This window comes from Polaromonas sp. P1_E12, assembly GCF_056405975.1.
In genome coordinates, this window is sequence record NZ_JBFUBB010000009.1 from 57,672 (window position 1) to 171,931 (window position 114,260).

Annotated in this window: 104 protein-coding genes, 1 tRNA gene and 1 other RNA gene (2 of these 106 cut by a window edge); 41 read left to right on the forward strand and 65 right to left on the reverse strand. The window is 61.8% G+C overall.

Annotated elements, in window-relative coordinates; translation table 11 throughout:
• The 5 genes from AC1D13_RS21490 to AC1D13_RS21510 form a co-directional block, all read right to left on the reverse strand.
• Nucleotides 1–1,767: the 5' portion of a methyl-accepting chemotaxis protein gene (locus tag AC1D13_RS21490; RefSeq protein ID WP_457281038.1), read on the reverse strand. The gene continues 525 nt to the left of window position 1, outside the view; 1,767 of the gene's 2,292 nt are visible here — the first part of the coding sequence; it begins with the start codon at nt 1,765–1,767; its stop codon lies beyond the left edge, outside the window.
• Between the two features lie 31 nt (nt 1,768–1,798).
• Nucleotides 1,799–2,329 carry a chemotaxis protein CheW gene (locus AC1D13_RS21495; RefSeq protein WP_092131850.1) on the reverse strand — a complete coding sequence of 177 codons (531 nt, stop codon included), beginning with the start codon at nt 2,327–2,329 and terminating at the stop codon, nt 1,799–1,801.
• Nucleotides 2,330–2,350: 21 nt separating this feature from the next.
• Nucleotides 2,351–2,716, reverse strand: coding sequence for a response regulator transcription factor (locus tag AC1D13_RS21500; protein ID WP_007864987.1), 366 nt, complete (start codon nt 2,714–2,716; stop codon nt 2,351–2,353).
• The gene (locus AC1D13_RS21505) at nt 2,716–3,114 is read right to left on the reverse strand and encodes a response regulator (protein WP_457281039.1); all 399 of its coding nucleotides are present in this window, start codon (nt 3,112–3,114) and stop codon (nt 2,716–2,718) included. Before AC1D13_RS21505 ends, AC1D13_RS21500 begins: the two co-directional genes overlap by 1 nt.
• A 73-nt stretch (nt 3,115–3,187) precedes the next feature.
• The gene (locus tag AC1D13_RS21510) at nt 3,188–3,361 is read right to left on the reverse strand and encodes a rubredoxin (protein ID WP_092131853.1); all 174 of its coding nucleotides are present in this window, start codon (nt 3,359–3,361) and stop codon (nt 3,188–3,190) included.
• A gap of 82 nt (nt 3,362–3,443) precedes the next feature.
• Between AC1D13_RS21510 and thiD the strand changes: the two genes are divergently transcribed.
• Together thiD and hemL are read left to right on the forward strand one after the other, a co-directional pair.
• Nucleotides 3,444–4,409 carry a bifunctional hydroxymethylpyrimidine kinase/phosphomethylpyrimidine kinase gene (thiD, locus tag AC1D13_RS21515; protein ID WP_457281040.1) on the forward strand — a complete coding sequence of 322 codons (966 nt, stop codon included), beginning with the start codon at nt 3,444–3,446 and terminating at the stop codon, nt 4,407–4,409.
• Nucleotides 4,390–5,730, forward strand: coding sequence for a glutamate-1-semialdehyde 2,1-aminomutase (gene hemL / locus AC1D13_RS21520; protein ID WP_457281041.1), 1,341 nt, complete (start codon nt 4,390–4,392; stop codon nt 5,728–5,730). Before thiD ends, hemL begins: the two co-directional genes overlap by 20 nt.
• Before the next feature lie 242 nt (nt 5,731–5,972).
• On the opposite strand, the gene purH is transcribed toward hemL, so the two are convergent.
• The 3 genes from purH to dusB are packed head-to-tail and all read right to left on the reverse strand — an operon-like array spanning nt 5,973 to nt 8,935.
• Entirely contained in the window at nt 5,973–7,556 is a 1,584-nt protein-coding gene (gene purH, locus AC1D13_RS21525) for a bifunctional phosphoribosylaminoimidazolecarboxamide formyltransferase/IMP cyclohydrolase (protein ID WP_457281042.1), read from the reverse strand.
• Between the two features lie 57 nt (nt 7,557–7,613).
• Entirely contained in the window at nt 7,614–7,850 is a 237-nt protein-coding gene (locus AC1D13_RS21530) for a Fis family transcriptional regulator (protein WP_348047983.1), read from the reverse strand.
• Nucleotides 7,847–8,935 (reverse strand): tRNA dihydrouridine synthase DusB, encoded by a 1,089-nt coding sequence (gene dusB, locus AC1D13_RS21535; protein ID WP_477690296.1) that lies wholly within the window; start codon nt 8,933–8,935, stop codon nt 7,847–7,849. The genes AC1D13_RS21530 and dusB overlap by 4 nt, the downstream gene beginning before the upstream one ends.
• A 143-nt stretch (nt 8,936–9,078) precedes the next feature.
• Between dusB and AC1D13_RS21540 the strand changes: the two genes are divergently transcribed.
• Complete coding sequence (locus AC1D13_RS21540; RefSeq protein WP_457281043.1) at nt 9,079–9,561, forward strand: YqaA family protein; 483 nt, start codon at nt 9,079–9,081, stop codon at nt 9,559–9,561.
• A gap of 15 nt (nt 9,562–9,576) precedes the next feature.
• Here the strand turns inward: AC1D13_RS21540 and AC1D13_RS21545 are convergent, their stop codons facing one another.
• The 3 genes from AC1D13_RS21545 to ychF form a co-directional block, all read right to left on the reverse strand.
• Complete coding sequence (locus AC1D13_RS21545) at nt 9,577–10,314, reverse strand: rRNA pseudouridine synthase (RefSeq protein WP_457281044.1); 738 nt, start codon at nt 10,312–10,314, stop codon at nt 9,577–9,579.
• Nucleotides 10,315–10,355: 41 nt separating this feature from the next.
• Nucleotides 10,356–10,712: a RidA family protein gene (locus AC1D13_RS21550; protein ID WP_457281045.1), complete on the reverse strand. Its 357-nt coding sequence runs from the start codon at nt 10,710–10,712 to the stop codon at nt 10,356–10,358.
• Between the two features lie 192 nt (nt 10,713–10,904).
• Nucleotides 10,905–11,996: a redox-regulated ATPase YchF gene (gene ychF, locus AC1D13_RS21555; protein ID WP_457281046.1), complete on the reverse strand. Its 1,092-nt coding sequence runs from the start codon at nt 11,994–11,996 to the stop codon at nt 10,905–10,907.
• Nucleotides 11,997–12,060: 64 nt separating this feature from the next.
• On the opposite strand from ychF, the gene AC1D13_RS21560 reads away from it, so the two are divergent.
• Nucleotides 12,061–13,908, forward strand: coding sequence for a sensor domain-containing diguanylate cyclase (locus tag AC1D13_RS21560; RefSeq protein ID WP_477666639.1), 1,848 nt, complete (start codon nt 12,061–12,063; stop codon nt 13,906–13,908).
• Here AC1D13_RS21560 and AC1D13_RS21565 read toward each other — a convergent pair.
• Entirely contained in the window at nt 13,896–14,807 is a 912-nt protein-coding gene (locus AC1D13_RS21565) for an MOSC domain-containing protein (RefSeq protein WP_477690270.1), read from the reverse strand. The genes AC1D13_RS21560 and AC1D13_RS21565 overlap by 13 nt on opposite strands.
• A gap of 93 nt (nt 14,808–14,900) precedes the next feature.
• Between AC1D13_RS21565 and AC1D13_RS21570 the strand changes: the two genes are divergently transcribed.
• The 3 genes from AC1D13_RS21570 (at nt 14,901) to AC1D13_RS21580 (ending at nt 18,730) form a co-directional block, all read left to right on the forward strand.
• A complete protein-coding gene (locus tag AC1D13_RS21570; protein ID WP_457281049.1) occupies nt 14,901–16,022 on the forward strand; it encodes an FAD-dependent monooxygenase in 1,122 nt (373 codons plus the stop codon).
• 27 nt (nt 16,023–16,049) lie between these two features.
• Nucleotides 16,050–16,766, forward strand: coding sequence for a DsbC family protein (locus AC1D13_RS21575; RefSeq protein ID WP_457281050.1), 717 nt, complete (start codon nt 16,050–16,052; stop codon nt 16,764–16,766).
• A 161-nt stretch (nt 16,767–16,927) separates the two neighbouring features.
• A complete protein-coding gene (locus AC1D13_RS21580) occupies nt 16,928–18,730 on the forward strand; it encodes a M61 family metallopeptidase (protein ID WP_477690297.1) in 1,803 nt (600 codons plus the stop codon).
• A 32-nt stretch (nt 18,731–18,762) separates the two neighbouring features.
• Here the strand turns inward: AC1D13_RS21580 and AC1D13_RS21585 are convergent, their stop codons facing one another.
• The gene (locus tag AC1D13_RS21585; protein WP_457281051.1) at nt 18,763–19,581 is read right to left on the reverse strand and encodes an enoyl-CoA hydratase-related protein; all 819 of its coding nucleotides are present in this window, start codon (nt 19,579–19,581) and stop codon (nt 18,763–18,765) included.
• A 104-nt stretch (nt 19,582–19,685) separates the two neighbouring features.
• On the opposite strand from AC1D13_RS21585, the gene AC1D13_RS21590 reads away from it, so the two are divergent.
• From AC1D13_RS21590 to mdoH, 9 genes are all read left to right on the forward strand, one after another.
• Nucleotides 19,686–20,483 (forward strand): enoyl-CoA hydratase, encoded by a 798-nt coding sequence (locus AC1D13_RS21590; RefSeq protein ID WP_477690271.1) that lies wholly within the window; start codon nt 19,686–19,688, stop codon nt 20,481–20,483.
• 125 nt (nt 20,484–20,608) lie between these two features.
• Nucleotides 20,609–20,685: transfer RNA gene (locus AC1D13_RS21595), tRNA-Met, on the forward strand.
• A gap of 89 nt (nt 20,686–20,774) precedes the next feature.
• Nucleotides 20,775–21,239, forward strand: coding sequence for a hypothetical protein (locus tag AC1D13_RS21600; protein ID WP_457281053.1), 465 nt, complete (start codon nt 20,775–20,777; stop codon nt 21,237–21,239).
• Between the two features lie 115 nt (nt 21,240–21,354).
• Nucleotides 21,355–22,698, forward strand: coding sequence for a tRNA (N6-isopentenyl adenosine(37)-C2)-methylthiotransferase MiaB (miaB, locus tag AC1D13_RS21605; protein WP_457281054.1), 1,344 nt, complete (start codon nt 21,355–21,357; stop codon nt 22,696–22,698).
• 32 nt (nt 22,699–22,730) lie between these two features.
• On the forward strand, nt 22,731–24,152 hold the full coding sequence (locus AC1D13_RS21610) for a sensor histidine kinase (RefSeq protein WP_477666637.1): 1,422 nt from the start codon (nt 22,731–22,733) through the stop codon (nt 24,150–24,152).
• Complete coding sequence (locus tag AC1D13_RS21615; protein ID WP_477690272.1) at nt 24,136–24,825, forward strand: hypothetical protein; 690 nt, start codon at nt 24,136–24,138, stop codon at nt 24,823–24,825. The genes AC1D13_RS21610 and AC1D13_RS21615 overlap by 17 nt, the downstream gene beginning before the upstream one ends.
• Complete coding sequence (locus AC1D13_RS21620; RefSeq protein ID WP_457281057.1) at nt 24,822–26,183, forward strand: sigma 54-interacting transcriptional regulator; 1,362 nt, start codon at nt 24,822–24,824, stop codon at nt 26,181–26,183. Before AC1D13_RS21615 ends, AC1D13_RS21620 begins: the two co-directional genes overlap by 4 nt.
• A 266-nt stretch (nt 26,184–26,449) precedes the next feature.
• The gene (locus AC1D13_RS21625) at nt 26,450–28,060 is read left to right on the forward strand and encodes a glucan biosynthesis protein G (RefSeq protein WP_477690273.1); all 1,611 of its coding nucleotides are present in this window, start codon (nt 26,450–26,452) and stop codon (nt 28,058–28,060) included.
• Complete coding sequence (gene mdoH / locus AC1D13_RS21630) at nt 28,036–30,036, forward strand: glucans biosynthesis glucosyltransferase MdoH (RefSeq protein ID WP_457281059.1); 2,001 nt, start codon at nt 28,036–28,038, stop codon at nt 30,034–30,036. The genes AC1D13_RS21625 and mdoH overlap by 25 nt, the downstream gene beginning before the upstream one ends.
• Before the next feature lie 142 nt (nt 30,037–30,178).
• On the opposite strand, the gene ffh is transcribed toward mdoH, so the two are convergent.
• Complete coding sequence (ffh, locus tag AC1D13_RS21635) at nt 30,179–31,537, reverse strand: signal recognition particle protein (RefSeq protein ID WP_457281060.1); 1,359 nt, start codon at nt 31,535–31,537, stop codon at nt 30,179–30,181.
• Nucleotides 31,538–31,639: 102 nt separating this feature from the next.
• Between ffh and AC1D13_RS21640 the strand changes: the two genes are divergently transcribed.
• The 10 genes from AC1D13_RS21640 (at nt 31,640) to AC1D13_RS21685 (ending at nt 42,564) form a co-directional block, all read left to right on the forward strand.
• Nucleotides 31,640–32,440 carry a cytochrome C assembly family protein gene (locus AC1D13_RS21640; RefSeq protein WP_457281061.1) on the forward strand — a complete coding sequence of 267 codons (801 nt, stop codon included), beginning with the start codon at nt 31,640–31,642 and terminating at the stop codon, nt 32,438–32,440.
• The gene (locus tag AC1D13_RS21645; RefSeq protein ID WP_457281062.1) at nt 32,437–32,679 is read left to right on the forward strand and encodes a PP0621 family protein; all 243 of its coding nucleotides are present in this window, start codon (nt 32,437–32,439) and stop codon (nt 32,677–32,679) included. Before AC1D13_RS21640 ends, AC1D13_RS21645 begins: the two co-directional genes overlap by 4 nt.
• 265 nt (nt 32,680–32,944) lie before the next feature.
• Nucleotides 32,945–34,660: a two-component system sensor histidine kinase NtrB gene (locus AC1D13_RS21650; protein ID WP_457281063.1), complete on the forward strand. Its 1,716-nt coding sequence runs from the start codon at nt 32,945–32,947 to the stop codon at nt 34,658–34,660.
• Between the two features lie 5 nt (nt 34,661–34,665).
• Complete coding sequence (locus AC1D13_RS21655; RefSeq protein WP_457281064.1) at nt 34,666–36,114, forward strand: sigma-54-dependent transcriptional regulator; 1,449 nt, start codon at nt 34,666–34,668, stop codon at nt 36,112–36,114.
• A complete protein-coding gene (gene ampD, locus AC1D13_RS21660) occupies nt 36,083–36,700 on the forward strand; it encodes a 1,6-anhydro-N-acetylmuramyl-L-alanine amidase AmpD (protein WP_477666635.1) in 618 nt (205 codons plus the stop codon). Before AC1D13_RS21655 ends, ampD begins: the two co-directional genes overlap by 32 nt.
• Before the next feature lie 442 nt (nt 36,701–37,142).
• Nucleotides 37,143–40,052, forward strand: a complete 2,910-nt coding sequence (locus AC1D13_RS21665; RefSeq protein ID WP_457281066.1) for a ribonucleoside-diphosphate reductase subunit alpha — start codon at nt 37,143–37,145, stop codon at nt 40,050–40,052.
• Nucleotides 40,053–40,183: 131 nt separating this feature from the next.
• Nucleotides 40,184–41,407, forward strand: a complete 1,224-nt coding sequence (locus AC1D13_RS21670) for a ribonucleotide-diphosphate reductase subunit beta (RefSeq protein ID WP_457281067.1) — start codon at nt 40,184–40,186, stop codon at nt 41,405–41,407.
• 50 nt (nt 41,408–41,457) lie between these two features.
• Nucleotides 41,458–41,592, forward strand: coding sequence for a hypothetical protein (locus tag AC1D13_RS21675; protein ID WP_457281068.1), 135 nt, complete (start codon nt 41,458–41,460; stop codon nt 41,590–41,592).
• 14 nt (nt 41,593–41,606) lie between these two features.
• A complete protein-coding gene (locus AC1D13_RS21680) occupies nt 41,607–42,080 on the forward strand; it encodes a histone H1-like DNA-binding protein (RefSeq protein WP_431098248.1) in 474 nt (157 codons plus the stop codon).
• 130 nt (nt 42,081–42,210) lie between these two features.
• Nucleotides 42,211–42,564 (forward strand): DUF167 domain-containing protein, encoded by a 354-nt coding sequence (locus tag AC1D13_RS21685; RefSeq protein WP_457281069.1) that lies wholly within the window; start codon nt 42,211–42,213, stop codon nt 42,562–42,564.
• An 82-nt stretch (nt 42,565–42,646) separates the two neighbouring features.
• On the opposite strand, the gene AC1D13_RS21690 is transcribed toward AC1D13_RS21685, so the two are convergent.
• The 7 genes from AC1D13_RS21690 to AC1D13_RS21720 all read right to left on the reverse strand — a co-directional run bounded on the left by AC1D13_RS21690 (nt 42,647) and on the right by AC1D13_RS21720 (nt 49,152).
• Nucleotides 42,647–43,549 (reverse strand): carbohydrate kinase family protein, encoded by a 903-nt coding sequence (locus AC1D13_RS21690; RefSeq protein WP_457281070.1) that lies wholly within the window; start codon nt 43,547–43,549, stop codon nt 42,647–42,649.
• Between the two features lie 18 nt (nt 43,550–43,567).
• On the reverse strand, nt 43,568–44,680 hold the full coding sequence (locus AC1D13_RS21695; RefSeq protein WP_477690274.1) for a DUF3426 domain-containing protein: 1,113 nt from the start codon (nt 44,678–44,680) through the stop codon (nt 43,568–43,570).
• A gap of 71 nt (nt 44,681–44,751) precedes the next feature.
• Nucleotides 44,752–45,642: a 50S ribosomal protein L11 methyltransferase gene (gene prmA, locus AC1D13_RS21700; protein WP_477666634.1), complete on the reverse strand. Its 891-nt coding sequence runs from the start codon at nt 45,640–45,642 to the stop codon at nt 44,752–44,754.
• Between the two features lie 152 nt (nt 45,643–45,794).
• The gene (accC, locus tag AC1D13_RS21705) at nt 45,795–47,144 is read right to left on the reverse strand and encodes an acetyl-CoA carboxylase biotin carboxylase subunit (protein WP_457281072.1); all 1,350 of its coding nucleotides are present in this window, start codon (nt 47,142–47,144) and stop codon (nt 45,795–45,797) included.
• A 41-nt stretch (nt 47,145–47,185) separates the two neighbouring features.
• Complete coding sequence (gene accB / locus AC1D13_RS21710) at nt 47,186–47,641, reverse strand: acetyl-CoA carboxylase biotin carboxyl carrier protein (RefSeq protein WP_457281073.1); 456 nt, start codon at nt 47,639–47,641, stop codon at nt 47,186–47,188.
• Nucleotides 47,642–47,986: 345 nt separating this feature from the next.
• Nucleotides 47,987–48,544, reverse strand: a complete 558-nt coding sequence (locus AC1D13_RS21715; protein ID WP_457281074.1) for a TlpA disulfide reductase family protein — start codon at nt 48,542–48,544, stop codon at nt 47,987–47,989.
• Nucleotides 48,541–49,152, reverse strand: coding sequence for a hypothetical protein (locus tag AC1D13_RS21720; RefSeq protein WP_457281075.1), 612 nt, complete (start codon nt 49,150–49,152; stop codon nt 48,541–48,543). The genes AC1D13_RS21715 and AC1D13_RS21720 overlap by 4 nt, the downstream gene beginning before the upstream one ends.
• A gap of 273 nt (nt 49,153–49,425) precedes the next feature.
• Between AC1D13_RS21720 and mpl the strand changes: the two genes are divergently transcribed.
• Nucleotides 49,426–50,853: a UDP-N-acetylmuramate:L-alanyl-gamma-D-glutamyl-meso-diaminopimelate ligase gene (gene mpl / locus AC1D13_RS21725; protein WP_477690275.1), complete on the forward strand. Its 1,428-nt coding sequence runs from the start codon at nt 49,426–49,428 to the stop codon at nt 50,851–50,853.
• 113 nt (nt 50,854–50,966) lie between these two features.
• Here mpl and AC1D13_RS21730 read toward each other — a convergent pair whose 3' ends face one another.
• The 6 genes from AC1D13_RS21730 to rodA all read right to left on the reverse strand — a co-directional run bounded on the left by AC1D13_RS21730 (nt 50,967) and on the right by rodA (nt 57,648).
• Nucleotides 50,967–51,278 carry a hypothetical protein gene (locus AC1D13_RS21730; RefSeq protein ID WP_477690276.1) on the reverse strand — a complete coding sequence of 104 codons (312 nt, stop codon included), beginning with the start codon at nt 51,276–51,278 and terminating at the stop codon, nt 50,967–50,969.
• Nucleotides 51,279–51,366: 88 nt separating this feature from the next.
• The gene (locus AC1D13_RS21735; RefSeq protein ID WP_477690277.1) at nt 51,367–52,491 is read right to left on the reverse strand and encodes a 3-deoxy-7-phosphoheptulonate synthase; all 1,125 of its coding nucleotides are present in this window, start codon (nt 52,489–52,491) and stop codon (nt 51,367–51,369) included.
• Between the two features lie 247 nt (nt 52,492–52,738).
• Nucleotides 52,739–54,262, reverse strand: a complete 1,524-nt coding sequence (gene tldD, locus AC1D13_RS21740) for a metalloprotease TldD (protein ID WP_477666632.1) — start codon at nt 54,260–54,262, stop codon at nt 52,739–52,741.
• Nucleotides 54,263–54,401: 139 nt separating this feature from the next.
• On the reverse strand, nt 54,402–56,147 hold the full coding sequence (locus tag AC1D13_RS21745) for a tetratricopeptide repeat protein (RefSeq protein WP_477690278.1): 1,746 nt from the start codon (nt 56,145–56,147) through the stop codon (nt 54,402–54,404).
• A gap of 33 nt (nt 56,148–56,180) precedes the next feature.
• Nucleotides 56,181–56,480, reverse strand: coding sequence for a hypothetical protein (locus AC1D13_RS21750; protein WP_457281081.1), 300 nt, complete (start codon nt 56,478–56,480; stop codon nt 56,181–56,183).
• A gap of 13 nt (nt 56,481–56,493) precedes the next feature.
• Entirely contained in the window at nt 56,494–57,648 is a 1,155-nt protein-coding gene (gene rodA, locus AC1D13_RS21755) for a rod shape-determining protein RodA (protein WP_457281082.1), read from the reverse strand.
• Nucleotides 57,649–57,854: 206 nt separating this feature from the next.
• On the opposite strand from rodA, the gene AC1D13_RS21760 reads away from it, so the two are divergent.
• From AC1D13_RS21760 to ruvC, 8 genes are all read left to right on the forward strand, one after another.
• A complete protein-coding gene (locus AC1D13_RS21760) occupies nt 57,855–58,451 on the forward strand; it encodes a YqiA/YcfP family alpha/beta fold hydrolase (protein WP_477690279.1) in 597 nt (198 codons plus the stop codon).
• Between the two features lie 66 nt (nt 58,452–58,517).
• Complete coding sequence (locus AC1D13_RS21765) at nt 58,518–60,578, forward strand: ribonuclease catalytic domain-containing protein (protein WP_477690280.1); 2,061 nt, start codon at nt 58,518–58,520, stop codon at nt 60,576–60,578.
• Nucleotides 60,579–60,616: 38 nt separating this feature from the next.
• Complete coding sequence (locus AC1D13_RS21770; RefSeq protein ID WP_457281085.1) at nt 60,617–61,465, forward strand: energy transducer TonB; 849 nt, start codon at nt 60,617–60,619, stop codon at nt 61,463–61,465.
• Between the two features lie 48 nt (nt 61,466–61,513).
• Complete coding sequence (gene aroE / locus AC1D13_RS21775) at nt 61,514–62,353, forward strand: shikimate dehydrogenase (RefSeq protein ID WP_457281086.1); 840 nt, start codon at nt 61,514–61,516, stop codon at nt 62,351–62,353.
• Nucleotides 62,354–62,366: 13 nt separating this feature from the next.
• Nucleotides 62,367–63,116, forward strand: a complete 750-nt coding sequence (locus tag AC1D13_RS21780) for a transglycosylase domain-containing protein (RefSeq protein ID WP_457281087.1) — start codon at nt 62,367–62,369, stop codon at nt 63,114–63,116.
• Nucleotides 63,117–63,145: 29 nt separating this feature from the next.
• Nucleotides 63,146–63,778, forward strand: a complete 633-nt coding sequence (locus AC1D13_RS21785) for a lysophospholipid acyltransferase family protein (RefSeq protein WP_457281088.1) — start codon at nt 63,146–63,148, stop codon at nt 63,776–63,778.
• Nucleotides 63,779–63,797: 19 nt separating this feature from the next.
• Nucleotides 63,798–64,778, forward strand: a complete 981-nt coding sequence (locus AC1D13_RS21790) for a phosphatidate cytidylyltransferase (RefSeq protein ID WP_457281089.1) — start codon at nt 63,798–63,800, stop codon at nt 64,776–64,778.
• Between the two features lie 42 nt (nt 64,779–64,820).
• Entirely contained in the window at nt 64,821–65,369 is a 549-nt protein-coding gene (gene ruvC / locus AC1D13_RS21795; RefSeq protein ID WP_457281090.1) for a crossover junction endodeoxyribonuclease RuvC, read from the forward strand.
• 18 nt (nt 65,370–65,387) lie between these two features.
• Here ruvC and AC1D13_RS21800 read toward each other — a convergent pair whose 3' ends face one another.
• The 23 genes from AC1D13_RS21800 to AC1D13_RS21910 form a co-directional block, all read right to left on the reverse strand.
• A complete protein-coding gene (locus AC1D13_RS21800; protein WP_457281091.1) occupies nt 65,388–65,816 on the reverse strand; it encodes a hypothetical protein in 429 nt (142 codons plus the stop codon).
• A gap of 197 nt (nt 65,817–66,013) precedes the next feature.
• Nucleotides 66,014–66,190: a hypothetical protein gene (locus AC1D13_RS21805; protein WP_457281092.1), complete on the reverse strand. Its 177-nt coding sequence runs from the start codon at nt 66,188–66,190 to the stop codon at nt 66,014–66,016.
• A 17-nt stretch (nt 66,191–66,207) separates the two neighbouring features.
• Nucleotides 66,208–67,131 (reverse strand): UDP-3-O-acyl-N-acetylglucosamine deacetylase, encoded by a 924-nt coding sequence (gene lpxC, locus AC1D13_RS21810; RefSeq protein WP_457281093.1) that lies wholly within the window; start codon nt 67,129–67,131, stop codon nt 66,208–66,210.
• Nucleotides 67,132–67,217: 86 nt separating this feature from the next.
• On the reverse strand, nt 67,218–68,195 hold the full coding sequence (locus AC1D13_RS21815) for a dienelactone hydrolase family protein (protein ID WP_477690281.1): 978 nt from the start codon (nt 68,193–68,195) through the stop codon (nt 67,218–67,220).
• 99 nt (nt 68,196–68,294) lie between these two features.
• The gene (gene ftsZ / locus AC1D13_RS21820; RefSeq protein WP_457281095.1) at nt 68,295–69,524 is read right to left on the reverse strand and encodes a cell division protein FtsZ; all 1,230 of its coding nucleotides are present in this window, start codon (nt 69,522–69,524) and stop codon (nt 68,295–68,297) included.
• A 146-nt stretch (nt 69,525–69,670) separates the two neighbouring features.
• Nucleotides 69,671–70,900, reverse strand: a complete 1,230-nt coding sequence (gene ftsA, locus AC1D13_RS21825; protein ID WP_431098281.1) for a cell division protein FtsA — start codon at nt 70,898–70,900, stop codon at nt 69,671–69,673.
• A gap of 4 nt (nt 70,901–70,904) precedes the next feature.
• A complete protein-coding gene (locus tag AC1D13_RS21830) occupies nt 70,905–71,708 on the reverse strand; it encodes a cell division protein FtsQ/DivIB (protein ID WP_457281096.1) in 804 nt (267 codons plus the stop codon).
• On the reverse strand, nt 71,705–72,682 hold the full coding sequence (locus AC1D13_RS21835; protein WP_457281097.1) for a D-alanine--D-alanine ligase: 978 nt from the start codon (nt 72,680–72,682) through the stop codon (nt 71,705–71,707). The genes AC1D13_RS21830 and AC1D13_RS21835 overlap by 4 nt, the downstream gene beginning before the upstream one ends.
• Entirely contained in the window at nt 72,679–74,112 is a 1,434-nt protein-coding gene (murC, locus tag AC1D13_RS21840) for a UDP-N-acetylmuramate--L-alanine ligase (protein WP_457281098.1), read from the reverse strand. The genes AC1D13_RS21835 and murC overlap by 4 nt, the downstream gene beginning before the upstream one ends.
• Nucleotides 74,109–75,191, reverse strand: coding sequence for an undecaprenyldiphospho-muramoylpentapeptide beta-N-acetylglucosaminyltransferase (murG, locus tag AC1D13_RS21845; RefSeq protein ID WP_477690282.1), 1,083 nt, complete (start codon nt 75,189–75,191; stop codon nt 74,109–74,111). The genes murC and murG overlap by 4 nt, the downstream gene beginning before the upstream one ends.
• A complete protein-coding gene (gene ftsW, locus AC1D13_RS21850; RefSeq protein ID WP_457281100.1) occupies nt 75,188–76,444 on the reverse strand; it encodes a putative lipid II flippase FtsW in 1,257 nt (418 codons plus the stop codon). The genes murG and ftsW overlap by 4 nt, the downstream gene beginning before the upstream one ends.
• Complete coding sequence (gene murD, locus AC1D13_RS21855; protein ID WP_457281101.1) at nt 76,441–78,231, reverse strand: UDP-N-acetylmuramoyl-L-alanine--D-glutamate ligase; 1,791 nt, start codon at nt 78,229–78,231, stop codon at nt 76,441–76,443. The genes ftsW and murD overlap by 4 nt, the downstream gene beginning before the upstream one ends.
• Nucleotides 78,232–78,236: 5 nt before the next feature.
• Nucleotides 78,237–79,415: a phospho-N-acetylmuramoyl-pentapeptide-transferase gene (gene mraY / locus AC1D13_RS21860; RefSeq protein WP_457281102.1), complete on the reverse strand. Its 1,179-nt coding sequence runs from the start codon at nt 79,413–79,415 to the stop codon at nt 78,237–78,239.
• Nucleotides 79,405–80,814: a UDP-N-acetylmuramoyl-tripeptide--D-alanyl-D-alanine ligase gene (locus tag AC1D13_RS21865; RefSeq protein ID WP_457281103.1), complete on the reverse strand. Its 1,410-nt coding sequence runs from the start codon at nt 80,812–80,814 to the stop codon at nt 79,405–79,407. The genes mraY and AC1D13_RS21865 overlap by 11 nt, the downstream gene beginning before the upstream one ends.
• Nucleotides 80,811–82,298 carry a UDP-N-acetylmuramoyl-L-alanyl-D-glutamate--2,6-diaminopimelate ligase gene (locus AC1D13_RS21870; protein ID WP_477690283.1) on the reverse strand — a complete coding sequence of 496 codons (1,488 nt, stop codon included), beginning with the start codon at nt 82,296–82,298 and terminating at the stop codon, nt 80,811–80,813. Before AC1D13_RS21870 ends, AC1D13_RS21865 begins: the two co-directional genes overlap by 4 nt.
• A 2-nt stretch (nt 82,299–82,300) precedes the next feature.
• Nucleotides 82,301–84,034 (reverse strand): peptidoglycan D,D-transpeptidase FtsI family protein, encoded by a 1,734-nt coding sequence (locus AC1D13_RS21875; protein ID WP_477690284.1) that lies wholly within the window; start codon nt 84,032–84,034, stop codon nt 82,301–82,303.
• Complete coding sequence (gene ftsL, locus AC1D13_RS21880) at nt 84,031–84,339, reverse strand: cell division protein FtsL (RefSeq protein ID WP_457281106.1); 309 nt, start codon at nt 84,337–84,339, stop codon at nt 84,031–84,033. Before ftsL ends, AC1D13_RS21875 begins: the two co-directional genes overlap by 4 nt.
• 160 nt (nt 84,340–84,499) lie before the next feature.
• Nucleotides 84,500–85,417, reverse strand: a complete 918-nt coding sequence (gene rsmH, locus AC1D13_RS21885) for a 16S rRNA (cytosine(1402)-N(4))-methyltransferase RsmH (RefSeq protein WP_457281107.1) — start codon at nt 85,415–85,417, stop codon at nt 84,500–84,502.
• Between the two features lie 9 nt (nt 85,418–85,426).
• On the reverse strand, nt 85,427–85,855 hold the full coding sequence (gene mraZ / locus AC1D13_RS21890; protein WP_457281642.1) for a division/cell wall cluster transcriptional repressor MraZ: 429 nt from the start codon (nt 85,853–85,855) through the stop codon (nt 85,427–85,429).
• Nucleotides 85,856–86,346: 491 nt separating this feature from the next.
• Nucleotides 86,347–88,191, reverse strand: coding sequence for an STAS domain-containing protein (locus AC1D13_RS21895; RefSeq protein WP_457281108.1), 1,845 nt, complete (start codon nt 88,189–88,191; stop codon nt 86,347–86,349).
• Between the two features lie 39 nt (nt 88,192–88,230).
• Nucleotides 88,231–89,280, reverse strand: coding sequence for an RNA polymerase-binding protein DksA (dksA, locus tag AC1D13_RS21900; protein ID WP_457281109.1), 1,050 nt, complete (start codon nt 89,278–89,280; stop codon nt 88,231–88,233).
• A 341-nt stretch (nt 89,281–89,621) separates the two neighbouring features.
• Nucleotides 89,622–90,698 carry a CobW family GTP-binding protein gene (locus AC1D13_RS21905; protein ID WP_457281110.1) on the reverse strand — a complete coding sequence of 359 codons (1,077 nt, stop codon included), beginning with the start codon at nt 90,696–90,698 and terminating at the stop codon, nt 89,622–89,624.
• 267 nt (nt 90,699–90,965) lie between these two features.
• A complete protein-coding gene (locus tag AC1D13_RS21910; protein WP_457281111.1) occupies nt 90,966–92,156 on the reverse strand; it encodes a class I SAM-dependent rRNA methyltransferase in 1,191 nt (396 codons plus the stop codon).
• A 193-nt stretch (nt 92,157–92,349) separates the two neighbouring features.
• Here AC1D13_RS21910 and AC1D13_RS21915 point away from each other — a divergent pair, with 193 nt between their 5' ends.
• Nucleotides 92,350–94,125, forward strand: coding sequence for a sensor domain-containing diguanylate cyclase (locus AC1D13_RS21915; RefSeq protein ID WP_477690285.1), 1,776 nt, complete (start codon nt 92,350–92,352; stop codon nt 94,123–94,125).
• Nucleotides 94,126–94,151: 26 nt separating this feature from the next.
• Here AC1D13_RS21915 and AC1D13_RS21920 read toward each other — a convergent pair whose 3' ends face one another.
• From AC1D13_RS21920 to dapF, 3 genes are all read right to left on the reverse strand, one after another.
• The gene (locus AC1D13_RS21920) at nt 94,152–95,207 is read right to left on the reverse strand and encodes a tyrosine recombinase XerC (protein WP_477666620.1); all 1,056 of its coding nucleotides are present in this window, start codon (nt 95,205–95,207) and stop codon (nt 94,152–94,154) included.
• A gap of 24 nt (nt 95,208–95,231) precedes the next feature.
• Entirely contained in the window at nt 95,232–95,927 is a 696-nt protein-coding gene (locus AC1D13_RS21925; protein WP_457281114.1) for a DUF484 family protein, read from the reverse strand.
• A gap of 81 nt (nt 95,928–96,008) precedes the next feature.
• A complete protein-coding gene (gene dapF, locus AC1D13_RS21930; RefSeq protein WP_477666619.1) occupies nt 96,009–96,896 on the reverse strand; it encodes a diaminopimelate epimerase in 888 nt (295 codons plus the stop codon).
• Between the two features lie 183 nt (nt 96,897–97,079).
• Between dapF and AC1D13_RS21935 the strand changes: the two genes are divergently transcribed.
• Both AC1D13_RS21935 and AC1D13_RS21940 read left to right on the forward strand, forming a co-directional pair.
• Nucleotides 97,080–98,726, forward strand: a complete 1,647-nt coding sequence (locus AC1D13_RS21935) for an MBL fold metallo-hydrolase (RefSeq protein ID WP_477666618.1) — start codon at nt 97,080–97,082, stop codon at nt 98,724–98,726.
• Between the two features lie 268 nt (nt 98,727–98,994).
• Complete coding sequence (locus AC1D13_RS21940; RefSeq protein ID WP_477666617.1) at nt 98,995–99,873, forward strand: basic amino acid ABC transporter substrate-binding protein; 879 nt, start codon at nt 98,995–98,997, stop codon at nt 99,871–99,873.
• Between the two features lie 71 nt (nt 99,874–99,944).
• Here the strand turns inward: AC1D13_RS21940 and rnpB are convergent.
• Nucleotides 99,945–100,285, reverse strand: an RNA gene (gene rnpB, locus AC1D13_RS21945) — RNase P RNA component class A.
• 63 nt (nt 100,286–100,348) lie between these two features.
• On the opposite strand from rnpB, the gene AC1D13_RS21950 reads away from it, so the two are divergent.
• Genes AC1D13_RS21950 through AC1D13_RS21960 form a run of 3 tightly spaced genes read left to right on the forward strand, consistent with a single transcriptional unit; the run spans nt 100,349 to nt 103,363 of the window.
• Nucleotides 100,349–102,019, forward strand: coding sequence for an NAD(P)/FAD-dependent oxidoreductase (locus AC1D13_RS21950; protein WP_457281118.1), 1,671 nt, complete (start codon nt 100,349–100,351; stop codon nt 102,017–102,019).
• Nucleotides 102,019–102,639 (forward strand): flavin reductase family protein, encoded by a 621-nt coding sequence (locus tag AC1D13_RS21955; protein ID WP_457281119.1) that lies wholly within the window; start codon nt 102,019–102,021, stop codon nt 102,637–102,639. Before AC1D13_RS21950 ends, AC1D13_RS21955 begins: the two co-directional genes overlap by 1 nt.
• Nucleotides 102,640–102,682: 43 nt before the next feature.
• Nucleotides 102,683–103,363: a ProQ/FINO family protein gene (locus AC1D13_RS21960; RefSeq protein ID WP_457281120.1), complete on the forward strand. Its 681-nt coding sequence runs from the start codon at nt 102,683–102,685 to the stop codon at nt 103,361–103,363.
• 40 nt (nt 103,364–103,403) lie between these two features.
• Here AC1D13_RS21960 and lepB read toward each other — a convergent pair whose 3' ends face one another.
• The 11 genes from lepB to AC1D13_RS22015 all read right to left on the reverse strand — a co-directional run.
• Nucleotides 103,404–104,072, reverse strand: a complete 669-nt coding sequence (lepB, locus tag AC1D13_RS21965) for a signal peptidase I (protein WP_457281121.1) — start codon at nt 104,070–104,072, stop codon at nt 103,404–103,406.
• A 67-nt stretch (nt 104,073–104,139) separates the two neighbouring features.
• Entirely contained in the window at nt 104,140–105,015 is an 876-nt protein-coding gene (htpX, locus tag AC1D13_RS21970) for a protease HtpX (protein WP_477656648.1), read from the reverse strand.
• Between the two features lie 97 nt (nt 105,016–105,112).
• The gene (locus tag AC1D13_RS21975; RefSeq protein ID WP_477690286.1) at nt 105,113–105,853 is read right to left on the reverse strand and encodes a DUF3025 domain-containing protein; all 741 of its coding nucleotides are present in this window, start codon (nt 105,851–105,853) and stop codon (nt 105,113–105,115) included.
• A gap of 47 nt (nt 105,854–105,900) precedes the next feature.
• Nucleotides 105,901–106,683 carry an NYN domain-containing protein gene (locus AC1D13_RS21980; protein ID WP_477687235.1) on the reverse strand — a complete coding sequence of 261 codons (783 nt, stop codon included), beginning with the start codon at nt 106,681–106,683 and terminating at the stop codon, nt 105,901–105,903.
• Complete coding sequence (gene pyrC / locus AC1D13_RS21985; protein WP_457281124.1) at nt 106,683–107,750, reverse strand: dihydroorotase; 1,068 nt, start codon at nt 107,748–107,750, stop codon at nt 106,683–106,685. Before pyrC ends, AC1D13_RS21980 begins: the two co-directional genes overlap by 1 nt.
• Before the next feature lie 97 nt (nt 107,751–107,847).
• Complete coding sequence (locus AC1D13_RS21990; protein WP_457281125.1) at nt 107,848–108,585, reverse strand: amino acid ABC transporter ATP-binding protein; 738 nt, start codon at nt 108,583–108,585, stop codon at nt 107,848–107,850.
• 55 nt (nt 108,586–108,640) lie between these two features.
• Nucleotides 108,641–109,330 (reverse strand): amino acid ABC transporter permease, encoded by a 690-nt coding sequence (locus tag AC1D13_RS21995; protein ID WP_457281126.1) that lies wholly within the window; start codon nt 109,328–109,330, stop codon nt 108,641–108,643.
• A gap of 1 nt (nt 109,331) precedes the next feature.
• Nucleotides 109,332–110,054 carry an amino acid ABC transporter permease gene (locus tag AC1D13_RS22000; RefSeq protein ID WP_457281127.1) on the reverse strand — a complete coding sequence of 241 codons (723 nt, stop codon included), beginning with the start codon at nt 110,052–110,054 and terminating at the stop codon, nt 109,332–109,334.
• A gap of 106 nt (nt 110,055–110,160) precedes the next feature.
• Complete coding sequence (locus tag AC1D13_RS22005) at nt 110,161–111,051, reverse strand: transporter substrate-binding domain-containing protein (RefSeq protein WP_457281128.1); 891 nt, start codon at nt 111,049–111,051, stop codon at nt 110,161–110,163.
• 541 nt (nt 111,052–111,592) lie between these two features.
• Nucleotides 111,593–112,555, reverse strand: a complete 963-nt coding sequence (locus AC1D13_RS22010; RefSeq protein WP_457281129.1) for a LysR substrate-binding domain-containing protein — start codon at nt 112,553–112,555, stop codon at nt 111,593–111,595.
• 162 nt (nt 112,556–112,717) lie between these two features.
• Nucleotides 112,718–114,260: the 3' portion of an ABCB family ABC transporter ATP-binding protein/permease gene (locus AC1D13_RS22015; protein ID WP_477690287.1), read on the reverse strand. Its footprint extends 308 nt past the window's final position; the window shows 1,543 of its 1,851 coding nt (coding positions 309–1,851); its start codon lies beyond the right edge, outside the window — the gene reads right to left on this strand; it ends in the stop codon at nt 112,718–112,720.

A 114,260-nucleotide genomic window follows, 5' to 3' on the forward strand; every position in this document is an offset into this window, starting at 1 on the left:
CGAGGACTCACCGAGTCGCTTGATCCGCTTGGAGGTTTCCTGAATCTGGTCGCGGATGGAGTTCATACCGCCGATGGCGTTCTGCACAGCCTGCAGGCCGGATTCGGCGGCTGTCAGCGATTGGCGCGCCACCTGGGAAGATTCCTGCGCCTGCGTGGACACCTCGTTAATTCGGGATGCCATGTCAAGCACCGACTGGCCGGTTTCACGAATCTCGCGCAGCTGCTCAGTGGACGCTGCCAGCAGTTCGGTCGAGGTACTTTCCACCTGGGCCGTCGTTTGCGCAACGCGGGTCGCCGTGTTCTGTACGTTACCCACCAGCTGCCGCAACTCTTCAACCGTGTAGTTCACCGAGTCGGCGATAGCGCCGGTAATGTCTTCGGTCACGGTCGCTTCCTGCGTCAAGTCACCTTCAGCCACTGTCTGCAACTCATTCATCAAACGCAAAATGGCGGCCTGGTTGGCGTCGTTGACGCGCTTGGCGTCCTGCTCCTGTCCTTTAGCTTCCTGTCGCTGGGTTTCAGCAACCGCCTGGCGCTGCTTGCTGTCCTCCACCTGCAGCTTGGCCAGGCCGGCTGCGCACAATAGCGCAAAGGTAGCAGCACCCGCAAGGATGGCCAGCGACAAAACGCTCAGGCCGGTCTGCAACGACAACTTGCCCTGCAAATCCTCAAGGCCTCGACGAAGGGGCTCGCTGTCCGCAATAATCGAAGATTGCGCTTCACGAGCAGACACCAGACCCTGCAAGTTACCCAAAATGGCACCGGCTTGCACACGGGTTTGCTCATAGAGCGCCATCAGGGCTTCCAGCCGCTCGCGCGTTTGCGGATCTTTGGAGCCGGCCAGGCGCAACTCGGGGCTGCCTTCTTGCAAACCCTGAGCAATTTCCTTGAACGAGTTCAAATCCTTGCCCAGCAGGAACACGGCTTCAGGGCTCACGCCCTCCATGGTCAGGAACTCATTGGCAGACTTACCAATCCGCTGGGTCAACATCACCAGCTGACCGGATGCCGAAATTTCAGCCGGCGCCGCATTCTGCTGGAGTTTGAGTGATGACACAGTTTCTGCAATTTCCAGCAAATCCGAAGACTGGCGGTTAATGGTGCGCAGGGCGTTGCCCACCTGGGTCAGAATATTTTGCTGGCCCATCACGGTTTTCGCGTTCTTTTCAGCGCGCTCCATGAAAGGCGTGACCTTTTCCACGTCAGATTGCAGATCATCGCTCACAGGCGCCAGACGCAGAGTTTCTTCACCGGATTTCAGGCCACGCACGGTTTTGGCCAGTACATCAGAACTCTCACGCACGTCAGGGAAGGCCTGGGCACTGCCCACCAGCGCCTGAGACACCGATTTCGCCAGACGCTGCGACTGCATCAATGACTGTCCGGTAGCCGCCACCTGTTGGGCTACTTTGTCCGCCTGGCTCAGCGCCAGAAAAGTCACCGTACCCAGGACAGCCACCGCGACGGCAAGGAAAAACACCAGCACCCGCTGATGCTGACCGATGGTCCTGCGGCCCAATAAAGGCAGACGCAGCAGCTCTTGATTTACCGCAGGTGCGCCGTCCTCGGCGGTCGCCATGCGGCTGGGCGCGAAAGCATCGTCACTACCGCCCGGCTGCCGAACCGCCGCGGTCTGAAGCGAAGCCTGATCCATGGCTCCGGTCGCAAGAGGATCTGGCGTACCGACGGAAGCCATGTCCATGCTGTCCTCAGGCTGATCGGGCTTGGTTTTAAATAGCTTCTGGATATTTTCAATAACAGACATGGTGAGCCTTCCGGGAGAGAAACAGTGTGCGCTATGCGCCTATCGTCAAAAAATGCGCTTGCTGGGCAAGCAACTGAAGGTTGATTTCCTGCCAGGTTGCACCATTGAGGTCAACGTACTGGTTGCCAAAGAAATCGGGCGCGTCGGGCGCTTTTTCGGAAAAATCACTGAACGCCTCCTGATTGCGCAGCCCGGACAGCTTGTCGATCAGCAATGCGCAGTTAACTTCCAGGGCGCTGTTGAGTGCAACAAGCCTGGAATCCGTGCGTGCAAGTTCGTTTTTGGGAGGGGGTGCTTTGCCGCTGACGTAACTCGCCAGATCCACGACGCCAAACAGGCCACCGCGCAAATTGGCAACACCGGCGAACCAGGCTTGCGTATACGGAACAGGCTGCGTACTGACCCAAGGGAAAATCTCACCGGATTGGCTCAGGGGAAACAGGTATTTCTTCCCGCCGGCCTCCACGGCCAGCCAGGACGCGGCAACGCCTTGCGTCCGCGCAATCTGCAACCTGTCGGCCAGCCGGGTTTGTAGCTCTCTAAGTGCTTGTCTGTTCGCCATGCTTTGGTTTTACGCCGTAAATCAGCCAAGGGCCTTGATTTTGGCCATCAGCTCATCAGCATCCACCGGCTTGGTGATGTAGTCGCGGGCGCCCTGCCGCATACCCCAGACACGGTCAGTTTCCTGGTTCTTGCTGGTGCACATCATGATGGGGATATCCGAGTACAACGGGTCACGCGTGATGGCGCGCGTCAGCTGGAACCCGTTTTGCCCCGGCATCACCACATCCATCAGGATCAGTTCGGGCTTGTCTTCCGCCAGGCGGCGAAATGCGTCTTCTGCATTTTCAGCAGTTTTGACGGTGAAACCATTTTTGACCAGCAGATCGGTCAAGAACATCAATTCGGTTTTGGAGTCGTCAACTACCAGTATTTTCTTGATTGCCATCACACTACTCCTTGTTTAGCGCTGCCGAGATCCTGTACGGTCTGCAGCAGCTGATCTTTTGTAAAAGGCTTGGTCAGGTAGTCTTGCGAACCCACCATACGACCCCGCGCCTTGTCGAAAACGCCGTCTTTTGAGGACAGCATGACGATCGGGACACCAGCAAACTTTGCGTTACGCTTGATAATCGCACAGGTTTGATAGCCATCCAGGCGGGGCATCAAAATGTCGCAGAAAATCAGGTTGGGTTCGTAGTCGTTGACCTTGGACAGGGCATCAAACCCGTCTTCGGCCAGCAATACTTCATGCCCCCCCTGCTTCAGGAATATCTCGGCGCTGCGCCGAATGGTATTGCTGTCATCGATGACCAAAACCTTCAGTCCGGAACTGGGAATACTCACTGCCTATGCTCCTCATGTTGCAGGCCCTCGGCAAATGCCGGCCTGCGATTGTCCAGGCAAGTGCCTAAGACGCTTAAATCTGAACCATTTCAAAGTCTTCCTTGCGGGCTCCGCATTCGGGACAGGTCCAGTTCATGGGCACTTGCGCCCATGGCGTCCCGGCGGCAATCCCGTGTTCGGGCGCACCGGCAGCTTCGTCGTAAATCCACCCACAAATTAAACACATCCACGTCATTGATTGAGTCACAGCTTAAGTTGCCTTCGAATAGAATGCAACAATTGTATCGAGGCGGCGTTGCTTATTCGCGTACAAGGCAAAATCGCAGCCTATGGCAAACCCCAAAAATCCTCAACTGGACAGCCGACAACTCCAAATCGAGGATACCGACGCATCGCCGGCTTGCGTCATGACATTCAACGCCAACGACCCCAGCGGAGCGGGCGGACTGACTGCGGATATTGCATCGATCACCTCTGCCGGAGCCCACGCGCTGGCAGTTGTAACAGGTGCTTATGTGCGCGACACGGCCGAAATTTTCGACCATTTTTCATTCGACGAAGAGGCTGTAACCGACCAGGCCCGCTCGGCGCTGGAAGACATGGCGGTATCCGCCATCAAGGTCGGATTTGTCGGCAGCCCCGAGAACATCAGCACCATTGCCGAGATCGCCTCGGACTATGCCGATGTGCCGCTGATCGCCTATATGCCCAACCTGTCGTGGTGGGAAGAAAGCGAAATCGACAGCTATCTGGACGCCTTTCGCGAGCTGATGCTGCCGCAAACCACAGTGTTGGTCGGCAACCACAGCAGCCTGTGGCGCTGGCTGCTGCCGGACTGGTCCGGGGAGCGCAATCCCTCGGCTCGGGACATTGCCAAGGCCGCCGCCGACCTGGGTGTTCCCTACACGCTGGTCACCGGAATCCCCATGCCCGACCAGTTCATCGACAACGTGCTGGCCACGCCGCAAGCCGTGCTTTACAGCGAGAAATTCGAACGTTTCGAGGCGGTCTTTGCCGGTGCAGGCGATACGCTGTCTGCGGCCCTTTGCGCACTGCTGGCCAACGGCCATGACCTGCAGGCGGCCACCTCCGAGGCACTGACTTACCTGGACCACAGCCTGGATGCCGGCTTTCATCCCGGCATGGGCAATATCGTGCCGGACCGCCTGTTCTGGGCACAGGCTGATGTCGATGAATCCGAAGACGAAGCGGCCGATGCCGAGACTGGCGATGACGCCGCCCTGGTTTTGAAGACTGAAATTGACCTGCCCCCCAATGGAACAACCAAACACTAAGCCCCCTGCCAAACCCCTTTCCGCCGAACTTTCCCGCAACAACGCGCTGTTTGAGCGCGCCAAAAAACTGATCCCCGGCGGCGTCAACTCCCCGGTTCGGGCCTTCAAGGCGGTAGGCGGCACACCCCGTTTTATCCAGCGCGCACAGGGCGCCTACTTCTGGGATGCGGACGGCCAGCGTTATATCGACTACATCGGTTCCTGGGGTCCCATGATCCTGGGCCACGGCCATCCGGCGGTGGTAGAAGCCGTGCAAAAAGCCGTGCTGGAAGGCTTTTCCTACGGCGCACCGACCGAACGCGAAGTCGAGCTCGCCGAAGAAATTGTGCGCCTTGTGCCTTCGCTCGAAATGGTGCGCCTGGTGAGCTCTGGCACCGAGGCGGCCATGAGCGCGATCCGCCTGGCGCGCGGCGCCACGGGCCGCAGCAAGATCATCAAATTTGAAGGCTGCTACCACGGCCATGCCGATGCGTTGCTGGTCAAGGCCGGTTCGGGCCTGGCCACTTTCGGCAATCCGACCAGCGCCGGCGTGCCGCCCGAAGTGGTGCAACACACCCTGGTGCTCGAGTACAACCACCTCACCCAGCTCGAAGAAGCCTTCGCCCTGCACGGCAAGGACATCGCCTGCCTGATGATCGAGCCGATTGCCGGCAACATGAACTTTGTGCGAGCCAGCGTGCCCTTCATGAAACGCTGCCGCGAACTGTGTACGCAGCACGGTGCCCTGCTCGTGTTCGACGAGGTCATGACCGGCTTTCGCGTGGCGCTGGGTGGCGCCCAAAGCGTTTACGCCCGCAGCATTCCCGGCTTCAAGCCCGACATGACGGTCATGGGCAAGGTGATAGGCGGCGGCATGCCGCTGGCCGCCTTTGGCGGCACGCGTGCCGTGATGGAGCAACTGGCACCGCTGGGGCCGGTCTACCAGGCGGGCACGTTGTCAGGCAACCCCGTGGCCACCGCCTGCGGCCTGGCAACCTTGCGCGAGATCGCCAAACCCGGCTTTTACGAAGCCCTGGGCGCCCGAACCCGCAGCCTGGTCACCGGCCTCACGCAGGCTGCCGGCAAGGCCGGTGTGCCGTTTTGCGGTGACAGCGAAGGCGGTATGTTCGGCTTTTTCCTGCTCGGCCAATTGCCGCAGAACTACGCCACGGTCATGACGACCGACAGCCCTGCGTTCAATCGCTTCTTTCATGCGATGCTGGACAGCGGGGTGTATTACGCGCCGGCGCTGTATGAAGCGGGCTTTGTGAGTTCGGCGCATACGGACGCGGATATAGAGGCCACCGTGGCCGCAGCAGCGAAGTTCTTTGCTGCTGGCTGAAGCCGGCTTCACGCCGGCCATTTCTTGCCTACTCGGGCTCTAGGCCAATGGGGACGTGCGCAAGCAGCTATTAAATCAATAGCAAGTATTCATTGACATGAGGGTTGATGGCGCGTGGCAGGTTCTTGCCCCGCCTTTGGTCCGCTCACAAGAACGGGAAAGAAGCACCAATTGCTATCAATTTGATAGCTGCTCGCGCCCATTCCCATTGAGCTATCGATCAAAAACCCTTAAAACGTGACTTAATGCCGGAAGTGCCGGACCCCGGTCAGCACCATCACCACTTCGCGCTCGTCGGCTGCCGCGATAACCTCGTCGTCCCGCATGCTGCCACCGGGCTGGATCACGCAGGTCGCGCCGGCGTCCACCACCACGTCGAGGCCGTCGCGGAAAGGGAAAAAAGCGTCGCTCGCCACTGCTGAGCCCTGCAGCGTCAGCCCGCCGTTGGCGGCCTTGATGGAGGCGATGCGCGCCGAATCGATGCGGCTCATCTGGCCGGCGCCGACGCCCAGTGTCATGCCGTCCTTGCAAAAGATGATGGCGTTGGACTTGACGTACTTCGCGACCTTCCAGGCAAACAGCATGTCATGCAGCTGCTCCTGCGTCGGCTGCAGCTTGCTGACGACTTTCAGGTCGCCGATGGCCAGTTCGTGGTTGTCTGCGGTCTGCATCAACAGGCCCGAGCCAACGCGCTTGACGTCCATCAGGTTGCGGCCCTGCTTCCAGGCCGTGTCGCCGCCGGGCGGCAGGTCAATCTGCAAAATCCGCACGTTGACCTTGGTCTTGAATACTTCCAGCGCTTCGGGTGTGAAGGCGGGCGCCATCAATACTTCAACAAACTGCTTGGAAATCTGCTGCGCGGCGCGCTCGTCGAGCGGGCAATTGAGGGCAATGATGCCGCCGAAGGCCGAAGTCGGATCGGTCTTGAAGGCCTTGCTGTAGGCCTCCAGGCCGTCTTTGCCCACGGCCACGCCACAGGGGTTGGCATGCTTGACGATCACGCAGGCCGCACCGTCCTTGAGCAGGTCAAAACTCTTGACGCATTCCCAGGCGGCGTCGGCGTCGGCGATGTTGTTGTAAGAGAGCTCTTTGCCCTGCAGTTGTTTGGCCGTCACCAGCGAGCCGGGTGCGGGATACAGATCGCGGTACAGCGCAGCTTGCTGGTGCGAGTTTTCGCCGTAGCGCAGGTCCTGCACTTTCACGAAACGCCCGTTGGCCTGGCCGGGGAACATGCCGTGGCTGCCGTCGGCCTGGATGCCCGAGAGATAGTCGCTGATCGCGCCGTCGTACTGGCTGATGCGGTTGAATGCCGCTACCGACAAGGCGAACTTGGTCTTGTCGGTCAGTTTTCCACCGGTTTTCAATTCGGCCAGCACACCTTCATACTGCGAGGCATCGGTCAGCACGCCGACATCCTTCCAGTTCTTGGCCGCCGACCGCACCATCGCGGGGCCGCCGATGTCGATGTTTTCAATCGCATCTTCCAGCGTGCAGCCAGGCTTGGCGACCGTCGACTCAAACGGATAAAGATTGACCACCAGCAAGTCGATGGTGTCAATGCCGTGGGTTTTCAGCGCGGCCATGTGCTCCGGCACATCGCGCCGGGCCAGCAGGCCTCCGTGGATCTTCGGGTGCAGCGTCTTGACACGGCCGTCGAGCATTTCCGGAAACCCGGTGTGGTCGGCGACTTCGGTCACAGGCAGGCCGGCGTCAGCCAGCAGCTTGGCCGTGCCGCCCGTGGACAGCAGCTTGATGCCCAGGGCATGCAGCGCCTGCGCGAATTCGAGGATGCCGGTTTTGTCCGAAACGGAAATCAGTGCGTTCATTTTGTCTTCTCTAAAGAGGATGGCCGGCGAAAGGGCCGGACCATGGGAGCGTGTTTTTTATTTGATGAGCTTGTGCTCAACCAGCTTCTTGCGCAGGGTGTTGCGGTTCAGGCCCAGCCATTCGGCGGCGCGCGACTGGTTTTGCTCGGCATGTTGCATGACAACTTCCAGCAGCGGTTTTTCCACCACCTTGACCATCATCTCGTACATGCCGTCGGGCTCGGTGCCACGCAGGTCCTTGAAATAGCCTTCCAGGCTGGTGCGTACGCACTCTTCGATATGTTTTTTGCTCATGCAGCAGCTTCTTCCTGATTTTCCTGATTTTTATCTTTGTCCGCCCGTGCCTGCATAGGCGCACCCTCGTCATCCACCTCGGCGGCAGCGGCCGGAATCCGGTCCATCTGCGCGCCCAGCTCCTCAAAAAAAGCACTCACCGCCTTCAGTTGCGCTTCGCAGTCTTCCAGCAGGTTCATCTGCGCGCGAAACCCCTCACCGCCGGGCAAGGTCTTCACATACCAGCCGATGTGTTTGCGCGCCGTGCGCACGCCGGTGTATTCACCGTACAAATCGTAGTGGTCGCGCAAATGGTCCAGCAGCAGGCGTTCGACTTCTGCCACCAGCGGCGGCGCAAGATGCGTGCCGCTTGAAAGGAAATGCGAAATCTCGCGAAAAATCCACGGACGCCCCTGCGCTGCACGGCCGATCATCACGGCGTCAGCGCCGGTGTAAGCCAGCACATCGCGGGCCTTTTCAGGGCTGGTGATGTCACCGTTGGCCACCACCGGAATACGCAGCGCGGCTTTCACGGCGGCAATCGTGTCGTACTCGGCATACCCTTTGTAGCCCTGCTCGCGCGTGCGGCCATGCACGGTGATCATCTGCACGCCGGCGCTTTCGGCGGCGCGGGCAATCGCCAGGGCGTTCTTTTCAGCCTGGCACCAGCCGGTGCGCATCTTGAGCGTGACCGGCACGCCGTGCGGCACGCAGGCGGCGACCACGGCCTCCACGATCTGCAGCGCCAGGGGCTCGTCCTGCATCAGCGCCGAGCCCGCCCACTTGTTGCAAACCTTCTTGGCCGGGCAGCCCATGTTGATGTCGATGATCTGCGCGCCGCGGTCGATGTTGTAGGCGGCGGCCTCGGCCATCATCTGCGCGTCGGTGCCGGCGATCTGCACAGCGATCGGCGCGGCCTCACCCTCGTGGTTGGCTCGACGAGAGGTCTTCAGTGTGTTCCACAGGTCGCGGCGAGAGGTCACCATCTCGCTGACCGCATAGCCCGCACCGAGCTTCTTGCTGAGCTGGCGGAACGGCCTGTCCGTGACACCGGCCATGGGCGCGACAAACAGGTTGTTTGCCAAAGCGTAGGGGCCGATGTTCATGGGAAGTGAGCGCTGCGAGGTTGCTGAAAAAGGAGGCACGATTGTACCTGCTCAAAATTTCAGCAATTGAAATTTGCACACGGAGTTGTAAGCGTCTTCCCGACACGGTGGCTGGCCCGTCTTGCCTATACTCAAATAGATATATGGAAGCCTGGATTCACCGCCTGATAGAACTTTTGGCCCTGCCCGAATACGGTTTGAGCACGGTATTTGTGGTTTCCTTCATCTCGGCCACGCTGTTGCCGCTGGGCTCGGAGCCGGTGGTCTTCGGCCTGGTCAAGCTCAACCCCGCCATGTTCTGGCCCGCGGTGCTGGTAGCAACTGCAGGCAACACGCTGGGCGGCGCTCTGGACTGGTGGATGGGTTACGGCGCCCACAAGGTGGTGGACAAATACCAGCATTCATCGCATCACGGCCGTGCAGTGCGATGGCTGGAGAAACTCGGCCCGAAAGCCTGCCTGCTGGCCTGGTTGCCGGTGGTCGGAGATCCGCTGTGCGCGGTCGCGGGTTGGCTCAAGTTTCCGTTCTGGCCCTGCCTGGCTTACATGGCGGTCGGCAAATTTTTGCGCTACTTTTTGATGACCGGCAGCCTGATCTGGGCCTTCCCAGGCGTGGTGACCGGCTAGGCACCAGAAGAAGGATCAGAAGCGCTCATGTGGCAGCAGGTAGCGCCACTGACCGGGTTGCAGCTGGCTCATCGCCACACGGCCGATACGCAGCCGTTTCATGCCTTGCACCTGAAGGCCAACGCTCTCGCACATGTAGGCAATCTGCCCCGGGACTTCACCCTTGAGGGCAAAGCGCAAGCGCTTTTCACTTTGCCAGCTCACCTTGGCCGGCGGCAACAAAACACCCTTGAAGGTAAACCCGTGGTCAACCCGGTTCAGCCGGTCCAGCCCGCCGGGTTTGATGTCACCGCTGACATCGACGATCACTTCATGCTCCATCACGCGCGTATCTTCGCGCAGCTTGCGCACCACGCGCCAGTCCTGCGTCAGCACGACCAATCCGCTGGCAGGTGTTGCCAGCGGCGTCACCAGTTCCGCCGTGGAGAAATGCTTCCTGAGCGGCCGGATGCCGGAGCGGTCGTCGGGCGATTGCGTGGCGGCCGACAGCAACCGGGCCACCTGCGCCGCGCCGCCATCGGAACTCGCGTCCTGACCGGCCGGCTTGTGCAGCAGCAAAGTCACCGGCGTCATCGCCAGCAGGCTCGCATCCTTGTCCAGCACGATGGCCTGGTCCGACACCCGGAACTGGGGCTCTTCGACAGTCACCCCGTCAACAGTAACCCACCCGCCTTCGATGTACTGCTCGGCTTCGCGGCGTGAACAGGACAGCATTTCAGCCAGGCGTTTGGCAAGGCGAACGGGTTCTGTCATCGCGGCGTGGCCTTCATGGCGGGTCAAGCGTGGATGAGAGATCAGCCTTGGGCCGCCACCACACCGATTTCCACGTGGTACTGCGGCGCAGCCAGGCGCGGGCTCATGACCGTGGCACGTGCGGGCGTGGCGCCGGGCACCACCCAGGTTTCCCAGGCACGGTTCATTTCACCGAAGCTGTCCATATCGGTCAACCAGATGGTGGCACTGAGCAGAAGCGACTTGTCGCTGCCGGCTGCTGCCAACAGGCGGTCGATATTGGCCAGGATGCTGAGAGTCTGCTCGTACACGCCGGAGCCGGCATCGTTGCCGGCCACCTGGCCTGCCAGGTAAACGGTTTTGTTATGGATAACGGCTTGGGACATGCGTGGGCCGGTTTCGATGCGCTGGATGGACATGGTGTTCTCTTTCTTTCTCAAAGCGAGGGTTTCGGGGGGGATGGCCTGCTCTGGCAAGCCGGTAACGGGGCCGCCACCCGATGGTGCGGGTCGTCGTGAGGTATTGTGGCGCGACTTCTTCCATGATGCCGCCACCGTGATGTCCAGGCCTCGCAGTAAATCGGCCCCAGGTTACCCGGGGGCCCTGGCAACTCAGCTGCTGAACAGGAAGTTCATCACGTCGCCATCCTTCACAACGTATTCCTTGCCTTCACTGCGCATCTTGCCGGCATCTTTGGCGCCCTGCTCGCCTTTGTAGGCGATGAAATCGGCAAACGCAATCGTCTGGGCGCGGATGTAGCCCTTTTCAAAATCGGTGTGAATGACGCCCGCGGCTTGCGGGCCGGTGTCGCCCACGTGGATGGTCCAGGCGCGCACTTCCTTCACGCCCGCGGTGAAATAGGTCTGCAGGCCTAGCAGCTTGTATGCCGCCAGGATGAGGCGGTTGAGCCCCGGCTCATCCTGGCCGATCTCCGCGAGGAACATCTTTTTGTCCTCTTCCTCCATGTCGGCCATCTCGGCTTCCATCTTGGCGCAGATCGCCACGACCGGCGCCTTTTGCTCTGCCGCGTAAGCCTTGAGGCGGTCCAGGAAGGGGTTGTTCTCAAACCCGTCCTCGGCCACGTTGGCCACAAACATGGCCGGCTTGGCGGTGATCAGGAAAAACTGGCCGAGCAGCGGCAGTTCTTCCTTGCTGAAGTCCACAGTGCGCACCGGCTTGCCTTCATTGAGCGCGGCCTGGCATTTCTCCAGGATGGCAACCAGCTTGACAGACTCCTTGTCGCCCGAGCGAGCCGTCTTGGTCACGCGGTGCAGGGCTTTTTCAACTGCTGCCAGGTCGGCCAGACAAAGCTCCGTCTGGATGACTTCGATGTCGGAAATCGGGTCCACCTTGCCGGCAACGTGGATCACGTTGTCATCTTCAAAGCAACGCACCACATTGACTGTGGCGTCGGTTTCGCGGATATGGGCCAGGAACTTGTTTCCCAGTCCCTCGCCCGTACTGGCGCCCGCCACCAGGCCTGCAATGTCCACAAACTCGACGATCGCCGGAACAATGCGTTCAGGCTTGACGATTTCAGCCAATTGCGCCAACCTCGGGTCGGGCACTTCCACGATGCCAACATTGGGCTCAATGGTGCAAAAGGGGTAGTTTTCAGCCGCGATCCCCGCTTTGGTCAACGCATTGAAAAGGGTGGATTTACCGACGTTAGGCAAGCCTACAATGCCGCACTTCAAACTCATGAGAAACCTTCAAAAACAGGCTGAGAAGTGTATTCGATGCGCGCCCGGCCGGGGTTGGAGCGCTTTGTGGCAGGCATTCGCCATCTTTGTGCTGGCCGGTTTTTTGGGTGTTCTGGCGCATCCTGCGCAGGCCCAGCCCATCGTGGCTTTAAACGACGCCAAGCCGACCCTGGACGTGGCTGCAGCGAGTTTGACATGGATTGACAGCGACGGCCAGGCCGGCATCGACCAATTGGCCGGCGGCCATCCAGGGGCCTTGTTCGTCCCCTCGGTTGCCGATACGGTGCATTCGCTCGGCCCGCACGCGGCGCTCTGGCTGCATTACCGTTTTGCCAGGTCATCCGGCTCGCGCCAGGACTGGTTGCTTGAGTTTCCCCTGCCCCTGCTGGACCTGGCGACGGTGTACCAGCGTGCACCGTCGGGAGGGTGGATTGCCGAAACTGCCGGGGACACCGTGCCTGTCTCCAGCTGGCCGGAACCCGGCCGTTACGGGCATTTCCGCCTGAACCTGCCGGACAACGGCGTGCATGACGTGTATGTGCGTATACAGCACCAGACGGAGGTCAGCATTCCGGTTCGGGTCAGCACGCGAGGCAACCTGACGCAGCGACTTCAGCTGGAATACCTCGCGATTGGCGTGGTATTCGGCGCACTGGTGCTGTTGATCATTGCCTGCGTTGTCCAGAGCTGGGTTTACAGCGACCGGGCCTATGGGTGGTATTCCGTGTACGCCGTCATCATGGCCCTCGTCGTAGCGGCGTGGACGGGAGTGGCAGGCCATTTCCTCTGGGGCAACTTCAGCACCTGGAACAACATGGCGCAGGGCTTCCTCGCCATCCTGGGCGGCGGCTCGGCGCTGCTGGTCGTGCATCACCTGTGCGGCACCGGTTCACGCCACAAGTGGTTTGAGCGGCTGGCCTACTGGACAGGCATGGCCGGAGCGCCGCTGGCGCTGGCCTATCTCGTGCTGGAGCGCGGCCTGGGCATAGGCCTCCTCGCGACTTACCTGGTTGCCGTTGTCGCACTGGGAACAAGCCGGGCCTACATGACGTGGCGGCGCCACGATGTCGTGGGTTTCTGGGTACTGGCGGCTTTTTCCCCGCTGGGGCTGGTAACGCTCCTCACCGTCATCAGCATCCTGGGCCTGTTTTCCCTGTCGTGGCTGTCTCATTACGGCCTGATGGCAGCGCTGACCATTGAGGTGCCCCTGCTGCTGGTGGCGCTGAACACGCGTTCACATGAGCGCCACGCAGTGGAAGCGCGCGAGCAGGCCATGTCCAGCCAGGACGCCCTCACCGGCCTGCTTGCCGCACATCTTTTCCACGACCGCTTCAAACAGGTGGTGGGCCGGGCACAGCGCCACAAGGAGCCGGCGGCCGTGGTGTACATCGAGCTGGTCAATTACCGGTATATCAAGAAAACCTGGGGCACAGCGGTGGCCGAGCAAAGCCTGCTGCGAAGCGTGATCAAGTTGCGCCGGCTTCTGCGCGATGTCAACACCGTGGGGCGCATCGACGAGGCGCGCTTCGGCCTCATTCTTGAAGGCGTCGCATCACGCCCACCAGTCACCGACCTGGCGGCACGCCTGATCGCGGCCGGCCTCATGCCGCTCAAGGGTCTGAAACCGGAGGTCGTTCTGCAATTTCATGTCGCGGGCGTGCTGTTGAGCGAGCGCCTTGGCAGCCACGAGGAAATTTCCACGGCCCTGGCCGACCTGCTGCACAGCATGGCGGCTCGCACCCGCCGCCCCATCCGCTTTCTCGAACCGGAGTTGACACACCCCATGCCGCTGGACGCCGAATCAACGCTGGACAGCCTCTCAAGCGGTCCGCAGGCGCCGGAGGCGCTCCCTGCGTCCACGGCCGCCCACGCCACGCCGCCCCTGCGGGCGGTCAAAAGTCATTCAAACTGATAACTCGCACCCACCGGCTGGCCCACCTTGAGCTGGTGGTCAATGCCCGTCAGCACAATGGCATTCATGCCGAACGTCAGCGCACCGTTCACCCGCGCATCCTGGCGATAGGTTTGCAGCATGTCGCCCACTTCCGGGCTGCTGACAGCCGTCGCGGGATCGATATTCGGAATCGGGCAACGCGGACAGGGCTTGACCGGCTTGAGCTGGACCACGCCTTGCGCCGTGGCAACCTGCAGTACCTCAATACGGTCCTCATCGTGCGGCGCCAGACTGTCGGCACCAGCGGCATCGCCCAGGACGATGTTTGGACGAAAGCGCTCCATGCCCACCGCGGGAGTGCCGGCGGCCACCAGCTTTTCGTTGAAATGCACCAATGAGGCTTCGCTGAGTACCAGCAACGGGTAACCGTCGCTGAACTGGTTAAGCGCTTCCACATCGCCGGTCCACTGCGGACTGCAAACCCGCTTGTGTTCGGGGTCAAACCGCACCAGGCGTGCAGTCTGGCCCAGGAAGTCGGTGAACCATTGCGCCGCGATGGCACCCATGTCATACGCCTGGACTTCGTCTTTCCAGACCTGCACGCGAACGGGCTCTTCCACCTGGTCCAGCGCAATGTGAAGGGCCAGCATGCCGGGCGCACGCAGCACCATGTCGTGGTACCTCAGCTGGGGCCTGATCAATGCCATGCGCGGCAATTCACGCTGGGTCAGAAATTCGCCCTTGCTGTCCACCACCATCCAGGCACGGTCAAATTCCAGCCCGGTTTCAGTCAGCAGGGCTTCCTGCACCTGCACGCCGGCACAGGATTTCACCGGATACACATAAAGGCGCGAAATCACGGCCCTGAGGTCAGAAGGTGCGTCGGCCGGTAATGTTTCGTTCAATGGATCGCTCACTTTTCAAGCCTTTAGGTTCAGATGCACGGCCAGAAACCGCGCAGTAATTGTTTGCCCAAGACGTCAATTTTGCCCTGCCTCCTAAAATGGGCCATGTCCAAGACCTTTGATGTCTGTATTCGCGGCGATGGTGTGGTAGGCCGCACGCTGGCCCTGCTGCTGGCGCGCGAGCGCCTGCGCGTAGCTTTGGTCACCAGGCCTGAAAGGCCGCCGGGGATGCACACCATGCCCGACGTGCGTGCTTACGCCCTCAACAGCGCGTCTCGCAGCGTGCTGGAAACCCTGCGCGCCTGGCCCGACGCGGCCTTTGCCACGCCGGTGGTCGAAATGCAGGTTTGGGGAGACAACGGCGGCAAGCTGGATTTCACGGCGCGCAGTGTCGGCCAGGAAGCGCTGGCCTGGATTGTGGAGGTCCCGGCGCTGGAGCAGCAATTGAGCCAGGCGGTTCGCTACCAGCCGCAAATCGAGACGGTGGACGCGCCTGCCAAGGCCGCGCTCAACGTAATCTGCGAAGGCCAGAAAAGCGCCAGCCGTGATGAGTTCGCCCAGATCCGGCCGGTCAACTGGACCATCAAGCCCTATCCGCAAAAGGCCGTCGCAGCACGGCTTGAGCTGGACAAGCCCCATGGCGGCATTGCCCGCCAGTGGTTTACCCACGGCGACATACTGGCTCTTTTGCCTTTATCGGGTGCCAACGGGAACTTGGCGGCGCTGGTGTGGTCTGTCCCTGTACAGCGGGCCGCCATGCTCGAAAAAATGCCCGCGGAAGAATTTTGTAACACCCTCAAGGCCGTGTGCGGCGAAGAGACAGGCAACCTGCGCCTGACGAGCGAGCGGGCAAGCTGGCAGCTTTCCCTGTCAAGCGCCGGGCACTGGGTCGGCCCCGGCTGGGCTTTGGCGGGCGATGCAGCGCATACGGTGCACCCGCTGGCCGGTCAAGGTTTGAACCTGGGCCTGGCCGATGCGGCTTGCCTGGCCGAGGTGATTTCGCAACGTGAGTATTGGCGCGGATTGGGTGATGAAAAACTGCTGCGGCGCTACGAAAGGGCCCGCAAGGCCGACGTAGCGGCAATGGGCGCGGTCACCGACGGTTTGCACGGCATTTTTGCGCAAACCGATGGGCGCTGGCAGGCCCTGCGCAATTGGGGCATGAAGGGGTTCGAGCGCAGCGGTTTGCTCAAGGCCTGGCTGACGCGGCAAGCAGCGGGTTTATGAACGACTGAGAAACAGACTGGAACTGAAATGAAAATAGTGAAATTGATCGGCCTGCTCAGTCTGGCGGCGTTCAGCCTGGTTCCTGTTTTTGCGCAGGAAGCCGTCATCCGCAAAAACCTGTCCGAGAAATTTCCGGCTTTTGCAAAAATCGATGAAGTCACCAAAACACCGATGAACGGCCTCTATGAGGTACGTATTGGCTTCGAAATTTTCTATACCGACGAGCAAGGTAACTACCTGTTGCAGGGTCAACTTCTCGATGTAAAAAACAAAAAAAACCTGACCGAGGAACGCATCGGGAAACTCAGCGCAGTCGATTTCGACAAACTCCCTTTGAAGGACGCTTTCAAGATTGTCCGCGGTGACGGGAAACGCAAGCTGGCGGTGTTTGAAGACCCAAATTGCGGCTACTGCAAACACTTCGAACGGGACCTGACCAACGTCGACAATGTCACCGTTTATCTCTTCCTGTACCCCGTGCTCGGACCGGACTCCGTCGCCAAGTCGCGCCACATCTGGTGTGCCAAGGACAAGGCAAAGTCATGGAACGACTGGATGCTGCGCAACACCGTGCCTGCGGCTGCCGAATGCGACATCTCGGCCATCAAGCGAAACCGCGAGTTTGGCCAAAAATACAATATCACCGGCACGCCCACCCTGATTTTTGCTGACGGATCCCGCGCGCCAGGCGCGGTCAGCGCCCAGGAAGTCGAAAAAATGCTGCTCAGTGCAAAAACTCCCTGAAAACGGGCCAGAAGGCCCTGTTTAGACACAAAATCGACCTCCAGCCCGCACACCATTTGCGCGAGCAGCTCCTTTTTTCATAGCACCTACAGCCCGATCGACTCGATCCGTCGGGCGCCGCCATGCAGCTGGCGGCAGACGTGGAGTATTCTTTGCGCAAGATGCCAGGCACCCCCAAAAACACTCCCCCCCCCCTTCACTACCGCGTCGAAACAGGCGATCTATACGCCCACCTCTTTCGCGTGACTCTCACGATCGCACAGCCTGACGCCTTGCAAAGGGTCTCGCTGCCTGTGTGGATCCCCGGCAGCTACCTGGTGCGGGAATTCTCCAAAAACCTGCAGAACCTGGAAGCCCGCCAGACAGGCCGCACGCCGCTTAGGGCAGAGCAGCTCGATAAATGCACCTGGCAGATTCAGTGCTCGCCTGCCAGACCGCTGGTACTGCGCTATGAGGTGTACGCCTGCGATAACTCCGTGCGCAGCGCCTGGCTGGACGCCCATCGCGGCTTTTTCAACGGCACCAGCCTGTGCCTGAAAGTGCAGGGCCAGGAAAAAGCCGTGCATGTACTGGAGATCCCTGCGCCGAAAGCCGCCAAGGGCTGGTCACTGGCCACAGGGCTCACGCCGCAGGCAGTCAACAAGCATGGGTTTGGTACCTACCTGGCGGCCGATTACGACGAGCTGGTGGACTGCCCCGTGGAAATGGGCGCTTTCTGGAGCGGTACTTTCACGGCGCGCGGCGTGCCGCACCGCATGGTGGTAGCGGGCGCGGCCCCGAGCTTCGACGGCGCCAGGCTGCTGGCGGACACCCAGAAGATTTGCGAAACGGAGATCCGTTTCTGGCATGGCGCGAAAAAGCCTCCCTTCAAGAGTTACCTCTTCATGCTGAACGCGGTGGACGACGGCTATGGCGGGCTCGAGCACCGCAACTCGACGGCACTCATTTGCAACCGGAAGGACTTGCCGCGCCTGGGTGAATCCCGCACGGCAGAAGGCTACACCACGCTGCGCGGCCTCATCAGCCACGAATATTTCCACACATGGAACGTCAAGCGGCTGCGTCCCGCGGAGTTTGAACACTACGACTACGGCGCCGAGAATTACACCGGGCTGTTGTGGTTTTTTGAGGGCTTCACCAGTTACTACGACGACCTGCTGCTGCGCCGCGCCGGCCTGCTGGACAACGCCGGCTACCTCAAGCTGCTCAACAAGACCATCAACCAGGTCATGCAGACCCCGGGCCGGCTGGTTCAGTCCGTCGCCCAGGCGAGCTTCGATGCCTGGGTGAAGTATTACCGGCAGGATGAAAATACGCCCAACGCCACCGTGAGCTACTACACCAAGGGAGCGCTGGTGGCGCTGTGTTTTGATCTGACGCTTCGGGCAGAAGGCGGAGCTGCCGGGGGCGCGACACTGGACAACGTGATGCGCGCACTCTGGCAGCGCTGTAAAGCCGGCCCCCTGCGCGAGGCAGATTTTGCAGAGGAGCTTGCAGCCGCAGGACACCGCCCGTTTGCCGCCGAGCTGGCCCAATGGGTGCACGGACGCGAAGAACTCCCGCTCAAGGCCTTGCTGGAACAGCATGGCGTGACTGTCGCCGAAGAACCTGCGCAACTGGCCCAGCGGCTGGGATTGCGCGCCAGCGAAAACCAGGGCGTGGTGCAGGTCAAGACCGTGCTGCGCGGCGGCGCTGCCGAGCGTGCCGGGTTTGCGGCGGGAGATGAATGGCTGGCGGTGGAACCCATTGCCGCAGGCGCACGGCAGCCGGAGGGCGGTTGGCGCATGAACCGGCTCGATGACCTGCTGCACTACGCAGGCACGGCCAAAAAAGTCATTGCCCTGGTCGCACGCGACAAACGACTGCTGCGGCTGGAGCTGTCCATGCCGCCCGCACTGACCACCTGGCGCCTGGCGGTACGGGATGCCGCGCTGATGGACCACTGGCTCGGCCAGAAGACCTGACCCGGCCTGGCGCGACTCACTTCTTCAGAAGGTTATTCGCCCTTGAATACCGCGGGACGCTTTTCAAGAAAGGCCGTCACGCCTTCCATGTAATCGTGGCTGCGCCCCAGGGCGGCCTGCATGTCGCGTTCCGCATCGAGTTGCTGATGCAGCGTGCGTGTGGCGCCTTCACGCATCAGCTGACGGGTGGCCACCAGCGCCAGAGTCGGCAGGCTGGCCAGCCGCTGCGCCAAGGCAACAGCCGCCGCCACGGGGTCGTCCGCTACCTGCCAGATCAAGCCCCACTCCAGCGCCTGCGCCGCCGGCAATTTGTCCCCTGTCAACGCCAGCCCCATGGCGCGCGCCAGCCCCAGCTTTTGCACCAGCAGCCAGCTGCTGCCCGCATCGGGCGCCAATCCGATCTTGCTGAATGCCTGAATGAAACTGGCGCCCGGGGCGGCCACGGCCATGTCGCACGTCATGGCCAACGATGCGCCGGCACCTGCGGCCACGCCGTTGACGGCTGCCACCGTCGGCATGCGCAGCCCCAGCAGTTTGCGGGCCGTGGGGTTGAAGGCCTGGTCAATGACGGGACCTGGGTTGGCCCGCTCAACCAGGTTGGGGCCGGGCGCGAAATCGAATTCGGACAGGTCGGCACCGGCACAAAACCCGCGGCCGGCGCCAGTGATGACCAGGGCGCGAATCTGTGGATCAGAGTGCGCCTTGTCCAGGGCGACCCACAAGTCCCGGTGCATCTGCCGCGTAAAGCTGTTCAGCGCCTGAGGGCGGTTCAACGTAAGGATGCCCACGGCACCATCGATGGCATACAGCACGGTGGGATCGGCAGCGGGGCCGGGATGGGAAGCAGTCATGGCGGCGGTCTCCTGTTCCCGAATCTAGCATTGCGGCAAGCCATGGGCGGCCACGAGCCCGTGGCATCATTGCCGGACGCATTTCCAGCCAAAGGACCTATTTCATGTCTTCCACGACCTACGAAACCATTGAGACCCGCACCGAAGGCCCGGACTCCCGCAAGGTGGGCATTGTCACGCTGAACCGGCCCAAGCAACTCAATGCATTGAACGACCAGCTCATGGATGAGCTGGGCCGGGCCCTCAAGGCGTTTGATGCCGATGAGACCGTCGGCTGCATCATCCTGACCGGCAGCGAAAAGGCCTTTGCCGCAGGCGCCGACATCGGCGCCATGGCCACCTACAGTTTTGCCGATGTTTACAACAACGACTACATCACCCGCAACTGGGAGCAAATCCGCAGCATCCGCAAGCCAGTGATTGCCGCCGTCAGCGGCTTTGCGCTGGGCGGCGGCTGCGAGCTCGCCATGATGTGCGACTTCATCATTGCTGCCGACAACGCAAAGTTCGGCCAGCCTGAAATCAAGCTGGGCATCATCCCCGGTGCTGGCGGCACACAGCGCCTGCCCCGTGCCGTGGGCAAGGCCAAAGCCATGGACATGACCCTGACGGGCCGCATGATGGATGCCCAGGAGGCAGAGCGTTCAGGCCTGGTCAGCCGTGTGGTGCCGCTGGAAAAGCTCATGGACGAGGCCCTGGGCGCCGCGCTGATGATCTGCAGCTACGGCCAGACCAGCGTCATGGCCGCCAAGGAAGCCCTCAACCGGGCATTTGAAAGCGGCCTCAGCGACGGCGTGATGTTCGAGCGGCGCCTGTTTCATTCGCTGTTCTCCACCGAAGACCAGAAAGAAGGCATGGACGCCTTCGTGAACAAGCGCAAACCGTTGTTTAAACACAAGTGAGCCCCAACCAGTAGGGGCCGCGGGACTGGCTTTGCCAGACCGCAGGCGCCGCCCCTTGAGGGGGGAACAGGCTACACGCAGTGAGCCTGGACGGGGGTGCTTTTATAGTTATAATCTTGGGTTTCGGTCGTATAGCTCAGTTGGTTAGAGCGCAGCATTCATAATGCTGATGTCGGTGGTTCAAGTCCACCTACGACCACCAAGAATGCGTCAAAGCCTCAGAGGGTCCTTCCCCCTGAGGCTTTGTTCTTTGTTATTCTCCTATTTATTAACAGCCTCTGGACACATACCATGAACCGCTGCACTTCCCGCCTGGCCGCACTCCTGATGATGCTGGCTGCTTTTGCCGGCCTGATGAGCCTGCCAGCCCTGGCCCAGACCGATCCCGCCGAGGCTGTCAAACCCAACATCCGGAAATTCCCTCCCAAGGCCGTCCGCGGCGAAATGGTGGTGGTGGCGCCGCCGGTGATCTCCATGGACGGCAAGCAGGACAGGCTCTCCGTAGGCTCACGCATACGCGACATCAACAACAATTTCGTGTTGTCCGGCGCACTCCTGAACCAGAAGCTGGTGGTGAACTACCTGCGCAGCAACACCGGCGAGGTGCATGAGGTCTGGATCCTCAACGCGGAAGAGGCCAAGGAAAAGCGGGCGGGCGGCACCGGCACGGTGTTCAATTTCAGCAGCGGCACCCCTGCCAAGGCAGTAGACAACGGCAAGACGCCGTACGACCAGTTACCTGCCTACAAGCAGTAACGCTCACAGCCTTAAGCAAAATCAGTCTGATGCCCTTTAAACATGGGCGCAAGCAGCTATTAATTTAATAGCAATCGCCATCAGCCCGCGGACAAACCGCAAATCAGCCAGCATCATGAGCAAAAAAGTCTTCATTAAAACCTTCGGTTGCCAGATGAACGAGTACGACTCGGACAAGATGTCCGACGTGCTCCATGCCGCCGAAGGCTACGAGCCTACCCAGGACATGGAACAGGCCGACCTGATCCTGTTCAATACCTGCTCCGTGCGCGAAAAAGCCCAGGAGAAGGTTTTCAGCGACCTGGGTCGCGTCAAGCACCTGAAAGAAAAAGGCGTACTGATCGGCGTCGGCGGCTGTGTAGCCAGCCAGGAAGGCGCGGCCATCATCCAGCGCGCACCTTATGTCGACGTGGTCTTCGGCCCGCAAACCCTGCACCGCCTGCCGCAGCTGCTGGCCAACCGGACCCGGCTGGGCAAGCCGCAGGTCGACATCAGCTTTCCCGAGATCGAAAAATTCGACCACCTGCCGCCGGCGCGCGTCGAGGGCGCCAGCGCCTTCGTGAGCATCATGGAAGGCTGCTCCAAGTACTGCAGCTACTGTGTGGTGCCCTACACCCGTGGCGAAGAGGTCTCCCGGCCCTTTGAGGACGTGCTGGTCGAAGTCGCCGGTCTGGCCGACCAGGGCGTCAAGGAAGTCACGCTGCTCGGGCAAAACGTCAACGCTTACCGTGGCCCCATGGGTGGCACGGCCGAGATCGCCGACTTCGCGACGCTGCTTGAATACGTGTCCGACATCCCCGGCATCGAACGCATCCGCTATGTCACCAGCCACCCCAACGAGTTCACGCAGCGCCTGATTGACGCCTACGCCAAGCTGCCCAAACTGGTAAACCACCTGCATCTGCCGGTGCAACATGGCTCCGACCGCATCCTCATGGCGATGAAGCGCGGCTACACCGCCATGGAATACAAGAGCACCATCCGCAAGCTGCGCGCCATCCGCCCGGATCTGGCCATGAGCAGCGATTTCATCGTGGGTTTCCCCGGCGAGACCGAAGACGACTTCGGCAAGATGATGAAGCTGATCGACGAGATCGGCTACGACACCTCGTTCAGCTTCATTTACAGCCCGCGCCCCGGCACCCCCGCCGCCGCGTTGCATGACGACACACCGCACGAGGTCAAGCTCAAGCGTCTGCAACACCTGCAGGCCACGATTGACGACAGCGTGCGCGCCATCAGCGCCAGCCGGCAGGGCACGGTGCAGCGCATCCTGGTTGAAGGCGCTTCGCGCAAGGACCCGACCGAACTCATGGGCCGCACGGAGTGCAACCGCGTGGTCAACTTCAAGGGCCAACCGCGCCTCATCGGCCAGATGCTGGACATCACCATCACCCAGGCCACGCAGCGTTCGCTGCGCGGCGAAGTCCTGACGCAGGACGTCGCCGTGGCGGCCTGAGACCGCCCGCGTTGCTCAAGCACTCGACACGCATGCTGCAACGATTTTCGTTCCGGCAACTTCTGGTGATCGCTTTCCTGCTGATTGCTGCCCTGCTGGGCGCCGCCTCGCTGCGGGCGCTGTTTACCCTGGAAGACCTTTCGCTGCAAAGCCGCAGCAATGCCGCACGTGCCCTCGAACTCAGCAGCGCGGCGCAGTCCCTGGCCGAGCGCAGCGTATCGATGGAGCGCACATCCCGCCAGTCGGTCGTCCTCGATGACCGGGTATTGCGTGAGCGCTTCGGTGACGAGGCCCGTGAAGCCGCGAGCATCCTGACCAGTCTGGCGCGAGAAGACGTACCGGTTGCCAAAGCCCGGCAATGGCGCGCGCACATGCAGAGCATCGGCGATCTGCTGACCGGCCCGGCGGGTACCGCGCTGGACCGGGAGCGCCAGCTGGCGCAGGAATTCCGTGAACTGGAAAGTGTCAATGCCGCCATCGCCGTGCAGGTGCAACAGGCGATTCAGCAACGCAACAGGTCGCTGGAAGGCAAACTTGAGGCCAGCCGCCAGCGGCTGACCCAGCAGGTAACCTGGGCCATCGTGCTGGCTATCGCCATGGCGCTGGCATTCGGCGTGTGGTTCACGCTGCCGCTCAGGCGCCTGGAGAACGCCATCGTGGGCCTGGGGGAAAACCGGCTCGACCAGGTCATCACCATCCAGGGACCGGCCGACCTGGCCCTGGTGGGGCAGCGGCTGAATTGGCTGCGCCTGCGGCTGGTGGAGCTGGACGCCGACAAATCGCGTTTCCTGCGCCATATTTCGCACGAACTCAAAACACCGCTGGCATCGCTGCGCGAAGGGGTGTCGCTGCTGGAAGACGGCGTAGCCGGCACGCTGAGCAATGACCAGCGCGAAATAGCGCAAATCCTCAGGCACAACACCGGCGTACTGCAAAGCCAGATTGAAGACCTGCTGCGCTTTAATACGGCCGCGTTCGAGGCGCGCCAGTTGAATCGCCAGAATGTCGACCTGTTGCAACTCCTCGAGGAGCAGGTGTACGCGCAGCGCCTGCAGTGGCGCGCACGGGAACTGACGGTCAGCGTCGTCGGTGAACCCGTTGTGATGGAAATCGATCCCGAAAAAATCGGCACTGCGCTGGCCAACCTGCTGTCCAACGCCATCCGCTATTCACCACCCAAAGGGCAGATCCGGCTGGAACTGAGTCCGCTGCGGGGTTTCGTCCGCATCGACATCCACGATCAGGGCGTCGGTGTGGCGCAGGCCGACCGCGAACGGATTTTCGAGCCCTTTTACCGCGGTGAACGCCAGCCGGTCGACGTGGTTCGGGGCAGCGGTATCGGCCTGTCCATCGTTCACGAATACATTGCCGCACATGGCGGAAACATCGTCCTGATGCCCGATCAACCTGGCGCACACTTCAGAATAGAGCTTCCTCATGTTTCCAAGTACTGATTTTCTTCCCCCTCCGCCTGCGACCCACCTCTCCGGGCGCGGCCTGCTGCCGGCCCTGGTGACGTCGGCATTGCTGGCCGCGTGCAGCAGCGGTGGCCCCGCCCCCGAGCGTGGCACCAACACCGCAGCCGTCCTGGCAGCCCGGGCTGCGGCCTCTGCTGCCGAAGCCGCGCGGGCCAGCGCCAGCCAACCTGCGCCGCTCCCGGAATCGGTCGTTTTTGCCAGCGGCATGACCTTGCGCATGCTGGCTTACGCCGAGCGCGTACGCCTCATGCAGCCGCCGGAACTCACCCAGGAAACCGGGCGGCTCGGAGACGCCGCCAGCCCCGAGGCCCAACTCCAGCTCTCACTGGTGCTGGCCCAACTGCGGCAGCTGCCCGAACTGATACGTGCGCAGGAGCTGCTGGCCCGCGTATTGGGCAATGCCGATGCCCAGCCGCTGCATCCGCTGGCAAGGCTGCTGGCGTCACGCTATGCCGAACAGCGCCGCCTGGAAGAGCAGCTTGACAAACAAGGCCAGCAACTGCGCGATGCGCAGCGCAGGCTGGACCAGACCAACGAGCGGCTGGAGGCGCTAAAGGCCATTGAGCGCAGCCTCACCAGCCGGCAGCCGGCGGCAACAGCCTCGGCGCCCATCCCCCCTGCCAGCCGGGCCCGCCCCACCGCGCCATGAGCGACTCCGCCCTGACAGCGCCCCACCTGCTCGTCGTTGATGATGACGCCGACATGCTGCGCCTGCTCACCATGCGGCTCACTGCAGCGGGCTATCGCGTCACGGCGGTCACGTCGGCCGAAGCGGCGCTGACGCAGCTTCATATTGAACGGCCGCAGCTGGTACTCAGCGATGTGCGGCTTCCCGGCCGGGACGGCCTGGCGCTGTTCGACGACATACGCCAGCAGCATCCTTCGCTGCCGGTGATTTTGCTGACTGCGCATGGCACCATTCCTGATGCCGTGGAAGCCACCGAACGCGGCGTGTTCACCTATCTCACCAAGCCCTTTGACGGCAAAAGCCTGCTCGACAAGATTGCCCAGGCGCTGGCGCTGAGTGCCCCCGCGAACCCGGCCAAACAGGGCAGCCCCGAAGCCTGGCAAAACCAGATCATCAGCCGCTCAAGCCGCATGGCCGAAGCCCTGGCTGAAGCGCGCATGGTGGCGCAGTCGGACGCCAGCGTGCTGCTGCGCGGTGAAAGCGGCACCGGCAAGGAGCTGCTGGCCCAGGCCATCCACCAGGCAGGCGCACGGGCCAGCAAGCCCTTTATTGCCGTGAACTGTGGCGCCATCCCCGAGGCTTTGCTGGAATCCGAGCTGTTTGGCCACGTCAAGGGCGCCTTCACCGACGCAGTGGCCAATCACAAAGGCCTTTTCCAGGCCGCAGACGGCGGCACTTTGCTGCTCGATGAAATCGGTGACATGCCGCCCGCGCTCCAGGTCAAGCTGCTGCGCGTGTTGCAGGAACGCGTAGTGCGGCCGCTGGGCTCCAGCCAGTCGATTCCGGTGGATGTGCGCATCATCTCGGCCACACATCGCGACCTTGACGCTGCCATGGCTGAGGGCCAGTTCCGCGCCGACCTTTATTACCGGCTCAACGTCGTCACGCTGACCTTGCCCCCGCTGTCGGAGCGCCGCGAAGACATCCCGTTGCTGGCCAACCACTTTCTCCTCAAACTGGCCGCCAAGTACGACAAGCGCCTGAGCGGTTTCGCACCCGAGGCCCTCAAGGCCCTGACCACGGCCGCCTGGCCAGGCAACGTGCGCCAGCTTTACAACGTGGTGGAGCAGGTTTGTGCCCTGTCCACCACCCCGCTGGTGCCGCTGGCGTTGGTGCAGCGGGCCTTGCGCTCACCCAGCGTGCAAGTGCTCACCTATGCGGAAGCCAGGCAACACTTCGAGCGGGATTACCTGGTCGGGCTGCTCAAATTGACGGACGGCAACGTGGCCGATGCGGCCCGGCTGGCCGACCGGAACCGCACGGAGTTTTACCGCCTGATGCAAAAGCACGGGCTCACGCCGGGACACTTCAAGGTTTAGACCGTAAAAAGGTTCCAGGAGCTCCGGTTCGACCTGGGTTTGTCGCTGTGCCGCCGTGGGCCGTCGCTGGTTGGCGACAGGTTTAAGCCTTTGATTTAAAAGGATTTAATCGAGCCATCTGCGGAAGTTGTCGCTCACCGGCGACAAAACCCGCGATTCTGGGCGCTTTTGAGCCGGATTACATTTGGTTAAATCAAGTATCACGCCCAACTTGTTGATTTAAAACAATTTTTCGAAGCTGGCACAGGGTTTGCCCTAGTCATGGCATGCCAGCTTTTTTCCTGCCTTTTTTGGCATCCTCCGGCGGCCCCAAGCGCCGCTTCAATTTTCTCCTGCGGGCCCGTATCGCGGCCTGCGCGAGCCTTGCAGCACTGACGCTCGCGGCGGGCCAGGCGCATGCCTTCGATCTGGACGATGTGGCCGCTATCGCGCGCCAGCGCTCGCAAGCGCCCTGGCGCGAAGCGTCCCACGCGGTGCCCACCGAGCTCGCCAGGATGGCGTACGACGACTACCGCGACATCCGGTTCAACGCCGCCAGCACGCTGTGGCGTACCGACAAACTTCCCTTTGAAGCGAATTTTTTCCATGTCGGCCGGCACGGTGATTCGGTTCGCATTCACGAAATCACGACAGTGGGCGTGAAGCGTCTGCCTTACGACCCCGCCACATTCAATTTCGGAAAAAACAAACTGTCACCCGAGACCTGGGGTGACCTGGGCCACGGCGGCGCGCGCTTTTTCAGCAACCTCAACTCACCCACCTACAAGGATGAACTGGTGGTATTCACCGGTGCCACCTACTTCCGGGCGCTGGGATCGGGTCAGCGCTACGGCCTTTCGGCACGCGGCCTGGCGGTGGACACCGCAGGCGGTGCGGGCGGAGCCAAGGAAGAGTTTCCCCGTTTCACGGATTTCTGGCTTCAAAAACCTGCAGTCGACAGCAAGCAGCTGACCGTCTTTGCCGTGATGGATTCGGAGCGCATGACAGGCGCCTACCGGTTCGACATCCAGGCCGGCGAGCAAACCACCACGAATGTACAGGCGCGCATCTTCATGCGCCCGGCCACAACCTCCGGCAACAGCGCGCCCGTGACCTCGCTGGGCATCGCGCCCCTGACCAGCATGTTTTTCTTTGGCGAAAACCAGCCCCGCCCCGGCGATTTCCGGCCCGAAGTGCACGACTCCGACGGCCTGATGATGGCTACGGGTGACGGTGAATGGCTCTGGCGGCCCCTGCAAAATCCGTCCTCCCCGCTGGTGACGTCTTTCGCCATGAAGTCGCTCAAGGGCTTTGGCCTGATGCAACGCGACCGCGCCTTTGCCAACTACGAAGACACCGAAGCTCGCTATGAGACGCGGCCCAGCGCCTGGGTCACGCCCGTGGGCGACTGGGGCGCCGGCCGGGTCGAGCTGTTTCAATTTGCCACGCCGGATGAGACCCATGACAACGTGGTGGCCTATTGGGTACCCGAAAAAATGCCAGCACCTGGCCAGTCGCTGGACATCGCCTGGCAAATCAGCTGGCAGGGCAAGAACCAGCAACTGCCGCCCAACAGCTGGGTCACGCAATCACGCCGCGGCACCGGGTACTCGAAGGCCGGAACCGATCTCACGGGCCAGGTCCAGTACGTCATCGACTTTGCCGGCCCGGCGCTGGACGCGCTGCCCGAGGACGCCAAGGTCGAAGCCATCTCCAGCGCCAACGCCAATGGCCGTGTGCTCGAAAGCATGGCCTACAAGAATCCCGCCACCGGCGCATGGCGCATGACGCTGCGCGTGCTGCGGCTGAACCCGGCCCAGCCTGTTGAGCTGCGCGCCTTCCTCAAACATGACAACCACACTGTGAGCGAAACATGGACCAACCTGATCACACTCTGATTCCATCCGCTGCACGCAGCGCCCTGCGCGAGGAACGCCACCCCAATTCGGTGACGGCGCCACCGCTGAATCGCGGCTCCATGGTGCCCCGGCCCTGGCGTGGCTTCTGGAACAGCATGGCCACCGCGCTGCTGCTGCCCATGCTGTCGATATTCCGGGTTTCCGCGCCGGCACCATCCCATCGCCTGCCTGCCCCCCGGCTTGAGCGCTGGCAGCAGGCTGCCCGGCGCCGGCGCACGGTGTTCCTGCTGCTGACCGTCATCAGCACCGTGCTGGCAACCAGCATCTTTGCGGACATGCAGCCCGACTATGACAACGCCTGGCTGCAGTACGGCCAGATCAGCCTGTTTGCCCTTCTGTCAGCCTGGGTAGTGACCGGCTTCATGACGGCGATGATGGGCTTTTACGTCACGATCTTTGGTGACAAACACGCGCTGTCCGCGAAAAAGGTTCAGCACTACCCGCTGGATGCGTCCACACGCACCGCGATCATCATGCCGATCTGCAATGAAGACGTACGCACCGTGTTCGCCGGCCTGCGCGCCACCTGCGAGTCGGTCGCGATGACCGGCCATGTACAGAGCTTTGATGTCTTCGTACTGTCGGACAGCAGCAACCCGGCCATCATCCAGGCCGAGCGCGCCGCCTGGGAAGACCTGCGCACCCAGCTGGCCGGACACCCCGACCAGCCGCAGATCGAGGTCTATTACCGCCTGCGCAAACGCCGCACCGACCGCAAGGCCGGCAATGTGGCCGACTTCTGCCGCCGCTGGGGCAAGGATTACCGCTATATGGTGGTGCTGGACGCCGACAGCGTGATGAGCGGCGACTGCCTGGTTTCCATGGTCAAGCTGATGGAAGCCAATCCCAGGGCCGGCATCATCCAGACCGCAACCCAGGCCATCGGCCACGTCACGCTGCACGCACGGGCGCAGCAGTTCGCCTCACGCGTGACCGGGCGCCTCTTCACGCTGGGGATGCAGTTCTGGCAGATGGGCGAGTCCCACTACTGGGGCCACAACGCCATCATCCGTATTGAGCCCTTCATGAAGCATTGCGCGCTGGCGCATATCAAGGGCACGGGCGGCATGGCGGGCAGCATCATGTCGCACGATTTTGTCGAGGCCGCGCTGATGCGCCGCGCCGGCTACCACGTCTGGCTGGTGGGTGACCTGGTGGGCAGCTACGAGCAGCAGCCGCCCGATTTGCTGGCCGAGCTGCAGCGCGATCGCCGCTGGTGCCAGGGCAACCTGCAAAACTCGCGCCTGATCGCCGAGCCGGGCATTCACCCGGTACACCGCTCCATGTTCGGCACGGGCGCGATGGCGTATCTGTCGGCGCCGCTGTGGCTGTGCTTTCTCACGCTGGGTACGGCGCTGTGGCTGTCCGGCTCGCCGATGATTGCCGACTGGACGCTGCTTCCCGGCGAGCTGATGTCGCTTTGGGCCTGGACGCTGTGCATGCTGTTCCTGCCGCGCATCCTGGGCATCGTGGCCGTGCTGGTCAACCGCCAGCAGCAATCCTATGGCGGCACCGTCGCCCTGCTGCGCAGCGCTTTGCTTGAAACCCTGATCGCGCTGTTGCAGGCACCCATCCGCATGCTCGCGCATTCGCTGTTTGTGGTGGTGGCCCTCACCGGCCTGAAGCTTGAATGGAAATCGCCCCCGCGCGAAGCGGCCGCTGTGCCCTGGCGCCATGCGCTGGCGCAGTTGGCGCCCATGTCCGGCGTGATCGCGCTGCTGGCTGTCGGCATTGCCGTGATCGATGCACGGGCTTTGATCTGGCTGATCCCGGTCGGCCTGCCGCTGCTGCTGGCGATCCCGATGACGGTGCTCACCAGCAAGGTAGGCGTGGGCACGGCCCTGCGTGCGCAGAACTACCTGCTGATCCCGGAAGAAACCCGTTCGCCGGCGGTGCTGCGACGCGCCTGGCTGCATGCAAGCCGGCTGGCCAAGCCACGGCTGAAGGCGGCCTGAGAATGGCCTGACTTCAGGGCAACCCATGAAAAAAGCCGCTTGAAGCGGCTTTTTTCATGACAGGCAAACGCTATTAATTCAGGAGCTGGTTGCGCCCGTCTTTATTGGGCTGCAGCCATTTTTCACTTAAAGATCGAATCAATCAAAACTTGGGCATGCCTTTCATGCCGCCCATGCGTTTCATCATTTTCATCATCCCGCTGCCTTTCATCTTCTTCATCATGCCCTGCATCTGCTCGAATTCATTGAGCAGGCGGTTGACTTCCTGAACATGCACGCCGGAACCGGCAGCAATGCGGCGCTTGCGGGTGGCCTTGATGAGTTCGGGCTTGCGGCGCTCCAGCGGCGTCATGCTCTGGATGATGCCCTCCTTGCGCTTAATGTCTTTCTCGGCCTTGTCCATGTCGACCTGGCCAGCCTTGGCCGCCATTTGCGCGGGCAGCTTTTCCAGAAGGCTGGAGAGCCCGCCCATGTTCTTCATTTGCTGCAACTGGCTCAGGAAGTCGTTGAGGTCAAAGCCGTCGCCGGACTTGATCTTGGCGGCGAGCTTCTGGGCAGAGGCCATGTCCACCCCGGCGGCCACCTGCTCGACCAGCGCCAGAATATCGCCCATGCCGAGGATGCGGCCGGCGTGGCGCTCGGCGTCGAACACCTCCAGGCCGTCGATTTTCTCGCTGGTACCGGAGAATTTGATGGGGGCGCCGGTGATCTGGCGCACGCTGAGCGCCGCACCGCCGCGCGAATCGCCGTCGGTCTTGGTCAGGATGATGCCGGTGAGCGGCAAGGCTTCCTTGAAGGCCTTGGCGGTGTTGACCGCATCCTGGCCCTGCATCGCATCGACCACAAACAGCGTTTCAACCGGGTTCAGGATCGCATGCAGCTCCTTGATTTCCGCCATCAGGGCCTCGTCGATGGCCAGCCGGCCAGCCGTATCGACCAGCAGCACGTCAAAGAAATGCTTGCGGGCGTAGTCAATGGCGGCTCGCGCGATGTCGGCCGGCTTCTGGTCAGGCGTGCTGGGAAACCATTCGGCGCCGGCCTGTTTGGTGACCGTCTTGAGCTGTTCAATGGCGGCCGGGCGATAGACGTCGCCTGAAACGGTCAGCACCTTTTTCTTGCGCTTTTCGATCAGGTGCTTGGCCAGCTTGGCGGTAGTGGTGGTTTTACCCGCGCCCTGCAGGCCGGCCATCAGGATGACCGCCGGCGGCTGGGCTGCCAGGTTGATATCGCTCACCCCCTCGCCCATGGTAGCGGCGAGTTCCTTGTTAACGATGCCCACCAGCGCCTGGCCCGGCGAGAGAGAACCCATCACTTCCTGGCCCAGCGCTTTTTCTTTGACCCGGGCAATGAAGTCGCGCACCACCGGCAGCGCAACGTCGGCCTCGAGCAAGGCCATGCGTACCTCGCGCAGCATGTCCTGCACGTTGGATTCGGTGATGCGGGCCTGGCCTCGCATTTCCTTGACGAGACGGGATAACTTGTCGGTAAGAGCTGAGGCCATGGGAAGGCGCCACGAACGCGGCGCAGTTAGGTGGAAAAGAAAGGCTGCAGCGGAAGGCTGCCAGAAAGGGGGAAAAGAGGCAGTAAAGGCTAAACTCTAGCCATGATTTTAGCTTTGAGCGACTGGTGGGGTCTTGCAGCGGCAGCCGGTGCTGCCGTCGCCTACGCTGCATTGGCACTGGGCTCCCCGCGCCTCGGCCCCGCCGCCATCCGCGGCCTGCTGCTGGCGGCCTGGCTGCTGCACGCGCTGGCGCTGGCCGATGGCCTGCTGGGCGAGCCCCCGCGTTTCGGCTTTGCACCGGCGCTGTCCATGACGGTCTGGCTGGTGCTGACCGTTTACGCCATCGAAAGCCGCCTGTTTCCACAACTCCAGGCCCACTGGGCGTTGGCAGGGCTGGGCAGCGCAGCTGTCATCCTGACGGTCATTTTCCCCGGTACCACCTATCACGCCATCGCGTCCCCCTGGCTGCCGTTGCACTGGGCCCTGGGCATCGCGTCTTATGGGCTGTTTGCCGCCGCAGTGGTGCACGGCTGGCTGATGACGCGCTCCGAGCGCTCCATCCGGCTGGCCGCACAAACCGATGCGGGTGTGCCGCTGTTGACGCTGGAGCGGCTCACCTTCCGCTTCGTGGAGGCCGGCTTTGTATTGCTGTCGGCCACGCTGTTTGTAGGCTGGCTGTTCGCCGAAACACTCTACGGGCCCGGCCTGGCCTGGAAATGGAACCATAAAACCGTGTTTTCGGTCCTGGCCTGGCTGACGTTTGCCGGCCTGCTGATCGGCCGGGCGCGCCTCGGATGGCGTGGCCGCAAGGCCGTCCGTGTGCTGTACCTGGGCTCCGGCCTGCTGCTGCTGGGCTACGCCGGTTCGCGCTTTGTACTTGAAGTCATTCTGAGGCGGGCATGAAATACCTTCTGGTCCTGGGATTCGTGCTGGTGGTTTTCTGGCTCTGGCGTCACAACCGCGATGCGGAAAGAAACGATGCGGCGGCTGCCCGTCCCCGCCAGGCACCGGGCCGCGAAACGGCCGTTGCGGAGATGATCGCATGCGATGTCTGCCACGTGCATTTGCCGAAGTCCGACGCCCTGACAGGCGGCAAGGGGATTTATTGCAGTGACGCGCATCGCCGCCAGGCAGGAGACTAGGGCCTGCCAACACTATGTTTACAAATGCGAATGGGGTGAAAACGGCGCCAATCAAGGCGCGCGACGAATCCCAGACCGGGAGTCTGGGTGAGGAGCGCAACGCCGAGTGGCGCCGTTTTCACCCCATTCCCTCCGGGTTGCGATCAAAAAGGCCTTGCGCGGCGTTGCAAAGCCTTGACGGGGTCTACCCCGCCTGCGTTTTGCGCCTTGCTCAAGGCCTTTTTGAGCGCAACGCATCTTGCAAACATAGTGTTAGCAGGCCCCAATGAGCACGCCATCCCACTGGTTTGAAACGGGAGGCAAGGCATCAGGCGCGTGGGAGACCGTGCCCGAACTGGGCTCCTTCGGCCGTTTGTGGCGTGTCTTCATGACGGCACGCGTTGCCATCGCCACGGTACTCGTCATCCTTCAGGCGGTTATCTACGCGCTGGGCAACATCACCAACCGCTGGTCGATTGGGGTATGCATCGCCTACCTGTGCGCCACACTGGCCGTGCGCCTGTGGGCCAAACCGCGGCCACCACGAAGCACCTTTGACGCACAGTGGTTACTGACCATCGGCGTGGACGTCATCACGTTCTCCACACTCAATTTCCTGCAATCGAGCGGCATCAACTACACGCCGCTGTTTGCCCTGCCGGTGCTCCTTGCCTCCATCCTTGGACCGATTTTGCTGGCCTTCGGAACCGCAGCCAGCGTGACCTTGCTGCTTCTGGCCGACGCCTGGTGGAGCTCACTTCAGGTATTGGGCGACTTCAATGCCCGATTCCTCCAGTCGGGCTTGAGCGGTTCCGGTTTTTTCCTGGTCGCGCTGCTTGCGAACCACCTCGCCTTGCGGCTGGCCCGTGAAGAGCAGTTGGCAAAACGCAGCCAGTCCGCCGCGCGCATGCAGACGCAGGTGAACGAACTGGTCATTGAAACCTTGGCCGACGGCGTGCTGGTGGTCGATATCAACGGCATCGTCCGGTCGGCCAATCCGGCATCCAGGCGCCTGCTGGGAGCCCGGGATTCAGTTCGCAGCGCGCCTTTCATCCTCGTCATGGAGGCGGCCTGGTTGCCCCTGGCGGAACTGATGCACAGCACGTTCAGCACGCAAACCCCCCAGGAAGCGGACATCAGCCTTGAATACCCGGGCAGCAATACCCGGCGGCTTCATGTACGCACTCGTCTTGCCGCCTCGAAAAATGGCACCCACGAAAGCCTTTGTGTAATGTTCCTGGAGGACCTGCGTGAAATGGAGGCCCGCGTGAGGACCGAGAAGATGGCAGCCATGGGACGCATGTCGGCCGCAGTGGCACACGAAATCAGGAATCCGCTGGCGGCGATCTCTCAAGCCAATGCCTTGCTGGAAGAAGACCTGCAAGACGAGCCGCACCGCCAGCTCACAGGCATGATCCGGCAAAATGCGCAACGTCTCGCCAGAATCGTCGATGAGGTATTGAACATTTCACGTGCCCAGGCGCACCTGCCCTCGCCACAAACCACCACCCTGGCACTGGACGAAACCGCTCACAAGATTACCGCGGACTGGGCAGGGCAGACTGAAGCGTCCCGACGCATGAAGATCACGGCAGATTCAGGTAATGCCGTTGTGTGCTTTGAGCCCGAGCATTTGCGCCGCCTGATGGTCAATCTGCTGGACAACGCCCTGCGTTATGCCAGCACATCTTCTCACGCCATTGAAGTCTCCACCCAGCTCGTTACGCCCGGGCAGGCCCGTCTGTCCGTATGGAGCGATGGCCAACCCATGGAGCAAACCGTGCAAACACACCTGTTCGAACCATTTTTCTCCTCTGAAAGCCGCTCAAGCGGGCTGGGCCTGTACATTTGCCGTGAATTGTGCGAACGCTATGGCGCCCTGATCGGCTACCAGCGCGTGCAGCGCAGCGGCATTGAGGGAAACGAATTTTTTGTCATATTCGCACCCTCCAGTCCGTCTATGACCTTGCCTGCGGCTTCTTTTGCCACAATGCCAACCTGAAAACCATGAGCACCCCCATTCCCGTTCCCCAGCAGGCACGTATCCTCGTCATTGACGATGAACCGGATTTGCGCACCCTGTATGAACTGACGCTGCTCAGGGAAGGGTATCGGGTGGAGGCAGCCGGTGACCTGCTGCAGGCCCGGGAGCAGCTCAAGGCGCATCACTTCGATGCTGTGATCACCGATATGCGCCTGCCAGATGGCCTTGGCCTCGAATTACTGCGAGACATGATAGACCAGCAAAGGCCCGAACGATGCGTGGTGATTACGGCCCACGGCTCGGCCGAAAATGCGGTGGAAGCACTCAAGGCCGGCGCGTTTGACTACCTCACGAAACCGGTCGACCTCAAACAATTCCGCAGTGTCGTGGCATCCGCCGTGCAGGGTGCCAAGCATCCTGCACTACAGGCCAAAAGCGATCGAAGCGCACCGGAACACGGCACCGCCCCCTCCGCCCAGAAAAAAAGCGGGGACGGCACCCAGATTCTGCAAAAACTGGTGGGTGAATCTGCCGTCATGCGCGCCGTCAAGTCGCGCATCGTCAAAGTGGCGGGAAGCATGGCGCCGGTCCTCATTCAGGGGGAATCGGGCACCGGCAAGGAACTGGTTGCACGCGCCGTACACGGCTGCAGCCACCGCGCGACAGGGCCTTTTGTAGCCGTCAATTGCAGCGCCATACCCGAAAACCTCCTCGAAGCGGAGTTCTTCGGTGCACGAAAGGGCGCTTACACCGGATCAGCGCAGGACCGGCAAGGCTACTTCCAGGCAGCCAAGGGCGGCACCTTGTTTCTCGATGAAATCGGCGACCTGCCGCTGGCCATGCAATCCAAACTTCTGCGCGCCATCCAGGAGCGCACCGTCAGGCCGCTGGGTTCGCCGCAGGAGGACACCGTTGACGTGCGCATCGTCAGCGCAACGCACAAAAACCTGGCGGCGGAAGCCCAGGAAGGAACATTCCGCCAGGATCTTTATTACCGGCTCAATGTGATTGAAATTGCCGTGCCGGCCTTGCGCGAACGCCGGGAGGATTTGCCGGCACTCTGCAATGCCCTGCTGTCAAGAATCTGCCAGGAGTCCGGCTTCAAGATGCCCGAGTTGACGGATGCCGTGATGGAGCAGCTGCAGTCCAGGCCCTTTAACGGCAATGTCAGGGAGCTGGAAAACATCCTGCACCGGGCCGTGGCGCTCGGCGAAGGAAGCGTGCTGCATTTTGATGCGCCGGTCGAAGAGCACGTCGCCGTCCCGGAAAACCTGCAGGATTATCTGGACGGGCAGGAGCGAAACATCCTGACCAAGGTTTTGCTGGAGACCGGCTTCAATCGTACCGCCGCCGCCGCGAGGCTGGGTTTGAGCCTGCGGCAGATCCGCTACCGCATTGCACGCCTGAATATCGCCACGCCGGGCAATGACGACCTGGCCGATGGACTTGACCCTGCTGATGACCCCGCCTGAAAGCCCCAATGCCCTTCCCCGGCCTTTGTGGCAAAACGGCTGGTACCGCTATGCACGCGCACTGGCTTCGCCCAACTTTGGTCCACGCCCTCCCGGCGCGCAAATCGACCTGATCGTCATCCACTCCATCAGCCTGCCGCCAGGTGAGTTCGGCAATGGCAACGTCGAACGCCTTTTCACCAACCAGCTCGACTGGGAGGCACACGCTTACTTTCAGGGCATTCGCGGCCTGCAGGTTTCATCGCACTTTTTCATCGCCCGAACCGGCGCTCTGTGGCAGTTTGTGAGCTGTGACGACCGCGCCTGGCATGCCGGGGAATCCAGCTACCGCGGACGCACCAACTGCAACGACGATTCCATCGGCATCGAACTGGAAGGCCTTGAGGGAGATACCTTTGAAGCATCCCAGTATGAAACCCTGACCGGGCTATGCGCCTCGCTTCTGCAGCGCTACCCCATTGAGCACATCGCCGGGCACGAGCACATTGCACCCGGCCGCAAGCAGGACCCGGGCCCTGGCTTCAACTGGCCTCTGCTGCAAAACTCGCTGTCGTCACCGGCTAGGTGTTTTCCCGAAATCATGTGACTGGTGCACCTGCACGCACTCACCATTGCGGTGCGTCTTGCTGTTGAAATTTCCGGTTATTTTTACCGCGCCAGCAGTGGCCGGCGCTCTCAACCCAAGCCCGCGAAAAGCCGCGCCACAACGCCGCATCAGCTTCGCAAGCCTGATGGCATCAGGCTTTCAGCGAAGTTGAACGAGCCACCATCAAGCCCTGATCGAGGCGTCTGGAATGGGGCCTAAAAAGCCACAAAACGTAACGGTGCATTCAGTCAGCGATACACTACCTGTAGTGGCTTGTATTCCCTCCATACCCTAGGTATAGTGTCTAAGCCCTAATTCAGTTTGATGTAATTTGGGTCAGGAAATGAAGGAGCAGGTTGATAGGCCTGTGCAATACCTCAATATATCCAGAGACCCCGAACAGCACATCAAACCACCCATAAAACAAAGCAAAGAGGAAGTCATGCAAACTGCACAACACGCGGTGCCCGTCACGTCGAGCGTTCTGGCAAGCAACCCAGCAACCGGCGATACCAACGCGCAAAGCAACCCGCTCGCCCATTACCAGATCATTCGCCGCAATGGCGGCGTGGTGCCGTTCGAACCCAACAAGATCGCCGTGGCCATGATGAAGGCTTTCCTGGCCGTGCATGGCACGCAGGGTGCGGCTTCGGCCAGCGTCCGCGAAACCGTTGACGGCCTGACCCAGGCGGTCATCCGCGCCCTGATGCGTTCGCGCCCAGGCGGCGGAACCTTTCATATAGAAGACGTTCAGGATCAGGTCGAGCTGGGCCTGATGCGCGGCGGCCACCACGAGATCGCCCGCGCTTACGTGCTGTACCGCGAAAAGCGCACGCAAGAGCGCGCACGCCAGCCGCAAACCCAGGCGCCCGCAGCGCCGCTGATCCATGTGACCGACCGCGGCAACCGCGTCGCGCTGGACATCCGCAACCTGCAGGCGTTGATTGAAGCCTCCTGCGCCAACCTGGGCGCGGATATCAAGCCCGACCCGATCGTTGCGGAAACCATGCGCAACCTCTATGACGGTGTGCCCATTGACGAGGTCTACAAGGCGTCCATCCTGGCAGCGCGCACCCTGATCGAGAAAGACCCTGACTACACCTACGCCACCGCACGCCTGCTGATGCACACCATCCGCCGCGAAGTGCTGGGTGAAGAAGTCAGTCAGGAAGACATGGCGATTCGCTACGCCGAGTATTTCCCGCAGTTCATCGCCAAGGGCGTACAAAACGAGCTGCTCGACGAAAAGCTCCAGCAGTTCGACCTGGCCCGCCTGGGCGCCGCGCTCAAGCCCGAACGCGACCTGAAATTCGACTACCTCGGCCTGCAAACCCTGTTTGACCGCTACTTCCTGCACGTGCGCAAACAGCGCATCGAGCTACCACAGGCTTTCTTCATGCGCGTGGCCATGGGCCTGTCGCTCAACGAGATCAACCGCGAAGAACGCGCGATCGAGTTCTATGAAATCCTCTCGTCCTTCGACTTCATGTCGAGCACGCCCACCCTGTTCAATGCCGGCACGCTGCGCTCGCAGCTGTCGTCGTGCTACCTGACGACCGTCGCCGACGACCTGGGCGGCATCTACGACGCCATCAAGGAAAACGCGCTGCTGTCCAAATTTGCCGGCGGCCTGGGCAATGACTGGACGCCTGTGCGCGCCCTGGGCGCCCATATCAAGGGCACCAACGGCGAATCGCAAGGCGTCGTGCCTTTCCTCAAAGTCGTCAACGACACCGCCGTGGCGGTCAACCAGGGCGGCAAGCGCAAGGGCGCCGTCTGCGCCTACCTGGAAACCTGGCACCTGGATATTGAAGAGTTCCTGGAACTGCGCAAGAACACCGGTGACGATCGCCGCCGTACGCACGACATGAACACCGCCAACTGGATTCCCGACCTCTTCATGCGCCGCGTGATGGAAAAGGGCAGCTGGACGCTGTTCTCACCGTCGGACACACCCGACCTGCACGACAAGTTCGGCAAGGACTTCGAGAAAATCTACACCGCCTACGAAGCCAAGGCCGAGCGCGGCGAAATCAAGCCATCCCGCAAGCTGCAGGCCACCGACATGTGGCGCAAGATGCTGTCGATGCTGTTTGAAACCGGCCATCCCTGGATCACGTTCAAGGACGCCTGCAATGTGCGCTCGCCGCAGCAACACACCGGCGTCGTGCACTCGTCCAACCTGTGCACCGAAATCACACTCAACACCAGCGACACCGAAACTGCTGTCTGCAACCTCGGCTCGGTCAACCTCGTCCAGCATCTGAAGGACGGCGCAGTCGACCACGAGAAGCTTAAAAAGACCATTACCACGGCCATGCGCATGCTGGACAACGTGATCGACATCAACTATTACGCCGTCAAGAAGGCCCGCGATTCCAACATGCGCCACCGCCCTGTGGGCCTGGGCATCATGGGTTTCCAGGACTGCCTGTACGAGCTGCGCGTGCCTTACGCTTCCCAGGAAGCTGTCGAGTTCGCCGACAAATCCATGGAGGCTGTCTGCTACCACGCTTACTGGGCATCGACCGAACTGGCCAAAGAGCGCGGTAAATATGCCACGTACAAAGGCTCGCTCTGGGACAAGGGCATCCTGCCGCTGGATACGCTGGACATGCTGGCCGAGCAGCGCGGCGGCTATGTGGAAGTCGACCGCTCCGCCAGCCTTGACTGGGACGCTTTGCGCAAGAAGATTGCCAAAGACGGCATGCGCAATTCCAACTGCGTGGCCATTGCGCCCACAGCCACCATCTCCAACATCATTGGGGTGGATGCTTGTATCGAACCCTGCTTTGGCAACCTGTCGGTCAAGTCCAACCTGTCGGGTGAATTTACCGTCATCAACCATTACCTGGTCCGCGACCTGAAGCGCTTGGGCCTATGGGACGACGTGATGGTGGTGGATCTGAAGCACTTTGACGGCTCCCTGCGCCCGATCGATCGCGTACCGCAGGACGTCAAAGCGCTCTACGCCACGGCGTTTGAGATTGAAACTTCCTGGATTGTCGAGGCGGCAGCGCGCCGCCAGAAGTGGATTGATCAGGCACAGTCGCTCAACATCTACATGGCAGGCGCTTCGGGCAAAAAGCTCGACGACACCTACAAGCTGGCCTGGCTGCGCGGCCTCAAGACGACTTACTACCTGCGCACGCAAAGCGCGACGCACGCCGAGAAGTCGACCGTGACCGCGGGCAAGATGAACTCGGTGTCATCGGGTACCGCGACGGCAGGCGGCGGCATGAGCGCGCTCGAAGCGGCAGCCGCCGCAGCGCAGGCGCAGATGAGTGCATCGCCCGCGACCGACATCAAATTCTGTGCAATCGATGACCCAGGTTGCGAGGCCTGCCAATAAAACACCGAATCGTGCGCTGAGCTTCATCGCACGATTCGATGTAATTGAGCAACACAATTTTGTAGCGATGTGAATGAACACTTTTCATTTTGTATCGCTGCTTTCATAATCCCAAAGTATTGGAAACCTCTATGTTGACCTGGGACGAAGAAGTCAAACCATCTTTGCAAACATCTCACAACAGCGGCTTGCCTGAAGGCCGCTCGATGGAACTTCCGCCTCTTTCTTTGAACACTGCCGAGCAGCCCCAGGCGCAAGTGCGCATGCTCAACGACGGCGCGTTCGCACCTGTGCAAGCTGCAGCACCTTCTACGTCTGCCGCCGCACCCGCCAAGGCACAACGCGTCAAGGCCTCCGACAAACGCATCATTAATGGCCAGACCGACGTCAACCAGCTGGTGCCGTTCAAATACAAGTGGGCTTGGGAAAAATACCTCGCCACCTGCGCCAACCACTGGATGCCGCAGGAAGTAAATATGACGCGCGACATCGCGCTCTGGAAAGACCCGAACGGCCTGACCGAAGACGAACGCCGTCTGGTCAAGCGCAACCTGGGTTTCTTCGTGACCGCCGACTCGCTGGCAGCCAACAACATCGTGCTGGGCACCTACCGCCACATCACCGCACCCGAATGCCGCCAGTTCCTGCTGCGCCAGGCTTTTGAAGAAGCCATTCACACCCACGCCTACCAGTACATCACTGAATCACTGGGCCTGGACGAAGCCGAAATCTTCAACGCCTATAACGAAGTGCAATCGATCAAGGACAAGGACCAGTTCCTGATTCCTTTCATTGAAGTGATTTCCGACCCTCACTTCAAAACTGGCACTACCGAAGCTGACCAGACCCTGCTCAAGTCGCTGATCGTGTTTGCTTGTCTGATGGAAGGCCTGTTCTTCTATGTGGGCTTCACGCAGATTCTTGCCCTGGGTCGCCAGAACAAGATGACCGGCGCCGCCGAACAGTACCAGTACATCCTGCGCGACGAGTCCATGCACTGCAACTTCGGCATCGACCTGATCAATCAGCTCAAGCTGGAAAACCCCCATCTCTGGACGGCGGACTTCAAGGCCGAAATCAAGGCATTGTTCATGAAAGCCGTCGAACTGGAGTACCGCTACGCCGAAGACACCATGCCGCGCGGCGTGCTCGGCCTCAATGCGTCCATGTTCAAAGGCTACCTCCGCTACATTGCCAATCGCCGTGCCACGCAGATCGGACTTGAAACTCTCTTCCCCAACGAGGAGAATCCGTTCCCATGGATGAGCGAAATGATCGACCTGAAAAAAGAGCGTAACTTCTTTGAAACCCGTGTGATCGAGTACCAGTCCGGTGGTGCCCTTTCCTGGGATTGATTGACCAGAAAAATACGCGAGACAAGCGAACAATGATTTCAAGAATTGCAATGACCAGTGACAGCACCGAAGAGTGCGCGTTGGGCTTTGCTCCTGTGTTCGCGGCGCTGGGACCGGTTTATCCGGGGCCCAACGCCGTGAATCGCTTTACGTACTCCAACCGTGAAGTGCTCTTTGCAACGTGATCAAGGAGAAAACTATGGCAACTGCGAAAAAAACTGCGGCTAAAAAAGCTGCTCCAAAGAAAGCCCCTGCGAAAAAAGTAGCGGCTAAGAAGGCTCCTGCGAAAAAAGCAGCAGCGAAAAAAGCTCCGGCTAAAAAAGCTCCAGCGAAAAAAGTAGCGGCCAAAAAGCCAGCTGCGAAAAAATCGCCAGCGAAAAAGCCAGCAGCCAAGAAGGTAGCGGCCAAGAAGCCAGCAGCGAAGAAAGCTGCAGCGAAAAAGCCAGCAGCCAAGAAGGCCGCGAAAAAGGTAGCGAAGAAACCAGCGGCGAAGAAAGCCGCTGCGAAAAAGCCTGCCGCCAAGAAAGCAGCGAAAAAGCCCGCTGCGAAGAAAGCCGCGAAAAAACCTGCTGCCAAAGCTGCGAAAGCACCCGCTGCAGCGGCTGCCCCTGCGGCTCAGACTACTCTGAACCCGCAAGCTGCCTGGCCGTTTCCGACAGCCAGCAAGCCGTAAGCAGTAAGGTAATTCTGCTTAGAGCCCGATATCGAAAGATGTCGGGCTTTTTTCATGGCTGGGCCGTTCCTGAGGCCATCCACAATTGACACCCCTGACCCCTGTTTACCGCCGCCGGACCACTCCAGCCATGAAACCGTTCCCCGCGCTGCCCGAACTTCCTTTTCTGCGACGGGAAAAGAATGGGGACGTTCTGATCGACATCCATGTGGTGCCCAACGCCGCCAAAACCGAGATGATGGGCCTGCATGGAGAGGCCGGCCAGCAGGCGCTGCGCCTGCGGCTGCAGGCACCGCCCGTGGACGGCAAAGCCAATCAGGCGCTGGTGAAGTGGCTGGCCGGTTGCCTCGGCGTTCCGCAGCAGGCGGTCACGCTGGCCCGCGGAGAGGCTTCAAGGCGCAAGCAGTTGCGCGTCAGCGCTGCAGCGGCAAGCCAGGCTGCGTGGAATGAATGGCTGAAAGCACTGGACCACCGCGAGCCATAGCCCCACGTAAAGCGCCGCGAGAAGTAGGCGAAAGGGGGCGTAGCTATTAATTCGATAGCTTCTTGCGCCCGTCCAGTCACGCTCAATCGCCGATTTTCTCTGAATTCAGCGTGTAGTTCTGGCCGCCGCGCGTCGCGATCTTGTGTGCACCTACCCGGTTGCCCAGCGCGGCGCAGCGGTCCAGCGCCCAGCCTTTTTCCAGGCCAAACAGCAAAGCGCCGCGAAAGGCATCGCCGCATCCCGTCGGGTCGACCACAGTTTCGGCTTTCACCGGCGGCACGAGGGTTTTCTCGCCGCCAATCCAGACCTCGCAACCTTCCGCGCCCAACGTCACCACCAGGCCCTGCACCCGGCGGGACAATTCGGCGCATGACAGGCCCGTGCGGTCACACAGCATTTTGGCCTCGTAATCGTTGACGGTCACCCAGGTGGAAAGTTCCACAAAGTGGGAAAGCTCCTTGCCGTCAAACATGGGAAGGCCCTGGCCTGGATCAAAAACGAAGGGGATACCAGCCAGCTTGAACTGCTCGGCATGCTGCAGCATGGCATCGCGCCCGTCAGGCGAGATAATGCCCAGCTTGATGTCATCGCGTGCGTCAATGCGGGTGACATGGGCCTGCATCATGGCACCCGGATGAAAAGCCGTGATCTGGTTGTTGTCCCGGTCGGTCATGATCATCGCCTGGGCGGTGTAGGTGTCGCCCACCTGCCGCACAAATTCCGTGCTGATGCCCAGCGTCTTCATGCGCTCCACGTACTCAGCGCCGTCGCTGCCGACCGTGGCCATGGGCAGCGGCTTGCCGCCAAGCTGCTGCAGGCTGTAGGCGATGTTGCCGGCGCAGCCGCCAAATTCACGGCGCAGCGCCGGCACCAGAAACGACACATTCAGAATATGCAGTTGATCGGGCAGTATCTGCTCCGAAAAGCGCCCCTCAAAGGTCATGATGGTGTCAAACGCCAGGGAGCCACAAATAACAGCAGACATTCAGTTCTCTCGTTTCAATCAGGGGTAAAAAACCAGGACACGATAGCCAGCCACTCGCAAGGGAGCCGCCGGCGCAGAAGACGGCGGCGACGCTGCAGCTGCAGTGTCCGGATCACCGGATATTTTCATGATGACCAGGCCGGGCATTTCGGAGCGGGGGGCCAGGGTCGGCGATTTGGCGCCAAACTGTGCCGGCGTCAGGATGCGGCGCACCACGGCCTGGTCCTGCGAATCGGTCAGGGTCACTTCCAGGGAAGGCATTTCCAGAAGCGTCACACCCGTGTTTTTGAGCGTAAAACTGAGGCGATAGGCATCAGGGCCGATGCGGTTGAAGGTGGAGCTGTCTATGACCAGCGACTCGATATGCCGCGGCGCACGAATGTCACAGTGCAACTGGCCGCAAATACCCTGAAGCGCCGGCACGAGCCGGGGCTCCAGGGCGGCCAGCGTGTCCCTTTGCTGGACAGCCCACTGCAAGACCAGCACGGCCAGCAGCAGCAGGGATAACAAGGCCATAGTCCACCGGGTCAGCGGCCGTTTCCAGAACGCCTTGCGCTTGGCCTCCCGCACAAAAGACACATCGTGCTCCACGCGCGAATCCGGCATGCCGGAGTCCACGTCCGAAAAGGCAAAACTGGAATCATCATCGACCGCCGGACGCACCATCACCGGCCGGCGGGCTGGCGGCTCATCCGGCAACACGCTATCGGGCAGTTCCATCGGATCCTGCTGACGTTCCTGTTGAGCCCGCTTCCAGCGTCCAGGGTCAAAATCAGCCGCACTGTCCTGCGCATCATCGGCAGGGCCAGTGCCGGAAGGCCTTAGCGGCACCCGGTCGGCAAATGACCTGGCCGGCGCCCATTTCTGTGGGTCCGCAGCAGCGGCAACAGCCACGACTGGCGGCGCCGGCGCAGAAGGGACAAATTCCGGCAGCGGCATGGGTTCGGTGTCCGCGACCGCAAACGGTACGGCGGGCACGGGCGATGCCATGTCACGCGGCAGCAGATGCGCGGACGCATCAAAGACTTCAGCGCAATGCCCGCATCGCACCCAGCCCTGTGAGACTTTGAGTTGGTCGGTCACGACTTTGAACATCGTGCCACATGCGGGGCAGCGCGTAATCAGGCTCATTTAGCGCTGTATTGTAGGGGGCTCACCCCCGCTGACGGCCTGAAAACCGCCAGGCACCGGGTTGAGCCGGCTCAGAAGCCGGCGGTCATCAAGATCCAGCCTTCTTGCGCATCGTGCACGGTGAGCTGGCAATAGGGTGCGTAGGCCTCTTTCAGTTCTTCAGCCTGGCGCTCCAGAATGCCGGCCAACACGAGATGGCCGCCCTTTTCGACATGTGCGCACAGCAGCGGTGCCAGCACTTTCAGCGGTGTGGCCAGGATGTTGGCCAGCACGGTCCGGTATTGACCGGACGCCTTGTCGGGCAAGCCAGCGTTGAGCGCCACATGGTTGGCTTCGGCATTGGCGCGCGTCGACTCTACGGCAGCCGGGTCGATATCGACAGCGTCGATGTCCAGCCCGCCGAACTTGGCCGCACCAATGGCCAGGATGCCCGAGCCGCAGCCGTAGTCGAGGACACGACCTAGATCTTTTCCGTCTGAGCCCTGGCTTGCAATCCATCGCAGGCACATGCGCGTAGTGGGATGGGTTCCGGTGCCGAAGGCCAGCCCCGGGTCCAGGCGAATGACTTGTTTGGCCTCGGCAGGCGGCTCATGCCAGGTCGGCACGATCCAGAATTCGGGCGTGATGTCCACCGGGGTGAACTGCGACTGCGTCAGGCGCACCCAGTCTTGTTCCGGCACAGGCTGAACAGCCACCACGCTGCAGCCGGCAAAGAAATCTTGCGCCGCCAGCACACCGGCCGCGTCTCGTGCCAAGGCTTCGGTGGCAAACATTGAAACGATGCGCGAACGCTCCCAACCCGGCTTGGGCGGCGGCATGTCAGGCTCACCAAACAGCGCCTGCTCAGCCGGCGTCTGCGCGTCAGCGTCTTCCACCGACACGCTGAGCGCATCCAGCGCGTCAAGCGCCTCGCTGAGGGTTTCGACTTCATCGACAGGGGCCAGCAGGATCAGTTCAAACATGGTTTAGGCGCACTGGTTGGTTTCGACAATGGCAACCCTTGCAAGCAGGGGCCGCGGAACCGGCTTTGCCGGGCCGCAGGCGCAGCGGCCCCCTCGGGGGGCAGGAAGCTACACGAAGTGAGCGACCGTGGGGGCCACATCCACCGTGGGGGCTAACGCTCTCGCTTTGACAACCACTCTTCAAGGTAGTGAATGTTGGTGCCGCCGTCCATGAACTTGGCATCCACCATCAGCTCGCGGTGCAGCGGGATATTGGTGTTGATGCCTTCCACCACGGTTTCAGCCAGCGCCGTGCTCATGCGGGCCAGCGCCTGCTCCCGCGTATCGCCGTGAACAATGATCTTGCCGATCATGGAGTCGTAGTTGGGCGGCACAAAATAGTTGGCGTAAATGTGCGAGTCCACCCGCACACCCGGCCCACCCGGTGTGTGCCAGGTCGTGATACGGCCCGGCGAAGGGACAAACTTGTAGGGATCTTCCGCGTTGATGCGGCATTCGATTGAATGGCCTTTGAGCTGGATATCGCGCTGGGCAAAAGGCAGCTTTTCACCGGCCGCCACCATGATCTGGGTGCGCACGATGTCCACGCCGGTGATCCATTCGGTGACGGGATGCTCGACCTGGACACGTGTGTTCATCTCGATGAAGTAGAACTCGCCGTTTTCGTAGAGGAACTCAAAGGTGCCCGCACCGCGGTAGCCGATTTTCTTGACGGCCGCGACGCAGCGCTCGCCGATGCGCTCAATCAGCTTGCGGGGGATGCCCGGTGCCGGCGCTTCTTCAATGACTTTCTGGTGGCGGCGCTGCATGGAGCAATCGCGCTCACCCAACCAGACCGCGTTTTTGTGCTGGTCGGCCAGGATCTGGATTTCGATGTGCCGCGGGTTCTGCAGGAATTTCTCCATGTAGACCTCGGGATTGCCGAAGGCCGCGCCGGCTTCGGCCTTGGTGGTCTGCACCGCGTGCAGCAAAGCCGCTTCGGTGTGCACCACGCGCATGCCGCGCCCGCCGCCGCCGCCGGCCGCTTTGATGATGACCGGGTAGCCGACCTGCTTGGCAGTGCGCTTGATGACGACCGGGTCATCGGGCAAGGCACCTTCAGAGCCAGGTACACAGGGCACACCGGCCTTGATCATGGTCTGCTTGGCCGAGACCTTGTCGCCCATGATGCGGATCGACTCCGGCGTGGGGCCGATGAACTTGAAGCCGCTTTTTTCCACGCGCTCGGCGAAGTCGGCGTTTTCACTCAGGAAACCGTATCCGGGGTGGATGGCTTCAGCATCCGTCACCTCGGCGGCCGAGATGATGGCGGGCATGTTGAGGTAGCTGTCTTTGGAAGGCGCCGGGCCGATGCAGACCGACTCGTCGGCCAGCTTGATGTATTTGGCCTCGCGGTCAGCTTCGGAATAGACCATCACGGCCTTCACGCCGAGTTCGCGGCAGGCGCGCTGGATGCGCAGGGCAATCTCACCCCTGTTGGCGATCAGTATTTTCTTGAACATGCGTCGGTAAGCCTGGTTTGGAAAGGAGGCAAGGCGCCCGCTTACTCAATGATGAAGAGGGGTTGGCCGTATTCGACAGCCTGGCCGTTTTCCGAAAGGATCTTGGTGACGGTGCCCGATTTGTCGGCTTCGATCTCGTTGAGGATCTTCATGGCCTCGATGATGCAGATGGTTTCGCCTTCCTTGATGACGCTGCCGAGTTCGACAAAAGGCTTGGCGCCGGGGCTGGCAGAGCGATAAAAAGTGCCCACCATGGGCGACTTGACGGCATGGCCGGCGGGGGCTGCGGGCGCTGCTTCGGCAACCGGTGCGGCAGGCGCGCCGGCCGCGGGCGCCGCTGCGGGAGCTGCTACCATGGCAACCGGCTGCTGCATCACCAGGGGAGCGCCGCTGGATTTGACAATACGCACCTTGCCTTCGGCTTCAGTGATCTCCAGCTCGGAGACGTTGGACTCTGAGACGAGGTCAATCAGGGTCTTGAGTTTTCTTAAATCCATAGGTTCTCTCCAACGACGGTAGATGCTGGCGCGGGATCTCGGCGCAGCTTTTTTGACTGAAAGGCTGGAAACGGAAGGCACTTGACGCGGCCACCGATCTTCCTTCTTTTTTCACTTACTTTCTGCTTTTACGCTTTAAAGCGCTTATCAGTTAATTACTGCGGGGACGAGCCAGGCGGCTTACCCCGGGAAAGCGCAGAGTGTACATCAAGCCGGAGGCCATTCCCCACCGTCTGGCGGCTGGCCGCTCTGCCTCAAAAACCCCGCGGAAGATGCCGTTAGAAGCTGTTCCCGACTGTTACCGAAGGTTTCGATGCAGCACGGCCCATCAGCAATGTTCTGCCGCTAATTGAGCTTGGCCCAGAGCGCCAGGTCTTCCGGCAGGACTTTGCCGATCTTGCGATGAAGCAGTTCGCCGGAAGCGCTGAACACCGCGGTAAAAGGCAGGCTGCCTGCGAGATTTCCCAGCGATTTGCTGAGATCGGTTCCGCCCAGACCGGCCATGCCGACCGGAAAATGCAGCGGCTTGGTTTGCAGCCAGGTTCGCACCGCGCTGGGCTGGTCGACAGCCAAACCCAGCACTTGCAGGTTTTTATCGCGATTTTCCTGGTAGAAGTAATCCAATAATGGCAACTCCTCCACACAGGGCGGGCACCAGGTGGCCCAGAAATTTACCAACAGCAGCTTGCCGCGAAAGCTGCTCATGGACAGGTTCTTGCCGTCGGGCGTGTCGAAGTTCAGGCTCCAGAATGCGTCGGTCGCGCTGCCAGATGTACTGCCGGGAGTGGGCGCCACCACTTTTTCATCCACCGCGTGAGGCTGGAATTTCCACCAGGCGACGCCTGCACCGGCCAGGCCGGCCAAGGCGGCGGCACTGCCATAAAGCATGTTTCTGCGGTTCACGTGTCTGAAGTTCCGGGTTGGGGGGAAAGCAATTTTTGCACGGCAGCCAGGTCCCCCCGCGGGGTCCGTCCCTTGGCGTCGGGCCTGAGGGCGCCCCGCAGGTCGTCGTGGTCATAGACCATCAGATGCACGCCCACCGTCTCGTTCAAAGGTTTGCACACACTTCGCAGACTGAGCGCTTCCACGCTGTCACCGGTGAAGCCGGTCACGGTACGCGGCTCGTAGTCCACATTGTGCTCAATCAGGGCAATCTCGGCTGATTTGGGGTCATCGCAAAACAGCTGGATATAGATGTCGGACAGCCGCGTGGCCGTACCGTGCCAGACGGCGCCGCCCAGGTAGGGCCGAAATTGCACTAGCCGTTCCATCCAGACCAGCGCCAGTTCACGCAGCGCTGCCAGCTCGGCGGGCTGGGTGTCGGCACAGAAAAGCGCGATGTATTCGCGGACAGCGTCTTCCAGCTCGTCATTGCCCGGCAGTTCGGTACGGGCGGGCAATGCCATCTGTTTGACGGCGCGGCGTTTGGCCGGACCATATTCCAGCCCTTCTTCCACCACCAGCGCGGCGGCCGTGGCGGCGATTTCGGATTTAAGGGTATGAGGTGTCAAGATCGGCTGGCTTCGACCAGGCAAGGCCAAATCGAAGGTCAATGGGTGATGCGGATAAATGATACGGGTGCGGGCGAAGCGATTGTGCCCCGGGTTGGGTTCCCGCCAGACGCTAAAGTTCACCCCCGCCCACGGCACACCCTGTTGCTATGAAATCAATAGCTGGTTGCGCCCGTCCACATTGACCAGGAGGCGCTTTTTCCTTGAATTTCCGCGCAGCCACCGGATCCAGGTCTGTGGGGCCCGCGGATAGCCCTGCCTAGAATACAGGCCATGCACATACATATTCTGGGAATCTGCGGCACCTTCATGGGGGGCCTGGCCGCCCTGGCGCGGGAAGCCGGGCACAAAGTGACAGGCTGCGACACCGGCGTCTATCCGCCCATGAGCGACCAGCTGCGCGGTTTGGGGATTGAGCTGATCGAGGGCTACGGCGCCGACCAGATGGCCTTCGAGCCCGACGTGTTCGTGGTCGGCAACGTGGTGTCCCGTGCCCGGCTTGCCGATGGCAGCGCGAAATATCCGCTCATGGAAGCCATTCTGAACAGCGGCAAACCCTACACCAGCGGCCCGCAATGGCTCTCGGGCCACGTGCTGCACCACCCGACCCACCACCCGACCGGGCCACGCCATGTGCTGGCAGTGGCCGGCACGCACGGGAAGACCACCACCACGGCCATGCTGGCCTGGATTCTCGAAGCTGCCGGGCTGAAACCGGGTTTCCTGGTCGGCGGCGTGCCGCTGAACTTCGGTGTATCCGCCCGGCTGGGCGAAGGCAATACCTTTGTCATTGAAGCCGACGAATACGACACGGCCTTTTTCGACAAACGCAGCAAGTTCGTGCATTACCGCCCACGCACGGCCATCCTGAACAACCTTGAGTTCGACCACGCCGACATTTTTGACGACCTGGCGGCCATCGAACGGCAGTTCCACCATCTGGTGCGTACCGTGCCTTCGCAAGGCCGCGTGGTCGTCAATGCCGCCGAAGCCAGCCTGCAGCGCGTGCTGGCCCAAGGCTGCTGGAGTGAGCAACTGCTCTTCGGCAACGGCCTGCTGAACAAGAGCGGCTTCATGGCCCACGGCGAGCCGCACGATTTTCACGTGCTCAAGGCTGGCGAGGCCGTGGCCCATGTGAAATGGGGCATCAGCGGCGTGCACAACCAGCTCAATGCGCTGGCCGCCATCGCGGCGGCCGAGCATGTGGGCGTGGCGCCCGAGGCCGCGGCCCGGGCACTGGCGGAGTTCCAGAACGTCAAACGCCGCATGGAAGTGCGCGGCGTGATCCCGCGCAAAGGTGGCGACATCACCGTGTACGACGACTTCGCCCACCACCCCACCGCCATCCACACCACGGTAGACGGCCTGCGCCGCCAGCTGCAAAGCGCCGGCCGGGGCAGCGAACGCATCCTCGCCATCTTCGAGCCGCGCAGCAACACCATGAAACTGGGCGCCATGACGGCCCAGCTGCCCTGGAGCCTCGAGCAAGCCGACCTGGCTTTCTGCCACGCCGGCGGACTGGACTGGGATGCGCGCGCCGCGCTGGCCCCCATGGGCGAACGCGCCCAAGTGGCCGGCACCATTGACCAGCTGCTCGAGCAGGTGCTGGCCGCAGCGCGGCCGGGCGACCATTTGCTGTGCATGAGCAACGGCGGGTTTGGCGGGATTCACGTAAAACTGCTGCAGGCGCTGAAAGCGTGACGGCGAGAATGCCGTGAACTGAAACTTATCTTGCTATTAATTTAGTAGCAATCAGCGCATGATTGGCACTGGCTAGAGGCCTAAATTGCTTATGAAAAGCGAGGCGTGGGGACCTAGAAGCTGATGCTTAATGTTGTGACATCTACATGCACAACCGGCTTGCCCAGCGCCGCGCTCGACGCCCGGGCAAATTCCTGAGCCCACTTGGCTTCGGCAAACTTCACCGGCCCAGCCGCCTGGGCCACCACCACCACCTTGTCGGCGGTCAGCAGCTTGCCCGTGGGCCGAAGCGGCTCACAGCCCATTTGCGTGAACTGGTCGTCCAGCCACCCCCTTGCCACATCGTGCGGCATGGGCTGCACTTCGTTGAGGTCCAGGCGGATGGGCGCCACGTCCTTGAAGGTCACACTGACTTCGCTGCGCATGATGGGCTCCTGATCAGGGGTTCATGGTCGGCGACTTGCGGGCCTGGCGGCTATTCGCACAAACCCGCACGGTGGCTTACTTGCCGGGTTACTTGCCGGCGCGGCGCTTGAGGACGGCGGCCGACAGCACTTCCAACACGTCCAGCGAGTCGCTCCAGCCCAGGCAAGCGTCGGTGATGCTTTTACCGTATTCCAGCGCTTTCGAGTCGTCCTTGCCCGGCGTGAACTTTTGCGCGCCGGGGTTGAGGTGGCTTTCCACCATCAGGCCGAACACATGGCGCGAGCCGCCGGCCACCTGGCCTGCGATGTCGCGTGCCACTTCGACCTGCTTTTCATGCTGCTTGGAGCTGTTGGCGTGGCTGCAATCCACCATCAGCGTGGCCGGCAGCTTGGAGGCTTCGAGCTCCTTGCAAGCCGCCGCGACGCTGGCCGCGTCGTAGTTGGGCGCCTTGCCGCCGCGCAAAATCACATGGCAGTCCTTGTTGCCGTTGGTCTGCACAATCGCGACCTGGCCGTTCTTGTGCACCGACAGGAAATGGTGGCCCCGCGCCGCCGCCTGGATGGCGTCGGTCGCAATGCGGATGTTGCCGTCGGTGCCGTTCTTGAAGCCGATGGGCGCCGAGAGGCCCGAAGCCAGTTCACGGTGCACCTGGCTTTCAGTAGTGCGCGCGCCGATGGCGCCCCAGGAAATCAGGTCACCGATGTATTGCGGCGAGATCACGTCGAGGAATTCGCTGCCGGCAGGCAGGCCGATACGGTTGATATCGATCAGCAGCTGGCGCGCGATGCGCAGGCCTTCGTCGATGCGGAAGGTTTCGTCGAGGTAGGGGTCGTTGATCAACCCCTTCCACCCGACGGTGGTGCGCGGCTTTTCGAAGTAGACGCGCATCACGATTTCCAGCGTGCCTTCGTACTTCTTGCGCTGCTCGACGAGTTTGCGGGCATAGTCCAGCGCAGCCATCGGGTCGTGGATGGAGCACGGCCCGACGACGACAAGCAGGCGGTCATCCTTGCCCTGGATGATGTTGTGGATGCTTTTGCGGGTTTTGCTGATCAGCGTCTCGACGGCGGTGCCGCGGATCGGGAAAAAGCGGATGAGATGCTCGGGAGGGGGTAACACGGTGATGTCCTTGATGCGTTCGTCGTCGGTCTGGCTGGTTTTTTCGACGTTCGCATACCAGTTGTCGCTGGCGGAGATGGGCTTGGCATTCATCGCTGTTTTCCTTTTCTTTCGGGATATCAATCAGGTCGTCACAAGTCAGGGCATTTAAAAATTGAACGGGCAAAAAAAAACCGCCGGAGGCCGGCGGTTTTTGGAGAATCGGTGCGTTTTATCGGGTCACGCGTTGATCTCTCTACCGCCGGAAGCGCTTGAGAACCAAAAGTAACCGAAGTAAAACTTGGCCGAATTCATAAGCTGAAATGTAGCACAGGTCAAAAAAGAGGCAATCCGGGCTGGATCAGGCCGTCCCGCCCACTGTCAGGCCGTCGATGCGCAGCGTCGGCTGACCCACGCCCACCGGAACGCTCTGGCCTTCCTTGCCGCAGGTGCCGACGCCGCTGTCCAGCGCCATGTCATTGCCCATCATGGTGACGCGGGTCAACGCGTCCGGGCCGTTGCCGACAATCGTCGCGCCCTTGACGGGATACAGGATCTTGCCGTTTTCGACCCAGAAGGCTTCGCTGGCCGAAAACACGAACTTGCCGGAGGTGATGTCGACCTGGCCGCCGCCGAAGTTGGTGGCGTAGAGGCCTTTTTTGATGCTGGCCACGATTTCTTCGGGCTGCTTGTCGCCGCCCAGCATGTAGGTGTTGGTCATGCGGGGCATGGGCACATGGGCGTAGCTTTCGCGGCGGCCGTTGCCCGTGGGCTTGACCTTCATCAGGCGCGCATTGAGCGAATCCTGGATGTAGCCCTTCAGGATGCCGTCTTCAATCAGCACGTTGCGCTGGCTGGCGTTGCCTTCGTCGTCCACGTTCAGCGAGCCGCGGCGATCCGCAATTGTGCCGTCATCCAGCACCGTCACGCCCTTGGCTGCCACGCGCTGGCCGATCTTGCCAGAAAACGCGCTGGAGCCCTTGCGGTTGAAATCACCTTCCAGACCGTGGCCGATGGCTTCGTGCAGCAGGATGCCGGGCCAGCCGGAACCCAGCACCACCGTCATTTCGCCGGCTGGCGCGGGGCGAGCATCCAGGTTGGTCAGTGCCGCTTTCACAGCGTCGTTCACATATTCGGTAATCTGGGCGTCGTCAAAGTAGGCCAGGCCAAAACGCCCGCCGCCGCCACCCGAGCCGACTTCGCGCCGGCCTTTTTGCTCGGCGATCACCGTCACACTCAGACGCACCAGCGGGCGCACATCGGCGGCCAGCGTGCCGTCGGCGCGCGCCACCATCACCACGTCGTATTCGCTGGCCAGCCCGGCCATCACCTGCACGATGCGCGGATCCTTGGCTTTGGCGAGCTTTTCGACTTTCTCCAGCAACTGAACCTTGGCAGTGCTGTCCAGCGTGGCGATCGGGTCCAGGCCCTGGTAGAGCGAGCGGCTGCCGGCCACCTTGCGGACGGCCGTCTTGACGCGGGCAGCCTTGCCGCCGGCAGAAATGCTGCGCACCGTGCGTGCCGCATCCAGCAGCGACGCCTCGGAAATGTCATCGGAGTAGGCAAAAGCGGTCTTTTCGCCACTGACAGCGCGCACGCCCACGCCCTGGTCAATGCTGAAGGAACCGGTTTTCACGATGCCTTCTTCCAGGCTCCAGCCTTCGCTGCGGGTGTACTGAAAGTAGAGATCGGCATCATCGGCACCGTGGGAGGTGATCTCGCCCAGCGCGCGGCTCAGATGCGCCTGCGTGAGGCCGAAAGGCGCCAGCAGCAGCTTTTCGGCAATCTCCAGCCGTCCGGATGTGGACTCCGTGGTCGGCCGCGCAGCGGACGAGACAGTGGATTTGTTGGCGGTGGAAGCGGGCGTGGAGCGAAGGAAGGTCATGCGGCCATTGTAGGCAGTCTGCCCTGCCCCGTCAGGGCCTGTGCACAGGCCGGTACGAGGCTCAGGGCTTTGCCCGCCGAGTTCCGGCCGTCGCAAGGCAAGTCGCGGTCATGATGCCTTGCGCGGGCCCTCAGTGAACTCAGGCAATTAGCGGCTGGTAACGCGTTGACAGCGCTTCGCGCACCTGCTCCAGGGGTTGACGCCAGTCCCCAGCCGTGGCCTGGCGAAATAACCTTGCACTCGGATACCAGGGGCTATCGCTTCTCTCCAGCAGCCAACGCCAGTCGGGGATGTAGGGAACCAGAATCCATACCGGTTTACCCATAGCACCCGCAAGGTGTGCCACGCTGGTATCCGACGTGACGACCAGATCAAGTGAGTCGATCACCGCCGCCGTATCGGCGAAAGTCTTCAGCGCCTCGCCCGGACGGAGGATGTGAGGTTGCGTCTTCATGACAGGAATGTCCACTTCACGAAGCACGGGTTGAAGGCATATCGCCGGCATTCCGTCGGGCAGGGCTTGCAGAAATTCCGCAAGTCGCAGAGAGCGTAGCCGGTCGCGCTTCTGTTTGGCGTTGCCGGACCAGACAATGCCCACCCGAGGGGTAGCCGATCCAGCCATGGCAGCAAGCCGCTGTTGCCAGGCCGCCTTTTTATCGGGATCGGCTTTCAAATAAGACAAGCTCGCCGGCACAAACCCGGTCCGATGATGCCCCAGGGCCAATGGAAGGCTCATCAAGGGGCAATAGCAATCAAACGGCGGCAAGGGCTCATGCTCCTCCAGAACGCGGGTCACCCCTGGAAGAGTACCCATCAGCTCTTTAAGTCCCGCCTGCACCTGAAGCACCACGTGCGCGCCCAGCGCGGCCACTTCCGTGGCGTATCTGCAAAACTGGATGGTGTCCCCAAACCCCTGTTCACACGAGAGCAGGATCGTTTGACCGGCGATGACCTCTCCACCGAGCCAAAGAGGCTTGGCAAAGACCTTGCGCTCTTTCACATCTTTTTCTTTCGCGCTCCTGAGCCGCCACTCGTATTCCGTCCAGCCCGTTGCATAGTCGCCATGCAGCAGGGCGCCAAAACCGAGATTGAAATGGGCAGCAAAATGCCCGGAGTCCAGCTCAAGGGCTGTCCGGTAGCATTTGATGGAGTCATCATGGAAGCCCTGTTCACCCAAAGAAATACCGAGGTGAACCAGCGTATTTGCGTCCCCTGGATTGAGATCCAGTGCCCGCCGCATCAACGGAATCGCCCGTGCGAAATCTCCCGCGGCCTCGTACGCGGCCCCCAGGTTGCTCATGAATTGGGCGTTCTCCGGCTCCAGCGCAAGGGCTTTTTCGTAGGGCGCTATCGCCTTGAGCGGCAAATTCTGGGCGCTGTACAGGTTTCCCAGATTGCAGAGAAGCCCGACTGATTCGGGAAATCGGCGAATGCCTTCCTGCATGATCTCTTCCGCCTCTGTCATCTGCTCATGTTGAAAGAGTTCATAGCCCAATTCACGATAGGCCGGTTCAAACTCTGGCGCAAGCAGCACAACCTTCTTGAATCGGTAAATGGCCTGAGATACGTTTGCCTCCCGCTGTGCGAGTGTTCCCAACATGAAATGCGCGTCATGCTGTGTGGGATCCAGACTTACGGCCTGTTCAAGTGCCGCCTTGGCTTCCAGAAGGTGACCCTGCTCACTTAATACATATCCGAGATTGATCAATGCGAAGACATCTTCCGGATCGGCCTTCGTTGCCTCGCCGTAGCACAAAGCCGCCTCATAAAGCTTGCCTTCTGCCAACAAGGCATTGCCATTCTTTTTGAGTTCAGCGCAACGATCCTTGTCAGGCGCACCAACGCTGGCTACCGCGCTCGACGAGGTCGGCAGGATTTTTTTCAAAAGTCCGAACATACTGCCCCAAAAACCGAAAAACTACAGCTGCAAGGAAAGCCACCGCGTCAAATCGTCGGCATAGGCATCATTAACGCCGCGGTCTTTCAATGTCCACAAAAAGGCATTACCCAGCTTGGCTTTTTGGTAGGTATTGAGTTTGTTGGCCCGTTTAAAGGCAGCGAGTTCATGCGACATCTTTATCAGCGTTTTTTCTGCTTTTTCCGCAAATTTCTTTTCTTTCACCGACTCTTTGGCCGGCAGCTCGCGGATCACGAGTTCCGCCAGCGAAATGCCGCACTGACTTGCGGCCCGTGTATCAAACCAGTCAAAAAACCCCATATGAACCTCCTTGTTAGCTCTGCACCAAGCGCTTGGCCTTGGCGATCGACATCAGCATGCCGATGGCCAGTCCCAGCGTCACCATGGCCGTGCCGCCATAGCTGATGAAAGGCAGCGGCACGCCCACCACGGGCAGGATGCCGCTGACCATGCCCATGTTGACGAAAGCATAGGTGAAAAAAATCATGGTCAGCGCACCGGCCAGCAGGCGCGAAAACAGGGTCGATGCCTCCAGCGCAATGGCCAGCCCGCGCAAAATCAGGAAGATGAACGCTGCAATCAACAACAGGTTACCCAACAGACCGAACTCTTCGGAGTACGCCGCGAAGATGAAGTCGGTGGTGCGCTCGGGAATGAACTCCAGGTGTGTCTGCGTTCCGGCCATAAAGCCCTTGCCGGTGATGCCGCCCGAGCCGATGGCGATCATGCCCTGGATGATGTGAAAGCCCTTGCCCAGCGGGTCGCGCGACGGGTCGAGCAGCGTGCAGATGCGCTGCTGCTGGTAGTCGTGCAGGATGGGCCAGCGCACGCCGTCGGCGCAGATTTGCGGCTCGAACCACACCACGAGGAACACGCCAATGAGGCCCAGCAGCACCGGCGGCAGGATCAGCTTCCAGCTCAGCCCGGCAAAAAAGATCACCGCGAGCCCCGCGGCCAGCACCAGCAGGGAGGTTCCCAGATCAGGCTGCTTCATGATGAGCCCGACCGGGACGACCAGCAGCAGCCCGGCGGCCAGGAAGTCCAGCGGGCGCAACTGTCCTTCGCGCTTCTGGAACCACCAGGCCAGCATCAACGGCATGGCGATTTTCAGGATTTCGCTGGGCTGGATCACCACGCCCACATTCAGCCAGCGCCGCGCGCCCTTTTTGGTGACGCCGAAAATCGCCACCGCCACCAGCAAGGCCACGCCGGCGATGTACAGCGGCACGGCAAACGCCATCAGGCGCTGGGGTGGAACCTGGGCCACCACAAACATGATGGCGCCGGCAATCAGCATGTTGCGGCCATGGTCAACAAACCGGGTGCCGTGGTCATACCCTGACGAATACATGATCAGGAGGCCTGCACAGGCCAGCAAAAACACCGCAAACGCCAGCAGGCCGTCAAAGCCCTGGAGCAAAGGCAAGGTTCGCTGATAAAGGGAGGGTTTGTCGAAAACGGCGGCCATGCGCGGATTATCCGTCAGCCTTGAAGCCGAAAACGCGTGGCCGGGCATCCCGCGAAAGCGGGCATTGCTATCAATTACATAGCAGCTTGCGCCCGGCCTGATTGACCAAAAACCCTGTTTCACTTAAAACCGGCATCAAACACCGCGAAACCCGGGAAATCGGCTCCGGCAAAACCTGGGGGTGGCCGGCCCGTCTAACATGCGGCATGCGCACCACCCACCTGCTCTATCTCCACGGATTTCGCTCGTCCCCGCAATCCGTGAAGGCCCGGAAAATGGCCGCTGCCGTGCAGCAGCGCCATCCCGCCGTTCACTGGTGGTGCCCGCAGCTGCCGCCTTCGCCGCACGCCGCGCTGCAGATGGTGAAGGACGAAATTGCCGGTTGGCCCGGCAAGTCGGGCTACCAAAGCATGGGCGTGATCGGCTCTTCGCTGGGCGGCTTTTACGCCACTGCGGTGGCCGAACAGGCTGGGTGCAAGGCCGTGCTGCTCAACCCGGCCGTGGAGCCGGCGCGCGACCTCGCCCGCTACATCGGCGAGCAAACGGCCTGGCACAACCCGCAAGAGCACTTTTTCTTCGAGCCCCGCTTTGTGGATGAGCTGAAAGCGCAGCAGGCCGGGCCGCTGAAAGCGCCGCAAAACTACCTCGCCATCATTGCCAAGGGGGATGAAGTGCTGGACTGGCGTGAAATGACGGCCCGTTATGCGGGCGCTCACATCCGGCTGCTGGAAGGCGGTGACCATGCACTGAGCGACTTTGACCGGCATCTGCCGACCATCCTCGACTTCCTGGCATTGGCCTGAAATCTCTCTGAAGCAGCCCTGATTACACTAGTCTCAAGTCATCAAAGACACCAAAGGGATCCCGTTTTGTTTGTATTGTTTGAAGAAGCCGGCAAGTTCCTGGCCGGCCGCATTTTGTCCGAGAGCGATGCGTCGCTGCAGGTTGAGCTCGACTCGGGCAAGCGTGTGAAGGTCAAGGGCGTTAATGCCCTGCTGAAGTTTGAAAAGCCATCCCCTGCCGAGATGGTGGCCGCCGGCCAAAAGCTGAGCCACGATATTGAGCTGGATCTGGCCTGGGAATTCGCCAGCGAAGACGAATTCAGCTTTGCCGACCTGGCGCGCGATTACTTCAGCGCCGACGGCAAAGCCGCCTCGCTGGAGCAACAGGCCGCCGCGCTCTTTCGCCTGTATGACGCGCCGCACTACTTTCGCCGTGCCGGCAAGGGCCGCTTCAAGAAGGCACCGGCGGAAATCCTGCAGCAGGCGTTGGCCGCCATCGAAAAGAAAAAGCAGGTCGCAGCGCAAATCACCGCCTGGGCCGAAGAACTGGGCCGCGGCGAATGCCCTGCGCCGGTGCGCGATCAGCTTTACAAAATCCTCTTCAAGCCCGACAAGAACAGCGCCGAATACAAGGCAGTCGTCGAAGCCTCGCGCGCCACGCACACCGCGCCGCTCGATTTGCTGCAAAAGGCCGGCGCCATCGCTTCGCCTTACCAGTTTCACTGGAAGCGCTTTTTGTTTGAGAACTTCCCCAAGGGCACGGGCTTTCCGGCGCTGCAAGCGCCTGAAGTCAAGGACGAGCTGCCGCTGGCCGATGTGAAGGCTTTCTCCATCGACGACTCAGCCACTACCGAGATCGACGATGCGCTGTCCGTGCAGGGCCTGGGCAGCGGCACTGTCACGCTTGGCATCCACATCGCCGCGCCAGGCCTGGCCGTATTGCCCGGCAGCCCGATCGACACCGTGGGCCGCGCGCGGCTTTCCACCGTGTACATGCCCGGCTACAAGCTGACCATGCTGCCGGATGAAATCGTCAAAAGCTACACGCTGCAGGAAGGCCGCAACTGCCCTGCGCTGTCGCTGTACCTCACGCTGGATGAGGCCACACTCGAAATCAAGGAAAGCGCCACCCGACTGGAGCTGGTGCCCATCGTCAGCAACCTGCGCCACGACGTGCTGGACAGCACCTTCACCGAGGCTTTTTTTGAAACCGCGCAAAGCAATCCGCCTACCGGCGTGCAATGGGGTGTGGAGCTGACCTTTCTGCACCGGTTGGCCAAACATCTGAAGGCGCAGCGCGAAATCGTGCGCGGCAAGCCAGAAAACTTCAACCGGCCAGACTACAACTTCAGGCTGGACAACCCCACAGGCGCCGAGCCCCAGGGCAACGAGACGGTCAGCATCAGTACGCGCCAGCGCGGCGCACCGCTGGATTTGATCGTGGCCGAGGCCATGATCCTGGCGAACAGCACCTGGGGCGAGTGGCTGGCCGCGCACGGCGTGCCTGGCATTTACCGCAGCCAGGCCAGCCTCTTGCCCGGCGTGAAAGTGCGCATGGGCACCAAGGCCCTGCCGCATGCGGGCATCGGCGTCAAAAGCTATGCCTGGAGCACTTCGCCACTGCGCCGCTACACCGACCTGGTCAACCAGTGGCAAATCATTGCCTGCGCACGCCATGGCCGCACGGCGGCACTGGCTGCGCCGTTCAAGCCCAAGGACGCCGAGCTGTTTTCCATCATCTCGGGCTTTGATGCCGCCTACAGCGCCTACAACGGTTTCCAGGCCGGCATCGAGCGCTACTGGACACTCAAATACCTGCAGCAGAACAGCCTCACCGAGCTGACCGCCACCGCCTTCAAGGACAACCTGGTGCGCGCCGACGAGTTGCCGCTGGTGCTGCCGGCCGCCGGTGCGCAGGGCCTGCCGCGTGGCGCGAAAGTGCGTATAAAGCTGGGCGAGATCGACGAGATCACACTGGATATTTCCGGCACAGTGGTCGAGCGGCTGGACGTGGAGATGGATGAGTCTCCTGATCCGCTGGGCGAGGAGGATGGCGAGTCCGAGATGGCCGCCGGCCCGATCTCGATTGCAGTCGATGTCAATGAGCCACAAACCGATGCCGCTGTGGCGGCTCCGGTCGCCGGTTAACACCGCAATACGCTCATAAACACCGATAATCTCTTCCTGTGAAGTCACCAAGCACACTGCAAATCGCCCTGGGCGCCTCCATCGCCTTTCATGCGGTGTTGCTGACGGCGCGTTTTGTTGATCCGGACCGCTTCAACCGCGTCTTTCAGGACACGCCGCTGGAAGTAATCCTGGTCAACGCCAAGTCCAACGAAAAGCCTGACTTTGCCAAAGCCATCGCGCAGGCCTCGCTGGCCGGTGGTGGCGAGATGGAAAAAGGCCGCGCCACCTCCCCCTTGCCGCCTTCGGCCCTGATGGAGCTGGGCGACGCCACCGAAGACGCCCAGCGCAAGGTCGATTCTCTGCAGGAGCAGCAAACCCAGTTGCTCGCGCAAATCAAAAAGCAGCTGGCCTCCATGCCACCGCCCGACCCAACACAGCCCGCCAACAACCCGGCGCAGGCCGAGCGCGAGGAAAAACGCAAGCAGCTCGTCAAGATCCTGGCGGAAATCGAGCGGCGCATCAACGAAGAAAACGCACGGCCGAAAAAGCGCTACATCAGCCCGGCCACACGTGAAGAGGTCTACGCCGTTTATTACGACGAACTGCGCCGCAAGATTGAAGACAAGGGGACGGTGAACTTCCCCGAGCTGGCCGGCAAAAAACTGTACGGTGAACTCACGATGATTGTGACGGTGAATTTTGACGGCAGCGTGATCGACACGGAAGTCGTGCAGACCTCGGGCAACCTGACGCTGGACCGGCGTGCGCAAAGCATCGTGCGCGGCACCGGGCCTTTCGGCAAGTTCAGCGATGCGATGCGCAGCAAGGCGGACCAGATCGTGGTGGTGTCGCGCTTCAAGTTCACGCGCGATGACACGCTTGAAACCAAACTCACCAGCCGCTAGCCCCGACTGCTGCTTTCAGCCCCACGCACATGAACACCCGGCCCCGCCATGGATAAATACTACGTCCTGGGCAACCCGATCGCGCACAGCAAGTCTCCGTTGATTCACGCACGATTTGCGGAGCTCACGGGGCAATCCCTGCAGTACGAACGCCTGCTGGTGCCGCTGGAGGCGTTCGGCGCCACACTGGCTGAACTGGTACGGGGCGGCGTAAAAGGCTGCAACGTCACCGTGCCTTTCAAGCTGCAAGCTTTTGAAGCCGCAAGCACACGGACCGACAGGGCGCAATTGGCCCAGGCCGCCAACACGTTGGTGCTGCAAGGCGGCGCCATCCACGCCGACAACACCGACGGCGTAGGCCTGGTGAACGACATCCAGAACAACGCCGGTGTTTCGCTGGCCGGGCGCGACGTGCTGCTGATCGGAGCGGGGGGTGCCGGTGCCGGCGCGCTGGCCGCCCTGCTGGGGGCCGGGCCACGCCGTCTGGTGCTGGTCAACCGCACGCGGGCGAAAGCCGACGTGCTGGTGGCACGGCACCGGGCACACTCGTCCATGCAAGGTTTGCTACAAAAAACGGAGCTGCTCGCGCACGACTTACAAGGGTTGCAGGGCTATTTCGATGTAATTGTCAATGCCAGCGCAAGCAGCCTGGCGGGCGCGGGTGTGCCGGTTCCGGCGAGCGTACTCAAGCCCGGCGCGCTGGCCTGCGACATGATGTACGGCCCCCCAGCTGCGGGCTTCATGGCCTGGGCCCGGGAAAACGGCGCGACGCCGCGCGACGGGCTGGGCATGCTGGTGGAGCAAGCCGCCGAGGCCTTCGCGCTGTGGCGCGGGGTTCGTCCGCCCTCTGCCCAGGTATTGCGGGAAATGCGGGCGCAGCTGGCATGAAGGCACGCACGCCATGAAAGCGCTCTTCAGACTCATCGGCCTCGGGCTGCTGGCAGGTCTGGCGCTGCAACTGTTTTTTGTGGCGCGCATTGCCATGATGGCCGTGGTGGACCCGGAATCCACCGCTTTTCAGCGCTCGGAAGCCTACCTGGTAGTTCGCAACACCGGATCCCTCAAATGGCGGCAGCAATGGGTGCCTTACGACGACCTGCCGGACAACCTCAAGCGTGCGGTAATCGCATCGGAAGACGCCAGCTTCGCCGAGCATGACGGCGTGGACATGGAGGCACTTGAGAAAGCCTGGGACAAAAACGCCAAGGCCGAGCTGCGCGCCGCACAGTCCGCCAGCCGCCTGGCTCCCGCCAAGGCAACGGCGACACCCGCCAGACCGGTGAAAATCATTGGCGGCTCCACCATTACCCAGCAGCTCGCCAAAAATCTTTTCCTGTCGGGTGAGCGCACGCTGCTCCGCAAAGGCCAGGAGCTGGTGCTGACGCTGCTGCTCGAAGCCCTGCTCGGCAAGGAGCGCATTCTGGAGATTTACCTCAACAGCGTGGAGTGGGGCGAAGGCATTTTTGGCGCCGAGGCCGCAGCGCAGCATTACTATCGCAAGCCTGCGTCAAAACTGAGCGCCTATGAATCCGCGCGGCTGGCCGTCATGCTGCCGCGCCCCAAATACTTTGAAACGCGGCCCGGCTCGGGCTACCTGGCTTCGCGCGCCAGCACCATCACGGCCCGCATGGGCGGTGTGGAACTGCCCTGAATGCTGAACAGCAAAAAGGGCCGAACCCCATGAACGACAAATTTTCTCCCATCCTGGCCAAGCTGATGGGGCTTTTCCTGCTGGGGCTGATCCGCACGCTGACCGGTGCACAGGCCCGCTGGCAAGGCTGCCCGCCCAAGGCGGAACAGCGTATTTATTTTGCCAACCACCAGAGCCATGCCGACCTGGTGCTGATGTGGGCGGCGCTGCCGGAAGAGCTTCGCAGCATCACGCGGCCGATCGCCGCGAAAGACTACTGGACCAAAACGCCTTTCAAGAAATGGATCACCACGGCGGTCTTCAATGCGATTTACGTGGACCGTGCCAAGACCGGCGACCAGGACCCGCTGGAGCCGCTGATCGAGGCCCTGACCAGCGGTGACTCGATCATCCTCTTTCCGGAAGGCACACGCGGCAACCACGAAGAGCCGCAAAAATTCAAGGCGGGCCTGTACAACCTGGCACTCAAATTCCCGCAGGTGGTGCTGGTGCCGGCCTGGATCAACAATGTGCAGCGCGTCATGCCCAAGGGGGAAGTCGTGCCGGTGCCCATTCTCTGTTCGGTCACCTTCGGCGCGCCGATTGCGCTGGGTGCCGGGGAAGACCGGGGCGAATTCCTGACGCGTGCGCGCCAGGCCGTCATGGATCTCAGGGAAACCTGACACAAGGCCTGGAATCCTGATGAACACCTTTTTGCGCAACCTTTCTCCCTCACACCAGGTCGGCCTGCTGTTCGTGCTGGTGTTCGGCATCCTGACACTCATCAGTGTGGCCGCCTTCGTGATGTCGCTGAAGGACACCCATGAAGACGACCTGCACACCCAGAAGCTGAAAGAATTCAACGGCCTGCTGCGCACCTCGTGGTTCATGTCCACGGTGTTCTGGATCGGCTGGACGCTGGGAGAAACCGTGGCGACCGTGCTGTTCGGCATGGTCGCCTTTTTTGCGCTGCGCGAGTTCATCACGCTTTCACCCACCCGGCAGGGTGACCACCGCAGTCTGGTGCTGGCTTTTTTTGTCGTGCTGCCGGTGCAGTTTGCACTGGTCATCACGCGGCACTTTGACCTGGTGACCGTGTTCATTCCGGTCTACGTGTTCCTGGCGATCCCGGTGGTCAGCGCGCTGGCCGACGACCCGCACCGTTTCCTCGAACGCAACGCCAAGCTGCAATGGGGCATCATGGTCTGCGTCTACGGCATCAGCCATGTGCCTGCCCTGCTGCTGCTGAAGTTTCCCAACTACCAGGGCAAAAACGCCTTTCTGGTGTTCTTCCTGGTGTTTGTAGTGCAAAGCTGCATGATCGTCCAGCACCTGGTGGGCCGCAAACTGCAACGGCCGGGCAGCGCGCCCAATGTCAGCAAGAGCTTTAACTGGACCAGCTGGTTGATCGCCGTCGTTGGGGCCAGCCTGCTGGGCGGCCTGCTCGCGGGCCTCACGCCCTTCAAGCCGGCGCAGGCGGTGGCCATGGCCTTCATTGCCTGCGTATCAGGCTCGCTCGGGCACCTGGTGATGAAAGCCCTCAAGCGTGATCGCGGTATTCCCAACTGGGGGAACCGCGGCGTGGGCGTCACCGGTGCCAGCGGCCTGCTGGACCGCGTGGATGCGCTGTGCTTTGGCGCACCCATATTTTTTCATTCAGTTAGATGGTATTTTGGCCTGTAACCCAATGAAACCATGCGCGAGCAGCTATCAAATGTATAGCATATGAGAATCCTCGGCATCGACCCCGGCCTGCAGGTCGCAGGTTTTGGCGTGATCGACATGGACGGCCAGCATCTGCGTTATGTGGCCAGCGGCACCATCAAGACCACGCATATGGAACGCAGCGATTTGCCGGGCCGGCTGAAGGTGCTGTTCGAGGGCGTGTGCGAAGTGGTGGAGCGCTACCAGCCCGATGCGGCCTCTGTCGAAATCGTCTTTGTGAACGTCAACCCGCAGGCGACGCTGCTGCTGGGCCAGGCGCGCGGGGCCTGCATCACGGCCCTGGTCTCGCGCCAGCTGACAGTGGCCGAATACACGGCGCTACAGCTCAAAAAGGCGGTTGCGGGCTATGGCAAGGCGGGCAAGGCCGAGGTGCAGGAGATGGTGATGCGCCTGCTGAAGCTGCCCTCCCTGCCCGGCAAAGACGCGGCCGATGCGCTGGGGCTGGCGATTACCCACGCCCATGTCGGTACCGCGATGCAGAGGCTGGCTGCGGCGGCGGGAACCGGCGCAAAACCCACGGGGAACTACAGGAACGGACGAAGCCGTTAGATCGCGGTGATCTGCGCCTTAGCGGCCGCGGTATTCAGCGACCACCTCATCCAATGAAGGGTTCGACTTGGCTTTTCCGCGCACCAGCACTATGGGCAGTTCGCCACTCATGATGGACGAGATGCGCTGGGCGTCGGCGGCATCGCCACTTGTCACGGTGAAGCTGATACTGTGGGTGCGGGTAACCGGAATCCCCTTGCCCGAAAGTTGCTCGGCCAGGCTATTCGCGCGCTGGGCCGCCTCTTCCGGGCAATCCTCGGCGGCAATAACCTGTACCGCATTGGAAGCGGTACTGCTCGTTCCGGGCAACGCCACAAATCCATTTGAACCTGAGCTTCCCGCAGAGCCAGTTGAGGCCACCACCGGCTGGCCCTCACGGTGTTTGGTCCAGTATTGATACCCAAAACCAGCAAGGCCGAGCACGATAAGGATTTTGATGAAGCTCATGGGTCATCTCCGGGAGTTATGCCGGGGGGCAGGTCATCGAACACCACAGGCGCATGCACACGGCGCCTCAGCGTTACCGCCCGGTGCAGGGGCAAATCGTTATAAGCGAACTATAGCGGTAAGGACCATAAAACGGACCAGCCGACAATCGCCAACAGGCAGCGGCTGGGCCGCCATCGCAGTCACGATGGCTGACGCTATGCCAGACGCTCAAGTACCAATACGCCGAAAAAGCCAAACGCGGCGATCAGCGTCCACTTGAGAATGGTGAGCCCGAACTGCTTGAACCGTGGCTGTCCGGTGCCGGCGTAAAACATGAACGACACCACCGCGGCCAGCAAAAACAGCAGGATGAGCCAGCGAAACAGCAGCATGGCGTGTTCCGCCGGCCCTACCAGGCACGCGCCAGTGTGGCGAAGCCCTGCGGTGCTTTTTTCTCGTCCTCGAAGGTGACGACTTCGTAGGCGTCCTGGTGCGACAGCAGCTCGCGCAGCAGCTTGTTGTTCATTGCGTGGCCGGAGCGAAATGCGCTGTAGGCGGCCAACAGCGGTTTGCCCAGCAAATAGAGGTCGCCCATGGCATCGAGGATCTTGTGCTTCACGAATTCGTCGTTGTAACGCAGCCCGTCGCTGTTGAGCACCTTGTAGTCGTCCATGACGATGGCATTGTCCAGTCCGCCACCCAGCGCCAGACCATTGGCGCGCATCATTTCCACATCCTTGGTGAAACCGAAGGTACGGGCCCGCGCGATGTCGCGTGTGTAGGCGCCCGAACCCATGTCGAACTCCACGCGCTGGCCGGTGGAGTCCACCGCAGGGTGGTCGAAATCAATTTCAAAACTGAGTTTGTAGCCTTCGTAGGGACTCAAACGCGCCCACTTGGCCGTGGCGCCCTCGCCTTCGCGCACTTCCACAGGCTTGATCACGCGGATAAAGCGCTTGGGCGCGGCCTGCAGCGCAATGCCGGCAGATTGCAGCAAAAATACAAAAGAGGAAGCCGAACCATCCAGAATGGGAACCTCTTCCGCCGTGATGTCCACATACAGGTTGTCAATCCCCAGGCCCGCGCAAGCCGACATCAAATGCTCTACCGTGTGCACCTTGGCGTTGCCGCTGGAAATGGTGGAAGCCAGCCGTGTGTCCGTCACGGCCTGCGCGGAGATGGCGATGTCCACCGGCTGCGGCAAATCCACACGGCGAAACACGATGCCCGTGTCCGGCGCGGCGGGGCGCAAGGTAAGTTCCACCCGCTGGCCGCTGTGCAGGCCCACGCCCACGGCTTTGGTCAGGGATTTAAGGGTACGTTGCTGAAGCATATGGGTGATTTTAAGTGTTGCAGCCGATTGCCGCAGTTGGAGTCTTTGATGGCCACCATAGCCAAAGTGCTACAAGTCTTGCCCTGCTACAGGTGCTGCCTGAAGAATGCCGTCCAGTGCGGCACCGCGACGAAGCGATTCTTCCAGTAGCCCGTGTGGAAAACCTTGCTGACACATCGGGCCATCATGGCGTTGACGTCGTCGCCGGGCATGGTGATGCCGCTGTTAAGTTCGGTCACGCCCGATTCGTCGACCAAAACATCGCATTTGGCATAGTGCGGCCCAAAGACATTGCGTTGCCGTTTGTAAGGCGCGTCGAAACTGTGGCCCTCGCCTTCCAGTACCACGATCTTCGCGTTGCCGCCGCGCCCGTTCATCCAGCCCACGTGGCGTTCACAGTACCGGCTCGGGGTTTCGTCGTCCACTTCACCCGTGATGAAAAGAAATGGGGAATTCACGTAGGCGTCACGCCGGGCATTGCGGTAACCGCAGTAGCCATACAAACCCACCACCGCATCGACGGGTTTGAGGTTGAAGTCGTCGGCGTACAAGCGCCGCATGTTGCGCTCAATCAGTGCGTGGGCGAATTTCTGCTGCATCATGACTGCGGCACCGCCACCCTGCGACTCACCGATGCTGCCGACCTTCTCGAAACCGCGGCCGCGCAACCAGCCGGCAGCTGCGAGGCTGTCAATGGCCATATTGAATTCGTTACCGCCTTTGCGCGACGCCGCCGGATAGTCGTTGTGCGTCACGTCGATGCCTCGAGGCTTCCAGTGATCGATCACCAGCGCTGCGAAACCCTCCTTCTGAAGGCTGTCCACATAGTCGAACATGCGGCTGTCGATACCCTGCGATCCGTGCGAGATCAGCACAATCTTCGTCTGCCCGGGCTGGCTGAACAGGTAGCCCTGCGCATGGAGCTTGTTGCAGACAAAGGGAGTACCCGCACACACCATGCTGGGCCAACTCACTTTTTCGGCCGCCTCGGGCCTGGCGGTCTGGGCAACCGCAGGTTGTGCGAAAAGAACGACCAGCGCGGCGCAAAGCCCTCGCATGTCCATGGCGACCTCCTTCTTCCTGAGATGCTCCGAATTGGAAAGGCCAGAAAAAAGGGCGGACTGCAACCAGTCCACCCTTTTAATGATCCACTTGCGAGAACCTTAATCGGCCTGCTTGCGCAGAAAGGCAGGAATCTCGAAGTCGTCCATCCCGCCGGAAGCCAGGGCATCGACTTTTGCCGCCGCCTGGGTCCGGTTGGTGCGCCACACGCTGGGCACCGACATGTTGCCGTAGTCAGGCTGTGCCGATCCCATGGCCGTCTGCGCCGTGCCGGCGCCATTGGCCGTTGTGTTCAGCGTCGGGACGTTGAACGGCACGTTGTCAGTACCCGTGCGCAGCACCTGCAGCGGCGGCGCATGGCGGCGCACGCCCTGGCGGGACAAGCCCGTTGCGACCACGGTCACACGGATGTCGTCGCCCAGCTCATCGTCGTAGGCCGTGCCGTAGATCACATGCGCATCGGGGGAAGCGTATGCGCGGATGGTGTTCATCGCCAGCTTGGATTCGCTCAGCTTGAGCGAGCCCTTGGCCGCGGTGATCAGCACCAGAACGCCTTTGGCGCCCGACAGGTCAATGCCTTCCAGAAGCGGGCAAGCTACAGCCTGTTCGGCGGCGATGCGCGCACGATCAGGACCGTTGGCCTTGGCCGTTCCCATCATGGCCTTGCCGGGTTCACCCATCACGGTGCGCACGTCTTCAAAGTCGACGTTGACGTGGCCGGGCACGTTGATGATTTCGGCGATGCCGCCGACGGCGTTTTTCAGCACGTCGTTGGCATGGGCAAAAGCCTCATCCTGCGTGACGTCGTCGCCCAGCACTTCGAGCAGCTTTTCATTGAGCACCACGATCAGTGAGTCAACGTTGGCTTCGAGTTCGGCCAGGCCGAGGTCGGCATTGGTCATGCGGCGCCCGCCTTCAAAATCAAACGGCTTGGTCACCACGCCGACGGTCAGGATGCCCATCTCCTTGGCCACGCGCGCGATCACAGGAGCCGCACCGGTACCGGTGCCGCCGCCCATGCCCGCGGTGATGAACAACATGTGCGCGCCAGCAATGGCGCTGCGGATATCGTCCACCGCCAGCTCGGCTGCATCGCGCCCTTTGTCGGGCTTGCTGCCCGCGCCCAGGCCGCTGGCACCCAGCTGGATGGTCTTGTGCGCGCTGCCGCGGCTGAGCGCCTGCGCGTCGGTATTGGCGCAGATGAATTCGACGCCTTGTACGCCGCATTCGATCATGTGCCCAACGGCATTGCCGCCACCGCCGCCCACACCGATCACCTTGATCTGTGTGCCCTGGTTAAATTCTTCGATTTCAATCATTTCGATGCTCATTGGGAGCCTCCTAATCAATAAACTGCAGTTGCCAATAATCGGAAATTTGTATTTATGGTTGACATGGCTTCTTCATGCAGGGGGATCCGCCCCGCCGGAATGCATACAACGGGATGGTCTGCCGATAAAAGTGAAGTAGGTTTTCATCAGAAGTTCCCCACAAACCAGTCTTTGACACGGCCGAATGCGTTGTGCACACTGCCTGCCTTTTGCGACACCTTGTAGCCCCGCATGCGCGCAAGCCGGGCTTCTTCGAGCAAGCCCATGACCGTGGCTGCCCGGGCCTGGGCCACCATGTCTGACAGCGCACTGTTGTAGCGCGGTATGCCGCGTCGCACGGGCTTGAGGAAGATGTCCTCGCCGAGCTCCACCATGCCGGGCATGACGGCACTGCCACCGGTAATGACGATGCCCGAAGACAACACCTCTTCGTAGCCCGACTCGCGGATCACCTGCTGGACCAGCGAAAAAATTTCCTCGATGCGCGGCTCGATCACGCCCGCCAGTGCCTGCTTGCTCAGCATGCGCGGCCCCCGGTCTCCCAGACCCGGCACTTCCACCTGCGTGTCGGGGTCGGCCAGCAGCTGCTTGGCGTAACCGCTTTCCACCTTGATGTCTTCTGCGTCCTTGGTGGGCGTACGCAGCGCCATCGCGATGTCGCTGGTGATCAGGTCACCGGCGATCGGGATCACCGCGGTGTGCCGGATGGCGCCACCGGTGAAGATGGCCACGTCGGTGGTGCCGGCACCGATATCGACCATGGCCACACCGAGCTCCTGCTCGTCCTGTGTCAATACCGCCAGGCTCGAAGCCAGCGGATTGAGCATGAGTTGATCGACTTCAAGCCCGCAGCGCCGCACACATTTGATGATGTTTTCAGCAGCACTCTGGGCGCCCGTCACGATGTGCACCTTGGCTTCCAGGCGTATGCCGCTCATGCCGATGGGTTCGCGCACGTCCTGGCCGTCGATCACGAACTCCTGCGGCTCCACCAGCAGCAGGCGCTGGTCGGTCGAGATGTTGATGGCCTTGGCCGTCTCGATCACGCGCGCCACGTCGGCCTGCGTGACTTCCTTGTCCTTGACCGCCACCATGCCGCTGGAGTTGATGCCGCGGATGTGGCTACCGGTAATGCCGGTGTAGACGCGGGCGATCTTGCAATCGGCCATCAGTTCGGCCTCTTTCAGGGCCTGCTGGATGCTTTGCACCGTGGCGTCAATATTGACAACCACCCCGCGTTTGAGCCCGTTGCTCGCCGCGATGCCCAGGCCGGCAAGCTTGAGCTCCCCGCCCGGCATGACCTCGGCCACCACCGCCATGACCTTGCTGGTTCCGATGTCCAGCCCGACCACCAGATCTTTGTATTCCTTGGCCATATGTTTACCTTTTTTTCTTTCCGTCGTCTTTGTCAGCGGGGCTTCCCGTGGTGACACCCCTGAGCCTGATCGCATAACCATTGCCGTAACGCAGGTCGGCGGACTCCAGGTCCCGCCCGTACCGGGATGACACCTGCGTCACCGTGGCAATAAAGCGGCGGGTGCGTGCCTGTATTTCGTCCAGTGACCCGTGCCCGAGCTCGATCACGGCGCCGCTGTCCAGCTGGGCACGCCAGCCACCCTGGCCGGTCATCTGCAATTGCTCCAGCGTGGCATCTGTTTCATCGAACATCGGCGCAAGCGCCTGGTAGGCCTGCAGTACCTGCGCCGCCTGACCCGGCGGCCCATTGAGCACCGGCAGGTCTTCTGCCTCGACGTCGCCCTGGTTGGCCTCAAACACTTCACCAAAGCTGTTGACGAGCCGGGCATCGCCCTCAGCCCCCCAGAACGCCACCGGCTTGTGTTCCTGCAGCACCACCTTCAGCCGGTTGGGAAATTCGCGCTGCACCAGCGCCCTGCGCACCCAGGGAACAGACTCGAACACCGCGCGCGTGGCACCCAGGTTCACCGTGAAAAAATTGCCGGACAACCTGGGCGCCACATTGGCCCGCAGCGTCACCGCGTTGTTGTGCGCCAGGTCGCCCTCCACACGGATCGCGCTCAGGCTGAACAGGGACTGGCGCATGAGCCACGCCACAGCCAGTGACGCAACCATGGCGGCAAACGCCAGGCCCAGAACCACCGAGAAGGTGTTCATGAGCTTGACGTCCAGCGGCAAGGAAGGCGGCAGTGGCAGGGCTCTGCTCAAGTGGCGGCTCCTCCGTGTTTCTGGTGATCGAGCGAAGCAGTCTTCAGCACTTCGATGCAAAGGTCTTCATACGAGATTCCGGCCGCACGGGCGGACATGGGCACCAGCGAATGCCCGGTCATTCCCGGCGACGTGTTGATCTCCAGCAGGTAGGGCTTGCGCGTGGCCTTGTCTATCATCACGTCGGCGCGGGCCCAGCCGCGGCAATTGAGAATGCGAAAGGTGTCCAGCACAAGCTGCTGGATGACCGCCTCTTCGCCCTCGGGCAGCCCGCAGGGAACCAGGTACTGGGTGCTGTCGGTGAAGTATTTGTTCTGGTAGTCGTAGTTACCGTCGGGCGCTACTATGCGGATGACCGGCAGCGCGCGCGCGCCGGCACCGGTACCCAGCACCGGGCAGGTCACTTCGTCACCGCTGATGAATTGCTCGCACAGGACATCGGCATCGAGTTTTTCGGCCTGTGCCACTGCGCCGGCCATGGCGGAGCGTTCCGTCACCTTGGTCAGCCCGATCGATGAACCTTCGCGTGCCGGTTTGACGATCAACGGCAGGCCGAGCGCATCCGGCAACGCGGCAATGTCGGCAGCGCCATAAGTGCCGCGGCGCAACAGGCGGTATTGAGGTGTCGGCAATCCTTCGGAGATCATCACGCGCTTGGTCATGACCTTGTCGATGGCCATGCTGGAAGCCATGACGCCGGAGCCGGTGTAGGGAATGCCCAGCAATTCGAGCGCGCCTTGCACCGTGCCATCCTCGCCGAAGCGTCCATGCAATGCGATGAAGCAACGCTCGAACCCATCCTCCTTCAGCTCGCTCAGGTCGCGCTCGGCAGGATCGAAGGCGTGGGCATCCACGCCACGCGAGCGAAGCGCTTTCAGTACCCCGTTACCAGACATCAGCGAAACTTCGCGTTCGGCCGATAGCCCGCCCATCAGGACGGCGACTTTTCCAAAATTCAACATGTCTGCTTTCATGTCCGGACCTCCCTGGTGCCGCCATGCCCTGCCGGCTCCAGCATTTCTGCAACCCTTGCGGGCACCATGCCGATGGATCCGGCACCCATGCACATCACGATGTCGCCATCCAGCGTGTTGTCGAGGATGGCCTGCGGCATGGCATCGATCTCGTCCACAAAGACAGGTTCTACCTTGCCGGCCACGCGCAAAGCCCGCGCCAGCGAGCGTCCGTCTGCGGCCACGATGGGTGCTTCACCGGCGGCATATACCTCGGACAGCAGAACCGCATCGGCGTTGCCGATGACCTTGACGAAATCTTCAAAACAGTCACGCGTGCGGGTGTAGCGGTGCGGCTGGAAAGCCAGCACCAGTCGCCGGCCGGGGAAGGCGCCGCGCGCGGCAGCCAGCGTCGCGGCCATTTCCACCGGGTGATGGCCATAGTCTTCTATCACGGTGAAATGCCCGCCGCCCTTGGCCGGCATGTCCCCGTAACTCTGGAAGCGCCGTCCGACGCCCCGGAATTCAGCCAGCGCTTTCTGTACTGCCGCGTCGGGCACGTTGAGCTCAACGGCAATGGCAATGGCCGACAGGGCATTGAGCACGTTGTGCTCGCCGGCCAGGTTGAGCACCACGTCCATGTCGGGCAAGGTCACGCCATTGCGGCGCTGTGCCGTGAAATGCATTTGTGCGCCCACCGGCCGCACATTGACGGCGCGCACCTGCGCATCTTCGCCGAAACCATAGCTGGTAATGGGGCAGGAAACCTGCGGCAGGATGTCGCGCACGGCCGGGTCGTCGGTGCACAAGATCGCCGTACCGTAAAAAGGCATGCGGTGCAGGAAGTCGACAAAAGCCTTCTTGAGGTTGCCGAAATCGTGGCCATAGGTTTCCATGTGGTCGGCGTCAATGTTGGTGACGACGGCCATCACGGGCAGCAGGTTCAGGAATGAAGCGTCCGATTCGTCAGCCTCGACCACGATGTAGTCGCCGGAACCAAGTTTGGCGTTGGCGCCGGCGCTGTTGAGGCGCCCGCCGATGACAAAGGTCGGGTCCAGGCCGCCTTCGGCCAGCACGCTGGCGACGAGACTGGTGGTGGTGGTTTTCCCGTGGGTCCCCGCGATCGCGATGCCCTGCTTCAGGCGCATCAGTTCGGCCAGCATCAGCGCGCGCGGCACCACGGGAATGCGTTTTTCACGCGCCGCCAGAACCTCGGGGTTGTCGGCCTGTACGGCGGTGGATGTCACCACGGCGTCGACCATCTCAAGGTTGCCGGCGGTGTGGCCGACGAAGGTCTTGATGCCGAGCTTGCCCAGGCGTCGCAGCGTTGGGCTGTCTGACAGGTCAGACCCCGAAATGACGTATCCCAGGTTGTGCAGCACCTCTGCGATGCCAGACATGCCGGCGCCGCCCAGACCGATGAAGTGAATGTTTTTGATGGCGTGTTTCATGTCGCCAGCTCCTCACAAGCGGCCACCACACGGGCCGTGGCTTCAGTTTTTTGCATCGTTTTGGCCTGTAAGGCTTTCTGGAAAAGCGCAAGCCGCTCTGTTTTTTGTAGCATTTCTGCCAGCATTCCGGCGCTGAGGTCGCGCTGCTGGATCAGCCATCCGCCTCCCTGGTCGACCAGGAACTTCGCGTTGACTGTCTGGTGGTCGTCGACCGCAGCGGGAAAAGGCACGAACACTGCCGCAGCGCCCACCGCGGCGATTTCCGTGACCGTACTGGCGCCAGCGCGGCAAATGATCAGGTCGGCATCGGCGAAGGCCTTCGCGGTGTCTTCAATGAAAGGCGTGAGCTCGGCCGATACGCCAGCCGCCGCATAGTTGGCGCGCAATTCTTCAATCTGCAGCGCGCCGCTTTGGTGGAGGACCTGTGGTCGTTCTGCTTCAGGGATCAGTGCGAGGGCTTTGGGTACCAGCTCGTTCAACCCCCGGGCGCCCAGGCTCCCGCCGACCACCAGCAGTTTCAGGGGACCGCTGCGTCCGGCAAAACGCTCTTGCGGGCCGGGCTGCCGGGTAAATGCTGGCCGCAGGGGGTTGCCTACCCATTCGGCTTTGGGCAACACGCCCGGAAATGCGGTGAAGACGCGGTCAGCCACACTCGCCAGCACCTTGTTGACCATACCCGCCACCGAGTTCTGCTCGTGCAGAACCAGGGGCTTACCCAACAGCACGCTCATCATCCCGGCCGGAAAACTGATGTAGCCACCCAGGCCAACCACCACATCGGGCTTGACGCGGCGTACCACCTGGATGCTTTGCCAAAACGCCTTGAGCAGGCGCAGGGGCAAGAATGCCAGCGTGACCGGCCCTTTGCCTCGCACACCGGAAAAATCAATCGATTCGAAAGGGAAGCCGCGGGGCGGCACCAGCTGGCTTTCCATGCTGGGGCGGACTGCGCTGCCACGCCCGCCCAGCCAGTGCACCCGCCAGCCGCGCTCCCGCAGGGCCTCAGCCACTGCCAGGCCCGGAAAAATGTGCCCGCCCGTTCCTCCGGCCATCACCAAAGCACAGTGTTGCTTGCTCATGCGCGGCCTCCTCTCATGAGCAGGCGATTCTCATAGTCAATCCTCAACACCACGGCCAAAGAAATCAGGTTCATCAAAATCGCCGAACCGCCATAACTCATCAGCGGCAGTGTGAGACCCTTGGTAGGCAGCGCACCGAGGTTCACGCCAATGTTGATGAAGGTCTGGAAACCTATCCAGATGCCAACGCCTTGCGCCACCAGACCGGCAAACAGGCGGTCCAGGGCAATCGACTGGCGGCCGATGTGCATGATGCGGCGGGTCATCCACATGAACATGCCGATCACAGCCAGCACACCCAACAGGCCAAACTCTTCGCCAATCACGGCCATCAGGAAGTCGGTGTGCGCTTCGGGCAGCCAATGCAGCTTCTCAATGCTGCCGCCCAGACCCACACCGAAAATCTCGCCGCGGCCGAAGGCAATCAGGGAGTGGGAGAGCTGGTAGCCCTTGCCCATGGAGTATTTATCGCTCCACGGGTCGAGGTAGGCAAAGATGCGCTCACGCCGCCATTCGCTGAGCATCACCATCAAGCTGAAGGCAACCACCACCACAGCCGCGATGACAAAGAACATGCGGGCATTGACACCGCCCAGGAAGAGAATACCCATCGCAATGACCGAGATCACCATGAACGCGCCCATGTCGGGTTCGGCCAGCAATAACAATCCGACAATTGCTATGGCCACAGCCATGGGCATCACCGCGCGGAAGAAGCGCTCTTTCACTTCCATCTTGCGAACCATGTAATCGGCCGCATAGAGAAGCACCGCGAATTTCGCGAGCTCTGAAGGCTGAAAGTTCATGATGCCCAGCGAAATCCAGCGGCGGGCGCCGTTCACGCCTTTTCCGATAAAGGGCACCAGGACCAGTATCAGCAGCAACAGGGAGAGGACAAACAGCCAGGGCGCCAGTTTTTCCCATGTGGCCAGCGGCACCTGGAATGCCAGGACGGCAACGATGAGAGCGACCACCAGCGACAACACATGGCGCAGCAGGAAATGGGTATGCGCATAGCGCGCGAATTTGGGGTTGTCGGGCATGGCCACGGAAGCTGAATACACCATCACAAGGCCCCACATCAACAAGGCCACGGTGACCCACAGCAGCGCCTGGTCAAAACCGGCCATGCGAACAGGAGGTGCGGCCAGCGTCTGTGGCCGGCTGTGTCCGCCAAGCCGCACGGGAAGGACTTCCGACGCGGCCTTGCCGAAACCGGAGAACCAGCCGAAAAAGCGTGCGGCAGCCGTCACAGCACTTGCCCCTGTTCTTGCGCCAGCGCCTGCACGGCTTCACAAAAGACCTTGGCCCGGTGCTCGTAGTTGTCGAACATGTCGAAGCTTGCACAGGCCGGCGACATCAGGACGGCGTCACCGGTCTGTGCCTGCTGCGCGGCCAGGGTGACCGCTTCCTCCATGGATACGGCGTCGAACACTGGAATATTGCGGGGCAAGACCTCCTTGATGAGAGGCGCATCGCGCCCTATCAGCACCACGGCCCGGACGTGGCGTTGCACCGGGTCGGCCAGCGGTGAGAAGTCCTGCCCCTTGCCTTCGCCGCCCAGAATGAGCACCAGCTTGCGCTCCAGTCCCAACCCTGTCAGAGCCGCCACGGTGGCGCCCACGTTGGTGCCCTTGCTGTCGTCGAAGTATTCAACGTCATTGACGACAGCCACCGACTCCACGCGATGGGGCTCACCGCGGTATTCGCGCAGGCCGTGCAGCATGGGGGCGAGGTTGCAGCCCGCAGCCACAGCCAGGCCCAGCGCCGCCAGGGCGTTGGTGGCGTTGTGCCGCCCGCGTATGCGCAGGGCTTCGATAGGCATCAGGCGCTGCACGTGCAGCTCTACCTCTTCGTCTTTGCGGCGCTTGATGGTTTCGTCGGCCTCGGCCGCGCGCACCAACCAGGTCATGCCGTTGACGGTTTCAATGCCGTAGTCGCCGGGACGCTGCGGCTCGCCGGCACCGAAGGTCGCATGGGCGCGCACTTGAGGTGGCTTCAGGCGCACCTTGACAGGCGGTGGCAGCATGGCCATCACGCGGGCATCGTCACGGTTGAGCAACATAAAGGTGCTGACACCGAAGACCTTGGCCTTGGCCGCGACGTAGGCGTCCATGTCGCCGTGCCAGTCCAGATGGTCCTGCGTGATGTTGAGCACCACGGCAGCCGTCGGCTCAAAACCTTGCACATCGGCCAGCTGGAAGCTGGACAGCTCCAGCACCCAGACTTGGGGCAGGGTTTCGGCGTCCATATGGGCCGACAGCGTGTCGAGCAGCGTCGGGCCTATGTTGCCGGCCACGGCCACGGTTTTTCCGGCGCGCTGCACCAGTTGGCCCAGCAGCGAGGTCACCGTGGTTTTTCCATTGGTGCCAGTGATGGCCAGCACTGCGGGGCGGTAGCCCGGCACAGGTTCGACTTGCACCAGGGCCAGCAGGGCCGCGGGCAGTGTGGCATCTTCACCGGCTTCATCTGGAACCGGCGCGTCGTCCGCGGCATCCGGTGCGGCAATGACCGTCTCTTGCAGATCGCCTGAAGTGTCGGCCGCCACAGCGGCCTGGTCTTCGGGTGAATCAGCGGCATCGGCTACAGCGGCTTCGTCAACAGCTTCGGGCGCATCGGGCAAGGGCACGTCAGCCATTGGCTCGGGAGCTACAACAGCTTGGTCGGATTCTTCGACTACCTCAATGGTCGGTGGCTCGCGCAGATCCGCCAAAGCCCGCGCGAACAAATCCAGTTCTCCACCCACAGGCAATCCCATGGCGCGCGCGGCATCAGCCACGGACGCGATGGTCTCGGGCGTCAGACCGGGCGAGCGATAGACGGCGCGTACGGCCGTACCCTGCACCAGCTCGGGCGTGAAGGCGCCTCCCACAAATTCCACACCCGGAAGTTCTTCGCGCAAGGTGGCGAGCAAGGGTGGCGCTTCGCGCGTGTCGGCGACCGTCACGTGCGCCCCATGGCGCGAACACCAGCGCGCCATGGCCAGGCCGGACGCGCCCAGGCCCAGAATCAACACGGTTTGGTCTTGTAAATGCCGCATGCCTGTTACCTGAGCTTCAAGGTGGAAAGGCCGATGAGGCACAGCAGCATGGTGATGATCCAGAAACGCACGACCACCTGCGTTTCTTTCCAGCCGCTTTTCTCGAAGTGATGGTGCAGCGGCGCCATCTTGAGGATGCGGCGGCCTTCGCCGTAGCGCTTCTTGGTGTACTTGAACCAGGTCACCTGCATCATCACGGAGAGCGCCTCGACGACGAAGATGCCGCCCATGATGGCCAGCACGATTTCCTGGCGCACGATGACCGCGATGGTGCCCAGCGCGGCGCCCAGCGCCAGCGCGCCCACGTCGCCCATGAAGACCTGGGCCGGGTGCGTGTTGAACCACAGAAAGGCCAGGCCGGCGCCTGCCATGGCCGAGCAAAAAATCAGCAGCTCACCCGAGCCGGGGATGTGCGGGAAGAACAGGTATTTGGAGTAGACCGAGCTGCCGGTGACGTAGGCAAACACACCGAGCGCCGAGCCCACCATGACGACCGGCATGATGGCCAGGCCGTCCAGGCCGTCAGTCAGGTTGACGGCATTGCTGGAGCCCACGATCACGAGGTAAGTCAGGATCACGAAGCCGAACACGCCCAGCGGGTAGCTGATTTCCTTGACGAAAGGCACCAGCAGGCCAGCTTTGGGCGGCAGGTTCACGTCAAAGCCCGACTGCACCCAGCTGAAGAACAGTTCGAGCACGCGCATGTTGGAGCTCTCGGAGATGCTAAACACCAGGTACAGCGCCGCGATGAGGCCGATGATGGATTGCCACAGATATTTCTCACGTGACCGCATGCCTTCCGGGTCTTTGAGCACGACCTTGCGCCAGTCGTCTGCCCAGCCTATGGCGCCAAAGCCCAACGTGACGATGAGGACGATCCAGACGAAACGGTTGGACAAATCGAACCATAGCAATGTGGAAATTCCGATGGACAGCAGAATCAGCACACCGCCCATGGTGGGTGTGCCGCTCTTGCTCAAATGGGTCTGCATCGCGTATTCCCGAATTGGCTGCCCGATCTTCAGCGAGATCAGCCGCCGGATCACAAAGGGGCCCGCCAGCAGACCGATCAGCAGGGCTGTGAGCGCGGCCATGACTGCACGGAACGTCAGGTACTGGAACACCCTGAAGGACCCGAATTCGGGGGAGATTGACTGGAGCCACTGGGCCAGACTAAGCAGCATGGGGCTCTTCCTTCTGATGTTGTTGATGTTGTGTTTGATCTTGCGCATTGGCCGTGATGGCCTGGACCACACGCTCCATCCTCATGAAGCGAGAACCCTTGACCAGCACGCTGCCGGTGTGGGGCAGCTCGGCCAGCACGGCGGCGGCGAGTTCGTCCATGCCGCCGAAAATCTGCGCACCGCCAAATCCGGCCGCTGCCTGCTTTGACTGCTCGCCCAATGTGAACAATTTTTCAATACCCAGCGCGCGTGCATGGCGGCCGGCTTCATCGTGGAACTGCGGCCCCTGGTTGCCGACCTCGCCCATGTCACCCATCACCATCAGACGCGGGCCGGGCAGTTCGGCGAGGACCTCCAGGGCGGCGCGCATGGAGTCGGGATTGGCGTTGTAGCTGTCGTCGACCAACGTCAACACCCGGCCCGGCAGGGCCACGGCGATGGCACGGGAACGGCCCTTGACCGGCACAAAAGCCGAGAGACCCACGGAGATGGATGCCAGGGGAACGCCCGCCGCCAGCGCGCAGGCCGCGGCGGCCAAGGCGTTCTTGACGTTGTGCCGGCCGGCGATGTGCAAAGAGAAATCAGTGTTGCCCGCCGGGGTCGTAGCCACCACCTTCCAGCAGCCGTCATCCCATTGCGCGGTAGCTGTGATGTCGGCGGCGCCCGCGAGCGCGAAGGTCAGTACCTTGCGCGTGCCGACCAGTTCACGCCACAGGGGGGTGTAGTCGTCGTCGGCCGGAAAGACCGCCGTGCCGCCCGCATCCAGCGACGCAAATACCGAGCCGTTTTCGCGCGCCACCGCTTCCACCGTGGCCATGAATTCCAGATGTTCGCGCTGCGCATTGTTGACCAGCGCGACGGTGGGCCTGGTAATTTCAGCCAGATAGGCGATCTCGCCCGGGTGGTTCATGCCCAGCTCGACCACCCCTACTTCGTGCTCGGCCGACAGGCGCAGCAGCGTGAGCGGCACACCGATGTCGTTGTTGAGGTTGCCTTCAGTGGCGAAGGCCTTGTTGGCCTTCCAGGCGCGCAAGATGGCCGCGATCATTTGCGTGACGGTGGTTTTCCCGTTGCTGCCCGTCACAGCCACCAGCGGCAGACGGAACTGCGAGCGCCAACCGGCGGCCAGTTGACCCAGCGCCAGGCGCGTGTCGGGCACTTCCAGCCCCGGCAGGCCAGCTTGCACCAGACCATGATGGGCAATCGCCGCGACTGCGCCCTGTGCCTTGGCTTGCGCGAGGAAATCATGAGCATCGAAGCGCTCGCCCTTGAGCGCCACAAAAAGGTCGCCCGCCTGCAGGCTGCGCGTGTCGGTGTTGACCCGCAAGGCCTGCACGCCGCCGTCACCCACAAGGCGAGCAGCGGACAACCAGCCCAGGGCTTGCTGCAGGCGCATCATGGCCGGCCTCCTTGTTTGGGCGAAGCCAGGGCATCGAGCGCCGCCTGCGCATGCTCGCGGTCGGAGAAGGGAAGCTTCACACCGCCCACTTCCTGATAACTTTCGTGGCCCTTGCCGGCCAGCAACACGATGTCTTCGGGACAAGCCAGGCTCAAGGCGTGCGTGATGGCGGCTGACCGGTCGGCCTGAACATGCACGGCATCGCGGTGGCTCAGGCCCAGCAAGACCTGGCAGATGATGGCCAGCGGGTTTTCGCTGCGCGGGTTGTCACTGGTCACCACCACCTGGTCGGCATTTTTTTCGGCTACGGCTGCCATTAGCGGTCGCTTGGTGGTGTCGCGGTCACCACCGCAACCGAACACGCACCAGAGCTGGCCATTGCGGTGTGCCGCTGCCGGCCGCAGCGCGAGCAACACCTTTTCAAGTGCGTCGGGCGTGTGGGCGTAATCGATCACCACCAGCGGCCGGCCCGGGACGGCCAGCGTCTCGGTGCGCCCAGGCACGGGCAGCAGGCCGGCACAGGCCTTGACCGCATCGGCCAGCGACACACCCATGGCGCGCAGGGCTGCGAGCACACCGAGCAAGTTGGACACGTTGTACTGGCCCACCAGTCGGGCAGCCAGCGTATGGCTTTCGGCACCCTCAGCCACCTCAAAGCTCAGGGCATCGGTGCCGTGCTCGATCTTGCGCGCCTGCAGGCGTGCCGGCTGCGCACAGGACACTGTCCAGAGGTCCAGGTCGCTCCCCGCGAGCGACTCCTTCAGTTCTACACCCTTGGCATCGTCGATATTGATGACCGCCGCCCTCAGGCCCGGCCAGCCGAACAGCGCGGCCTTGGCCTCCCAGTAGGCTTGCATGGAAGCGTGGTAGTCGAGGTGGTCCTGCGTGAAATTGGTAAAAATTGCGACCTCAATGACGGTCCCGTCCAGGCGGTGTTCGACCACGCCGATGGAGGAGGCCTCCAGCGCACAGGCGACAAAGCCCTGGTCGGCGAAGCGCCGAAGTTCCTGTTGTAGCAGCACCGGGTCGGGCGTCGTCAGGCCGTTGGAAACCATGGCACCAGGCTCACCTATGCCCAGCGTGCCGATGACGCCGCATTTGTGATCCAGCCGACCCAGAGCCTGCGCCAGCCACCAGGCGGTGGAGGTCTTGCCGTTGGTACCGGTCACAGCGGAAATTCGCAGTTGCCGGCTCGGCTGGTTGAAGTAGACGGCGGCGATAGGCCCGGTCGCGGCCTTGAGACCGGCGTATTCGGCGATCTTTTCGTTCTGGAAGCCGAAGGCGGCCGCGCCTTCCTGTTCGACCAGACAGGCAGTGGCGCCCGCATTCAACGCGCTGCCCACAAACTTGCGCCCGTCGGTCGCGGTGCCGGGCCAGGCGACAAAGCCGTCGCCCGGGGTCAGCCTGCGGCTGTCCGTGCACAGGCTGCCGCTCACGCGTTCGCGCAACCAGCCGGCGGCTTGTTCAGGGGTGTGGAGTTGCATGCTCAAAACGACTCCTCCACGGCCTGCGTGGTGATTTGCGGCTTGACGCTCATATCGGGCTGTACGCCCATCATGCGCAGGGTCTGCTGCACCACTTCACTGAACACAGGCGCGGCGGCCACGCCGCCAAAGTAGTTGCCGTCGCTGGGCTCGTCGATCATTACACCGACGACGATGCGGGGCGCTTCAATGGGAGCCATGCCGGTGAACCAGGCCCGGTACTTGTTGGTGGCATAACCTTTTCCGACCTGCTTGTGCGCCGTTCCCGATTTGCCGCCTACCGAATAACCCACCGTTTGCGCCAACGGGCCAGTACCTCCGGGTGCGGCGGCCATTTGCAGCATCCGGCGGACGGCGTGCGCGTTCGCTGCCGAAAAGACCTGTACGCCTACCGCAGGCTCACTGCTCCTGAGCATGGTGACGGGAATGATCTGACCGTCATGCGCGAACGCAGTGTAGGAGTGCGCCATCTGGAACAGCGAGGCCGACAGCCCGTACCCATAGGCCATGGTCGCCTGCTCGACAGGGCGCCAGGTCTTCCAGGGTCGCACACGTCCGGTGACCGCGCCTGGGAACTGGATCTGCGGCTTTTGCCCATAACCCAGTGCCATGTAGGTCTCCCACATTTCCTGCGGACTCATCTTTTGTGCGATCTTCAGCGCGCCGACGTTGCTGGATTTCTGGATGACGCCTTCCACTGTCAGCGTGCCGTAGTTGTGGGTGTCACTGATGGTGAAGCCGCCGATGCTGTAACGGCCGGGTCCGGTTTCGATGACGGTTTGCGGCTTGATGCGACCGGCCTCCAGCGCCATGGCCACCGTGATCGGCTTCATCGTGGAACCCGGCTCGAAGGTATCGGTGAGGGCCCGATTGCGCAACTGCTCGCCGGTCAGATTTTTCCGCCTGTCGGGCACGTAGCTGGGATAGTTCGCCAATGCCAATACCTCGCCGGTGGTGGAGTCCAGCACCACGACGCTGCCGGCCCGGGCTTTGCGCGCAATGACCGCGTCGCGCAGCTTCTGGTAGGCGAAGAACTGCACCTTGCTGTCTATGCTCAGCTGAATGTCCTTGCCTTCGACGGGCGGCATCTGTTCGCCGACATCCTCGACGACACGGCCCAGGCGGTCCTTGATCACGCGGCGCGAACCGGCCTTGCCGGCCAGGTCCTTGTTGAAGGCCAGCTCAATGCCCTCCTGGCCGCGATCCTCAACGTTGGTGAAACCCACCACGTGGGCCACGGTTTCGCCCTCGGGGTATTGGCGCTTGTACTCCTTGCGCTGGTAGATGCCCTTGACGCCCATGGCATGGATTTTTTTTGCCACCGGCTCGTCAACCTGACGCTTGAGCCAGACAAAGGTCTTGTCCTCTTCGCCCAGTTTTCTGTTGAGCTCGACCAGCGGCATTTCCAGCAGCACGGCCAGCTCGGCCAGTTGCGACTTGCTGGCTTCGACGTCTTCGGGAATGGCCCAGATGCTGGATGCCGGTACGCTGGATGCGAGGATCAGCCCATTGCGGTCCAGGATGCGGCCGCGGTTGGCGGGCAGCTCCAGTGTGCGGGCAAAGCGCACCTCACCCTGGCGCTGGAAAAATTCATTGCCAAAAATCTGGATATAGGCCGCACGACCCGCTAGCCCGGCAAAAGCCAACGCGATACCGGCCACGATGAATTTGCTGCGCCAGACGGGAGTCTTGCTGGCCAGCAGGGGGCTGGACGAATAAAGCACGCTGCGGCTCATGGCCTGGGCCCTTCCGGCGCCGAAGCCGCCGTTACCGGAGCGTCCTTGTAGCTCACATATTGCGTGATGGCAGGTGTCACCGTGCGCATCTGCAGCTTGTCCTTTGCAAGCTTCTCGACCTTCAGCGGCGTAGCCTGGGCGCGCTTTTCCACCTGCAAACGCTCGTTGTCCATTTCGATTTTGCGGGCTTCGGCCGTCGCTTTTTCCAGCTCGACATAGAGGCGTCGCGACTCGTACTGGGTGCGCACGAGGTAAAGCGCGCTGGCCAACACGGCGAGAAGCAACACGAGGTTTAGTCTGGCCATGATATGACCCCCACGCTTGTCGCTTCGCGTACTGCGCTGCCCCCCGAGGGGGCCGCCGCGCCTGCGGCCCGGCAAAGCCGGTTCCGCGGCCCCGGCTGGCATGAAATGCCTGTCGCCCTTTGTAGGTCCCCCACGTTTGTCGCTTCGCGTACTACGGGGTTCATGCCGCCACCCCCGTGCGTTCGGCGACGCGCATTACGGCGCTGCGCGAGCGCGGATTGCCTTCGACCTCTTCCGCGCTGGGCTTGGTGCGGCCAAGCGCCTTGAGCTGCATGGCCTTGGGTTCGGCGAAAGGCGCGCGACGGTCGAACACCTCGCGCGAATGTGCGGCGATGAACTGCTTGACGATGCGGTCTTCGAGCGAATGAAAACTGATCACCACCAGACGGCCTCCCGGTTGGAGAACTTTCAGCGACGCAGCTAGCGCCTGTTGCAGCTCTTCAAGCTCGGCGTTGATGAAAATCCGAAGAGCCTGAAATGTGCGCGTTGCAGGGTCCTTGCCCGGCTCGCGGGTTTTGACCGCGCCAGCCACGACTTCGGCCAGCTCAGCGGTGGTTCGAAGAGGGCCCCGTTCCTGTCGGCGACGATCAATCGCCTTTGCAATCTGTTGAGCAAACCGTTCTTCGCCATATTCACGAATCACCTCCGCCATGGTTTCTATGGATGCATCCACCAGCCACTCGGCCACGCTCTGGCCACGCGTGGTGTCCATGCGCATGTCCAAAGGCCCCTCTTGCCGAAAAGAAAAACCGCGCACCGGGTTGTCGATCTGCGGTGAGCTCACACCCAGATCCATCAGGACACCGGCCGCACTGGCGACGGGCAACAGACCCAAATGCATGAAACCCTCGTGACGGATGGAAAACCGCGGGTCGGTGATGGTGTGCGCCTCGGCAATGGCGTCGAGATCCTTGTCGAAGGCGGTAAGCCGCCCTTGGGGTGAGAGCTGCGACAGCAACAACCGCGAATGGCCGCCGCGCCCGAAGGTCGCGTCGACGTAGTGGCCGTCCGGGTTGACAAGAAGCGCCGCTATGGCTTCGTTCAACAAGACGGTGCGGTGTGTCCATGTGCCGTTCACCGTCTTCTTTCAGAACGAGAAGTCTCTGAAGACATCGGGCATCTCGCCCTTCATCTGCTCGGCCTCCTGGGCTGCGTAGGTGGCGGCGTCCCAAAGCTCAAAATAACCACCCATGCCCAGTAGCACCGTGTCTTTGCTGATGCCGGCAGCCGCCCGCAATTCGGGCGACACCAACACACGGCCGGTGGCGTCCATGTCGACGTCCATTGCGTTGCCGAGGAAGATGCGCTTCCACCACTGCGCCTGCATCGGCAACGAAGCGATGCGGTCGCGGAATTTCTCCCACTCGTTGCGGGGAAAAATCATGAGGCAACCGTGCGGGTGCTTGGTGATGGTGAGTTGGCCGGAAGCTGTGGCGCTCAGCACGTCACGATGCCTGGTAGGCACGGAGAGCCTACCCTTGGTATCGAGAACTAACGATGAAGCGCCTTGAAACACTGCTACAAACCCTTGAAAAACACTTTTCACCACTAAATTGCACTTTTCCCCACTTTAGCAGGAAACCATTTGCAAACAAGGGATTTGAAACAAATTTTTTCAATGAAATCAAGGACTTAGGAGTATCTTCGGATCCAGGGCCTATATTAAAAAGTGTTCTAAATTAAGCACTTAGACGGTGCACTGAAAGTATTGCTTTAAGCGCCAGCAACTGAGCACCCGCCAAAATGGAAAAAAGAGGAACTATTTCCATCCATTCAAACGCTCAGCGACCTGTTTTTACACAGTGCAAGCATGGCATAGCTATGAAAAATATAGCGGGTAACGGCCGCCACATAACAAGAATGGGCGTGACCGCAGGGATAGCGTGTTTTTTTGAAGGGATACGGTGCAGAAAGCACAGGGCACCGGAAGACCTGTCGGACCAATCCGACTAGACGCCGAATGGCATGACAACACTACCCAAATCGGCCAGCAGAAAGGCCGCAAGGTCAGTCGATGCGGACTGTGACCCTTGCGTGCTCAGTGATGCCGATCACATTGAAAAACGCTGCAACGAGGCGATTGACTTCCGTGAATTGCACTGACCGGTTTTCTTCTTCGCGGGCTGACACCCAGTTCAGCAGCGTTCCCGCAGCCGAAAAATCCACGCGAATGAGCTTGGCACAGGAGATCAGCATCATGTCTGCACCCATCAGCTTGACTTCCAGTTTGTCCAGCACCGCTATCGCATCACCCTGGATCTGGCCTGACAGTTCGACCGACAGCACATTGCTCATCTGTGAACTCGGTGCATCCATCTGGGTGTCTCCATCAATGGCGCTCAGACTGGAGGACACGGAATCACGGTACACGTCGCCAATGATGGCCGACCCATCCGTGACGCCGCCCTGCGCATCGATCGGTTTGTATTCGCAACGTGCACTGTCCCAGGCTGGCGGGGAGACCTCGTAGGTAACGCAGAAGTCGAGTGCGGCCAATTCAAAGTCGTCGGGGCGATGCGTTACACGCAGCGCCTCCATGCGCAAAAGCCACCATTGCTGGGCGGTATCGCGGCTGCCTGAAGGGGTGGCGTTCTGCAGTACCTTCTGCAACTGCGCATCACCCATGAAACGCAGCTGAACAGGCTGGGTCGCCCACCCGCTGAAGACCTTGTACAAAGGCTCGACAGCATCAGGTTCGATGGATTTGAGGTTGTTCCAGTTCAGGCGCCACGGCATGGGCGCCTTGGCGGTGGCCGCCTTGAGGGCTGCCACGGTCTGTATACCCAGCACAGAGGGACAGACCCAATCAACAGCAGGACCATTCGGATTGGCGGCAGCCTTGCCCGCCGCCGGAACGCTGAGCATTTTCACCATGTCAGGCATGGAGAACCACTGCGGTGCCGAACGGTCAAACCGCTCGACAAACTGGATGGCTGCCGTTTCAAACTTATCCTGCTGGGCCGTGGCCCGGTACAGGTCAAACAAGGTCAGCCAGGTATCCGGGTGGCCCGCGCGTACGGCACCGGGGGCAAGAATTTCCAGCAGGCCGGCTTCGGCACCCGCATCGTCGCCATTGGCAAACCGGATAGCGGCCTCCTCCAGCTCTGCATCATGGGCAACCACTTCCTCCACATCCACCGCAGTGAGCTTGGAAGGAGAAAAGCTGGAACCGCCGCCGCTGTCGTAACTGCCGCCGATACCCGCCAGGCCGCCGATTGCAGGAGGTTTGGCAGGAGGTTGGGCGGGAGGCGTAGATCGGGCTGCGGCCAGCGCAACAGACAGGGAATCGGGCTGGGTCTGGGAGGGCTCGTGAGCGGCTTCCCGGGCCGCCTGCTGCTCGGCGGCCAACCTGGCTGCGTTCAGCTGCTGCAAACCTGCCGGCGCCGTGGCCCTGTATGCGGTGGGCAATGCATTGTCCAGCATGGGGGGCGCCTGCGTCGATGGGCTATGCAAGGGCGCGTGCACCGAGTTGTCCGGCATGCCGCCATTCTTGGTTTTCCACCACTGCATGGACATCTGCGCTTCGATCTCGTCGATCTTCTTGAGCGTGGTGGCCCTGTCGTCGGGCTTGGAGGGCATGCTGCTCTGGAAGAACGAAGGCCGGCCGCCTGGGTCCTGGCCCACACCCACCATGGCTTCACGCTTGCGCATCTTGCGCAGCATGTCGAATTCGCGCTTGCGCACGAAGTCGTTTTGCCGCTTGCGCTCAATCATTTCCTTGAGCAATTGCTTGCTCATGGCTTCGTCGCGGTCTGTTTGCGCGCCGTCCAGATCCGACCAGTTCGTGGCCGGATTCCGGACGAACTTCACCATCTTGGAGAGCAAGCCTGAAGCGGTATCTTCTTTGGACATGGCAGGACGATTAAATAAACTTCAACCGGTAATCTGGGATCAATCGCCAAACATCTTCTGTTTAAGTTCCCGGCGTTGCTGTGCTTCCAGGGACAAATTGGCCGTGGGACGGGCGATCAGCCGGCCTACGCCGATGGGTTCGCCGGTTTCATCGCAATAACCGTAGTCGCCGGAGTCGATGCGGGCAATCGACTGTTCGATCTTCTTGAGCAGCTTGCGTTCCCGGTCACGGGTGCGCAATTCAAGGGCATGTTCTTCTTCAATCGTAGCGCGGTCCGCCGGGTCGGGCACCACAACGGTGTCTTCCCGCAGATGCTCGGTGGTTTCACCGGCGCTGTTGTGGATGTCCTGCTTGAGCACCGACAGCTTGTGGCGAAAGAAAGCCAGCTGCTTTTCGTTCATGTACTCGGAGTCCGGCATCGCCTTGACTTCGTCGTCGGTCAGCTGCTCGGCGGATTTGGTCTTCCAGTTGTTGGCGAGCTTGGGGTCTTTTTTGGCCGCCGCCTGGGGTGGCGGCGCGATCACGCGTTCGGTCATTGTGGAGTAACTGGCTTTGGCTGCGTCAGGCGCATGGGTTGGCACCATGGGTGCGGGAGGGGGTGACTGGGTGGCTACGCGGGCGGAGCTGCGCCTGCCGGGTTTCAGTGGAGGCGGGGCCATCAGCCCGGCCCTGACCGGTGCCGGGGCGGGTACCACCACGGCGGCGGGGGCCGGCTTGGCGCTGCTTGCAGGTTTTACGGCCGGTTTTGCAACGGGCTTGGCAGCTGATTTTGCAACAGGCTTTGCCGCAGGTTTTGGGGGAGATTTGAGCACGGGCTTGACGGGTTTGGCGACGGCCTTTGCTTTGGGCAAGGGCTTGGCAGCGGTTTTCTTGACAGCTGCGGTGGCAGGCTTTTTCGTGGAAGCAGCCTTGACAGCCGGCTTGGCGGCTTTTTTGGCAACGGGTTTGGGTGCCGGCTTGGCTTTGGCAACAGGTTTGGCCGCTTTCTTCACAGCTTTGGCGGCGGGCTTTGGCGCCGGCTTGGCTTTCGATGCAGGCTTGGCGGCCGGTTTGGCAGGTGTCTTGGTCTTTTTTGCTTGGGCTTTCACAATGTGTCTCCTCTGGGAAGCAGCCCCGGAATGGCCCATGGCCCTCCGCGGCAGCTTCCTGGCCAAACCGCTGCAGCGCAGTTCAACCCTACCTGTTGCCAGATTTCCTGGTTTATCTGCCGCCTGCCAGCCTCGAAAACCACACCTGGGTGGCTTTCAATCCGCTTTGTAGCCGATTTTGTGCCTGGCTTGCCTCCCGAATTGATTTTCCGGGTATTTTGGTCGGCGCGCGATTGTAGCGGCTGCGCAGCCTGCCGTAGCACCCTTGGAACAAATCGTTGGAGAATCGAGACAAACATGAAGCCCTCCGCCTTTTACAGGCCACAGGCGGACAGCCTACCTCAAACCAGGCATTGCTCCAGGCCCTGCAGAAAAATATCTTTGGGCAAATCGATGCCGATGAAGACCATCTTGCTGTTTTTCTTCTCGCCCTCGGCCCAGGCGGGCCCCAGGTCGCTGCCCATGAGCTGGTGCACCCCCTGGAAAATCACCTTGCGGTCGGTGCCTTCCATATTCAGCACGCCCTTGTAGCGCAACATGCGCGGGCCGTAAATGTTGACGACCGCACCCAGGAAGTCCTCCAGCTTGGCTGGGCTGAAAGCCTTGTCCGACCGGAACACAAAGCTCTTGACGTCATCGTCGTGGTGGTGATGGTGGCCATGGCCCTCATGCCCGTCCTTGGCGTCGTGCGCATGTGAAGGGTGATCACAGTGCTCCCCGTGCTCATGGTCATGATCGTGGTCATGCCCGGCATGGTCGTCTTCCTTGAGGAAGTCGGGGTCGATGTCCAGCTTGGCATTGAGGTTGAAGCCGCGCAGGTCAAACACGTCCTTGATGGCGACTTCCCCGAAATGCACCGCTTTCTGGGGCGCGCGCGGGTTCATGTGCTTCAGGCGGTGCATCAGCGCGTCAACTTCGTCCTTGGCCACCAGGTCCGTTTTGCTGATGAATATCTGGTCGGCAAACCCGACCTGGCGGCGCGCCTCCTGGCGGTCGTTGAGCTGGGTCGCGGCGTGTTTGGCGTCGACCAGGGTCAGGATCGAGTCAAGCAGGTACTGCTCGGCAATTTCTTCGTCCATGAAAAACGTCTGCGCCACCGGCCCCGGGTCGGCCAGCCCGGTGGTTTCAATGACCACGCGCTCAAAGTCGAGCAGGCCCTTGCGCTTTTTGGCGGCAAGCAACTGCAGTGTTTCGCGCAGGTCTTCGCGGATCGAGCAGCAGATGCAGCCGTTGTTCATCTGGATGATGTTTTCTTCGGTGTCATTTACCAGGATTTCGTTGTCGATGTTTTCTTCACCGAACTCGTTCTCGATAACAGCGATTTTCTGGCCGTGCGCCTCGGTCAGCACGCGCTTGAGCAGCGTGGTTTTGCCGGAGCCCAGGAAGCCGGTGAGGATGGTGACGGGGATCAAGCTCATGGTGTTACCTAAAAACAGGAATTGCAGGGGTAGCGCGAAGGGCGAAGCAGGTCGCAGCCACACAGGTGGGGGAGTTTAGCGGCGGGTTCAAGCCCGCCACGCAGCCCCCGTGAATACCACCTTGGCCAGCAGTTACTTTACAGGTCGTGTCAAGCGCAGGGGCCCCAAAAACAGCGCAGGCCGGTAATTTCCGTCCTGTATCCGCTATATTTTTAATAGCTGCTTGCGCCCGTCTTTATTAGCCTGCAGCCACTATTTATATAAAAATCAGCCGCCCACCCGTTTCACCAGTACGAGCCCCTTCAGGTACTCGCCTTCCGGGAAGGCGACCGTCATGGGATGGTCGGGTGCGCCACCCATGCGCTCGGAGATGAAAGCGTCCACCCCCGCATCGATGCCGGCCGAAGCCACGATCTTGTGGAACAGGTCGGCGCTGACCCCGCCCGAACACGAGTAGGTAAACAGCACGCCGCCGGGCGCCAGAATCGACAACGCCAACCGGTTGATGTCCTTGTAGGCACGGGCGGCACGCTCGGCATGCGTCACCGTGGGCGCGAATTTGGGCGGGTCCAGCACGATGGCGTCGAACATCCGGCCTTCCTTCTGGTACTGGCGCAGCGAGGCGTTGACATCGGCATCCAGCAGGGTGGTGCGGCTGGCGTCAAAGCCGTTCAGTGCCACATTGGCCCGGGCCCGTTCGATCGCCGGGCCGGACGAATCGATCGACGTGACGTGCCCGGCGCCGCCGGCCAGCGCAGCCACGGTGAAGCCGCCGGTATAGCAATAACAGTTGAGCACCTGGCCGAACCGCAGGCGGCGCGTGTAGGCGGCAAACTTCTGCCGGCTGTCGCGCTGGTCCAGGTAAAAGCCGGTTTTATGGCCTTCGGCCACGTCCAGGCTGAGCTTCCAGTCGTGTTCGGTAATGGTGATGCCGGTTTCGCCCGAGCCGGCCAGCCAGCCGGTCACTTCGGGCAGGCCTTCCAGGGCACGGGAGCTCGCATCGGAGCGTTCATACAGGCGCGTCAGGCCGGTTTGGGCAAGCAGGGCTTCGACAATCACACTTTTCCATTTTTCTGCGCCGCAGCTGGAAAACTGCGCCACCAGCGTGTCCGCATAGCGATCCACCACCAGGCCTGGCAGGCCGTCGGATTCGCCGTGAATGAGCCGCCGCCCGTCGCTCTGGATGTCAAACAGCTCCCGTGCCTTCAGGGCCTGGGCGATGCGCGCTGAAAAGAAGGCAGCGTCGATGCGTTGGGCTTCGTCAAAGCTCCAGACCCGGGCCCGGATCCTGGAGGCCGGGCTGAAAGCGGCCCAGCCCAAAAATTCGCCGGCGTGGCTTTCAACCCGCACGGTCTCGCCCGCGTCACCGCCCCCTTTGGCGATGGCGCCGTCAAAAATCCAGGGGTGGCGCCGCAGCAATGAGCGCTCCTTGCCGTCCCGCAGTCGAATTATTTTCATGGCGCTATTGTCGCGGCTGATGGCATCGCCCCCTTCTTGGGCACGGAGCGTCCACGCTGACAAATGAGCCGACCGACAGCGATTTGACAGCTCGGTGTAATTTTCGTGAAAGTTTTGCGACAATCGCAGGTTAATGTTTTTGACCTCATTTTCGCGGCGATGGAAGAAACACGGGCCGCTGGCAAGCCCGGCCATGCGCACGCCCGCCCCCGTCCGCACCCTGTTGCTGGGGCTGGTTATCAGCCTGTTCATGGGCTCGCTGCTGGCGCTGACCAGCCTGGATGCACGGTCGCGCACCATACTGGACCTGGACACCCAGACAGAACCTGTCGCACTGCAGGACTGGGGCGACTACTGGATAGACACAACCGGCCAGTTCACCCCCGAGCAGGTTGCCACCGCCCCCGACATCCCCTGGAAGCCGACACACGGCAATGCGATCTACCCGGTGACCAGCGGCCAGGCCATGTGGGTGCGCTTTAACGTGCCGCCGGCGCCAGACACAGAGCGCTGGTACCTTGAGGTTCCCTACCCGTCCATCGACCGGGCTTCGCTGTATACCCTGGACGGTGTCGGCCGGTGGAACGAGCAGCGCGCCGGCGACCTGGTGGCGGTAGACAAGTGGCCAGTGCCGCACCGCCATCCCCTGCTGCCCATCGCGCTGTCGGCCGAGGTACCCACCCATTACCTTTTGCGCCTGGAGAACGGCCACGCATTCAGCGCGCCACTGCAGTTCATCAGCGAGGGGCGCCTGAGCCACTCAGAACAGCGTGTTTCCCTGATCCTGGGCATCTTTTTCGGGCTGACGGGGCTGGCGGCGCTGATCTCGGCGCTGGGCGCCATTTCACTGCGCGACACCGCGTACGGTTACTACGCCCTCTGCGTGACCCTGATGGGCCTGACGCAGGCGACCGTCACCGGCATCGCGGGGCTGCACCTGTGGCCGGCGTGGCCGGGGTGGAACGACATTTCGACATCCGTGCTGCCCATGCTGGCGGTGTCGGCCACCCTGTTGTTCATTTCCGCGGTGGTGGCCCTGCCCGAACGCTCATTGCGCCTGCATTGGCTGATGGCGGGCCAGGCCGCGCTGGGCGTGCTGGCGGCTGTGGTGCTGGCGCTGGTTCCATCTGCATCGCGCATGGGCCTGTTCATCCCCATCGTGCTGCTGCTGGAATTCAGCAGCGTGCTGGTCATGGGCTGGGCCTGGCGCCGCGGCGACCGGTTTGCGCCCTGGCTGATGCTGGCGTATGTGCCGGTGCTGGCCGCCGCTGGATGGACCATGGCCCGCAATGCCGAGCTGGTGCCCATCGGTTTCCTGACGCAGCACGGCATGCAGCTGGGTGTGGCGCTGCATTTGCCCATCGCCATGCTGGTATTGATGCTGCGCAGCCAGCACCGGCGCGAAAACATCCGCCGCATCCAGGGCCTGGACCGGGTGGACCCGGCCACGGGTCTCATCAACGGCCACGTGTTTGCCGAGCGCCTGATCCGCATGATTGCGCGTTCCGAACGGCTACGCCACCAAAGCGCGGTGATGATCATCGACCTGGTCAATTCCGAGCAGATCCAGCGCGATTTCGGGCGCAAGGCCGCCGAAGAATTGCCGCTGCATGTGGCCGAACGCCTTTTGTCCACCGCACGCGAGATCGACAGCGCTGCGCGGCTGTCGGAGCGGCGCTTCGGCATGCTGGTCGAAGGCCCCTTCAATGCCGAGGACGCCGGCACGCTCGGGCCGCGCATCGTGGCGCGCTGCCTCATGCCCTACAAAGGCCTGCACGTGGACTGCGTCGCACAGGTTCATGTCGCGTACGCCCTGGTGCCTTACCAGGGCTCCAACGCCCAGGGCCTGCTGGCCCAACTTGAAGAGCGCCTGGCCGCCGCCCCGGCTGACAGCAAGCGGGCGGTGTTCATGCTCGGGGAAATGCCACCGGCACGGCCGGCAAGGCGCGACCGCCCCAGTCCAGCCTGAGCCTGGCACCAGTGCTGGTGCCAGGCTCAGGCTTTGTCTTTAGCGTCTTTGTCGGGCTTCGCCAGGCTTCCTGGTGATGCCGGCGCGCCCGCGCCGGCCTTTCCGGCTTTCGACAGGGCCCGCGGGTGCGCCGCGTCATACACCTTGGCCAGGTGCTGGAAATCCAGCCGGGTATAGACCTGCGTGGTCGTGATGTTGGCATGGCCCAGCAGCTCCTGAACCGCACGCAAATCACCGCTCGACTGCAGCACATGGCTGGCAAAGGAGTGGCGCAGCATGTGCGGGTGCACCGGCGTGGCCAGCCCCGCCTTCAGCGAGCGCTGCTTCAGCCGCACCCGGATGTGCTGCGGCGTCAGGCGGGTGCCGCGCTGGTTGATAAAAAGCGCAGGGTCTTCACGCGCCCAGTTGGCCCGCGCGGCAAGCCACTGCTGCAATGATTGCAGCGCAGCCCGGCCGACCGGCACGCTGCGCCTTTTGGAACCCTTGCCCAGCACATAAGCTTCGGCCGCATCCGTGTCGATCCAGCCGCGCGCCTGCGCACTGGCCTTCACATCCAGGCCCACCAGTTCGCCGATACGCAGCCCGCAGCCGTACAGCAGTTCGGTGATGCATTGGTCGCGCAGCTCCAGCTGCGGGTCGCCATCGGCGGCATCGGCCTGGTAGCCCGCCAGCTGCACGGCTTCGTCCACACTGAGGGCTTTGGGCAAGGGCTTGGGGGCTTTGGGCGCCCGCACGTCCTGCACGGGGTTGCCGCTGATCAGGCCTTCGCGGCCCAGCCAGGTGTAAAAGCCGCGCCAGCCTGAGAGGATCAGTGCAATGCCGCGGCCGCTGCGCCCCGCGCCATGCATTTGCGCCACCCAGCGCCGCATGTGAACGTTTTGCACTGCCACCAGCGCCACCCTGGCCTGGTGTGCATTGACTTCGAGCTTTTGCAGGTCGAGCGCGTAGAGCTCCACGGTGCGCTGGGCCAGGCGCTTTTCCACCCGCACATGCTCCAGGTAACGCTCGACCAGCGGATCGGAAGGCGGCAGCGCCGGCTGCCCACCGCTGGATTCAGAAACGGGGAGCAGCGTTTGTGTCATGGCCGTGGTGCATGGCCCCGGTGCCTATTCGGCAGTGACCGGCTGGGGCCGCAGCCGCGTCAGCGCCGCGCCGGCCAGTTCGCCCAGGCGCTCCAGGAAATCCGTGCCCATGCCGCTGTGAAAACGTTCCGGGTCGGGTGAGGCCAGCACGAGCAGGCCCGAGACTTCCGCCCCCGCCGCAGCGCGCAGCGGTATCAACGCGATCGACAATGCCACCGCGGGCTCGGGCAGCCAGTTGACCGCTTCGAAGCCCGAATTGACGCCGCAGTAGGGTGCGCTCAATGACGATGCAAAGGTTTTGGCGTCCTCGCTCACATCGGTCGCAAAGCTTTCATCCGAAAAAATCCCGTTCACGTCCCAGACCTTGATGGCAGCCTGCGGGATCAGGAATTCGCCGGTGATGCCTTCGACAATGGCGCCCGGCAAGTCGCGCGCCTGCGTCGCCTGCAGCAGCTTGCGTGTCCAGCGCTGCATCTTGTCGGCAATCGCCACGTTGTCCTGCCCGTGACGGATCATGTCGACCATCCGCGTTTCCAGGCCCTTGATCTTTTCGCGCAGCATCAAGGCCTGGCGTTCCTGCAGGCTGACGGCACGGTTGCCGTGTCCGCTGGACAGTTGCACCGAAGCCAGCAGTTCGGCGTGGCGCTCGAAGAAGTCGGGCGTGTTGGCCAGGAAGTTGGCGATGTCGTCTTCGGTGATGGGGTGTTCAGTTGGATTCATCCGGGCATTGTCCTCAGTTTTGCAGCAGGCGCAAAGGCATACTGCGCCCGCGTTACATCCGCTTTCGTCGAAAGGCAGTTTTCAGATCCCATCGGGGATATTGATCTCGGACTCAAACACCGTAGTAGCCGGCCCGGTCATCATGACAGGCGCGTCGAGTCCGCCGGGCCACTCAATGGTGAGCTGGCCGCCCCGCGTCATCACGTCCACCCGCGCATCCAGCAGGCCCCAGCGTATGCCCGCCACCACCGCCGCGCAGGCGCCTGTGCCGCAGGCCAGCGTCTCGCCCGCGCCGCGTTCGTAGACCCGCAGGCGAATCTGGCTGCGCGAAACCACCTGCATGAAGCCGGCGTTCACACGGCGCGGAAAACGCACGTGGTTTTCAATCAGCGGGCCGGTTTGCAGCACCGGCGCAGCGTCGACGTCATCCACCAGTTGCACCGCGTGCGGGTTGCCCATCGACAAGGCCGCTATCAAAAGAGGAGCTGCTTGCGCTGACCCATCAAGGGCTAGCGGCCATTTTTGCCATGAGCCTTGGGTCACAGGCGTAAGGCCCGAAGCATCAAAAGGAATCCGTACCGGGTCAAACACCGGGGCGCCCATGTCGACCGTGACACGCCCGTCAGCCTGCAGGCGCGGCTCGATGATCCCGCCGAGGGTCTTGACCCTCACAACGTCCTTTGTCGTCAGCCCCTGCTCGCGTACAAAGCGCACAAAGCAGCGCGCGCCGTTGCCGCACTGCTCAACCTCGCCGCCGTCGGCGTTGTGGATCACGTACTCGAAGTCGATGCCCTCCCCCGCATCCGCAGGCGGCGGCCGCACCGAGAGAATCTGGTCGGCGCCCACGCCGAAGTGGCGATCGGCCAGGAAGCGGTATTGCGCGGTGGAGAGGCCCAGCGGGGCGCGGGTTTCGTCGAGCATGACAAAGTCATTGCCCGCGCCCTGCATTTTGGTGAATCGGATTCGCATGGGGGAATTATCTGCGGTGCGAAGGCGGCACTTAAAGAGGTGAATCGGCCATTTCGCACCCACCGGCCGTGGTTTTGAAGGAATTCAGGGCGATACGCATGGTTTGCCACGGTTTTGCAGGGCAGAAAAATACGCCCAAACCCGCCGGCAACGCCCGCGCAGCCCCGAAGCCATAATTTGCGGATGCCACGTCCTTCCCAATTGCTCCATCCTTCGCGCGAACCCGCGCCTGTACGCCCGGCGGCCACCGTGCTGTTGCTGCGCGACACCCCGCACGGCGTCGAAGTCCTGATGACACGGCGCTCCACGAGCGCCAGCTTCGCCCCGGGGGCTTATGTCTTTCCCGGCGGCGGCATCGACGCGGCGGATGCCGCGGCGCATGCACAGTCTACGCGGCGGGCCACGCAAAGCGACCTGCACCTGACACAGGCCATCGCGGCTATCCGCGAAAGTTTTGAGGAACTCGGCGTGCTGCTGGCGCGCCACGTCGACGGCAGTTATGCCACGACCGCCGACATCGCAGCACTGGACCGCAAGGCGTCCTTCGCCGTGCAATGCCGGGAGCGCGGCTTGACGCTGGCCGGTGACCAGGTGTTTGTGCTGGCGCACTGGATCACCGACCGCGACCTGCCGCGCCGCTTTGACGTGCCTTTTCTTGTTGCCCGCATGCCCGAAGGGCAAAACCCGGTGGCCGACGAGGCCGAGCAGTTTGAGCCGGTCTGGGTGCGGCCGGCCGAGGCGCTGGCGCGGCACGCGGCAGGGGGTTTCTTCATCATCTTCCCCACGATACGCACACTGGAAAGACTGCAGCACTACCCCGACGTGGCCTCGGTGCTGGCGGCCTGCGCGTCCGAAGTCCCGCTCTGGACCTCCTGCCCGCGCGCCGGGCTGCTGGCCGGCAAGGAAGCGCGCTATATGGAACACGAAGCGCCCTACGGCGAGCTGGCGCTGACCTGCCCGGACGGGCAGATCGTGCACGCGCTCGACTGGCAGACATCACAGCCCGTGGCGCTGCTCAACAACGTGATGCGCCTGACGGCGCCCAACCCCGGCGTGATGACCGGGCCGGGCACCAACAGCTACCTGGTCGGCGACCCGGGCAGCGGCTACATCGCCATCGACCCCGGCCCGGCCGATCACGACCACCTGCAGCGCCTCTGGCGGGCGGCCGGCGGCGACATCCGCATGATTGTGTGCACCCACTCGCATCCCGACCATTCACCCGGCGCCAAACCGCTGCAGGCCATGTGCAGCGTTGCGCCGCCGATTCTGGGCCTGCCTTCGGCACCCACGGCGCGCGCCGCCAGCGCCTTCTCGCCGGATCGATCGCTATCAAATCAGGAGCTGCTTGCGCTCACCAGCAAAGGGCCGGAAGGCGAAATTACCCATACCCTGAAGGTGCTGCACACACCCGGCCATGCCGCCAACCATGTGTGCCTGGTGCTGGTGGAAGACGGCCTGCTGTTCAGCGGCGACCACATCCTCAACGGCAGCACCACGGTCATTGACCCGCCCGATGGCGACATGAGTGCCTACCTGGATTCCCTGGACGCGCTGAGCGCGGCCTGCGACGAACACCAGATCGGCTTCATCGCCCCGGCGCATGGCTACGTGCTGGCGGACGCAAAGAATGCGATCGCCCGGCTCAAGGCGCATCGCCTGCAGCGCGAAGCCAAGATCATGCGCGTGATGCAGGCCCACCCGGAAGGCACGATCGACGACTGGGTCGCGGGCGCCTACGACGACGTGGACCCGCGTATCTGGCCGGTGGCCAAACGCTCGCTGCTGGCGCACGTGGACCGCGTGCGTGAGCTGGGCCTTGTCCATTAACGATTTCTGCACACGCGCCAGGCATCGCTATTGATTTGCAAGCCACCACCGAGTACCCGCACTACTGTGGCGTGAAAGTTGCTAAACCTTGGACCGTACGTAAGGGTATATACCGGCGTTAAGGCCTTGAACAGTCACCAAGGCTACTGAAAGGGGCTGTTTGACCCCAGGGCTGCGGTTTATACTTTTTGTTCGTATGCCGGAAGCCGTGCCTGACCGCATGGCTTGACGGGCATCACCATCATTTCAACCTTTTTTGAGGGACTTCATGTCTTCCTACTCCATCTCAACGCGACGTTTCCTGCAAACCGCCGGCACCCTGGTCGCCGGTATCGTTCTGGCCGCTTGCAGCAAGACCGAGCCGCCGGCACCCGCAGCCAGCACACCCGCTCCCGCCGCCTCGGCACCCGCACCTGCGGCCAAGGTGTACGTCGTCGGCACGGATGCCGCGTATGTACCTTTTGAGTCCCAGAACGACAAAGGCGAGATCGTCGGTTTCGACATCGAAGTCGTCAAGGCCGTGGCACAGAAGGCCGGCATCGAAGTCAAGTTCCTGAATACGCCATGGGAAGGCATCTTTAACTCCCTGAACCAGGGCGACCGCGACCTGCTGGTCTCGGCCATCACGATCACGGCCGAGCGCAAGCAGACCATGGATTTTTCGTCGCCTTACTTTGACGCGCAGCAACTGATCGCCGTGAAGAAGGATTCGAAGATCGCCAAGTTCAACGACCTCAAGAAACTCAAGGTCGGCGTGCAGAACGGCACCACGGGTGACGAAGTCATCACCAAGCTGCAGGGCAAGGACAGCGCCAACATCAAGCGCTTTGAAGCGACGCCACTGGCACTGAAAGAGCTGGAAGCCGGCGGCGTGGACGCCGTGGTCGCCGACAACGGCGTGGTGGAGCACTACGTCAACAACAACACCGGCTCGAAGTTCAAGACCATCGCCGACGCCAGCTTTGCACCCGAGCAATACGGCCTGGCCGTGAAAAAAGGCAACGCCGAGCTGCTCGCAAAACTGAACAAGGGCCTGGCCGACATCAAGGCCGACGGCACCTACGACAAGATTTTCGCGCAGTACTTCGGTAAAGCGCCAGCCGCCACCGCACCGGCACCAGCTGCCGCCGCCTCTCCCGCCAAATAAGACGCTGCAGGCAGGGCCGGCAAGGCCCAAAGACAAAGCCCCGTTCATTGCTGAACGGGGCTTTTTTATTAGTGTGAAGCCCGCCGATAAGCCGGATTCTGTGCACCGGACCCCCTTGGAGAAAGTCCGGCGTGACCGCCATTAATCTGGGCCGGGGGTCGCCCCCACGGCTCAATGCTACCTACCCGCCAACTCTGCGGAACCACATCAACGTTGGCCTACTTGGTATTGCTGCGCGTAGAGATTGCCCGTTTCACCCGGCCCGGGGTTGCCCCAAGGCCGACTCGTCTCTGTTGCTCTGATCCTCACCTCACGGTGGAGAGGTATTACCTCCTACGCTGTCCTGTGCAGTCCGGACGTTCCTCCAGTGCCTGGTTTCCCAGATTGCACCAGCGGCGGTCTGGCGTGCTTCACGGGGCCCATTATCCGCCAGTCCTTTAAAATGCAGGTTGCTTGATCAACACGAGCCCCTCTCATGATTCGCCTGACCGAACTCAAACTTCCGCTGGACCACGCGGAGGATGCCCTGCCCTCCCTGGTGGCCCAGACACTGGGCGTCGCCGCAGCCGCCCTGCAGAACGTCCACATCCACAAACGCAGCTTTGATGCCCGCAAGGCAGACCTGCTCAAGGTCTACATCGTCGACGTCACGCTCGCCGATGCGGCCCAGGAAGGCGCACTGCTGGCGAAATTTTCCGGCAACCCGCACATCTTTCCCACACCGGACATGGCCTACCGCACGGTGGGCCAGGCGCCCGCCGGCTTGCCGTTGCGACCGGTCGTCGTCGGCTTCGGCCCCTGCGGTATGTTCGCAGCCCTGCTGCTGGCGCAGATGGGCTTCAAGCCCATCGTGCTGGAACGCGGCAAGACGGTGCGCCAGCGCACCCGGGACACCTGGGGCCTGTGGCGCAAGAACGTGCTCAACCCGGAATCGAACGTGCAGTTCGGCGAAGGCGGCGCCGGCACCTTTTCCGACGGCAAGCTCTACAGCCAGATCAAGGACCCGCGTCACCTGGGCCGCAAGGTGATGAACGAGTTCGTGAAGGCCGGCGCGCCCGCCGACATCCTGTTCGAGGCGCACCCGCACATCGGCACCTTCAAGCTGGTGAAGGTGGTCGAAAACATGCGCGCGCAGATCGTCGCCCTGGGCGGCGAGATCCGCTTCGAGCAGCGCGTGACCGACGTGCTGATCGAGGACGGCCCGCAAGGCAAACAGCTGCGCGGCCTCACGGTACTGGACCAGGCCACGGGCCAAAGCCACGAGATGCGTGCCGACCAGGTGGTGATGGCGCTGGGCCACAGCTCGCGCGACACCTTCGCCATGCTGTATGCGCGCGGTGTGTACATCGAGGCAAAACCCTTTTCCATCGGCTTTCGGGTCGAGCACCCGCAGGGCATCATCGACCGCGCGCGCTGGGGCCGCCATGCCGGCCATCCGTCGCTGGGCGCGGCCGAATACAAGCTGGTGCACCACGCCAGCAACGGCCGCTCGGTCTACAGTTTTTGCATGTGCCCGGGCGGCACGGTGGTGGCCGCCACCTCCGAGCCCGGCCGCGTGGTGACCAACGGCATGAGCCAGTATTCGCGCAATGAGCGCAATGCCAATGCCGGCATCGTGGTGGGCATAGACCCGCGCGACTACCCCGGCTTCGAGGCGGGCGACGCGCTGGCCGGCATCGCGCTGCAGCGCCAGCTCGAATCGCACGCGTTTGTATTGGGCGGCAGCAATTACCAGGCGCCGGCGCAGCTGGTGGGTGACTTCGTGGCGGGCCGCCCCTCGACCGCGCTGGGCAGCATCACCCCATCCTACAAGCCGGGCGTGACCATCGGCGACCTGTCGTCTGCCCTGCCTGCGTACGCGATCGAGGCCATGCGCGAGGCCTTTCCCGTGTTCGGCAAAAAGATCAAGGGCTTTGACACCCATGACGCGGTGCTGACCGGGGTGGAAACGCGCACTTCCTCGCCGATCCGCATCAGCCGCGGAGAAGACCTGCAAAGCGTCAACGTGCGCGGCCTCTACCCGGCCGGCGAAGGCGCCAGCTACGCCGGCGGCATCTTGTCGGCCGGCGTGGATGGCATCAAGGTTGCGGAAGCCCTGGCGCGCAGCGTGCTGCAGGACGCCGAACAACAGCGGATGGCCGCGTGATGGGCCAGGACTTTCACTACTACGAGCCCTCGAAAGGCCACGGCCTGCCGCACGATCCCTTCAACGCCATGGTGGGGCCACGCCCCATTGGCTGGATTTCGTCGCAGGACGCCAGGGGGCAGCTCAACCTGGCACCCTACAGCTTTTTCAACGCCTTCAACTACACGCCTCCCATCATCGGCTTCGCCAGCATTGGCGCCAAGGACAGCCTGCACAACATCCGCGAAACCGGCGAGTTCGGCTGGAACCTGGCGACGCGGCCGCTGGCCGAGGCCATGAACCGTTCCTGCGCGATGGTGCCGCCCGAGGTCAACGAGTTCGAACTCGCGGGCCTCACGCCCGTGGCCTCGCAACGCATTGCCGTGCCGCGCGTGCAGGAAAGCCCGGTATCGTTTGAATGCCGGCTGACGCAAATCCTGCAGCTGCAGGGCGCCGACGGCGTGCCGGTGCCCACCTGGCTGGTCCTGGGCGAGGTCGTCGGCGTGTACATTGCAAGGCATCTGCTCAAAGACGGCATTTACGACACGGCGGCTGCCGAGCCCATTCTTCGCGGCGGCGGCCCGGCTGATTATTTCGCCGTCACCCCCGACAACCTCTTTCGCATGTTCAGGCCCCGCTGAGCTTTCTGAACACCCCGCCACACCATCTTTTTCACCCACACACATGACCGAAACCACCACACCTTCCCCGCGTGCCAAACGCCCCCGCCCCCCGCAGCGCCCCCGGCCGGCCAATCCGCAGCAGCAGCGCACTCGCGAAGTCCACCCCGTGCTGGAAAAGCTGTTTGAGCTCTATCCGAAAATGTTCGGCGCACAGTTCCTGCCGCTCAAGCTGGGCGCTTTCCAGGACCTGCTGGCGGAAAACCCCGAAGCATTCAAGCGCGACGAACTGAAAGTGGCGCTGGGCCTGCATGCCCGTTCCACGCGTTACCTCGAATGCGTGGCGGCTGGCCACCCGCGCCACAACCTGCAGGGCGAGCCCGTCGAGCCGGTAGCGCCCGAGCATGTGCATCACGCGATCATGGAAGTGTTCCGCCGGCGCCAGGCACGTTCAAAGGAAGACCTGCGCCCCAAAGTGCGTATGCGCCTCATCGAGGCCATTGAAGCGTCCGGCTTGAGCCGCGAAGAGTACGCAGAACGCACCCGCACGCAGGATGAGGTGTCGAACACCTTGCTGGACGAGGCTTTTGCGGAGATGGCAGTGCAAACTGCCAAACGCGAAGCACTGATGCGTGCCTTTGAGGCCAGCGGGAAAACGGCTACGGAATTTGCCGAGATGTATGGACTGGACCCCGCGCAAGTGACACACGCCATAGAGCTGGTACAGAGAAGCCGCCAGGCCTGAGGCTTCCACTGTAGCCTCAGTCAATCAGCAGATCGGCTGATCAATAGAGCGAGCGGCCAAAACGCTCAAGGCGGGGTTGCCACTTCTCCAGGATGTCCGCCGACACCAGGATCCGTTCCGCACGCCCAATCAGCAGGTTGCGCGGCACCAGGCCTATGTAGCGCGAATCTGCGCTGTTGTCGCGGTTGTCACCCAGCATCAGGTACTGGTCAGCGGGAATCGTGATCGGCCCCCAGCTGTCCTTGGCCTTCACACCGGCCAGCCACTGGATTTCATGTTGCTCCTGGGCTGTGGCTTCTTTCACGTGCGTGGCCACCAGCACGCCAACCGGCCCGGCCGGCTCCAGCACCGTGTCCAGCGCCTCATAGCGGGCTGACTGCCCGTTGATGATGAGCACCTTGTCGCGCATTTCCACGACGTCGCCCGGCACAGCCACCAGCCGCTTGATCAGGCGGACGCCGTCCACCGGCGAGGAAAAAGTGACGACGTCGCCGCGCTGCGGATCGGTGGTGCGCGCCAGCACGGTATCGGTCAGCGGAATCTTGACGTTGTAGGCCAGCCGGTTGACGAAGACCACGTCACCTTCGAGCAGGTTGGGCCGCATGGAGCCTGAGGGAATGGGGTTCCAGTCCGCGATTGCGGTACGGAACAGCCCGAACAACAACAGCAACACCAGAAAACTGCGGTTCTGCCTGATCCAGCTTTTCATGCCTGCACTCCTGTGAAGAAAACGGGAAGAAAAAAAGGGCGCCCTGTGCGGGGCGCCCTTTGATGGTTCAAGCCTGGCTGTTCTGCAATGCTGCGATGCGCTCTTCAATCGGCGGGTGCGTGGCAAACAGCTTGCCGATGCTGCCGGTGATACCCATGGCTTCCACCGCTTTGGGCAATTCGCCCGGCTGCATGCCGCCCAGGCGGGCCAGCGCGTTCATCATGGGCTGGCGACGGCCCATCAGCTGCGCGGCGCCGGCGTCGGCGCGGAACTCACGCTGGCGCGAGAACCAGGCCACGACGATGGCGGCGGCAAAACCGAGCACGATGTCCAGCACGATGGTGCTGACGTAGTAGCCGATACCGGGGCCGGAATTGTTGTCGCTGCCGCGGCGCAAGAAGCTGTCGACGGCGTAGCCGATCACACGCGAGAGGAAAACCACAAAGGTGTTCATCACGCCCTGGATCAGCGTCATGGTGACCATGTCGCCGTTGGCCACGTGGGCGATCTCATGGCCCAGCACGGCTTCGATTTCTTCCTTGGTCATGCCTTGCAGCAGGCCGGTGGACACGGCCACCAGCGACGAATTCTTGAACGCGCCGGTGGCAAAGGCATTGGGCGCGCCTTCAAAGATGCCGACTTCGGGCATGCCGATCTGGGCCTTGTCGGCCAGCTTGCGCACAGTTTCGACGATCCAGGCCTCGTCGGCATTTTGGGGCGACTCAATCACCCGCACCCCGGCGCTCCATTTGGCGACGGGCTTGCTGATCAGCAGCGAGATAAAGGCGCCGCCGAAGCCCATGATCAGTGCAAAGCCGAGCAGCGCAGTCAGATTCAGCCCGTTGGCCGTGAGAAAGCGGTTGACGCCAAGCAGGCTGGCGACAATGCCCAGCACCACCACGACAGCAAGGTTGGTCAGGACAAACAGAAAAATACGTTTCATGGGTTCTCCGTGGGGTCGGTGAAAAAAGCCCGCCTTGCGCAGGATATGAGGGCTTGCCAGCCCAGTTCAAGCTGCGCCGCAAGCCCGTGGCTGATTTCTATCTGTTGTTGTTCAGCCGTGGCGGTCGGAATACAAGGGAGTCATCATAAAAGGAAAAGTTCTCGTTCCCGGGCCACCAGCCGGGCACGCCCAGCACCGGCAAAGGAAGAAACGGCTTGCCGGCCAGCTTGTCCGCGCTCAGGTCGGCAGCAATCCAGTGGTCCAGATCTGCTATTGAATTGATAGCTGCTTGCGCCCGGTAGACATGGGCTGTGATCGGTTTTCGTGGATAAATCAGTTTTTCCAGCAGCGCATGGCCAAACAGCACCAGCCGGGCCTGCGGCCAGAGTGGGCGCAAACCTACAAAGAGTTGCTGCCAGTCCCGGGCCGCCAACGCGTCCCACAAGGGTTGCGGCGCCGACAGGAAAGCAGCGTTCTCGTCAAAAAGCGTCAGCGCGTCACGGACCGGGCCGCGCACCTTTTGCACACCGGCCTGCGCAATCTCTGCAGCCTGCAATTGGTTGAGCTTCTTTTTGGTTTCGGGGAACTGCATCCAGCACAGGCCATTGAAAAAATCATGGGCACCTTCGCGCGTGGGGCATTCACCTGTCCTGAAAATAAAGCTCTCGTAAGCCTCACCGGCGGGCAATGCACTTTGGGGAACAAAGCGCACCGGGGCACGCTGCTCGGCATTCAGGGCCTGGTGCAGCGCAGTGCCCGCCGCAATGGCCTGGGCGACGCGTTCGCCAGGCTCCTGCCAGGGTTGCAGCCAGGGCTGGTTCCATGCCGGCATCGGCATGGCCGGCGCTGGCTGCAGGGCTGCAGCGACTCGCACCTGCAGGCCCCCTAGGCCCGGGCCGACTTGTTCAGTCGCCTGTCGCGCACTGCGACGGTCGACTTGCCTTCGTCGGCGATGTCAAACAGCTGGGTGGCCACCAGCAGCTTGGTCAGCGTGGCATAGCCGTAGTTGCGATGGTCAAACGAGGCCTGGTTGGCGATTTGTGTCCCCACAGCACCCACGCGCGCCCAACCCTCGTCGTCGGCTGCGGCCTGGACGGCATTGCGCAGCAGCATGACCAGCTTGGCGTCCTGCTTGAGCTGGGCGGGTGTTGCCCTGAGGGGCGCGGCGGCAACCGCCTCGCCATCGTCACGGCTGTCTCCGTGGGCACCGCCCGCCGCATCACTGACGGCGATGGGGCGCAGCTTGTCGAGGAACAGGAATCTCGAACACGCATTGACAAAAGGCTCCGGCGTTTTCTGCGCGCCAAAGCCGTAGACCGCTGCGCCCTTGGCGCGCAGGTGCATGACCAGCGGCGTGAAGTCGGCGTCCGACGAGACGATGCCAAAGGCGTCGGGCCGGTCGGTATAGAGCAGCTCCAGCGCGTCGATCACCATGGCCATGTCGCTGGCGTTCTTGCCTTTGGTGTAGTCGAACTGCTGCATGGGTCGGATGGCATGCTCGTGCAACACCTCTTCCCAGCCCTTGAGTTCATTCTTCTTCCAGTTGCCGTAGGCGCGGCGGATGTTCGTTTCGCCGAAGGTCGACAGCTCGTTGAGGATCAGGTCGATCTTGGACGCCGGCGAGTTGTCGGCATCAATGAGCAGGGCAACACGCGGCTTGTGGTCCATCAGGTGCTTTCTGAAGTGTGCAGTTTCCAGGGCAGGTTTTCACCCGAGCGCAAAGGCTTGAGCTCGGCTTCGCCGAAGGCAAAGCTCTCGGGCGGGTGCCAGCTTTCCTTCTTGAGCGTGATGCGGCCGGTATTGCGCGGCAGGCCGTAAAAATCCGCACCGTTAAAGCTGGCAAAGGCCTCCAGCTTGTCCAGTGCGCCGGCGGTATCAAAAGCTTCGGCGTAGAGCTCCATGGCGGCGTGGGCGGTGTAACAACCTGCGCAGCCCGTTGCGTGCTCCTTGAGGTGCGCGGGATGCGGTGCGCTGTCAGTACCCAGGAAAAACCGGTTGTTGCCGCTGGTGGCGGCTTCTACCAATGCCAGACGATGCGTTTCGCGCTTGAGCACCGGCAAGCAGTAGTAATGCGGGCGAATGCCGCCCGTGAAAATGGCATTGCGGTTGTAGAGCAGGTGGTGCGCGGTGACGGTCGCACCCGTGAACTGGCCGGCATCGCGCACGTAATGGGCGGCTTCGCGGGTGGTGATGTGCTCAAACACGATCTTGAGCTCAGGGAAATCGCGGCGCAGCGGAATCAACTGGGTGTCAATGAATACCGCTTCCCGGTCGAACAGGTCGATGTCGGAGGACGTCACCTCGCCATGCACCAGCAGCAGCAACCCTTCCTTTTGCATGGCCTCGAGTGCCTTGTAAGTCTTGCGCAGGTCGGTCACACCGGCATCGCTGTTGGTGGTGGCGCCGGCCGGGTATAGCTTGAGCGCCACAACACCGGCGTCTTTCGCGCGCTTGATCTCATCGGGTGGCAGGTTGTCGGTGAGGTAGAGCGTCATCAATGGCTCGAACTGCACGCCGGCCGGCACAGCGGCCTGGATGCGCTCCCGATACGCCGCCGCCTGGGCGGCCGTGGTCACCGGCGGGCGCAGGTTGGGCATGATGATGGCGCGGCCAAACTGTGCGGCCGTGTGCGGCACCACGGTGTGCAGGGCCTCGCCGTCGCGCACATGCAGGTGCCAATCGTCGGGCCGGGTGATGGTCAGGGTGGAGGCGGGTGTGCGGGTGGCTGAAGTCATGGCCTGAATTGTCGCACTGGTCACACCACCCGACCATCATGAGCCGCCATGAAAAAAGCCCCGGGGTTCGGGGCTTTTTTTCCGGGGCGCATGGCTTTCAGTGCGCCAGGATCTTGTTGAGGAAATCCTTGGTGCGCGCCTGGCGGTTTTCCGGGTGACTGAAAAACTCGTCCTTCGAGCAGTCTTCCAGAATCTTGCCGCCGACATCCATGAAAATCACGCGACTGCCCACTTTTTTGGCAAAGCCCATTTCGTGGGTCACCACCATCATGGTCATGCCTTCGACAGCCAGGCCCATCATGCAGTCCAGCACCTCGCCCACCATTTCCGGGTCCAGCGCGGAGGTGGGTTCGTCAAACAGCATGGCGATCGGGTCCATGCTGAGCGCGCGGGCAATCGCCACACGCTGCTGCTGGCCGCCGGAGAGCTGGCCGGGGAATTTATCCTTGTGCGCCATCAGGCCCACGCGATCCAGGTATTTGAGGCCGTGCTTTTTGGCCTCGTCGGGCTTGCGGCCCAGTACCTTGACCTGCGCCAGCGTCAGGTTCTCGGTCACGCTCAGGTGCGGGAACAGCTCGAAATTCTGGAACACCATGCCGACGCGGCTGCGCAGCTTGGGCAGGTCGGTCTTGGGGTCATGCACAGCCTTGCCGTCGACAAAGATCTGGCCCTTCTGGAAAGGCTCCAGCGCGTTGATGGTCTTGATGAGGGTGGATTTGCCCGAGCCCGATGGGCCGCAGACCACAACAACTTCACCCTTCTTGATGCTGGTGGTGCAGTTATTGAGAACCTGCACTTCACCGTACCATTTGGAAACTTCTTTCAACTCAATCATCTTCTTCTCCAGTGTGCTCTTTGAGAGATAGGGGGTGTTTTAAGAAACAGCGATCTCAGCGAATGATGGCGATTCTGCTGTTCAGGCGTTTGACCATGAAGGACAGCCCGAAGCAGATCACGAAATAAACCACGGCGGCCAGCAGGTAGGCCTCTTCAGGACGGCCGAAGATCTTGCCGGCGGTGCTGAAGCCCTTGAGCAGGTCGTAGGCGCCGATGGCGTAAACCAGCGAAGTATCCTGGAACAGGATGATGGTCTGGGTCAGCAGGATGGGCACCATGTTGCGGAAAGCCTGCGGCAGGATGATCAGCTTCATGTTCTGCGAATAGGTCATGCCCAGGGCACGGCCCGCATTGACCTGCCCACGCGAGATGGACTGGATGCCCGCACGCATGATTTCGCTGAAGTACGCAGCCTCAAAGGCCACGAAGGTGATGATGGCCGAAATCTCGGCGCGGTAGTTGGCCCCCCAGGCGCCGAAGGTCGTGTAGAACGACGCAGGTACCAGCAGGAAGAACCACAGGATCACCATGACCAGCGGAACGGAACGCATGCCGTTGACGTAGATGGTCGCGGGAACCGTCAGGAATTTTTTGCCCGACAGACGCATCAGCGCAAGCACGGTGCCGAAAATAATGCCGCCTATGGTGGCGATGACGGTCAGCTCGATGCTGAAAATAAAACCCTTGACGACGAACTGGGAAATCATCTCCCAGTTCAGGAAGCTCATGTCGAGTCCAAGCATGTCAGTGCCCTCCGCCCGTTGAGCCGGCTACAACGAAGCCGGGGATCTGGACCTTCTTTTCAACAAAGGCCATGACCCGGTTGACCGCGAAGGCAGAGATTGCATAAAGGGCCGTCACCGCCAGGTAGATCTCAATGCCGCGCGAAGTTTCTTCCTGCGCCTGCATGGCGAACATGGTGAGCTCGGCGATCGACACCGCGAAAGCCACGGAGGAATTTTTCAAGAGGTTCATCGACTCGCTGGTGAGCGGCGGAATGATGATGCGAAAGGCCATGGGCAGGATCACGTAGCGGTACGTCTGCACGGTGGTAAAGCCCATGGCCATGCCGGCATAGCGCTGGCCGCGCGGCAAGGCCTGCACGCCGGCCCTGACCTGCTCGGCAATACGCGCCGAGGTGAAAAATCCGAGAGCGAACACCACCAGGATGAAGCTGGGCAGCTCCTTCATGGCGGGGAAAATTTTGGGAACCACAAAGTACCAGATGAAAATCTGGACCAGCAAGGGAACGTTGCGAAACAGCTCGACCCAGGCATTGGCAAAGCGGACAAGCCACGGGCTGTTGGGCAAGGTGCGCAGTGTGCCGACCAGCGCGCCAAACAGCATGGCGATCACCCAGGATGCACCGGCGACGGACAGCGTCCAGCCCCATGCGTCAAACATCCATTGCAAGTAGGTTCGGCCACTACCGTCGTCATTTAGAAATACCTGCCAATCCCAAGTCATCACGGCTCCAGCAAAGGGTTGTTGTGTTGTTTTTCCATGCCACGGTAAACGAGAAACCCCGCCAGAGCATGATGTCCGGCGGGGTTCTCAATTTACCTGACCCGAATTACTTCTGGGCGTACTCTTCCATGGGCTTGTCGTTCGGATTGTCCCAGGCAGCCTTGGTGCTGGCGCTCAGTGCCAGGCCCACCTTGGTGTTCTTCGGAGGAATCGGCGACAGGAACCATTTGGTCCACAGCTTGTTCATCTCGCCCGACTTGATCATGCCCTTGACCGTGTCGTCGGCCAGGCGCTTGAGCAGCGGGTCATCCTTGCGGATCATGATGGCGATGGGCTCGACGCTCAACACTTCACCAACGATCTTGAAGTCCGAAGGCTTCTTGGCGGTGGCGATGTTGCCGGCCAGGATGGAACCGTCCATGACGAACGCATCGGCGCGGCCCGATTCGAGCAGCAGGAAGCTGTCGGAGTGGTCCTTGCCGAAGATTTCCTTGAACTCGACGCCGGTGGCGCGCTTGTTCTTGCGCAGCGTCTGCACGGAAGTGGTACCCGTGGTGGTGGCCACGGTCTTGCCGCTGAGCTGGGCAACGGAGGTGATGCCGGAGGTGGCTTTCACCGCGATGCGGACTTCTTCGACGAAGGTGGTCACGACGAAGGCCACGTCTTTTTGACGGGTCGCGTTGTTGGTGGTGGAGCCGCACTCGATGTCGACTGTGCCGTTTTGCACGAGGGGAATGCGGTTTTGCGAGGTCACGGGCTGGTATTTGACTTCCAGCTTGCGCTCGGCGGCTTTTTCGAGGCCGGCCAGGATGCGCTGGCAGATTTCGACGTGGTAGCCGGTGTATTTGCCGTCACCGAGGGTATAGGACAGTGCACCGGAGGAGTCACGCACGCCCATGGTCACAACGCCTGAAGCCTTGACTTTGGAAAGGGTGTCGGCAAACGCACCGCCGGTGGCGAGCAATGCAACAGACAGAGCGACTAGCTTGAGTTTCATGGAATCTCCTGTAATGAATGAAACGATTAGCGAACTATTCTAGAGAGTTGGTTCCCGGGCTACGCCTAGGTTTACCCGGCCTCTAAAAATGGGGGAAAGCGGACGGCGTGAAAGGGTTGATGGTTTTGCAAACCCGCAGCATTGACAGCAATTTCTGGGGTTTTCCAAAATGGTGCACGCATTAAAAGTCCGGAACTATACGGCAGATGTAAGCAGTCTTTGTGCCAGCGGACCGTCAGGCCGCCTGCACTCGTGGCCGCACAGGCTGGGCGATCACCCGAATGGCGCCGTGCCTTGCGCAGACCGATGCCGCACAAAGGGCCGTAAGGAAGGCAACGCAGACAGCAAATGAATCAACAAGCACGGGCAAGCACCAAAATTTGAACGTCACGAACTGTAAATTTGGAGGTGTCAAAACACCAATGCTGTTTCGACGATCTTCCATGCATTTTTCTTATAACCACTTAGGGTTACTACTAGTCGTCAGTCTGATGCCAGCATTTGACCGCAAGGCCAGCCCGCTTAGGCAACGGGCGGTCGGCTAGCGCGATGCCGGTGCCCCCGCGCCGCGGCCGCCAGCCTTTTCCTTGCCGCCGGTTTGTGCCTGCAGGTAAGTCCACAAGGCCTGGGCATGGGTTTTGGCAGACTCCTTGGAGGTGGGCCGCTCACGGTACACGCGCACGTCCATGGTCATTTCCAGGTTGCCGCCGGCGCTGACCAGTTTTTTGGCCCTCAATTCCTTCTTGACGGCGCTGAGCGGCAAAAATGCGATGCCGTGGCCTTCCAGCGCCATCGCCTTCAGGCCTTCGGCCATATCGGTTTCGTACACCCGGTCCAGGTGGATGGCCGTGCTCGACTGCTTGAGGATCATGTCGACCATGCGGCCCAGGTAGGCGCCCGGCGCATAGCCCAGATAAGGCAAGGGCTGGCCGGCGCGGCCCGGCAGGCTGAACTCGGGCTCACCCGCGGAATTGGCCCTGACAAAAGGTGCCAGCACTTCCTGGCCCAGCGACACCATTTCATAGCGGTCCGGGTCCAGCTGGAAAGGCTGGGAATCGTGGTGGTAGGCGATCAACAGGTCGCAGCTGCCTTCAACCAGTCGCAATACGGCATCGTGCACGTTCAGCGCGATCAAGCGGCTCTTAATGGGGCCGAACTTCTCGCGCAAGCTGCTGACCCAGGCCGGAAAGAAGGTAAATGCCAGGGTGTGCGGCACCGCGAACTCGATGACGTCCTGCCCGGCCGAGGTGTGGCCGCGCAGCATGGCGCGGGTCGACTGCAGGCCCTGCAGCATCTCCAGCGACTGGCTGTACAGGGTTTCTCCGGCAGGGGTGAGCCGCGTGGGATATGAGCTGCGGTCCACCAGGTCGGTGCCGGCCCAGGCTTCCAGCGCCTGGATACGCCGTGAAAACGCGGGCTGGGTGACATGACGCAATTGGGCGGAGCGGCTGAAACTGCGGGTTTCAGCCAGGCTCACAAAATCTTCCAGCCATTTGGTTTCCATGAACCAATTATGCGAGCTCAGGCAGTCTTTCTACCTACGGGGAATCCCATGGCTACCTGGAAACCGCAAATTCCGGCCAACCGTGCCTGCATCAGCCTGCTATTAATTTTATAGCTGCTTGCGCCCGTCAGTTAGGGTTAAAACCTGGATTTCACTTAAATCTCAAGCCTCTGCCGAACTCTGCTGAAGCGCCCACATGCGTGCATAAGCGCCCTCCATGGCCAGCAACTGTGCGTGCGTGCCGCGCTCCACAATGCGCCCGGCGTCCATCACCAGGATCTCATGCGCGTCCACCACGGTAGACAACCGGTGCGCAATCACCAGCGTGGTCTTGTTTTGCGCGGCAGTGCGCAGCTCGGCCTGGATGGCGCGCTCATTGGCCGAATCCAGCGCCGAAGTGGCTTCGTCAAAAATCACCACCGGCGGGTTTTTCAGCAAGGTGCGGGCAATGGCCACCCGCTGTTTTTCGCCGCCCGACAGCTTCAGGCCGCGCTCGCCCACCATGGTCTGGTAACCCAGCGGCGTCGAGGCAATAAACCCGTGGATGCGGGCCGCACGCGCCGCTTCCTCGACCTCGGCATGGCTGGCGCCCGGCTTGCCGTAGGCGATGTTGTATTCCACCGTGTCGTTGAACAGCACCGTGTCCTGCGGCACGATGCCGATGGACTGGCGCACGCTGGACTGTGTGACCTGCTTGATGTCCTGGCCGGCAATGGTGATGCAGCCCTGCTGGACATCGTAAAAGCGGTAGAGCAGGCGCGCCAGCGTGGACTTGCCGGCGCCCGAAGAGCCCACCACCGCGACGGTCTTGCCCGGCGGAATTTCAAAGCTCACGTTGTGCAGGATGGGCCGTGCCGGGTCGTAAGCGAAGTTCACATTCTCAAAACGTACCGCCGGCGTACCGTCGATGACGATGGGCCGGGCACCCGGCACGTCGGCGATTTCACGCTCCCGCTCCATCAACACAAACATCTTGTCCAGGTCGGTCAGGCTTTGCTTGATCTCGCGGTAGATCACACCCAGGAAACCGAGCGGAATGTAGAGCTGGATCATGAAGGCATTGACCATCACCAGGTCGCCCAGCGTCATGCGGCCGTCCACCACGCCCTGGGTTGCGCGCCAGAGCATGGCCACCAGCCCGATGGCGATGATGAGCTGCTGGCCGGTATTGAGCAGGCTTAGCGTGTTCTGGCTCTTGATGGCGGCGCGCCGGTAGCGCTGCAGGTTTTCGTCGTAGCGTGCGGCTTCAAACTCTTCGTTGTTGAAGTACTTGACGGTTTCGTAGTTCAGCAGCGAGTCGATGGCGCGGCTGTGGGCCGACGAATCGAGCTCGTTCATGGCCTTGCGGAACTGTGTGCGCCATTCGGTCACCGTGACGGTGAAGAAAATGTAGAACACGAGCGCGATGCCCGTGATGCCGGCAAACCAGACGTCGAACTTGACGGCCAGCAGCGTCAGCACCAACGTCACTTCAATCAGCGTGGGGATGATGCTGTAGAGCGAGTACGAGATCAGCGAATGCACGCCGCGCGTGCCGCGCTCGATGTCGCGCGTCATGCCGCCGGTTTGCCGCTCCAGGTGAAAGCGCAGGCTGAGCGCATGCAGGTGCCGGAACACTTCCAGCGAAATCCGCCGCGCCGCGCCTTCGGTGGCTTTGGCAAACACCAGTTCGCGCAGTTCGGTAAAAAGCGTGGTCGACAGGCGC

Coding starts and splice junctions, on each gene's coding strand:
- AC1D13_RS21610 (WP_477666637.1), top strand. CDS start 22,731: ATGCTGCAACGATTTTCGTTCCGGCAACTTCTGGTGATCGCTTTCCTG.
- AC1D13_RS21590 (WP_477690271.1), top strand. CDS start 19,686: ATGTCTTCCACGACCTACGAAACCATTGAGACCCGCACCGAAGGCCCG.
- ftsA (WP_431098281.1), bottom strand. CDS start 70,900: ATGGCCAAGGAATACAAAGATCTGGTGGTCGGGCTGGACATCGGAACC.
- AC1D13_RS21620 (WP_457281057.1), top strand. CDS start 24,822: ATGAGCGACTCCGCCCTGACAGCGCCCCACCTGCTCGTCGTTGATGAT.
- AC1D13_RS21975 (WP_477690286.1), bottom strand. CDS start 105,853: ATGCCGATGCCGGCATGGAACCAGCCCTGGCTGCAACCCTGGCAGGAG.
- miaB (WP_457281054.1), top strand. CDS start 21,355: ATGAGCAAAAAAGTCTTCATTAAAACCTTCGGTTGCCAGATGAACGAG.
- accB (WP_457281073.1), bottom strand. CDS start 47,641: ATGGATTTAAGAAAACTCAAGACCCTGATTGACCTCGTCTCAGAGTCC.
- AC1D13_RS21575 (WP_457281050.1), top strand. CDS start 16,050: ATGAAAATAGTGAAATTGATCGGCCTGCTCAGTCTGGCGGCGTTCAGC.
- AC1D13_RS21910 (WP_457281111.1), bottom strand. CDS start 92,156: ATGAAAATAATTCGACTGCGGGACGGCAAGGAGCGCTCATTGCTGCGG.
- AC1D13_RS21915 (WP_477690285.1), top strand. CDS start 92,350: ATGCGCACGCCCGCCCCCGTCCGCACCCTGTTGCTGGGGCTGGTTATC.
- ftsZ (WP_457281095.1), bottom strand. CDS start 69,524: ATGAGCATCGAAATGATTGAAATCGAAGAATTTAACCAGGGCACACAG.
- AC1D13_RS21500 (WP_007864987.1), bottom strand. CDS start 2,716: ATGGCAATCAAGAAAATACTGGTAGTTGACGACTCCAAAACCGAATTG.
- dapF (WP_477666619.1), bottom strand. CDS start 96,896: ATGCGAATCCGATTCACCAAAATGCAGGGCGCGGGCAATGACTTTGTC.
- AC1D13_RS21870 (WP_477690283.1), bottom strand. CDS start 82,298: ATGCAACTCCACACCCCTGAACAAGCCGCCGGCTGGTTGCGCGAACGC.
- AC1D13_RS21895 (WP_457281108.1), bottom strand. CDS start 88,191: ATGTCCAAAGAAGATACCGCTTCAGGCTTGCTCTCCAAGATGGTGAAG.
- AC1D13_RS21875 (WP_477690284.1), bottom strand. CDS start 84,034: ATGAGCCGCAGCGTGCTTTATTCGTCCAGCCCCCTGCTGGCCAGCAAG.
- AC1D13_RS21835 (WP_457281097.1), bottom strand. CDS start 72,682: ATGAAAGCAGACATGTTGAATTTTGGAAAAGTCGCCGTCCTGATGGGC.
- AC1D13_RS21545 (WP_457281044.1), bottom strand. CDS start 10,314: ATGACAGAACCCGTTCGCCTTGCCAAACGCCTGGCTGAAATGCTGTCC.
- AC1D13_RS21785 (WP_457281088.1), top strand. CDS start 63,146: ATGAACGACAAATTTTCTCCCATCCTGGCCAAGCTGATGGGGCTTTTC.
- AC1D13_RS21675 (WP_457281068.1), top strand. CDS start 41,458: ATGACCAGTGACAGCACCGAAGAGTGCGCGTTGGGCTTTGCTCCTGTG.
- AC1D13_RS21685 (WP_457281069.1), top strand. CDS start 42,211: ATGAAACCGTTCCCCGCGCTGCCCGAACTTCCTTTTCTGCGACGGGAA.
- AC1D13_RS21695 (WP_477690274.1), bottom strand. CDS start 44,680: ATGAGCCTGATTACGCGCTGCCCCGCATGTGGCACGATGTTCAAAGTC.
- htpX (WP_477656648.1), bottom strand. CDS start 105,015: ATGAAACGTATTTTTCTGTTTGTCCTGACCAACCTTGCTGTCGTGGTG.
- AC1D13_RS21950 (WP_457281118.1), top strand. CDS start 100,349: ATGATTCGCCTGACCGAACTCAAACTTCCGCTGGACCACGCGGAGGAT.
- AC1D13_RS21955 (WP_457281119.1), top strand. CDS start 102,019: ATGGGCCAGGACTTTCACTACTACGAGCCCTCGAAAGGCCACGGCCTG.
- ruvC (WP_457281090.1), top strand. CDS start 64,821: ATGAGAATCCTCGGCATCGACCCCGGCCTGCAGGTCGCAGGTTTTGGC.
- tldD (WP_477666632.1), bottom strand. CDS start 54,262: ATGACCTTCCTTCGCTCCACGCCCGCTTCCACCGCCAACAAATCCACT.
- AC1D13_RS21980 (WP_477687235.1), bottom strand. CDS start 106,683: ATGGACCACAAGCCGCGTGTTGCCCTGCTCATTGATGCCGACAACTCG.
- AC1D13_RS21865 (WP_457281103.1), bottom strand. CDS start 80,814: ATGATGCGCCTGCAGCAAGCCCTGGGCTGGTTGTCCGCTGCTCGCCTT.
- dusB (WP_477690296.1), bottom strand. CDS start 8,935: ATGAACATCGGCCCCTACGCTTTGGCAAACAACCTGTTTGTCGCGCCC.
- AC1D13_RS21690 (WP_457281070.1), bottom strand. CDS start 43,549: ATGTCTGCTGTTATTTGTGGCTCCCTGGCGTTTGACACCATCATGACC.
- AC1D13_RS21550 (WP_457281045.1), bottom strand. CDS start 10,712: ATGTCCATCCAGCGCATCGAAACCGGCCCACGCATGTCCCAAGCCGTT.
- AC1D13_RS21735 (WP_477690277.1), bottom strand. CDS start 52,491: ATGAATGCCAAGCCCATCTCCGCCAGCGACAACTGGTATGCGAACGTC.
- AC1D13_RS21580 (WP_477690297.1), top strand. CDS start 16,928: ATGCCAGGCACCCCCAAAAACACTCCCCCCCCCCTTCACTACCGCGTC.
- rodA (WP_457281082.1), bottom strand. CDS start 57,648: ATGGCCGCCGTTTTCGACAAACCCTCCCTTTATCAGCGAACCTTGCCT.
- AC1D13_RS21615 (WP_477690272.1), top strand. CDS start 24,136: ATGTTTCCAAGTACTGATTTTCTTCCCCCTCCGCCTGCGACCCACCTC.
- AC1D13_RS22000 (WP_457281127.1), bottom strand. CDS start 110,054: ATGACTTGGGATTGGCAGGTATTTCTAAATGACGACGGTAGTGGCCGA.
- AC1D13_RS21920 (WP_477666620.1), bottom strand. CDS start 95,207: ATGACACAAACGCTGCTCCCCGTTTCTGAATCCAGCGGTGGGCAGCCG.
- mdoH (WP_457281059.1), top strand. CDS start 28,036: ATGGACCAACCTGATCACACTCTGATTCCATCCGCTGCACGCAGCGCC.
- ampD (WP_477666635.1), top strand. CDS start 36,083: ATGGACTTGACCCTGCTGATGACCCCGCCTGAAAGCCCCAATGCCCTT.
- AC1D13_RS21750 (WP_457281081.1), bottom strand. CDS start 56,480: ATGGGGTTTTTTGACTGGTTTGATACACGGGCCGCAAGTCAGTGCGGC.
- ftsL (WP_457281106.1), bottom strand. CDS start 84,339: ATGGCCAGACTAAACCTCGTGTTGCTTCTCGCCGTGTTGGCCAGCGCG.
- AC1D13_RS21655 (WP_457281064.1), top strand. CDS start 34,666: ATGAGCACCCCCATTCCCGTTCCCCAGCAGGCACGTATCCTCGTCATT.
- AC1D13_RS21905 (WP_457281110.1), bottom strand. CDS start 90,698: ATGAGCTTGATCCCCGTCACCATCCTCACCGGCTTCCTGGGCTCCGGC.
- hemL (WP_457281041.1), top strand. CDS start 4,390: ATGGAACAACCAAACACTAAGCCCCCTGCCAAACCCCTTTCCGCCGAA.
- AC1D13_RS21805 (WP_457281092.1), bottom strand. CDS start 66,190: ATGCTGCTGTTTCGCTGGCTCATCCTGCTGTTTTTGCTGGCCGCGGTG.
- mraY (WP_457281102.1), bottom strand. CDS start 79,415: ATGCTGCTTAGTCTGGCCCAGTGGCTCCAGTCAATCTCCCCCGAATTC.
- AC1D13_RS21800 (WP_457281091.1), bottom strand. CDS start 65,816: ATGAGCTTCATCAAAATCCTTATCGTGCTCGGCCTTGCTGGTTTTGGG.
- thiD (WP_457281040.1), top strand. CDS start 3,444: ATGGCAAACCCCAAAAATCCTCAACTGGACAGCCGACAACTCCAAATC.
- mpl (WP_477690275.1), top strand. CDS start 49,426: ATGCACATACATATTCTGGGAATCTGCGGCACCTTCATGGGGGGCCTG.
- ffh (WP_457281060.1), bottom strand. CDS start 31,537: ATGGCCTCAGCTCTTACCGACAAGTTATCCCGTCTCGTCAAGGAAATG.
- AC1D13_RS21680 (WP_431098248.1), top strand. CDS start 41,607: ATGGCAACTGCGAAAAAAACTGCGGCTAAAAAAGCTGCTCCAAAGAAA.
- AC1D13_RS21935 (WP_477666618.1), top strand. CDS start 97,080: ATGCCACGTCCTTCCCAATTGCTCCATCCTTCGCGCGAACCCGCGCCT.
- AC1D13_RS21995 (WP_457281126.1), bottom strand. CDS start 109,330: ATGCTTGGACTCGACATGAGCTTCCTGAACTGGGAGATGATTTCCCAG.
- AC1D13_RS21640 (WP_457281061.1), top strand. CDS start 31,640: ATGATTTTAGCTTTGAGCGACTGGTGGGGTCTTGCAGCGGCAGCCGGT.
- accC (WP_457281072.1), bottom strand. CDS start 47,144: ATGTTCAAGAAAATACTGATCGCCAACAGGGGTGAGATTGCCCTGCGC.
- AC1D13_RS21665 (WP_457281066.1), top strand. CDS start 37,143: ATGCAAACTGCACAACACGCGGTGCCCGTCACGTCGAGCGTTCTGGCA.
- AC1D13_RS21645 (WP_457281062.1), top strand. CDS start 32,437: ATGAAATACCTTCTGGTCCTGGGATTCGTGCTGGTGGTTTTCTGGCTC.
- AC1D13_RS22005 (WP_457281128.1), bottom strand. CDS start 111,051: ATGAAACTCAAGCTAGTCGCTCTGTCTGTTGCATTGCTCGCCACCGGC.
- AC1D13_RS21625 (WP_477690273.1), top strand. CDS start 26,450: ATGCCAGCTTTTTTCCTGCCTTTTTTGGCATCCTCCGGCGGCCCCAAG.
- AC1D13_RS21940 (WP_477666617.1), top strand. CDS start 98,995: ATGTCTTCCTACTCCATCTCAACGCGACGTTTCCTGCAAACCGCCGGC.
- murD (WP_457281101.1), bottom strand. CDS start 78,231: ATGCGGCATTTACAAGACCAAACCGTGTTGATTCTGGGCCTGGGCGCG.
- AC1D13_RS21585 (WP_457281051.1), bottom strand. CDS start 19,581: ATGACTGCTTCCCATCCCGGCCCCGCTGCCGATCCCACCGTGCTGTAT.
- lepB (WP_457281121.1), bottom strand. CDS start 104,072: ATGAAAAGCTGGATCAGGCAGAACCGCAGTTTTCTGGTGTTGCTGTTG.
- AC1D13_RS21670 (WP_457281067.1), top strand. CDS start 40,184: ATGTTGACCTGGGACGAAGAAGTCAAACCATCTTTGCAAACATCTCAC.
- ychF (WP_457281046.1), bottom strand. CDS start 11,996: ATGAGTTTGAAGTGCGGCATTGTAGGCTTGCCTAACGTCGGTAAATCC.
- AC1D13_RS21780 (WP_457281087.1), top strand. CDS start 62,367: ATGAAAGCGCTCTTCAGACTCATCGGCCTCGGGCTGCTGGCAGGTCTG.
- AC1D13_RS21600 (WP_457281053.1), top strand. CDS start 20,775: ATGAACCGCTGCACTTCCCGCCTGGCCGCACTCCTGATGATGCTGGCT.
- pyrC (WP_457281124.1), bottom strand. CDS start 107,750: ATGACTTCAGCCACCCGCACACCCGCCTCCACCCTGACCATCACCCGG.
- AC1D13_RS21760 (WP_477690279.1), top strand. CDS start 57,855: ATGCGCACCACCCACCTGCTCTATCTCCACGGATTTCGCTCGTCCCCG.
- AC1D13_RS21540 (WP_457281043.1), top strand. CDS start 9,079: ATGGAAGCCTGGATTCACCGCCTGATAGAACTTTTGGCCCTGCCCGAA.
- AC1D13_RS21960 (WP_457281120.1), top strand. CDS start 102,683: ATGACCGAAACCACCACACCTTCCCCGCGTGCCAAACGCCCCCGCCCC.
- AC1D13_RS21730 (WP_477690276.1), bottom strand. CDS start 51,278: ATGCGCAGCGAAGTCAGTGTGACCTTCAAGGACGTGGCGCCCATCCGC.
- prmA (WP_477666634.1), bottom strand. CDS start 45,642: ATGTTTGAACTGATCCTGCTGGCCCCTGTCGATGAAGTCGAAACCCTC.
- lpxC (WP_457281093.1), bottom strand. CDS start 67,131: ATGCTTCAGCAACGTACCCTTAAATCCCTGACCAAAGCCGTGGGCGTG.
- AC1D13_RS21570 (WP_457281049.1), top strand. CDS start 14,901: ATGTCCAAGACCTTTGATGTCTGTATTCGCGGCGATGGTGTGGTAGGC.
- AC1D13_RS21990 (WP_457281125.1), bottom strand. CDS start 108,585: ATGATTGAGTTGAAAGAAGTTTCCAAATGGTACGGTGAAGTGCAGGTT.
- AC1D13_RS21925 (WP_457281114.1), bottom strand. CDS start 95,927: ATGAATCCAACTGAACACCCCATCACCGAAGACGACATCGCCAACTTC.
- AC1D13_RS21790 (WP_457281089.1), top strand. CDS start 63,798: ATGAACACCTTTTTGCGCAACCTTTCTCCCTCACACCAGGTCGGCCTG.
- AC1D13_RS21495 (WP_092131850.1), bottom strand. CDS start 2,329: ATGGCGAACAGACAAGCACTTAGAGAGCTACAAACCCGGCTGGCCGAC.
- AC1D13_RS21650 (WP_457281063.1), top strand. CDS start 32,945: ATGAGCACGCCATCCCACTGGTTTGAAACGGGAGGCAAGGCATCAGGC.
- purH (WP_457281042.1), bottom strand. CDS start 7,556: ATGAACGCACTGATTTCCGTTTCGGACAAAACCGGCATCCTCGAATTC.
- murC (WP_457281098.1), bottom strand. CDS start 74,112: ATGAAACACGCCATCAAAAACATTCACTTCATCGGTCTGGGCGGCGCC.
- murG (WP_477690282.1), bottom strand. CDS start 75,191: ATGAGCAAGCAACACTGTGCTTTGGTGATGGCCGGAGGAACGGGCGGG.
- AC1D13_RS21815 (WP_477690281.1), bottom strand. CDS start 68,195: ATGGACATGCGAGGGCTTTGCGCCGCGCTGGTCGTTCTTTTCGCACAA.
- AC1D13_RS22010 (WP_457281129.1), bottom strand. CDS start 112,555: ATGGAAACCAAATGGCTGGAAGATTTTGTGAGCCTGGCTGAAACCCGC.
- AC1D13_RS21530 (WP_348047983.1), bottom strand. CDS start 7,850: ATGAGCAAAAAACATATCGAAGAGTGCGTACGCACCAGCCTGGAAGGC.
- aroE (WP_457281086.1), top strand. CDS start 61,514: ATGGATAAATACTACGTCCTGGGCAACCCGATCGCGCACAGCAAGTCT.